Source organism: Sphingomonas sp. BL-S-30 (assembly GCF_055521475.1).
This window is the reverse complement of sequence record NZ_CM145481.1, coordinates 1,982,903-2,096,902: the sequence shown is the minus strand read 5'-3', so window position 1 is coordinate 2,096,902 and position 114,000 is coordinate 1,982,903. Positions and strand designations below refer to the sequence as shown.

Genomic DNA, 114,000 nt, shown 5'->3' with positions numbered 1-114,000 from the left:
CATATGTGGACCTATGGTCTCGACGGCCGGCTTCTCGCCGCGCGCGACATGCCCGAGGATTTCGACAAGCAGCTGTTCGGCCTGACGCCGGTGGCGCTCGAAAATATCGGCGGTCTGATCTTCCTCTGCCTCAGCGACACCCCGCCGCCGATCGACCGGGTCAAGGCGGATATCGCGGCGCAGATCGGCATGTACGATCTCGAGCATTGCAAGGTGGCGGTCCAGGACGATCTGATCGAGGACGCCAACTGGAAGCTCGTGATGGAGAATAATCGCGAATGCTATCACTGCGACGGCAACCATCCCGAACTGACCTCGTGCCTTGGGTCGAGCGGTTTCGGCAAGGGCCTGCCCGAAGACGCGGTCCTGGACGCCGACGACCTTGCCTCGCAGGCACGGATCGCGGCCGAGCGTGAGGAGTGGCGGCAACTCGGCATCTATCACGACCTGATCGAGTTTCCCGGCGACTGGTGGCACCGCGTCGCCCGGCTGCCGCTCGCCAATGGGGCAGTAAGCCAGACGGTCGACGGGAAGATCGCCAGCACGAAGCTGCTCGGCCCGTTCACGGAGCCGAATACGTCGAGCCTTTCGGTCTGGACTCAGCCCAATAGCTGGCACCATTTCTGCTGCGACCATGTCGTCACCTTCTCGTTGACGCCGCTTGCGCCCGACAAGACGTTGCTGCGGACCAGCTGGCTGGTGCGGGAGGATGCGGAGGAAGGCGTGGATTACGACCCGGCCAATCTGACCGCGGTCTGGCGCGCGACCAACCGCCAGGACAGCCATCTCTGCGCGATCAACCATCTGGGGATCATGACCGACGGCTATCGCCAGGGCCCTTATTCGCGCGAAGAGAAGCTGGTGGGCAATTTCAAGAGCTTCTATCTCGATCGGGCGCGCGCCGCGCTGGAGGCAAGGGGCGCGTGATCCGGTATAATGTCGCGACGCTGGTCGCCAAGGCGATCGGCCATCACAAGAGCTGGCCGGTGCAGTTTCCGGACGCCGCGCCAAAGCCCGCTTATGATGCCGTGATCGTGGGCGCCGGCGGGCATGGCCTGGGCGCTGCCTATTATCTCGCGAAGAAGCACGGCATCACCAATGTCGCGGTGATCGAGAAGGGCTGGCTGGGTGGCGGCAATACCGGCCGGAACACCACGATCATCCGCTCCAACTACCTCTATGACGAGAGCGCCCATCTCTACGACCATGCGGTCAAGCTGTGGGACGGGCTGTCCGCCGAGCTCAACTACAACGTCATGTATTCGAAGCGGGGCGTGATGATGCTCGCCCACAACGTCCATGACGTGCAGAGCTTCAAGCGGCACATTCATTCGAACCGGCTGAACGGCGTCGATAATGAATGGCTCACGCCGCAAGAGGCGCAGGCCTATTGCCCGCCGCTGTCGATCGATCCGGGCGCGCGGCACCCGGTGCTCGGCGCGGCCCTGCAGCGGCGCGGCGGCACCGCCCGGCACGATTCCGTTGCCTGGGGCTATGCCCGGGCGGCCTCGGCGCTCGGGGTCGATATCATCCAGAATTGCGCCGTCACCGGCATCCGGCGCGGCGCCGACGGGGCGGTCGAGGGCGTGGAGACCGAGCGCGGTTTCATCGCCACGAAAAAGATCGGCGTGTCGGCCGCCGGCAACAGCTCGGTGGTGATGGAGATGGCGGGGTTGCGCTTCCCGCTCGAGAGCTTCCCGCTCCAGGCGCTGGTATCCGAACCGGTGAAGCCCTTTTTCCCCTGCGTCGTCATGTCCAACACGGTGCACGCCTATATGAGCCAGTCGGACAAGGGCGAGCTGGTGATCGGTGCCGGCACGGATGCCTATGTCAGCTATTCGCAGCGCGGCGCGATGCACATCGTCGAGCACACGCTGGCCGCGATCTGCGAGATATTCCCCGTCGTCCGGCGCATGCAGATGCTGCGCAACTGGGGCGGGATCGTCGATGTGACGCCTGATCGTTCCCCGATCCTGGGCAAGACTCCGGTCAAGGGTCTGTACGTCAATTGCGGCTGGGGCACGGGCGGCTTCAAGGCGACGCCGGGCGCGGCGGACCTGCTCGCCTGGACGATCGCGAAGGACGAGCCGCACCCGATCAATGCGCCTTTCAACCTCGATCGCTTCCGGTCCGGGCAGCTGATCGACGAAGCGGCCGCCGCCGCGGTGGCGCACTGAGATGCTGCTGATCCACTGCCCCTATTGCGACGAACGCCGGCCCGAGATCGAGTTCGGCTATGCCGGCGAGGCGCATATCGCCCGGCCGGCCCAGCCCGACACGCTGAACGATGCGGAATGGGAGGGCTACCTGTTCCAGCGCACCAACGCGCGGGGCCGGCATTTCGAGCGCTGGCGCCATGTCCATGGCTGCGGCCGCTTCTTCAACGCGGTGCGCGACACGGTGACCGACCATTTCGAGCAGACCTACAAGGCCGGCCTGCCGCGCCCCGGCGAGGCCGATGCCTGGACCGGCGAGACCGGGGGAATCACGTGAGCGGGTTCCGCGTCGAGGATCGCGGCCGGATCGACTCCGCTCGGATGCTGACCTTCCAGTTCGACGGCAAGGCGATGACCGGGCTGGCGGGCGACACGCTCGCCTCCGCGCTGCTCGCCAATGGCGTGCATCTCGTCGGGCGGTCGTTCAAATATCATCGCCCCCGCGGCATTCTCGGGGCGGGGGTCGAGGAGCCGAACGCCCTGGTCGGGATCGATCGCGGGCCGAGGCGCTACACGCCCAATCTGCGCGCGACGACGGTCGAGCTGCATGACGGCCTGGTCGCCGAAAGCCAGAATCGCTGGCCGTCGCTGGGCTTCGATCTGGGCGCGATCAACAATGTCTTCTCGCCGCTGTTCCCGGCCGGCTTCTACAACAAGACCTTCATGTGGCCGCGCTCCTTCTGGGAGAAGCTCTACGAGCCGGCGATCCGGCGCATGGCGGGGCTGGGCGCGGCGCCGACCACAGTCGATGCGGATCGTTATGCCGCCACCAATGATTTCGTCGACCTGCTGATCGTCGGCGCCGGGCGGGCCGGGCTGGAAGCCGCGCTCGACGCAATCGGCAATGGTGAGCGCGTCATGATCCTGGACGAGCAGGCCGAGTTCGGCGGCAAGCTGCTGGCCGAGCCCGATCGCGCGGCCTGGCTCGCCGACGCACTCGCCCGTCTTGGCGCGGCGCCCAACCTGACTTGCCTGTCGCGCACCACCGCGATCGGCCTCTATCATGACGGTTTCGTCGGCGCGGTCGAGCGGCTGGCCGATCATCTGCCTGTCGGCGCGGCGAAGGGCCCACGCGAGCGACTGCGCCGCATCCGCGCCGGGCGGATCCTGTTAGCGACCGGCGCGATCGAGCGGCCGCTCGTCTTTGCCGACAATGATCGCCCCGGCATCATGCTGGCGAGCGCGGCGCGGACCTATCTCAACCGCTATGGCGTCGCGGTCGGGCGGCGGGTCGCGCTGATGGCGACGCACGACAGTGGCTACCAGGCGGCGTTCGACCTGGCCGAGGCCGGGGTGGGCATTGCCGCGATCGTCGATCTGCGCGACACGATCGATCCAGCGCTGGCGGTGCGGGCCGAAACGCTCGGGATCGAGCTGCTCGCCGGCCATGCGGTGACCGGTACTAGCGGCGCGAAGCGGGTCCAGGCGATCACGGTCGCCGCGACCGGCGGTGCCAGGGAACGCACGATCGCCTGTGACGCGCTGCTGATGGCGGGCGGGTGGACGCCGACGGTGCATCTCTGGTCGCATGGCAAGGGCGCGCTGGCCTGGCGCGAGGAGCTAGGCGCGTTCGTGCCCGACGGCGCCGTGGACCTGGTGACCTGTATTGGCAGCTGCTCGGGCGCGATCTCCGGCAGCGGCGTGAGCGTCGAGGCCTTGCCCGGTCCGCACGATCCGACCCACTTCAAGGCGTTCGTCGATTTCCAGAACGACGTCACCGCGCGTGATATTCGTCTCGCCGTGCGCGAGGGGTTCCGGTCGGTCGAGCATATCAAGCGCTACACCACCAACGGCATGGCGACCGACCAGGGCAAGACCAGCAACCTCAACGGGCTGCAGGTCGCGGCAGGCGCGCTCGACCGTACCGCGCCGCAGGTCGGGCTGACTACGTTTCGTCCGCCCTACACGCCGACGACCTTCGGGGCGTTGGCCGGCATGGCCAAGGACGCGCTGTTCCAGCCGGTCCGCAAGACCGCGATCGATGGCTGGGCGGAAGGGCAGGGCGCGGTGTTCGAGAATGTCGCCCAGTGGCGCCGCGCGCGCTACTTCCCGCAGGCCGGCGAGGACATGCGCGCCGCGGTCGCGCGCGAGTGCCGCGCGGTGCGGGCGGGGGTAGGCATGTTCGACGCCTCCACGCTCGGCAAGATCGAGGTCGTCGGCCCCGATGCCGCCGAGTTCCTCAACCGCATGTACACCAATCCGTGGAAGTCGCTGGCGCCGGGGCGCTGCCGCTACGGGCTGCTGCTGCGGGAAGACGGCTTCATCATGGACGATGGCGTTGCCGCGCGCCTGGCCGATGACCGCTTCCACGTCACCACCACCACGGGCGGCGCAGCGCGCGTGCTCAACATGATGGAGGATTATCTCCAGACTGAATGGCCCGACCTCGATGTCTGGCTCACCTCGACCACCGAGCATTATGCCGTGATCGCCCTGCAAGGGCCCCGTGCCCGCGACGTGATCGCGCCGTTCGTCGGCGGGATCGACCTGTCGCCCGAAGCGCTGCCGCATATGAGTGTTGCGGAGGGCACGATCTGCGGCGTGCTGACGCGCCTGTTCCGGGTGAGCTTCACGGGCGAACTCGGCTTCGAGGTGAATGTGCCTGCCGGCTTTGGCCGCGCCGTGTGGGACGCGTTGTACGAGGAAGGACAGAAGCACGGGATCGTGCCTTACGGCACCGAGACGATGCACGTGCTGCGCGCCGAAAAGGGCTATATCATCGTCGGCCAGGACACCGACGGCACGCTGACCCCGGACGATGCCGGGCTCGGCTGGGCCGTGGGCAGGAAAAAGCCCGATTTCGTCGGCCGCCGCTCCCTCGCGCGGCCCGATATCGTGGCGCCGGGGCGCAAGCAGTTCGTCGGCCTGCTGACGGAGGATCCGGCGCTGGTGCTGGAGGAAGGCGCGCAGATCGTGCCCGATCCCGCCGCGCCGATGCCGGTGCCGATGATCGGCCATGTCACCTCCTCCTACTGGAGCGAGGCGCTCGGCCGGTCGATCGCCTTGGCGGTAGTGGCCGACGGGCGCGCCCGGATCGGCGAGACCCTGTTCGTGCCGATGCCGGAGGGCGTGCACCGGGTGACGGTCGCGGACAGCGTCTTCTACGACCGCGAGGGAGTACGGCTGCGTGATTGAGGGGCTGGAACTCGCTTATCCCGTGCCGGTGGAGCCGGCGCGCCACCTGGGCGTGACGCTGTCGCTCGCGGCGCCGCTGGCGCGGTACAGTGTGCGGACGCGCGCGCCGGCCGGGCTGCCGGGCAAGGTAACGGCAAGTTCCGCGTTCGGCGGCGGGACTGCCCTGTGCCTTGGTCCGGACGAATGGCTGCTGCTCCTGCCCATGGGCGCGGCCGCGCCTGCGATCGAGGGCGTGCACGCGCTGACCGATATCGGCCATCGCAACCTCGGCCTCACCGTCGAAGGACCCATGGCGGAGGTGCTGCTCCTCACCGGCTGCGCGCTCGATCTTCAGCGGGCCTTTCCGACCGGCAAGGCCACCCGTACCTTGTTCGACGGCGTGGAAATTATTCTCTGGCGGACCGGCGAACAGTCCTTCCATCTCGAGGTGTGGCGCTCCTTCGCCGCCTATCTCTGGGAGGCGCTGGATCTCGCGGCGAGCGATTTCGCGCTTTAGCCCGACAGCGTTACGCCAGGGCTATCGGACACGCTCGCGCTTCCTCCTTTCTGCTTCCCCGGCGAAGGCCGGGGTCCAGTTGGAAAGGTCATTATAAAGGAAACTCAACGCCTTATCACGATCGTCTCCCAACTGGACCCCGGCCTTCGCCGGGGAAGATCGCCCCCTCACGAACGCTCCGTGAGATTAATGCGCGTGGCTTAACCGGCGGGCGGCAGCGCGGTCGGCGCGCCGGTCTTCAGCAACACGCCGGTCAGTCCCGCGGCGCGGGCGGCGTGCAGGATCGCAGCGATCTGGTCGGCCGCATCGTCGTAAGCGAGGCCGTACGGCGGGCGGATGTTCGAGATGCAGTTGCGCGCGCTGTCGCGCAGCCCCGGTTGCGGCGCCCAGGTGATATAGGCGCCGACGCTGTCCGCCGCGCTCAGCCCGGGCCGCTCGCCGATCAATATCACCAGCATTTTCGCGCCGAGCGCGGCGCCGATCTCGTCGCCGAGCGCAACCCGGCCATGATGAGCGATCACGATTGGTGCGATGCGCCAGCCCGGCAGGCGCTCGATCAGCGTCTCCACGAGCGGGGCGGCATGTGTGAGCACGGCCGTGGCCGACAGGCCGTCCGCAATCACCACGGCAAGATCATGCTCGCCCGCGAGAAGCGCGTCGCGGTCTTCCGCATGGAGGCGGCGGCCGAGGTCCGGCCGCCGCAGATAGTCCGCGCGCGTCCCGGCCTGGCTGCGGACTTCGATCACCGGCCGTCCGGCGATGCTTTCGCCGAAGCTGCCCGGCGCCAATTCCGCCTGCACCGCGTCGCGGGCACGGGCATGGGCGAGTTGGAAATCGAGCGATGCGCGCGTCGGCAGCGCCGTGCCGATCCGTCCGAGCCCGACACGCGCGGTGGTCGCGGCGCGCAGTCGCGACGGGAGATCGGCGGGGGCCGGCGGCTCAGCCACGCAATCCCGCCAGGGCCGCGACGGATCGGCCGGGCAATAATGGCCGGCCGTTCTCGATCAGGCGGCCGCGGTCGTCGGCCAGGCCGACCCGGCTCAGCCAGGTTTCGAATTCGGGCGCGGGCCTCAGGCCAAGTACGTGGCGCGCATAGAGCACATCGTGGAAGCTGGTCGATTGATAGCCGAGCATGATGTCGTCCGCCCCCGGCACGCCCATCACGAAAGTCACTCCCGCGACGCCGAGCATCGTCAGGATGGTATCCATGTCGTCCTGATCGGCCTCCGCATGGTTGGTGTAGCAGATGTCCAGTCCCATCGGCAGGCCCATCAGCTTGCCGCAGAAATGATCCTCCAGCGCGGCGCGCAGGATCTGCTTGCCGTCATAGAGATATTCCGGGCCGATAAAGCCGACGACCGAATTGACCAGCAGCGGCCGGAACGCGCGGGCGACGGCATAGGCGCGGCATTCCAGTGTCTGCTGGTCGACGCCGTGATGCGCATCGGACGACAGGCAGGAGCCCTGGCCGGTCTCGAAATACATCACGTCGCTGCCGATCGTGCCGCGCCCCAGGCCCAGGGTCGCGTCCTGCGCCTCGCGCAGCAGGACCAGATCGATCCCGAAACCGCGATTGGCTTCCTCGGTCCCGGCAATCGACTGGAAGCAGAGATCGACCGGCGCGCCGCGGCGGACGAGCTCGATCGTGTTGGTGACATGAGTCAGCACGCAGCTTTGAGTCGGGATATCGAAACCCTCGCGGATGTCGTCGATCATCGCGAGCAACGTGCCCACCCGCTCGACATCGTCCCCGGCGGGGTTGATGCCGATCACGGCATCTCCGGCGCCGAGCAGCAGCCCGTCGAGGATCGAGGCGGCGATTCCGGTCGGGTCATCGGTCGGGTGATTGGGCTGCAGGCGAACCGAAAGGCGACCGGGCAGGCCGATCGTATCGCGAAAGGCGGTGATGACCCGGATCCGGCGCGCCGCCGCGACCAGATCCTGGTTGCGCATCAGCTTCGAGACGGCGGCGGCCATTTCCGGCGTGACGCCGCGCGACACGGTCGAGATCGCCGCGTCGTCGGTGTCCTCGGCCAGCAGCCATTCGCGAAAGCCGCCGACCGTCAGATGCGCGATCGGCGCGAACGCGGCGCGATCGTGCGAGTCGATGATGAGGCGCGAGACCTCGTCGGCCTCATAGGGAATCGGCAGGTCTTCGAGAAAGACAGCGAGCGGCAGGTCCGCGAGCAGCCAGCGCGCGGCGACCCGTTGTTCCGCGCTTTCCGCGGCGATCCCGGCGAGCTGGTCGCCCGAGCGTGGCGGCGTCGCCGCGGCGAGAACCTGGGCGAGGCTCTGAAAATGGTAGCGGGTGCCGGCCAGATCGACTTCATAGGCTGGCATTAGAGGCCTCCGGACGATCGACGGTGGGATGACCGCGGGCCATCCCACCGCAACCGTATCAGAAGCCCTTCTTCACCGTAACGAAGAACTGGCGCGGTGCGCCGGCCAGCAGCGTCTGGTTGTCGCCGAGCGCGGTGAAACCGTTCGAACCGATCGTCGCGATATATTTCTTGTCGGTCAGGTTGGTCACGTTGCCGGTGATCGACACGCCGTGCAGCGCGCCTTCTCCGCCGAAGCGATAGCCGATGCTGGCGTCCATCGTCAGACGCGCCGGGACGAACTGGTCGTTGAGATAGGTGAAGTAGCGCTTGCTCATATAATCGGCGCCGACGCGGGCGGTGAAGCCATATTGGTCATAGACGATCTCGCCCTTGAGCATGTGCTTCGGGCTGTCGACGACCGTCTTGCCGGCCGTCGCGGAGAGGACGACACCCTTCGAGTCCTTCACATCATCCTGATATTTTGAATCATTGTAGGAATAGCTGGCGAACAGGGACAGCGCCTGCATGAAGCGGTAATTCGCGGAAATTTCGCCGCCATAGGTATGGACGCTGCCGGCATTGTTCAGCGTGGGCGGATTACCGACGATGCCCGAACCGATGGAGAACGCCAGCAGGCGATCACTGAAGTTGACATAATAGCCGACGGCCGAAGCCTGCAGGCCGCCGGAGCGGAAGCGGATGCCTCCTTCGATCGTCTTGGAGGTTTCCGGCTTTAGCGTGTTCTTGATCGCGTCGAAGGTGACCTGCGTGCCGGAATAAGGCGCCGCGCCGCCCGAGGCGACGAAGGCGCGCATATTCTCGGTATAGCTGACGAAGAGCTCGGTGCTGGGCGTGGCATGATACAGGATGCTGGCCTGTGGCTGGAACCAGTCCTTCGCCTCGAGACGACCCGAGGCGAGCGTGCCGACGCGCAGGACGCCTTTGTTGACGACACGAACGCCCTTCCAGCCGCCATTCAGGACGAGGTCGTCCTCGAGTAGCTTGATCGTGTCCTCGACATGATATTGCACCGTCTCGGTGTCGTATTTGCCGTCCCATTGAATGAAGAAGGGGTTGCTCTGGTAATCGATCGCCGGGCGATTGGAGGTGGTGCCTGCGGTCATGCCGTAGAACCGGCGTGATGCATTGAAGGTATTGCTCTCGTACCAGCCGCCAATTTCTAAGGTGTTGATGCCACTCTCATAGCTGACCGAGGTGAGCGCCCCGCCACGATGCATGCCGTATTCCGTGGTGCGGAACGAGATTGCGGCGGGGTTGGTGATCGGCGTGCCGTCCACATTTGGGGCGCCCAGAGGAGTCGCCGTATAAGGCGTGATCCAGGAGCCTTGGCCCTTGTTGACATGATAATAGCCGGTGGTCTTCATGGTTAGACCAGGGGCGAGATTCGCGTTGACCGTGACCCCGCCGAGATAGTCGCGGCGTAGGCCAGCTGCGTCATAATAAGCGTCGTCGACGGTGCCGAAACCGGCGGGAAAGGTGAAGCCGATGCCCGCATAGGGCGCCGTAAAGCCCACGGAAGAACCGTTATGGGCTGCCTGATAGGCGGCGAGCGCAGCTTGATTCTGATAGACCTGAGCCAGTTTCAGCGCAGTGCCATAATCATCGCTGATATTGTCGTCGTTGAGGCCGCGCCGCTTGATGATGTCCAGGCTGAGATCCTGATAGTCGTTTTCATGCCGGTCGGAAAAAGCGAAATAGGCCGAGATGTCGCCCAACGGCCCGAGATCGGCCATTAGCTTGGCGTTTACCTGCTGCTGGCGCTGTTCGCCGAACCCTTTCCACTTGTCGGTCTTGTAATAGGCATAGCTGACATAACCCTTGAACCGCTCGCCGATCAGCCCGGAATCGAGCCGGGCATAACCACGCCAGGTGTCGTCCGACCCATAGGTGCCCGAACCGGTTACGTTGGGTGTGTCCCTTGGGTTGTCGCTGTAGAACTGGATGGTGCCGCCGAGATTGCTGGTCGACGCGGTGCCCAGCGCGCCCGCGCCCTGAGCCACTTCGGTTCGGCTGATATTCTCCGAGATGATGGCGCGGCTGATGTGCAGCCCGTTGACGTTGCCATAGCTCATGTCGCCGAGCGGGATGTTGTCGAGCGTGAAGCCGAGCTGGTTCTGGTTGAAGCCGCGCAGCGAGATGCGCACCGCCCATTCGTAATTGCCGAAGGCGTCGGCCGACTGGAAGTTCACGCCGGGCAGCTTCTCGATGGCCTTGAGCGGGCTGGCGCCGGGCACGATCCGCTCGATATCGATGGCGCTGACGCTCTGCACCTGACGGCTCTGGCCGAAGCCGAGCACGACGATGTCGGGGGTTTCCTCGCTGGGCGCGGCTTGTGCCGCCGGCTCGGTCGCCTCCTGGGCGAAGGACGCCTGGGGCAGGATGATCGCGCTCAGCATGGAGCCTGTAAGCAGCACAGTCTTCGAAAGGCGCATGTCACTTATCCCCTTATGGCCCGGATTGAAGTGCGAGGTCCGGCGATGGCGCGAAGTCTGTTGCTGCGTCGCAACAGAATCAAGCGAATTCGCCGCGCGCCGTCGCTTGATTGAAGCTGGTTTCAAGCTGTGGCGCGAAAGCAACAGATTTGGCCTATTACTAGGAGAATTATGCCATTTTGATGACAGCCCCGGGTCGTTCGATGCGCCGCCGCCGCAGCGCAACATCGAATCGCTTGCCAACATTGATAGGTGGTTCAATGTGTCCGGGACGGTTCGTCACGATCGAGGATCAAGGGAGTCGCCATGCCGCTGCGTGACCGCCGACAGATATTGAAGACCATAGCGGGATTGAGCGCGGCGGGCGCCGTGCCCGCCTCGATCGGCCGGGCGCTGGCCTTGCCCGCCAACCGCCGGACCGGGTCGATCGCCGATGTCGAGAATGTGGTGATCCTGATGCAGGAGAACCGCTCGTTCGATCATTATTTCGGCACGTTGAACGGCGTGCGCGGCTATGGCGATCCACGCCCGGTGAGATTGCCCTCGGGCGACAGCGTCTTCCGCCAGCCCAGGCCTGACGGCGCGGGCCATGTCCTGCCGTTCCTGATGGACAGCCGGACGACGAGCGGCCCGTTGATCAAGAGCCTGGACCATAGCTGGAAGGGCGATTGGGCGGAATGGGCGCGCTACGATTGCTGGATCAAGCACAAGACTCCGCTGACGATGGGCTATTTCCGGCGCGCGGACATCCCCTTCTACCACGCGCTCGCCGATGCCTTCACCGTGGGCGACGGCTATTATGCCTCGATCCACGGACCGACCAATCCCAACCGCATGTACCTGTTCACCGGGACCAGCGGATTGACGGTCGGGGACGCGGGCCGGCAGGCGGTCGACAATGCCGATGACGGCAACTGGACCGGCGATGCCGCACGCGACAGACCGGGCTTCAAGGCGGCCGGCTGGACGACCTATGCGGAGCGGCTGCAACAGGCCGGCATCAGCTGGCGCGTCTATCAGGAATTCGACAATTTCGGTGACAATTCGCTCGCTTATTTCAAGGCCTTTCGCGGCCTGAAGACCGACGACGATCTCTATGTGCGGGGCAGGGCGATCGTCCCGGGATCGACCGCGGCGAACGCGAAGGAAAGCGAAGCGCAGCATCTGGTGTCGGCCTTCGCGGCGGATGTCGCGGCGAACCGGCTGCCCCAGGTTTCCTGGATCGTCGCGTCAGCCAAATATTCCGAACATCCCGAAGCGCCGCCCGCCTGCGGGGAATCGCTGACCGACCGCCTGCTCGCCGCGCTCACCGCCAATCCCGAAGTGTGGGCCAAGACCGTGTTCGTCATCAACTATGACGAGAATGACGGATTCTTCGATCATATGCCGGCGCCGCTGCCGGCGACCGACCGCAGCATGGGGCTGAGCACGGTCGACACGGCCGGGGAGAGTTATAAGGGGCAGGCAGTGGGTCTCGGCGTGCGCGTTCCGCTGCTGATCGTCTCGCCCTGGACGCGTGGCGGCTGGGTCAATTCGCAGATCTTCGATCACAGCTCGGTGATCCGTTTCCTCGAGCGGCGCTTCGGCGTGATGGAGCCCAATATCTCGCCGTGGCGGCGCGCGATCACCGGCGACCTGACCTCGATGTTCGACTTCGCCGATCCCGATGCCTCGGCGATGCGGGGCTTCCCCGGCACCGCCGATTATATCGCGCGCGTGACCTTCTCGTCCAAACTTCCCGCGCCGGTCGTTCCCGCGACTCAGGCCTTGCCCAAACAGGAAACCGGCCAGCGCCCGGCGCGCGCCTTGCCCTATGCGCTGGACGTGCAGGCGGTCGCTGACGGCAAGCCCGGCCTGACGCTCGCCTTCGTCAACAGGGGCGCGGCGGCCGCGGTCTTCAACGTCTATGCCGCGGGCGGCACGGCCGGTCCCTGGTTCTACACCGTCGGCCCGGGCGAAACGATCACCGATCAGCTGCCGGGCCTGCCATCCCGGGCGACGGCGCTCGCGGTGCATGGCCCGAACGGCTTCCTGCGGGAGTTTTCCGGCGACGGCGCCGGCGCCGAGGCGATGGTCGAGCCGAGCGCCGATGGCGGTACTCTGCTCGTCAAGCTGGCCAATCATGGCCCCGCGGCATGCCGGCTCACGCTTCGCCCGCTGGCTTATGGCAAGGCGCCGGTCCGCTCGGTCGATCTCGCCGCCGGCGCGTCGCGCGTCATCCGCTATCCGATCGCGCGCAACGATCATTGGTACGACCTGCTCGTCGAAATGCCGGGATCGACCTGGCGACGGCGCTTCGCTGGCCATGTCGAGACCGGCAAGCCGAGCAAATCGGATCCCGCCATCGGCGCGCAGGTGCCGGCGTGACCGCGCGTGGTGTCGCCGGCCTTCTCGGCATGGCCGCAGGGCTTCTCTTCTCCAGCCCGGCCCTGGCCGCGGACCTCGATCTCTGGCCGGGGGCGGCCCGCGCGCAGATCGAAGGCGTTGTCGCCAAGGCGCCGCCGGGCTCGTACGCGACCTTCGATGCCGACAACACCTTGTGGAAGAATGATGTCGAGGAAGGCCTGCTGCCGTTTCTCGAAAACAAGGGCGTGCTGTCGGTCGCGACGCTCGATCCCTCGCTAAAGCCGATCCCGCTACTGCCGGGCGAGAGCCTGTACGGCTATTATGAGCGGATGTGCGATATCGACGAGAAGCTCTGCTATCCCTGGATCGCGCAGGTCTTTGCCGGCCGGCCGCTCGCTGCCCTGAAGCGCGATGTCGACGCGATGATGGTGTCGAAGGCGCCGATCCTGGTGCGCCATGCCAGGGACGGCAAGCAGGTCGACGGCACGGTGTTCGCGCCCGCGATCTTCCCGGCGCAGCGCCAGTTGATGGCCTATCTGCGCGCGCACGGCATCAAGGTCTATGTCGTCAGCGCTTCGCTGGAGGAACTGGTCCGGGCGATCGTGTCCGATCCGGCCTATGGCTTCGATGTCGCGCCGGAAAATGTGATCGGCGTCACCCAGTTGCTGCGCAATCCCGACGACAATAGCGTGACCACCGCGCGCCAGCAGATCGCCAAGGGCCATTATCTCGACGCGCAGTATCCGGCGGCGTTGAATTCCCGGATGATCCTCACCTCGACACTTTGGTCGCCGCTGACCTGGCACGAAGGCAAGGTCGCCGGCATCCAGGCCTATATCGATCCGGTCCGTCGTCCGCTCCTCGCGGCCGGGGACAGCCGGAGCGACTGGCCGATGCTCTATTATGCCGGCGGCGTGCGGATCTGGGTCGACCGCAAGGGCAGCGCGACGCCCGAGCTGGCGCAGAAGAGGGTTGCGCGCGCCGCGATGGAGCGCGATGCCGGCCTCACCCCGCCGATCGCCGCCGATACGGGCTGGGTGACGGTAACGCAAAGCGAGCTTGGCCAATGACGCCCGACGAAACCCGCCTGATGGCCGATCTCGATGCCGCCGGCATCGCGTGCACCGTCCACGAACACGAGGCCGTCTTCACCGTGGACGAAAGCGCCGGCCTGCATGATCGCATCGCCGGGGCCCACACCAAGAATCTGTTCCTGAAGAACGGCAAGGACCGTTTTTGGCTCGTCACCATGCCGCATGACCGGCGCGCCGACCTGAAGTTCATCGGCCAGCAGACTGGCGCGGGCAAGCTCTCCTTCGCCCGGCCCGAGCATCTGTTGCGGCTGCTCGGCGTCGAACCGGGGTCAGTCACGCCGCTGGCGGCAATCAACGATGCGGGCGGCGAAGTGTCGGTCGTCTTGGATGCGGCGTTCGATCCCGCGGGCACGATCAACGTGCACCCGCTGCGCAACACCGCGACTCTGTCGATGGCGTTTGCTGACCTGGTCGCGATGCTCGATCGCTGGAGTCATCCGCCGCAGGTGGTGGTGCTGCAGCCGTAACCCCGGTCAGCGCTGCGCCGTTTTCCACTCAGGCGCGGTATAGAAGGGCGCGTTGGAGGCCGGGGCGAGCGGCCGCCCGAGGATGTGATCCGCGCCCTTTTCGCCGATCATGATCGTCGGCGCGTTGAGATTGCCGGTCGTCACCGACGGCATCACCGACGAATCCACCACGCGCAATCCCTCGACGCCGCGCACGCGCAATTCGGCATCGACCACCGCCATGGCATCGTCGTCGCTGCCGATCTTGCAGGTGCAGGACGGGTGATAGGCGCTTTCCACATGATCGCGGACAAAGGCATCGATCGCTTCGTCGCTGGTCACGTCCCCGCCGGGCTGGATCTCGCGCCCCGAATAGGGCGCGAGCGCTTCCTGCGCGAAGATCTCGCGCGTCAGCCGGACACAGGCGCGCATTTCCGCCCAGTCGTCGGGATGGCTCATATAGTTGAAGCGGATGACTGGCTTGTCGCTCGCCTCCGCCGACGCCAGCGTGACATTGCCGCGGCTTTTCGAACGCATCGGCCCGACATGTGCCTGGAAGCCATGGCTTTTCGCCAGCGAACGACCGTCATAGGTCACCGCGAGCGGCAGGAAATGGAACTGGATGTCGGGATAGGGGATGCCCGCCCGGCTGCGGATGAAGCCGCAGCTCTCGAAATGGTTGGTGGCGCCGAGCCCGTCCTTGCGCAGCAGCCAGCGCGCCCCGATCGCCAGCTTGGCCAACGGGTTCATCGACGAATAGAGCGTGATCGGCTGCAGGCATTCCTTCTGGAAATAGAATTCCAGATGGTCCTGCAAATTCTCCCCCACGCCGGGCAGGTCATGGAGCACGGCGATGCCATGCGCTTTCAGCTCCGCCGCCGGGCCGATGCCCGAGAGCTTGAGTAATTGCGGTGAATTGATCGGGCCGCCCGAAAGAATGACCTCGCGCCGCGCCTGTGCCTGATGCTCGGCGCCATGCTGGCGATAGGCGATGCCGACCGCGCGGCGACCCTCGAACAGGATGCGCGTGGCGAGCGCATGAGTCTCCACCGTTAGATTGGGCCGGCCCATCGCCGGCTTCAGATAGGCGTTGGCGGCGCTCGCGCGGCGGCCGCGATGGACGGTCATGTCCATCCGGCCGAAGCCTTCCTGCTGCTCCCCGTTGATGTCGTCGGTCAGTGGATAGCCGGCCTGTTCGGCGGCCAAGAGGAAGGCCCGATAGAGCGGGTTGGTCATTGGCCCGTAGCGGGTGTGGAGCCGGCCTTCGTCACCGCGATAGAGGTTACCGCCTTCCTCGCGCGTCTCGGCGCGCCGGAAATAGGGGAGGACATGGCGATAGCCCCAGCCGGCCGCGCCTTCTTCCTCCCAGCGCTCGAAGTCCATCGGATTGCCCCGGACATAGACCAGCCCGTTGATCGACGAGGAGCCGCCCAGCACCTTGCCGCGCGGCGTATGCATGCGCCGCCCGCCGAGATGCGGCTCGGGCTCGGACTCATATTGCCAGTTATACTTGGCCTTGTTCATCGGGATCGACAGCGCGCTCGGCATCTGGATGAACACCGACCGGTCGGATCCGCCAAATTCGAGCACGAGCACGCGGTTGGTCCCATCGGCGCTCAGCCGGTCGGCCAGGACGCAACCGGCCGATCCGGCGCCGACGATGATGTAATCGTATTCCACCTGCATTCCCGAATGGCGTCAGTAAGGGCAGTCGATATCGGCCATGGCGACATAGACGCTCTTCAGCTGCGTATAATGTTCGATCGCGGCCAGGCCATTCTCGCGGCCCAGCCCCGACGCCTTCATGCCACCGAACGGCATTTCGACCGGGGTTATGTTGTACTGGTTGATCCAGCACGTCCCGGCCTGGAGACGCGCGATGACGCGGTGCGCCCGGGTCAGGTCCGCCGTGAACACCGCCGCGGCCAGCCCGAATTCGGTGGCGTTGGCGCGGGCGATCACTTCCTCCTCGTCGTCGAAGGCGAGGATCGTCATGACCGGGCCGAACACCTCGTCGCGCACGATCGCCGGGCGATCGTCGGCCGCCTCGAAGATGGTCGGTTCGACATAATAGCCGCTAGCCATCGCGCCCTCGACTCGCCGTTCGCCGCCATGGACCAGGCGCACGCCGGCGTGCCGCGCGCGCGCGATATGGGCGAGCACCGATTCCATCTGCGCCTCGGTGACCAACGGGCCGATCTGGGTGTCGGGGTCGAGCGGATCGCCGATCCGCAGTGCGCTGGTGCGGGCGATCAGCCGGTCGATAAAGGTCTTCAGGATCGACCGCTGCACGAAAACGCGGGTGCCGTTCGAGCAGACCTGGCCGCTCGAATAGAAATTGGCGAGCATCGCGCCCGACACCGCATTGTCGATGCCGGCATCGTCGAACACGATCAGCGGCGATTTTCCGCCCAGTTCCAGCGTCACGGCCTTCAGGCTCCGCGCCGCATCGGCCATCACCAGTTTGCCCGTCTCGACCGAGCCGGTCAGCGAGATCTTGGCGATGTCGCGGTGGCCGGTCAGCGCGCGGCCCGTTTCGCCGAAGCCCTGCACGACCTGGAAGACACCGTCGGGCAGCCCGGCTTCGCGGAACACGTCCTCCAGCTCGATCGCGGTCAGCGGCGTCTGTTCGGCCGGCTTGAAGATCATCGCGTTCCCGCAGGCGAGCGCCGGTGCCGCCTTCCAGCAGGCGATCTGCAAAGGATAGTTCCACGCGCCGATGCCCGCGACGACGCCGAGCGGCTCGCGCCGCGTATATGCGAAGGCGCCGGCGCCCAGATCGAGATGCTGGCCCGCGATGGTCGCCGTCACGCCGGCATAATATTCCAGGCAGTCCGCCCCGGACAGGACGTCGACGGCAAGCGTTTCCTGGATCGGCTTTCCGGTATTGAGCGTCTCGATCCGTGCGAGCCGGTCGTTGCGGGCCCGCAGGATATCGGCGGCGCGGCGTAGGATCCGGCCGCGCTCGACCGGCGGCATCGCTGCCCAGCCGATCTGTGCTGCCTTTGCCCGGGCAACCGCCGCATCCACCGCCGCCAATGGCGTGACCGCGATCCTGGCGAGGATCTCGCCCGTGGCCGGATTGATCGGCGTGATCACCGTGCGCGGCACTGGCCTCGCGGCGGCAAGAGGCGGCAGGTCGCTGAGATAATTGTCCACGAACGAGGTGAGCATGGAGCGCGCCGTCTCGCTGTCGGTCTCGACCCAGCCGGAAAGGGCGCCTCGCAGCCAGACGCCATCGATCATCGCGGCGATCATCGCGGCGAGCTTGGTGGCGTCCGCCGGCGGCACGAGCTGGCGCAACGCGTAGCGCAGGTTCGACAGCATGCGCTTCTGATAGACGCGCTGGATGCGGCCCAGATGCGGCGCGTGAAGCACCTGGCCCCAAAAGGCGAGCCACACCGTGCTGGTGCGCGGATCGAACTCCTCCGGCGCCAGGTTGGCGTCGATCACTGCCTGCAACCGGGCACGGGGGCCCTCGGCACTGGCCAGCCGGACGAGCAGATTCTCCCCCAGTCGACCGGCCAGGAAACGGAATGCCGCCTCGAGCAGACCGTTCTTGTCACCGAAATAATGGGCCACCAGACCAGGCGACACCCCGGCACGCCCGCCGATCTCCGCCAGCGTGGTTCCGACGAACCCCATCTCGGCGAGGCTGTCGATCGTCATCTCGATCAATTGGCGCGCGCGCCGATCGTCGCTCGATACCGCCGTTGAAGCAGCCGAAACCAACACTTTCCGCGTCTCCTGAATCACCGTTCAATCGATAATATGCACGCCAATATCAGGCGTTGCAAAGATAATGCGCTCGAACAGACATAGCGCTTGCACATCCGTTGAACATTTAGTCAACTATGCCAGCTTGGGCTTTCGGGGAAAACGCCAATGGCAAGGGGCTGGTTTAGCAGGTCGGTAGTCCTTGCCATGTTTCTTCTACTCGGCTTTCCCGCCGCAGTCGAGGCGGCGGGCGATCCGCCACTGTGCCGGCAGGTGAGGCTGGCGGATGTCGGCTGGGCCGACGTGACCGCTACTACCGCTCTTGCATCCCAGCTTCTCGGCGGCTTGGGGTATGAAGGGCGCATCACCGTGCTGTCGGTGCCGGTCACCTTCAACGGCATGCGCAACCGCGACATCGACATCTTCCTCGGCAACTGGATGCCGACTCAGTCGGCCGATCAGAAGCCCTTTCTCGACGATCATTCGATCGATGTGGTTCGCGCGAACCTGGTCGATGCCCGCTACACCCTGGCGGTCCCGTCCTATCTCTACGATGCCGGGCTCAAGAACTTCGACTCGATCCAGCGCTTTGCCGGCCCGCTCGGCGCGAAAATCTACGGGATCGAGCCGGGCAATGACGGCAATCGGCTGGTGCTCGGCATGATCGGCAAGAACCAGTTCGGGCTCGGCCAGTTCAAGCTGATCGAAAGCAGCGAGCAGGGCATGCTTGCCGAGGTGGAGCGCGCGGTGCGCAATCATCGCTCGATCGTCTTTCTCGGCTGGCAGCCGCACCCGATGAACAGCCGCTTCAAGATGCGCTACCTGTCGGGTGGTGATGCCGTGTTCGGACCGAATTTCGGCGGCGCCAAGGTCTATACCAATGTGCGCTCGGGCTATCTCGAACAATGCCCCAATGTCGGGCGCCTGCTCAGGAACCTGGTCTTCGAGGTCGGCGACGAGAATGCCTTGATGGAGACAGGTGTCGAGAAGGGCAGTCCGACGATCGCCGCGCGCGACTGGCTGCGGGATCACCCCGACAAGGTGCGAACCTGGCTGAAGGGCGTGACGACGTTCGACGGCAAGCCGGGCGACGCGGCTGTGATGGCGGCGCTCGCCCCGGCGGCGCGGGGCAGCTTCATCACCGAGCACAAGATCCCGGTCGGGGTCTGGATGAACGATCTGGTCGAGGGCATTAAAACCCATGCCGCGATCTTCGCGCTGATCACGACGGTCGTCGGGTCGTCGGTCAATGCGCTGACCGCGGTGCTGATGTTCATCCCGCCGTTGCTCTTCGTGGCGCTGATGGCCGGACTTGCCTATTATCTGCGGCGCTCCGTCGCGCTTGCGATCTTCGTGCCGCTCGCGCTGCTGTTCATCATCAACCAGGGCTATTGGGCAGCGACGATGGAGACGCTGTCGCTGGTGATGTTCGCCGCCGCGGTCTCGACGGTGATCGGGGTTCCGATCGGCATCTGGGCGGGGCATCGACCGCGGGCGTTCGACATGCTCCGGCCCGTGCTGGACCTGATGCAGACGCTGCCGACCTTCGTCTATCTGATCCCGACGCTGGTGCTGTTCGGGCTCGGCGTCGTGCCCGGGCTGATCTCGACGATCATCTTCGCGTTGCCCGCGCCGATCCGCCTGACTCAGCTCGGCATCATGTCGGTGCCGACGCCCTTGCTGGAAGCGGGCAAGTCCTTCGGCGCGACCAATTGGCAGCTGCTCACCAAGGTGGAATTGCCCGCGGCGCGGCAGTCGATCGTCGCCGGCATCACTCAGTGCATCATGCTCAGCCTATCGATGGTGGTGATCGCCGCCCTGGTCGGGGCGGGCGGGCTGGGCGTGCCGGTGGTGCGGGCGCTCAACACGGTCCAGGTCGGCATGGGCTTCGAGGCCGGGTTCGCCATCGTGCTGCTCGCCATCATCCTCGATCGCATCACACGCAACGACGCGAAGGGAACGCCATGACCGTCGCGCTCGAATTCCGCAACGTCGATATCCTGTTCTGCAAGGGCCAGGGCAAGCGGCATGACGACAGTCTTGCGACGGCGCTGAAGCTGCTCGACCAGGGTGCCGACCGCGCCGAGATCGCACGGCAGACCAATGTGGTGCTCGGTGTCACCAACGCCAGCCTGGTGGTCGAACAGGGCAAGATCTCCGTGCTGATGGGGCTGTCCGGCTCGGGCAAATCGACTCTGTTGCGGGCGGCCAACGGGCTCAACAAGGTGACGCGCGGGCATGTGCTGGTGCGCGACGGTCTGGGCTCGAAGGATATCGCCGATTGCGACGAGGCGACGCTGCGCCATATCCGTCGCAACCGGGTGGCGATGGTGTTCCAGCAATTCGCGCTGCTGCCGTGGCGCACGGTGCGCGAGAATGTCGCCTTCGGCCTCGAGCTGCGGGGCACGCCCAAGGCGGAGATCGCCGAGATCGTGGACGAACGCCTCGCCCTGGTCGGTCTCGACAAATGGGCCGATCGTTATGCCGGCGAGCTTTCCGGCGGCATGCAGCAGCGCGTCGGCCTGGCTCGTGCCTTTGCGACGGACGCCGATATCCTGTTGATGGACGAGCCTTTTTCCGCGCTCGACCCCCTGATCCGCGCCAAGTTGCAGGACGAGTTGCTGACCCTGCAGGAGCAGGTCCAGAAGACCATATTGTTCGTCAGCCACGATCTCGACGAGGCATTGAAGCTGGGCGACCAGGTGACGATCCTCGAAGGCGGGCATATCATCCAGAGCGGCACCGGAGAGGATATCGTGCTGCGTCCGGCGACCGACTATGTCGCAGAATTCGTGCGCCACATGAACCCGCTCAACGTCATGAACGGCGCGTCGGTGATGCGCCCGGCGGCTGGGCTGGTCGCGCGGGACGGTGAGATCCATCTCGACGAGCACGGCCTGTACCGGCTGGGAGAAGGTGAGGGCCTTGGCAGACTGACCATCGCCGGCGAGGCGCATGCCATTACCACGATCGATGATCCCGATGCGCACCACGCCTTTCCCGACGCCGTCGTCGCATGCCCGGCCGGCATCTCGGTGCGCACGCTGATCCGCATCTGCGCCGAATCCGCCCATCCGGTGCTGCTGGTCGAAGGCGGCCGGCTGGTCGGCGTCTGCTCGGGCACCGACATCCTGCGCGCGCTCCGTCAGAGCCCCGCCGGGGCCTGACGGACGCGCCCGCCTCACCCTTCTCGTTCCCCGCCGAAGGCCGAAACCTGGTGCCCTGAACCTTAAGTTCGTTCCATGACAAACCTGCCGTCATGCTGAACTTGCTTCAGCTGGATCGCTATTCGCTGCGAACCCGCGGGAATCGGGCCGAGGCTTCGAGCTCTTCGAGGTCCATATGTCCCCGCACATATTCCTGCGAAGCATCACGGCAGGGCTGATAGTCCCACGACGTCCTTTTGCCCTCGGCCATCGCGGCGGCGACCAGGCGGCGGCGCTGCTGGCTCGCCAGCACCTCAGCCTCGATCCGGCCAAGATCCCAGCGCGCCGCGACCTCGCGCCGGAAGTCGGCCACCAGTGCCGCATGGTCGGACGACGGCGCGAGGTTGATCAGTTCGTCCGGGTCGGCGGCAAGATCGAATAGCTGGTCGGGATCGACCGGCGAGTGGATGAACTTGAACGGTCCGCGGCGGATCATCACGATCGGCGCGATCGCGCCCTCGCCGAGATATTCGCCCAGCACCAGGTCATGGCCAGGCTGGCCGGCCAGGTGCTGCATCAGGCTGGTGCCGTCGCGCGGGGTGCCGGCGTCGTCGTCGCCGCCCGCGAGATCGATCAGCGTCGGCAACAGGTCGACCAGCGACACGCTCTCCGCCACGCGCCTCGGGTCGAACCTGCCCGGCGCGTTGACGATCATTGGAATGCGCGCGCCTCCCTCGAAGAAGTTCATCTTGTACCAGAGGCCACGCTCACCGAGCATTTCGCCATGATCGCCGATCAGCAGCACGATCGTGTCGTCGGCCATGCCCGTCTGGGCGAGCGTTTCGAGGGCAGCGCCGATCTGCTCGTCGACAAAGCTGATCGCGCCATAATAGGCATGCCGCGCGGCGCGGACCTGCTCATCGGTGACCTCGTCCAGGTCGAGCCCGCAGACGTGCCGCAGCCGAAGCGAATGCGGGTCCTGCCGCTCGATCGGGATGCTGACGCGGGGAAGGCCGATCCCGGCATGGTCGTACAGATCCCAGTAACGCTGCGGGATCGCGAAGGGATCATGCGGGTGGGTGAGCGACATCACCATGAAGAAGGGCCGGTCGTCGCTGTCGCGCGCGATCTCGAACAGCTTGCGGCGCGTGACGAAGCTCACTTCCTCGTCATAGTCGAGCTGGTTGGTGCGGATGCACGGACCTGCGCTCAGCACCGAATCCATCGAATGATACCAGCTCGGCCGCTCGTCGAACCGGGTCCAGTCGGGCGTCCAGGCGAAATCGGCCGGGTAGATGTCGGTGGTCAGCCGCTCCTCGAACCCGTGCAGCTGGTCCGGGCCGACAAAGTGCATCTTGCCGGCAAGGATCGTGCGATACCCGCGACGCCGCAGGTGATGCGCGACGGTCGGGCGATCGGCCGGGAATTCGCAGGCATTGTCATAGCCGCCGATACGCGACGGCAGCAGGCCCGCGAGGAACGAAAAGCGCGACGGCGCGCAGAGCGGGCTGTTGCAATAGGCTGAATCGAACACCACGCTGGTCTTGGCCAGCCGGTCGATGTTCGGGCTTTTGACGGCCATGTTGCCATAGGCGGGCAGGGCGCCCGGCGCCATCTGGTCGACCATCAGGATCAGGATATTGGGTTTGGCGCCAGCCATGCACTGATCCCGATGCGAGCGAAAAGCCGATGCTTGGCGCTTGCCCTTGATGCTGTGAAGTCGGCTTTCGTTATACCCCGCATAAGAAGCGCTTTTACTTCGCTGCGCCGCACAACAGGCCTTTCCAGCAGCGGCGGACGCGATGATACTCGGCCGATGGGGTGTCCCCGGTGGTGCCAGGCAAATGGCCGCTCCCGGGCGCCCGGGGGACATCGATGCACGACCGTCAGGACGTCACGCTCGCCAAGAATCTCAATGCCTTCCATCTCTGGGGCATCGCCGTCGGGCTTGTCATCTCGGGCGAATATTTCGGCTGGAGCTATGGCTGGGCGACGGCCGGGACGCTCGGTTTCCTGGTCACGACGATCGTCGTCGCGACGATGTATGTCGCCTTCATCTTCAGCTTTACCGAACTGACCACCGCGATTCCGCATGCGGGCGGGCCATTCGCCTATAGTCACCGCGCTTTTGGGCCGGTCGGCGGTGCCGTCGCGGGCTTCGCCACGCTGATCGAATTCCTGTTCGCGCCGCCGGCGATCGCGCTGGCGATCGGCGCCTATCTCAACGTGCAGTTTCCCGGGCTCGACCCGAAGCATGCCGCACTCGGCGCCTATGTGGTCTTTGTCCTGCTCAATATCGTCGGGGTACGAATCGCCGCCACCTTCGAGCTGTTCGTGACGCTCCTGGCGGTCGGCGAGCTGCTGGTGTTCATGGGGGTCGTGGCGCCGGCATTCAGCTGGACCAGCTTCGCCGCCGACGGCTGGAGCGGTGCCGCCCATTTCACGATCGGCTCGATCGGCGGCATCTTTGCCGCGATCCCGTTCGCGATCTGGTTCTTCCTGGCGATCGAGGGCGTGGCGATGGCCGCCGAGGAAGCGCGCGAGCCGCGGCGCACCATCCCGATCGCCTATATCGCGGGCATCTTGACGCTCACCGCCCTGGCGTTCGGGGTGATGATCTTCGCGGGCGGGTCGGGCAACTGGAAGGCGCTGTCGAACCTCAACGATCCGCTGCCCCAGGCGATGAAGACGGTGGTCGGCTCGTCGAGCGGCTGGCTGCACATGCTGGTCTGGCTCGGCCTGTTCGGCCTGATCGCCTCGTTCCACGGGATCATCATGGGCTATGCCCGGCAGATCTTCGCGCTGTCGCGCGCGGGCTATCTGCCCTTGATTTTCGCGCGGCTGCATCCGCGCTTCCGCACGCCGCATATCGCGACAGTCGCGGGCGGCATGGTCGGCGTCGCGGCGATCTACAGCGACAGCCTGATCGGCATTGCCGGCCAGTCGCTGACCGCGAGCATCGTGACCATGTCGGTGTTCGGTGCGCTGGTGATGTACATGATGAGCATGGCGAGCCTGTTCCGCCTGCGGAAGACCGAGCCAGCGCTCGATCGACCCTATCGCGCGCCGCTCTATCCCCTCGCGCCGGGGTTCGCGCTGGCGATGTCGGTCGTCGCGCTGGCGGCGATGATTTATTACAACGGGGCGATATTCCTCGTGTTCCTCGCATTGATGCTCGTGGCGGTCGCCACGGCACTTCTCGTCAAGAGGCCGGCGCCCTCGGCATCCGCGATGTCCGGATGAGGTGCGTCGTCGACCAGAGCTGCGCGGTGAAGCGGCAGGCTTCGATCAAAAGCGGAGTGGGGTAATCCGACGACTAAAGGGGCATGGAAATGGCAATGAAAATGACCGATCTGCGCGGCCCATGGCTGGCGAGCGCATCGATTGTCGGGCTTCTGGCGATGGTTCCGAACGGCGCGGTGGCGCAGACCACGCCGGCCAGCCCGGCTTCCGAAAATCCCGCCGACATCGTCGTCACCGCCCAGCGCCGCGAACAGAAACTGCAGGACGTCGGTATCGCGATCACCGCACTGTCGGGCGATACGCTGCAGAAGTTCAACATCAACAATGCGACTGACCTGACCCGTGCGGTCCCTACGCTCAAGATGAACGCCTATTCGTCGGCGCAGGTAGTGTTCAACATTCGCGGCGTGTCGCAGAACGATTATGGCGACCAGCAGGAGCCGCCGGTCGCGGTCTACCAGGACGACAGCTATTCGAGCTCGATCAACCTGGCGAGCTTCCCGACCTTCGACCTTGCCCGGGTCGAGGTGCTGCGGGGGCCGCAGGGCACGTTGTTCGGGCGCAACGCCACCGGCGGCGCGGTGCAGTTCATCTCGAACCAGCCGACGAGCAGCTTTAGCGGCTATGCCACGGTCACCGTCGGCAGCTACGGCCAGATCGTCACCGAGGGCGCGGTCTCCGGGCCGATCACCGATACGCTGCAGATCCGTCTCGCCGGCATCCGCGATCGCGACAAGGGCTATATCGAGAATATCAATCCCGGCATGCCGGCGCGTGGCGCCAACAATCACTGGGCGCTGCGCGGCATCGTCGCATGGCAGCCGACGGAGAGCATTTCGACACGCCTGACACTTCGGTACATGCGCGCGCCGCGCGAGCGCCAGGCGGGCCTGTATTCGCTGGTCGCAAGCTGCCCCAATGCGCAGTTCCAGGGCGAGGTACTCGGCGCGAACGAGAGCTGCGGCTATTGGGGATCGGGCCCGGGAGAGACGGGCGCCGGCTATCGCAACGATGCGATCAACCCGACGCGTGGCGGCGATCCGTACAAGACCGCGGCAACCGATCCGAGCTATGTCGATCGCAAGGTGTTCGGCGCGACGCTGCGGGTCGAAGCGAGTCTCGCCGATGGCCTCGATCTCATCTCGATCACCGATTACCAGCACGGCACCAAATTCTATGTCGAGGACGGGGATTCGTCGCCAGCCGACGGCGTGTTCTTCTACCAGGGGTCGAAGCTCGACCAGGGCTCGCAGGAAGTGCGGCTGCAGGCGCACCTCGGCGCCAATGAACTCACCGTTGGTGGATACGGACTGATCGTCAACGGCCATTATACCGGCAAATATGCCGATCTGTTCTACGGCTATGATCCCCTGGTCGCCTTTTCGCAGCGGGCGGAATCCTTCGCCTTCTTCGCGCAGGACGAATGGGCGGTCACCGACAAGGTCAAGCTGATCGGCGGTCTGCGCTACTGGCATGATTCGCGCCGCGGCAGCTATTTCGGATCGGAGCCGAGCACTGGCGTCTCGATCACCTTCAACCCGCGCGAGGTATCCTACGGGTCGTTCGGCGTCACTCAACCCGCGACCGGGGTCGTCACGACGCCGGCCAACGCGACGCCGACATTCAACGGCCTCACCGCGCGCGCGGAGATCGATTACAAGCCGGTCGATCGATTGCTGCTCTATGCGAGCTACAACCGGGGATCGAAGAGCGGGGGCTTCACCTTTTCGACCGGCACGCCCTTTCCGGGCGCCGAAGTCGCGACGCTCAACGGCATTCCCTATCGCCCCGAAAAGCTCGATGCCTATGAGCTTGGGGCGAAGGCGACCCTCGCGCCCGGCACGACGCTGAACATCGCCGCCTTCCACTATGAATATCACGACTATCAGGCCTTTGCCCAATATGGCGCGGTGCAGACGGTGGTGAACCTCCCCGCGAAATCGGAAGGCATCGAGGTTGAATTCGCGACGCGACCGCTTCGCGGCCTCACGCTTCAGGCAAGCGGTTCGGTGCTGCACAGCGAGGTCCGCAACGTCGCGCTGCCGGATCTCGCGACGATCGAAACGCATGATCTGCCCCAGGCACCGGGTTTTTCCGGCAATGCGCTCGCGCGGTACGAATTCGCCTTTCTAGGGGGCATGGCGTCGGTGCAGGGCGATTTCCAGCATAGCGGCAGCTTCTGCTTCACCGTGCTCTGCGCGCCGGTCGAGCGGGAAGGGGCCTATGACGTCGTCAATGCGCGGATCGGCTATGTGTCGCCGGGCGGTCTCTGGGAGGCGGCGTTCTTCGTGAACAACATCTTCGAGGAGCGCTACCGCGTTTACGGCTATGACAACACGCTGTTCGACGGCACGGTCGCGGGCGTCTACGCCAAGCCGCGGACCTGGGGGCTTACGGGCACGGTGCATTTCGGCGCCCATTGACCGCAGGTACGTGGCGCTACGCTTCATCCGTTCCTGCCGTGGAACGGTGGCTCCCTGAGTTGGATTCGAACCAACGGCCGCTCGATTAACAGTCGAGAGCTCTACCGCTGAGCTATCAGGGAATACCGTGCGGAGGCGCGCTGTATAGCCTGCGATTCAGACGATGCAACCCCATCAGGCGATGAATTGTTCCATCGTGATGCGGTCGTCCAGAGCATGTTCCGGATCGAACAAAAGCGTGAGCTCGCGGGCGCGGTCGATCGCGATATCCACCTTCGCGACTTCGCGAATCTCGCGCTGATCGGCGACCGCGCTGACCGGGCGCTTGGCCGGTTCGAGCACGCGCAGCGAGATGCGCGCCTTGTCCGGCAGGATTGCGCCGCGCCAGCGTCGGGGACGGAACGGACTGATCGGGGTCAGCGCCAGCATGGCCGAGCCGAGCGGCAGGATCGGGCCGTGAGCGGAGAGATTATAGGCGGTCGATCCCGCGGGCGTCGCGACCAGGATGCCGTCACAGGCGAGTTCGTCGATCACCACCCGCTCGTTCACCGTCACCTCGAGCTTGGCGGTCTGGCGGGTTTCGCGCAGCAGCGAGACCTCGTTGATCGCGGGCAGCTTGAAGACCTCGCCATTGGCCGTCTCCGCCGTCATGCTGAGCGGGATGACCTTGAATTCCTTGGTGCGCGACAGGCGCTCGTCCAGCCCGTGGCGGCGCCATTCGTTCATCAGGAAGCCGACCGTGCCGAGGTTCATGCCGAACACCGGCACCACGGGCTTGCGCCGTTCGAGCATGGCGTGGAGCGTCTGCAGCATGAAGCCGTCGCCGCCGAGCGCGACGATCATCTCCGCATCCTCGACCGGCACCCAGTCATAGGCATCGGCAAGCTCCGCCGCCGCTGCCTGGGCGGGGGGCGTCGGGGAGGCGACGAGCGCCCGGCGAATGCTCATTGGGGCAGGCTCATCCGCCGGTGACGCTCATATGGCGCGACACCGCCGGTGCCGCCGCGGCGATGTCGAAATCATGGCGGGCGGGCTTGGTCGCCATGGCCCGGTCGAGCGCGGCGTCGAGCCCGGCCAGGCCACCATCGCGCAGCGCCTGCTTCAGATCGACCTGATCATCATGACCGAGACAGGTGTAGAGCACGCCTTCGGTGGTCAGGCGCACCCGGTTGCAGGTGTCGCAGAAATTGGCGGTGAGCGGCGAGATCAAGCCGAGGCGCGTGTCGGTGCCCGAGACCTGCCAATATCGTGCCGGGCCGCCGCTGCGATAGGTGTCGCGGACGAGCGGGAAGCGCGCGGCGAGATCGTCGAACACCGCGGTCAGCGGCAGGAAGCGGTCAGTGCGGTCCTCGTCGATCGCGCCGAGCGGCATCGTCTCGATCAGCGACAGGTCGAACCCGTGCGCCACGCACCACTCGAGCATCGGGGCGATCTCGGCCTCGTTCAGGCCCTTGAGCGCGACCATGTTGATCTTGACCGACAGGCCGGCGTCGCGCGCGGCGACGATGCCGCCGATCACGCGCGCCACGTCGCCATGGCGGGTGATATAGCGGAATGTCTCGGAATCGCGGCTGTCGAGGCTGACATTGATGCGACGGATGCCGGCGGCGGCCATGTCGGCGGCATGATCGGCGAGGTGGTTGCCGTTGGTCGTCATGGTCAGCTCGTCGAGCCCGGCGCCGACATGACGTCCGAGGCGCCGCACCAGATCGCCGACATCGCGACGAACGAGCGGCTCGCCGCCGGTCAGCCGGATCTTCGTGATGCCGCGCGCGATGAAGCGCTCGGCGATCAGCGCGATCTCCTCCAGGCTGAGCAGCGCCGCGCGCGGCAGGAAGGTCATCTGCTCGGCCATGCAATAGCGGCAGCGCAGGTCGCAGCGATCCGTCACCGAGATCCGCAAATAGCTGATCGTGCGGCCATGGCGGTCGATCAGGGCGGGGGCGCTGGCCATGTGCAGGAGCTAAGCCTTTGCGGAGGCGCTAACAACCCCGTTCGGGATTTTTGGCACGGTCTCCGCTCCGGTCCGGGAGCGTGCAAGCCTTGTTCTTCACCGCCAAAGCCTGGATGAAGGATCGGTCCCGCGACAGGCGCGGGACGAACGCAACGGGAGGCCCCGATCGACCCCGAGACCAGCCATGGCACCGCGCCCCTCTTCATGCTGTCGTTCCGGCAGGATGACGAACTCGGCGGGCTTGCGGCGGGCGCCGGCTGGCGGGTCGTGTCGGCGCGCGAGGCGGCCGGTGCCGGGCAACGGCTCGCGACAAGCGGGGCGGCGGTCGCGGTGATCGACGCCCGTGATGCACCGCGCGAAGCGCGCGCGGCCGCGTCGACGCTGGGCAGCGCGATCGCCGCCAGTGGCGGAGCGCTGCTCGCGCTCGTCCCGCAGGACGACCTCACGGCGATCGGCGATTTCTACGATGCGGGGGCGACGCATTTCCTGACCGTCCCGTTCAGCGATGACGACTTCCTCCAGGCGCTGCGCTACGCCGCGCGCCACGCCGAACGCCTGGCCGGGAACCGGCGCGCGACTGCGCCGGCCGAACCGCTGGGAGACGCCGACGCGCTGACCGGCATCCGCGACACCGCGGGCGCGCGAGACTGGATCGCACGGCGGCTGGCGCATGCCGATGCGCGGCCGCTGACCGCGATGCTGGTCGCGATCAACCGTTTCGAGATGGTCAATGCCGCTTATGGCCGGGCCGCGGGCGACGCGCTGCTCCGCGCTGCGTTCAGGCGGGTCGAGGATGTCGCTGCGGGTGCCTTGATCGCCCGGCTCGACGGACCGGAATTTCTCGTCGCGATCGAAGATGACGGCGCCCGTATCGACCTTGCCGCGCAAAGGATCGCGAGCGAACTGGCGCGACCATTCCTGACCGGCGACACCATCGCGGTGCTTGGCTGCCGGATCGGCATTGCCGGGCGCGAGCCGGACGACACCGCCGTGAGCCTGATCCGCCGGGCGAGCGAGGCGCTGGCCAACGCGCGCGCGTCGGACAGCGCCACGGTGCGGATCGCGGAGGCAGGCGGCGCCGAGGAATCGATCGACGCGCTCGCGGTCGAGCTGCGCCATGCGATGAGCCGGGGCGAGATCGACATCCTGTTCCAGCCCCAGGTATCGGTCGCGACCGGGGCGATCGTCGGCGTGGAAGCGCTGGCGCGCTGGGACCACAAGACATTGGGGACGATCGGCGCGAAGATATTGTTCGCGGCGGCGGCGCGCGCCGATCTCGAAGTCGGCCTGTCCGACCATATCCAGCGGATCACGCTGGAGCGGGCCGCAGCATGGCCCGCGCCGCTGGATAGCCTGCGCCTGTCACTCAATTTGACGGCGGCCGATATCGCGCGGCCGGGCTTTGCCGATCTGTTCCTCGATCGCGTCCACGCCAGCGGCTTTCCGACAGTGCGCCTGACGGTGGAGATCGTCGAGAGCGGCCTGATCGAGGATCTGGGCGCGGCCGCGACGGCGCTGGCTGTCCTGCGCGGCGCGGGCGTACGCGTCGCCATCGACGATTTCGGGACCGGTTATTCAAGCCTCGTCTATCTCAAGTCGCTGCCGCTCGATTATCTCAAGATCGACAAGCAGCTGGCGCAGGACATCACCGGCGCGCCGCGCGACCGGGTGGTGGTGCGCGGCGTGATCGACATGGCGCGGGCGCTGGGCCTGGTCGTCATCGTCGAAGGGGTGGAGACGCAGGAGCAGCTCGATCTGCTCGCCAGGGAAGGGTGCCAGATCTATCAGGGCTTCCTGCACTCCGAAGCAATCTCGACCGAGGCGCTGGTGGCGCTGATGGAGAATCCGGCATGAGGATGATCGCCGCCTTTGCCGTTGCCGCGCTGGTGGCGCCCGCTACAGCCGCACCGCGGGAGGACGCGCATGCGGCGATCATGGCGGCGATGGCCGACAGCGCGGCGGGATGGACGGCCGGCGATCTCGGCCGCTTCATGGCCGTCTATGCGGACGACGCGACCTTCGTGGTCGGTGACGGTGTGATCCGGGGCAAGGCCGCGATCGCCGCGCGCTATGCCCCGCGCTTCTCGGGCGACCGCGCGGCGAAGCGCGGGGCGTTGACCTTCGACGAGATCGATTTTCGCCTGATCGATCCATCCCACGCCTTGCTCGTCGCACGCTACCGGTTGAAGATCGATGGCGCGGCGGACCAAACCGGCCCGACCTCGCTGCTGTTCGAGAAGAAGCGCGGCGCCGGCTGGAAGATCGTCGCCGATCACAGCAGCTAAAGGGACGGCGCTGGGCTGGTTTGCCGACGGAACGGGTCGGACAAGACAATGGTGCCCCGGGTGAGCGTCCTTATCATCCCGGCTATTACGCTGCCTTTCTTCCTCGATCCGGACGGCAACAATATCGAAGCGGTATTTCACGGCGAGGCGGCGCGTAGCGCATCCTCGGTGACGATCCGTTTCTGACGCGCGGCGGCATTCGGCGAGCGATCGGTTGGCGGGAATTCGCTGTTCCGGCCGATTAACAGGGAATTTAACAGGGAATTGAATTTTTCGCGCGCATTTCGGGCCAATTTCGTATCAGCAAATATTTGAAATAATTGTCTTTAACTGGAAATTCCCTGTTATCACGGAACAGGGAATTCTCGCCCGGTAACAGGGAATCACGCCATCACTGAGAAAGAGCGGGACGAGCCGGCAACGACTCGTCCACTCCCTGTTGCGCCAGTCACCCGGAATGTTGAATCGATCGCCCCGAGGTGACGCGTCATGCCGCCACGGCGACGGGGGCGATCGCATCGAAGCGGGCGCGCAACGTCTCGGGAAACGGGCAGGAACGCCGTATCCGTCGATCCATATGGATGCCGGTGATGGCGCAGGTCGCGCAGACTTCTCCGGTCTCCGCATTGTACATGGTGTGGGCGAACCGGATGATCTTTTCGCGAAGCTCGATCACCTCGCTGCGGATCTCGACGATGTCGCCGGCAAGCAGTTCACGCTTGAACGTCGTGGCCTGTTCCAGCGCCGCCATGCCGCAATGGCTCTCGCGCAGATAGGAGGGCGTGATGCCGAGCTGGCCGAGCAGGTTCCAGCTCGCCTCGTCGAACTTGCCTGCGTACCACATGTTGTTCATGTGCCCGACATGGTCGCAATGCCACGGGTAGACGGCACCGCGATAGGTCAACATTCTTTCCATAAAAGACATCCGATTCAAGCCGTTGCCAGCGCGTGCGCGCCGAGTTCCTCCGCGATGCGGGCACGTAGTTCGGTCTTCCGCACCTTGCCCGAGACCGTCATCGGAAACGCGTCGACGAAGCGGACATGTTTCGGAATCTTGAAATGGGCGATCTTCCCCCGGCAGAAATCCCGGAGCTGCGCCTCCGACGCCTCATGGCCCGCGCGCAGCATGACGAAGGCGCAGAGCTCCTCTCCGTAACGCTCGTCCGGAACGCCGACGACATGCACGTCCTGGATCGCGGGGTGGCGGTGGAGATATTCCTCGATCTCACGGGGATAGATGTTTTCACCGCCCCGGATCACCATGTCCTTGGCGCGTCCTACGATGTTGCAATACCCCTCCGCATCGATCGTCGCGAGATCGCCGCTGTGCATCCAGCCGTCCGCATCGATCGCCTCGGCGGTGCGCGCCGGATCGCCCCAATAACCGCGCATCACGGAATAGCCGCGCGTGAGCAGTTCGCCCTTCACGCCGCGCGGAACGGTCGCGCCCGCGGCATCGACGATCCTGACCTCGACATGAGGATGCACGCGGCCGACCGTGGACACGCGGCGTTCCAGCGGGTCATCGACCGCGCTCTGGAAACTGATCGGCGCGGTTTCGGTCATGCCATAGGCGATGGTGATCTGGGCCATGTGCATGCGATCGATGACCTTGCGCATCAGCTCGATCGGGCAGGGTGCGCCGGCCATGACGCCGGTGCGCAGGCTCGACAGGTCATGCCGGGCGAAGCCGGGCGCCTCGATCATCGCGACGAACATCGTCGGGACGCCGTGCAGCACGGTGCACCGTTCCCGATGCACCGTGGCGAGCGTCGCTTCGGCGTCGAAGGCCTGACCGGGAAAGACCAGGGTGGCGCCGTGCGTCAGGCCGGCAAGATTGCCGATCACCATGCCGAAACAGTGATGGAGCGGCACGGGAATGCACAGCCGATCCTCGGCGGACAGGCGCATCGCATGGCCGATCAACATGCCGTTGTTCAGGATGTTGCGATGCGTGAGCGTCGCGCCCTTCGGGTTGCCGGTGGTGCCCGAGGTGAACTGAATGTTGATCGGGTCGTCGGGCGACAGGGACGGCAGGATCGCATCTGGGCAGGCGACGCCCTCATTCGGTGGGAAATCGATCAGATCCTCATAAGCCAGCATGCCGGGGATCAGGTCATCTCCCAGGGCGATCACGTGGCGCAGCGCCGGCAAGCGCGCCGAACGGAGCTCGCCCGGATGAGCGGTCGCGAGTTCAGGCGCGATCTCGCGCAACAGCGCGCCATAGTCAGTGCCGCGATAGCGCGGGACCAGGACCAGCGCGCGGCATTCGACTTTGGTCAGCGCATATTCGAGTTCGTGGGTGCGATAGGCCGGGTTGATCGTGACCAGGATGATTCCGACCTTCGCGGTCGCGAGCTGGACCACCACCCATTCCGCGCAATTGGGCGCAAGAATGCCGAGCCGGTCGCCGGGCTCAAGGCCAAGCCGCGCGAGCGTGGCGGCAAGGCGATCGACGCGCCGCTTCAGCTCGGCATAGGACCAGCGGACCTGTTGATGCGGCACTACCAGGGCTTCGCGCGCGGCGTGAGCGGTGGCGATCCTGTCGAAACAGGCGCCGATCGTTTCCTCGACCAGCGGGGGCGAGGATTCCCCCCGAACATGACTGAGCAATAGCTCCACGATCTTCTCCATGCTTCAATTTCGGAAAGATGCCGTCATGCGACCCGCGGCATCGGCGCGATCGTTTACTTTGTCGCGCTGCGTGATACGGTGCCGTATCGAGTCGCGCGGCATAAGTCAATACGGTGCCGTATCAGAAAAGGAATGGTGAATGGACGACGGGTCTCAGGCGTGGGTCGACGCAGCGCTGGAAGAGATGGCGCATGGGCTCGATCAGGTAAGGGTCGAGGTGATCGCGCAGCGCCTAGGGGTGACGAAAGGTGGTTTCTATCGCCGGTTCAAGGACCGGCGCGCGCTGCTCGACGCGATGCTGGAGAAATGGACGGCCGGCCGCATCGCGGCGATCGAGCAGCAGACCCGGCTGGTCGACGACGGCCCGGCGGACCGGCTACGATCCCTGCTCGACCTGTTCGCGGCGCGGCTGAACACTCAGGGTCTGGCGATCGAACTTGCCGTGCGGGAATGGGCGCGGAGCGACGAAGCGGCAGCGGCGGCGGTGCTGCGCGTCGACGAGGCCAGGCTGGCGCATGTCGCAGAACTGTTCGAGCAACTGGGCCTGTCGCCCGAGGCCGCGCGAACGCGGGGCGTGCTGTTCTACGGTTTCGTGTTCGGGCAGAGCTCGCTGGTGCTCGCGCCGACCGTGGCGGCACGGACCGCGCTGATCCGGTCGTGCGGGGACCTGCTGATCGTGCCGCCGCTCGGCGTGGCTGCCTAGCGCCATCCAATCAGGCGCGGGCGCGACGCGTTACCCGGCTGCCTTGGCCAGTCCCTTCGACAGTTGCAGCGCGCCGTTGAGCCGTGCCTTGGGGTCACCCCAGCTACGGTTGATCACCAGCTTGGAGTCAGGCCGGAGCTTCGCGACCCCGTCGAGGCGCGCGATCCAGGCGAGCAGCCCGTCGATATTGGGCGGCTTGTCGTCATGGAAGCTGACCAGGGCCCCGCGCGGACCGACATCAATTTTCGCCACACAGGCCTTTTTGGCGTTGAGCTTGATCTCCATGAGGCGAATCAGATTCTCGGTCGGATCGGGCAGGGGGCCGAACCGGTCGATCAGTTCCGCCGCGAACGCCTCGACCGCCTGGGATTCGTCGAGATCGTTGAGGCGGCGATACAGGCCCATGCGCAGGTCGAGGTCGGGGACATATTCCTCCGGGATGAGGATCGGCGCGTCGACCGTGATCTGCGGCGAGAAGTCGCGCGGGCGCTGCGCCATGCCGCCGGCTTTGGCGTCCATGATCGCCTCTTCCAGCATCGACTGGTAGAGTTCGTAGCCGACTTCCTTGATATGCCCCGACTGCTCGTCGCCAAGCAAATTGCCTGCGCCGCGAATGTCGAGATCGTGGCTGGCGAGCTGGAAACCGGCCCCGAGGCTGTCGAGATCGCTCAGCACCTTCAGCCGCTTCTCCGCGGTCTCGGTGACGATGCGGTCGGGCGGGGTGGTGAGATAGGCATAAGCACGCGTCTTCGCCCGGCCGACCCGGCCGCGCAGCTGATAAAGCTGGGCGAGGCCGAAGCGATCGGCGCGGTGGATGATCATCGTGTTGGCGCTCGGGATATCCAGCCCGCTCTCGACGATGGTGGTGGAGATCAGCACCTCGAACTTCTTGTCGTAAAAGGCCGACATGCGTTCCTCGACCTCGGTCGGGGACATCTGGCCGTGCGCGGTGACGGCCCGCACCTCCGGCACCTGCTCGCGCATGAACTGTTCGATATCGGGGACGTCGGCGACGCGCGGCGTGACGAAAAAGCTCTGTCCGCCGCGATAATGCTCGCGCAGCAGCGCCTCGCGCAGCACGACCGGATCCCAGGGCATGATATAGGTGCGCACCGCGAGGCGATCGACCGGCGGGGTCTGGATCACCGACAATTCGCGCAGACCCGACATCGCCATCTGCAACGTGCGCGGAATCGGCGTCGCGGTGAGCGTGAGCACATGGACGTCGGTCTTCAGCGCCTTCAGCCGCTCCTTGTGGGTGACGCCGAAACGCTGCTCCTCGTCCACGATGACGAGGCCGAGCCGCTTGAATTCGACCGATTTGGCGAGGATCGCATGCGTTCCGACGATCACGTCGACCGTGCCATCGGCCAGGCCTTCGCGGGTCGCCTTGGCTTCGTTCGCGCCGACGAGGCGCGACAGGCGGCCGACCTTCAGCGGGAAACCCTCGAAGCGCGCCGTGAAATTCTGGAAATGCTGGCGGGCGAGCAAGGTGGTCGGGCAGACAATGGCGACCTGAAGCCCGGACATCGCCGCGGCGAAGGCGGCGCGGAGCGCGACTTCGGTCTTGCCAAAACCGACATCGCCGACGACGAGCCGGTCCATCGGCGTGCCCGCGGCGAGATCGCCGAGCACGTCGTTGATCGCGCGGTCCTGATCGTCGGTTTCCTCATAGGGGAAACGATCGACGAAGCTGGCATAGCCTCCCTGGTCGGGCTCGATCACATCGGCGGGGCGTAGCGCGCGTTCGGCGGCGGTTGCGATCAGCTCGCCGGCGATCTCGCGGATCCGCTCCTTCATGCGGCTCTTGCGGCGCTGCCACGCCTCGCCGCCCAGCCTGTCGAGGCTCGCGCCCTCGCTGTCCGATCCGTAGCGCGACAGGACTTCGAGATTTTCGACCGGCACGAACAATTTGTCGCCGCCGGCATAGGTCAGCGCGACGCAATCATGCGGGCTCTGGCCGACCGGGATCGAGGTCAGGCCTTCATAGCGCCCGATGCCATGATCGACATGGACCACCAGGTCGCCCGGGGTGAGCATCGCCAGCTCGGCGAGAAACGCATCGGCGGATTTCTTGCGCTTCTGGCGGCGGACGAGCCGGTCGCCGAGCATGTCCTGCTCGGTGAGCAGCGCGACGTCGGGCGTGGTGAAGCCGTGATCGAGCGGGAGGACGATGAGGGCGACACCCTTGTCCGCGACGCCGAGCGCTTCCTGCCAGGTGTCGGCCTTCCCCGCGCCCTTAAGGCCGTGGTCGGTGAGCAGGGTCGACAGGCGCTCGCGCGCGCCGCCCGAATAGCTGGCGAGGATCGGCTTGCGACCCTGCCGGCGCAGCTTGGCGACATGTTCCGCGACCGCCTCATAGACATTCGCGCCGCTCGACCGTTCCGCGCCGAAATCGCGCGGGCCATCGACGTTGAAGTCGAGGACGGTCGCACTTTCCGGCTCGTGGAATTGCGTGGTGAGATGGGCAGGTGTTTCTTCCAGCCGCTCGGCAAAGTCCTTCGCGGTCAGATACAGCGCATCGGGCGGGAGCGGCCGGTAGCTGCCGGGATCGCTCGACTGCGCCTTGACGCGGTTCGCGTGATAATCGGTGATCGCCTCGAAACGCTGCTCCGCCGCGCCGAGCACGCCGGCGTCGCGCACCACCACGGCATCGCCGCCGAGATGGTCGAACAGGGTCGCCAGCTTCTCCTCGAACAGCGGCAGCCAATGCTCCATGCCGGCAAGGCGGCGGCCGTCGCTGATCGCCTGATAGAGCGGATCGCCTGTCGCAGTGGCGCCGAAACGCTCGCGGTAACGGCTGCGGAAGCGCTTGATGCTCTCCTCGTCGATCAGCGTCTCTGAGGCCGGGAGCAGGGTGAAGCCGTCGATCCGGCCGGTGGTGCGCTGGTCGGCGGGATCGAAGGTGCGGACGCTCTCGATCTCGTCGCCGAAGAAATCGAGGCGGAGCGCCTGTTCGGCGCCCGAGGGGAAAAGGTCAACCAGGCCGCCGCGCACGGCGAACTCGCCGGAATCGGCGACGGTCTCGACCCGGACATAGCCGTTCGCCTGGAGCTGTTCGGCCAGGCGGTCGCGGCCGATCCGTTCCTTGGGCGCCAGCGTGGCGACGAGCTGGCGGATACGGAACGGGGTGAGGGTGCGCTGGGCGGCGGCGTTGGCGGTGGTGACGAGGAGCTGCGGGCCCCTGGTGGGTTGCTGCAGGCGGTGGAGCGTCGCCATGCGCTCGGCCATGACGTGCAGCGTCGGCGAGGCGCGGTCATAGGGAAGGCAGTCCCAGGCGGGAAAGGCCAGGACTTCAAGCTCGGGCGCGAACATGGCCGCCGTGGCGGCGATGGCGCGCATCGCCGCTTCGTCCGGCGCGATGAACACCGCGCGGCTCTTCGCGGCACGGGCAAGGTCGGCGAGCAGCCACGGCTCGAACCCCGTCGGCACGCCGGCGAGGGTGAGGGGCGTCTTGGCCGAGAGGATCGTCTTCAGGTCGGGCATTCTATCTCCCCCCTCCCTGGAAGGGAGGGGCTTTGGGGCTTCGACAATTTTCGTCATGCCGGACTTGTTCCGGCATCCATGCCTCCTCGTGCACCACGGCGGTTGCGTTTGCGGATCGATGGACCCCGGAACAAGTCCGGGGTGACGGAGAATTCAGGTCATTTCTGGATCGGTACGTAGCTGAGCACGCGCATCGCTTCCATGATCGGGCCTTCGTAACGCGCCGGGCAGATATCGGTGCCGATCGCCCAGGCCATGATGTCGACATCCTGTTCCTCGAGCAGTTCCTCGAACAGATCGATCTCGGCGTCGCTCCAGCCTGAAGCAGCGGCGTCGCAGAAGCCGCCGATCAGCAAATCGGCTTCCCGGGTGCCACGGTGCCAGGCACGGAAGTGCAGGCGTTTCAGGCGGGTCTCTCGATCCATATATTTCCAACGGCGATTGGCCGGCGGCGCTTGGAGCAACCGTCGGCTGGGACTAGGTAAGGGTCAGATAGTCATGCGGCCCGATATCCTCAATCCATTGTTCGCCGAGATCACGGCGTTGAAAGGCGTCGGCCCCGCGCTGGCCAAGCCGCTGGACAAGCTTGGCCTGCACCGCGTGATCGACATGGCGTTCCATCTGCCGACCGGCTGGATCGACCGGGTGCCGCGCGACGAGCTCGACATGGCGGATGCCGGGCGGACGATCGCGATCACCCTGACCGCGGTCGAGCATCGGTCGGGCAATGGCCGCGGGCCAGCGCGGGTGCGCGCGGTGGACGCCAAGGGGAACTATGTCAGCCTGATCTATTTCGGCGGGCATCCGGGCTGGTCGAAGAAGCTGCTGCCGACCGGCGAGCCGCGGCGCGTCTCCGGCCGGCTCGAGATGTACGGGCAGGAATTGCAGATGGTCCATCCGGACTATGTGCTGCCGCTCGACGAAGCGCCGGAGGTGGGCGAGCGCGAGGCGATCTATCCGCTGTCGGAAGGAATCACCTCGCGGCGCATGGGGCAGCTGACCGCGCAGGCGGTGGAACGCGCACCCGACCTGCCCGAATGGATCGAGCCGGGCCTGCTGGCGAAACATGGCTGGCCGTCGTGGCGCGAGGCACTGGCACGCGTACATGCCGACCCGTCCGATGCGAAGGCGAAGGAGCGGCTGTCCTATGACGAGCTGTTCGCCAATCAGCTCGCGCTGATGCTGGTGCGGCAATCGTCCAAGGCGCGGCGGGGCAGGGCACTTGCCGGCGACGGGCGGCTGCGCGACGCGCTGGAGCTGCCTTATACCCTGACCGGCGCGCAGGCGCGGACGGTGCGCGAGATCGAGGGCGACCTGCAACAGTCCCAGCCGATGTTGCGGCTGCTCCAGGGCGACGTCGGATCGGGCAAGACGCTCGTCGCCGCGATGGCGCTGCTGATGGCGGTCGAGGCCGGCGCGCAGGGCGCATTGCTGGCGCCGACCGAAATCCTGGCGCGGCAGCATTACGAGACGTTGCGGCGCCAGCTTGGCGGCCTGCCGGTCGAGATCGCGGTGCTGACCGGGCGCGACAAGGGCCGAGTGCGCGAGGCGACGCTGATGGGGCTCGCCTCGGGCGCGATCCACATCCTGATCGGCACGCATGCGATCTTCCAGGAAGCGGTGACCTACAAGGATCTCGCCCTGGTCGTGGTGGATGAACAGCACCGCTTCGGCGTGGCGCAGCGTATGATGCTGCAGGCCAAGGCCGAGCGGCCGCCGCACCTGCTGGCGATGACGGCAACGCCAATTCCGCGCACCCTGACGCTCGCCAATTATGGCGAGATGGACGTCAGCCAGCTCGACGAGATGCCGCCGGGCCGCCAGCCGATCGAGACGCGGGTGATTTCGGAGGAGCGCCTGCCCGAGGTGGTCGATGCGCTGGCGCGGCATCTGTCCGATGGCGGTCAGGCCTATTGGGTCTGCCCGCTGGTCGAAGAAAGCGAGAAGAGCGATCTCGCCGCCGCCGAGGATCGGGCGGAGACGCTGCGCGCAAGGTTCGGCGATCGGGTCGGGCTGGTGCATGGGCGGATGAAGGGGCCGGAAAAGGACGCAGTGATGGCGGATTTCGCCGGCGCGCGGACCGGCGTGCTGGTCGCGACGACGGTGATCGAAGTCGGCGTCGACGTGCCCAATGCGACCCTGATCGTGATCGAGCATGCCGACCGGTTCGGCCTCGCCCAGCTTCACCAGTTGCGCGGGCGGGTCGGCCGGGGGAGCGGGCGGTCGATCTGCCTGCTGATCCGTGGCAACCAGCTCGGCGAAACCTCAAGGGCGCGGCTCGCGCTGATGCGCGAGACCAATGACGGGTTCCGTATCGCCGAGGAGGATCTGCGCCTGCGCGGCGCGGGCGAATTGCTCGGCACGAAGCAGTCGGGCGAGGCTGGGTTCAAACTCGCGACGGCGGAAACGCTCGAGGCGCTGCTGCCGGCCGCGGCCGCCGATGCACGGCTGCTGATCGATCGCGACGGCGGGCTGGAGGGGCCACGTGGGCAGGCGGCGCGGACGGCGCTGTATCTGTTCGAGCGCGACGCCGGCGTGGCGCTGCTGCGCTCGGGTTGAGATATCACCGGCCGCGCAGCACGACCGCGAGCATATCATAATAGTCGGCCAGTTCGATCGCCGTATCGAGCTCGCAGCCGATCCGTCCGCCAAGGAACCAGCGTATCTCCGCCGAGACCACGCCTACCACTGGCAGCGTGATCGTCAGCCGGTCGCCGACCTTGTAGGGCATGTCGCACCGCGCCATCAGGCCGAGCGCCGAGATGCTGACGACCAGCAGGTTCAGCGGGCGGGCATCGGGACCGAACGCACGAGCCCGGAAATGCACCTCGTCGCGCGGCGCCTCGAAATCGTCCACTGCTCTCGCATTGCCGGATGCCGCCATCGCCCCCTCCCTCGAAGCCGCGAGGCTAGAATAAAAGAGTGAATCGGGTCGCAACGAAATTGTTTAACGCTGGCTTGCGCCGGCACGAAGCATTTCCGGATCAAGGGCTTGATCCAGGACCCCACGATTAACCCTGGTCGAGGACCAGAAGGCCGTGATGCTTCTTGCCCGCGGCGATCCGCACCGGTTCGGCACCGACCTTGATCGTCAGCGTCTCGTCGACGACCTTGTCGGGCCCGACACGCGCGCCGCCGCCCTTGATCAGCCGCCGGGCCTCGCCCTTCGAGGCGCAGAGACCGAGCGCGACCAAGGCGTCGACGATGCCGATCTCGCCGCCGATAACCGTATAGGTCGGGAGAGAATCCCCGGCCGCGCCCTCTTCGAAGGTACGGCGCGCGGTTTCGGCTGCTTCGGCGGCGGCGGCGGGGCCGCGGCACATCGCGGTCGCCGCATCGGCGAGGATCTTCTTCGCCTCGTTGATCTCCGCGCCCTCGAGCGATTCCAACCGGGCGATCTCGTCGAGCGGAAGATCCGTGAACAGCCTGAGGAAACGGCCGACATCCCGATCGTCGGTGTTCCGCCAGAACTGCCAGTAATCATAATGCGGCAGCTGGTCCTCGTGCAGCCAGACCGCGCCGGACATGGTCTTGCCCATCTTGCCGCCATCGGCAGTGGTGATGAGCGGGGTGGTGATGCCGTACACTTCAGTCGAATCGACGCGGCGCGACAGCTCGATGCCGTTGACGATATTGCCCCATTGATCCGATCCGCCCATCTGCAGCCGGCAGCCAGCGCGGCGCGACAGTTCCAGGAAATCATAGGCCTGGAGGATCATGTAGTTGAACTCGAGAAAGCTCAGCGACTGCTCGCGATCCAGCCGCAGCTTCACGGAATCGAAGCTCAGCATGCGATTGACCGAGAAATGCTGGCCGATGTCGCGCAGGAACGGAATATATTCCAGCGCGTCCAGCCACTCGGCATTGTCAAGCATGATCGCGTCGGAGGGTCCGTCGCCAAAGGTCAGGAATCGCTCGAAAATCCGGCGAATGGACGCGACGTTGCCGGCGATGCCATCCTCGCTCAGCAGCTTGCGGGCCTCATCCTTGAAGCTCGGATCGCCGATCTTGCCGGTGCCGCCGCCCATCAGCACGATCGGCTTGTGGCCGGTCTGCTGGAGACGTCGCAACAGCATGATCTGGACGAGGCTGCCGACATGCAGCGACGGCGCCGTCGGATCGAACCCGATATAGCCGGGCACGACCTGCCTGTTCGCGAGCGCATCGAGGCCGGCGGCGTCGGTGAGCTGGTGAATATAGCCGCGCGTCGACAGCAGGCGGAGCAGATCGGAGGTGAAGTCAGTCATGATGCGGCGGCGCTTAGCATCGCTCCGCGCGTGTCGCTAGCAGGACGGCAATTGCCCCAGCGGATCGACCGGGGTCCGGCCCTTGCGCATCTCGAAGTGCAGCTCTGGCCGGTCGACCGAGCCCGTATCGCCCGATGAGGCGATGGTCTGCCCTTTCTTTATGGACTGGCCGCGCTGGACGAGCAGCCGGCTGGCATGGCCATAGACGGTCGTCCAGCCATCGCCATGCTTCAGGATCACGAGCCCGCCGAGATTGGCCACTTCGTTGCCGGCATAGGCCACGACGCCGTCCGCCGCGGCCAGGACTGGCGTACCGATCGGCGCGGCGATCTCGATGCCATTGTACCGCTCACCGCTCGCGCCCGGGCCGAAGCGCGCGACGATATCGCCCCGCATCGGCCAGGCGAAGGCACCGCGCAGCCGCACCGGTTCAGCCAGCGCGGCCGAGGAGGGGAGGACGCGCGCGGGCGAACTGCTCGGCCTGGCCGGACGCTGGTTGGAGGCGAGCGCCGGTTCGCCGCCGGTGACGATGTCGTCGACGTCGAGGGTGAAGGCCGCGGCCCGCTCCGCCAGGGTCCGCGGGCCGCCGGGGATCAGCACGCGCATGCCGACTCGCAGCGTATAGGGCTCGCTCAGATCGTTCGCCGCGATGATCTGCGACCAGTCGACGCCATAGGCCCGCGCAATCGCGATGCCGGTCTCGCCCGCGCGGACCAGATGATAGCGGCCGGCCGGGATGGCGAGCCGCTGGCCTGCCCGGATCACGAACGGCGGGGTGAGGCCGTTGGCGCGGGCGATCGCTTCCGATCCGGCACCGGTCCGATCAGCGACGCCGCGTAGCGTGTCGCCGGGCTGGACGACATAATTGCTTGCCGCGACCGTCTGTGCCGTGGCGGAGACCGGACGCGCCTGCCAGGCGGGGGGCGCCGTGATGGGAGTGCGCACCGTGCGATCGATGCTCGCGCGCTCAGGCTCGACCGGGCGTTCGACCCTGGGGCGCGCGCGCGGAACCGGTCGATCGATGGTTTCGCGCTCATATCGGACGGGCGGCGGTGGCGGAGGGGAGGACTCAGGCGGCTGACCCGGCGGGATACAGCCGGTAAGCAGGGCGAGCAGAAGCACGGGCATGATGTGGCGCGCGACGCTTTCGTAAGGCCCTGCCATGCGCACCTCAGCGATAGGCGGTGTTGAGCATCGCCAGGGATTCCGCATGCGTCAGGTCGAGATGCAGCGGGGTTACCGCGACATAGCCGTCGGCGATCGCTTCCAGATCGGTGGAATGCGCCGGAGTCTCGACCGTCGGCCCCAGGGCGAACCAGTGATATTCATACCCCCGCGGATCGCGGTTGGTGACGATCTGCAGCCGTCCATAATCGCGCAGGCCCTGATTGGCGACGCGGATGCCCTTGACCGCATCGGCCGGCCCGGCGGGGAAATTCACATTGACCAGCGTGCGCGGCGCCAACGGTGCGTCGACCAGCGGACGCAGCACGCGCTCGCCCCAGGCAGCGGCGGCCTCGAACGGCACGGTGTCGCCCATACCCTCGCGCGAATAGACCTGGCTGAGCGCGATCGAGCGCACGCCGGCCAGCGCGCCCTCCATCGCCGCCGAGACGGTGCCCGAATAGGTCACGTCCTCGGCAAGGTTCGCGCCGCGATTGACGCCGGACAGGATCAGGTCCGGCGGCGAGTCCTTCATGATCCGCGCCAGCGCCATCATCACGGCGTCGGTCGGGGTGCCCGCCACGGCAAAGCGCCGGTCGGAGAAGCGCCGTACACGGATCGGCCGGGTCAGGGTCAGCGAGTGGCCGGCGCCGGACTGTTCTTCGGCCGGGGCGACGATCCAGATGTCGTCGGAAAAGGCCGATGCGATCTCCTCCAGCACCTTGAGACCGGGGGCGTGATAGCCATCGTCATTGGTGAGGAGGATGCGCATCAGGCGGGCTCCAGCCGGTTGAGGCCGCGCAGATAGGGTTGCAGCGCTTCGGGGATGGCGACCGATCCGTCCTCCTGCTGGTAATTCTCCAGCACGGCGACCAGCGTGCGGCCGACCGCGAGGCCCGACCCGTTGAGCGTATGGACGAAGCGCGTCGCCTTCTCACCCTCCGGCCGATAGCGCGCATTCATGCGCCGCGCCTGGAAATCGGTGCAGGTCGAGCAGCTCGATATCTCGCGGTAACGCCCCTGGCCGGGCAGCCACACTTCGAGGTCGTAGGTGCGCGCGGCGGTGAAGCCCATATCGCCGGTGCACAGCTTCATCCGGCGAAAGGGAAGGCCGAGCCCAGTCAGGATGCCCTCGGCGCAGGCGGTCATCCGCTCATGCTCCGCTTCGGACGCATCGGGCGTGACGATCGAGACCATCTCGACCTTCTCGAACTGATGCTGGCGGATGAAGCCGCGCGTGTCGCGGCCCGCCGCGCCCGCTTCGGAGCGGAAACAGGCGGTGAGCGCGGCGAAGCGCAGCGGCAATTCGCCTTCGGTCAGGATCTTCTCGCGCACGATATTGGTCAGCGAGACCTCGGCGGTCGGGATCAGCCAGCGGCCGTCCGTAGTGCGGAACATGTCCTCGGCCGCCTTGGGCAGCTGCCCGGTGCCGAACACGATCTCGTCCTTGACTAGCAGGGGCGGCACGACCTGCTCATATCCGTGATCGCCGCAGAGCTGGTCGAGCATGAACTGGCCGAGCGCGCGGTGAAGTCGCGCCGCGGCGCCGCGCACCAAGGTGAAGCGCGCACCGGCCAGTTCGACTCCGGTTTCGAAATCCAGGCCGAGCGCCGGGCCGATCGCATCATGCTCCTTCGGCGCGAAGGCGAATGTCCCGGGCGTGCCATGCTCGGCGACCAGGGCATTGTCGTCCTCGTCGGCCCCCTCGGGCACGTCGGCGAGCGGCAGATTGGGCAGGATGGCGAGCTTGCCGTGCAATTCCTCGCCAAGCGCCTTCTCCTCCGCCTCGATCGCAGGCAGCCGCTCCTTGAGCGCCGCAACCTCGGCCATCAGCGTGGCGGCGGTGGCCTCGTCCTTCGAGGCCTTGGCCGCGCCGATCGCTTTCGACGCTTCGTTGCGGCGCGCCTGGCCGGCCTGCGCCTCGGTGATCAGCGCGCGGCGGCGCTCGTCCAGGACGGCCAGGGAATCGGCTACCGGCGCAAGCCCGCGGCGCGCCAGGGCTGCGTCGAAGGCGGCAGGGTTTTCGCGGATCAGGCGGATATCGTGCATGGCGGCAGGCTATGGCGGCGGCTCGGCGCGCGCGCAACCCGTGGCGCCGTCCGGGCGTTATCCTTTGCCTTACAGCCGAAAGGACGCTCGATGCAGATCCCCCACAACGCCGCCGTGCTCGTCGCCGATGGGCGCAAGATGCTGTTCCTGCGCAACGAGGGCGACGAGGCCTATCCGAACCTGGTGGTCGAGCATGCCGAGGCACAGTCCAATCCCAAGGACGGCGACCAGAAGAGCGACGCACCGGGCCTGTCCTATTCGAGCGCCGGCAGCGGGCGGAGCACGATGGACGAGACGGATTTCCATCAGCTGGGGGAAGATCGTTTCGCGTCGGATGCCGCCGAACTGCTCAAACGCCGCGCGCTGGCGCATGAGTTCGAATCGCTGATCATCGTCGCACCGCCGCGGACGCTCGGTGAACTGCGCAAACATTATCACAGCGAGGTGAGTTCGCGGATTGCCGGAGAACTCGACAAGGACCTGACCAACCATCCGATCCCGGAAATCGAATCGGCGATCAAGGCCGCGTGACCGAGGCAATGCCCGCATGACGGAAAACGTTGGACAATTCACGAAAATGCAATGTGCTGACCGCTATGGCGCTCTCCGCAAGCCAGGCTTCAATTTCGACAAGGCCTTGCTTGTGATGGTCGAGCGGCATGGTTATAGGCCCGCTCCGGATGGGACGGCGGTGAAGGTGCTCAGAAGGCATCGTATCGCCGGCGGGAGAGTGGGATGGCGACGGTCTTGAATCGATTGGACGAATCCGAAAAGTTTCAGCCGCCCGCGGGCGAGGGTGGAGATGGCTATCGGCCAAGTGCCGAGGAGCCCTTCATGAATCCGCGCCAGCAGGCATATTTCCGCGACAAGCTGCAGGCGTGGAAGGAAGCGATCCTGCGCGAGGCAGCGGGCACTCTGTCTCAGCTGCAGGTCGATTCGCTGCGTGAGGCCGATCTCACCGATCGCGCGTCGAGCGAGACCGACTGGTCGATCGAGCTGCGGACCCGCGATCGTCAGCGCAAGCTGATCTCCAAGATCGACGCGGCGTTGCGGCGAATCGAGGAAGGCGAATATGGCTATTGCGAAGTGACCGGCGAGCCGATCTCGCTCGCACGCCTAGAAGCCCGCCCGATCGCGACGATGACGGTCGAGGCACAGGAGCGCCACGAGCGGCACGAAAAGGTCTCTCGCGAAGATTGATGCCGGTCGCGACGATTCGGGCGACCGGATCAGCTCTGGCATCGATGCAAGGCGCGGACGCCTCACGCGGGCAACCCCGCGCGAGGCACCAGGCACCTAGAGTTCGGACATTTCCTCTTTCAGGCGCAGTTTCTGCTTCTTGAGCGCCGCGAGGGTCACGAAGTCCGGCAATGGGCGCTGCGACTCGGCACAGATCTTTCGATCGAGCACGGCATGCTTGGCCTCAAGGGCCGAAAAATGCGCGGTCTGCATGGAAGCGTTCCTCCTACATTGCTGGGCGGGGTTGGGAGTAGAACACGCTCGCCCCCGATTGTCTTCCATATTTTTGGACATAATCGACATGCCGAAGGTATTTGCGCGACAGCTTGTTTTTGCGGCTCGCGGGTCCCGTGCAATTTGCTAAGGGCAGTGGTGTGAACGGGGAAACCATGGACGACACGCAAATCGCCAAGCGTCTGGAAATCCTGCGTATCGAGCATCGCGATCTCGATTCAGCGATCGCGGCCCTGCTGATGACGGGCTCGACCGATCAGTTGCAGGTCGCGCGCCTCAAGAAACGAAAGCTGCGCCTGCGCGATGAAATCGCCATGCTCGAGGACCAGATGATTCCCGATATCATCGCCTGAGTCGCCGCGACTCGGGCGCTGACGTCACCAGCCCGGAGTCGTTGACGTCGCCATTATGACGGCTAGTGTGAGCGTGACCGGAGGAACATGAGCGAACCCCGCATTCATCGTCGGCTGATCGACACGCTGTACATCGACGCGATGGTGCTGGCCGACGAGGCGCGCGGTTATTTCGACGAGGGCGGCAAGGCGGAACGCGACCAGCTCGATCCGATGGCGCGCGTTTCCTTTTCCTGCGAGTCGCTCAAGGTCACCACGCGGCTGATGCACGTCATCGCCTGGCTGCTGACTCAACGGGCGGTCGATGCGGGCGAGATGGCGCCCCGCGATGCACTCGATCCGTCGCGGCGCCTCGGCACCGCGCCGATCAGCGAACGCGACGCGGTCGAAGCGATGCCGCCCTTTGCGCAGGGGTTGATCGAGGCAAGCAACGATCTCTATCGCCGCGTCGAGCGGCTCGATCAGGCCCAGGCGGCCAATGATGCCGCAGAGAGCCCGGCCCGGTCGATGCTGGAACGCCTGGCCGCAGCGTTCTGAATCGCGCGCCGGGCTAGTCCAGCGCCGAGAATCCCAGGCCGCGCAGATACTGGACCTTGATATTGACCATGGTAACGCCGGGACCGGCGTTGACCGCTGCCTGCTCGAACGTCGGCCTCGCGCGCCCCAGCGACCGGTTGGCGGCGACGCCCGCGCCATCGCTCCAGATCGAGAATTTGTCCCTGCCGACGCGGTTGTGCCGCAGCATCAACGAATAGCGACCGGGATGGGGGACACGCACGCAGATCGCGACCTCGCCCGACGCGGGCGTTCGGGATCGGGTGCGACGGAATACCCTGCCTTCGGCGACGAGCGATTCGTCGGGGCGCAGGAAATCGGCCTGGGTGGCCGGATAGAGTTCCAGCCAGATCTCCCCGACGCGGTCCTTCAGGCCCAGCACATTCACCTGGATCGCGGGGCCATGGCCGGCAGTGCAGAAGGGCGCATCCTCACCGACCATTTCGGCGCCCAGCGCCGAAGGAATAGCCACGGCCAGGGCAAATACGACACTGGCAAAGGGAGTTGGCGTCATGAAAGGCGTGTCCGACCGTTGAGGAAATGCCTGCATAGACGTCGCACCGCGCCATGATCCGCACCCCCCCATGGCGCATTCACGGTGTCAGCCGGCGGTAGACGAGCAAATGACCGGTCCCGCGCGGCGCCGCGAGGGTAAGGCGGTAATCGCGCGCCAGCGCGGTTGTGACGATGCGTTCGCTTTCGGCATTCCAGGGCGCGAGCGGCTGATCCATGGTGACCACCACCGGCGGACGGCGAGCCATGATCCGCCGGACCTCCGCTGCCTCGTCGATGCCGGTCGAACCCTGTTCGGCCTGATAGGCGAGCGTCGACGGGAAGGCGTACGCCGTCGGGATGCAGGCGTGCGACAGGTGGTAGAGGATCGAATCGCCCGCGAACACATAGGGGCATTCGCCGGTGCCGTGCGCCGTCATGATCCGCGCTACCGCGCGCACCGATGCTTCGTCGGTCGGTTGCAGCGCGACACGGCAACCGAACAGGACGAGCCCCGCTCCGAGCGTCCCCGCGAGCGCAAGGCGGTGTCGCCCCAGCACGGGCGCGGCGATGATCGCCAGCGGCGCCATCAGCGGGAGGGCATAATGATCGAAGAACGCGCCGATCATCGCGAAGGCGATCAGTGCGGCCGCCAGCCATCCGAACGCCAGCAGCTTGACCGCATCGCGCGGCCGAGTCCGCCAGGAGAGCACGGCACAGACGATGAACGGCGAGAGTTGTGCGGTCGTCCCGGCCAGCCGGGCGACGATCTTCACGGCGGGATAGGATTGGCGCAGTGCCACCGAATAAAAGTTGGAAAACAGGAACGCCTGAAACACGGCGGGCCCGCGCAGGGCGAAATCGACCATGACCAGGGCGGTCGGCAGGATGCCGAGAGATGCCCAGAACAATCCGGCAGCGCCGAGCGCGGGCCAGCTTCCGCCGGCGCGGCGAAGATACCAGAGGTGGGCGGCCCCGAAATAGGCGCCCTCCACGACTGGCGTATATTTGGTCTGGATCGCAAGGCCGGCGAGCAGACAGGCGGCCATGCCGTTCAGGATGATGGCGCGCCGCGCGCAACGGGCGGCGAGATCCGGCAGTCCGAGCGTCAGCACGGCCGCGCCGGCGACGAACAGATTGTAGAACACCGGCGATTGCCCGCCGCGCCCGCTGAGCAGCGACAGCCAGATGAGATAGCCGATCGCCGCGGCGAACGAACCACCTGGCGTCGCGCCCAGCCGCCTGCCTCCCACTACCACCAGCCACGCGGTGGCCGTGGCGAACAGGGTGGCGACGATCTGATAGGCCAGGATGCCGTCGCCGGGTAACAGCCTGATCGCCGCGAAGATCAGGAACAGGCCGACCGGCTTGCGATCCCACAGATCGACATAGGGAATCGCCCCACCCAGCATCCGGTCGCCGACCAGGAGATAATATTGCTCGTCGACATGAATGGCCGGATTGCCGAAATCGCGGCCGCGCAGCGCGATCGCAACCGCCAGCAGCAGCGCGACGAGCAGGAACCGAGTCAACCGAGGAAACCACGTGCCGGCACCGGGCGTGTCGCGATCGATCGCCGCGGATCCGAAATATTCCGTCGTCACGGAAAGTCCAATTAGGCGGAAGTTCGCGTCGCGTCATTCGGCATATTTTTTCCGCGATGGTGCGGAAATATCATCGCGCATCGTCTCCGAAACAGCCCCGGCGGGCTGGCGGCACCGGCATTCTCGCCGATTTTTCTGCACGTGCCTGGTGAGGGTGGCGCGTGATCATGTCGTCTTGTGATCGGGGGGACCGGTTGGTGCCAGGGCGAGGTTCGCGAGCATCCGGGGGAGGGTGGTCGCACAGTGCCTCGGCTGGCGTCGATCGATCGAACCTTCCCGGTTTCGATGGATGCACGCATGTATTTCAATCTCGTCTCGGCTCGCACCGCCCAGGCAGCACCAGTCGCCGGGCGATCCGCGCTGTCATGGACCGTCCTGATTCCCTTTTTCAACGAACGCGATTTCCTGGCCGATACCATTGCCAGCCTGGCGGAACAGACTCGTCCCTTCAGGCTGGTTCTTGTCGACAACGGATCGACGGACGGCGGCGCCGAGATCGCGCGCGCGGCGTGCGACCGGCTGGCACTCGACTATATGCTGCTTACCGAACGCGAACCGGGCAAGGTCGCCGCGCTTCGTACCGGTCTGGGCTGGGTGCGGTCCCGCTTTGTCGCCACCTGTGACGCCGACACCCTCTATCCGCCGCATTATCTCGCCGAGGCGGAACGCTTGCTGGGCGAGGAGGGGTGCGTTGTCGCGGGCGCCTTCTTCGTGACGCGCGATGCGATGCCGAGCGACATCGCGGCAATGGGGCGCAAGATCAACGGCGCGGCCAGGCTGTTGCCGCGCCAATGCCATACCGGCGGCGCCGGTCAGGTGTTTCGCACCACCGTGTTGCGCGCGGCCGGGGGCTTCGACCCGGAACGCTGGAATTATGTGCTCGAAGATCATGAGATCATTCACCGCGTGATGAAGTTCGGATCGATGCGCTATTCGCACGATCTGTGGTGTGTGCCGTCGCTACGGGAACGGGACCGCGCTTCGATCCGCTGGACTCTGGTCGAGCGGCTCACTTATGCGGCAACCGCTCCCTGGGCTGGAGACTGGTTCTTCTATCGTTTTCTGGGCCGCCGCTTGCGGCACCGCCATCTGCTCAGCCACCATATTCGCGAACGGCGCTATCAGGACATGGAAGGGGCGATTTTTGCCACGACTAATCCTGTGTTCTGACGACTTCGCGTTTTCGCGCGAGGTAAGCCTGACGATTGCCGAACTGGCCCAGACGGGCAAGCTCAACGCCATCAGCTGCATGGCGGTCATGCCCGGTTGGGCGACGGACGCCGAACTGTTGCGCGACGTGCCCGATCATGTCGAAATCGGCCTGCACCTCACGCTGACGGGCGAAAAGCCGCTTACGGCGATGCCGGTGCTAGCGCCTCGAGGTCACCTGCCGTCGCTTGGGGATCTCGCGCGGCGTGCGCGGTCGGGCACGGCGCCGCTCGACGAGATAACGCAGGAGATCCGCGCGCAATTCGACGCGTTCGTTCAGGCGATGGGTCGCTCACCGGCCTTTGTCGATGGCCATCAGCATGTTCATGCGTTGCCGGGTATCCGCGATATCGTTCTCGAGGAAACCGCGCTGCGCGCACCGGACGCCTGGATTCGGTGCTGCACGGACAGCCTTGTGGCGATGATGGCCCGCCCGTTCCTCGGCAAGGCGCTCGGCAGCGCGTGGCACTCGCTCGGTCTGAGGCGAGATGCCGCCAGGCATGGTCTGCGCTGCAATGACAGCTTCGCCGGACATTATGATTTTTCAAAGAATTATGATGACTTCTTTCCGCAATTTCTGAGAAGGCCGGGGCCAGTGCATCTGGTCATGTGTCACCCCGGGCGGGGCGCTCGCGCCGAAGACGAGATAGCCTCCGCACGCGTGCGTGAGGCTGCGGCCTTGCGCGCATGGTCGATCGCGGACATGGCTGCTGCCGGCGGGCTGGCGTTTCCGGCCTGATCAAGGGTCGGATCGACAGTGGCTGACGGCGGTCTCAGGGCCATTTTCCTCGAACAGCGGCCGATGCTGCTGCGGCTGCTGGTCGCGCGCCTGGGCAATGGCGATGATGCCGAAGACGCGCTGCAGGATATGTGGCTGCGCATCGACCAACTCGCCGACCGTCCCGTCGCCCAGCCCAAGGCTTTCCTCTATCGGATCGCCGCGAACCTGGCCACCGATCGCCGCATCGCGGCGGGCCGGCGCGGCGCGCGGGATGCCGCCTGGCTTGGCAGCCAGCCCGGCGCGGATGACCTGCCCGACGCGGAGCGGGCGTTGATCGCCAGCGATCAGTTGAAGACGGTCGCGGCAGCGATCGACGCCATGCCCGAGAGAATGCGGATCGCGCTCCACCGATTCCGGATCGAGGGCCGGTCGCAACGCGCCATCGCCGACGAACTGGGTATCACCGTCAGCGGCGTGGAGAAGCTGCTGCAGCGCGCCTATCGCCAAATTCACGATCGGCTCGAACCGCTTGGTGTGGATATCGTGCTGCCATATCGTCTATCCGGGGAAAGGGGCACGAACCGTGCAGGGTGACGAGTCCATTATCATCGACCAGGCGATCGCATGGCATCTCCGCCAGGCGGAGATGTCGGACCGCGACTGGGAGGCGTTCGTGACGTGGCTGGAAACGAGCCCGGCGCACGCCATGGCCTATGATCGAGTCGCGGCGGAGCAGGGCCTGGTCGACCGGATCGATTTCCCGGCCGAGGCAGCGAACGACCGATCGCCGGCACGCCGCTGGCCCTGGACCGTCGGCGGCATCGCTGCCGCCGCCGCTGCCCTGGCCGTGCTCACACCTCTCGTCATGCCCGCCGCACCCTCCACCTATACCGTCGCGACCAGCGCCGGCGAGCGTCGCACGCTGCAGCTGACGGATGGTACGCGGATCGAAATGAGCGGTGGCACGCGCCTGCGACTCGACCGCAGCCGGCCGCGCTTCGTCGACCTCGAAAGAGGCGAGGCGACGTGGCACGTCCGGCATGACCCCGCCAATCCGTTCACGGTGACGTCCGGCGACCTGACCGTCCGCGACCTGGGCACCGTCTTCAACCTCGCGCGCGATGGCGACCGGCTCTCGGTCGAAGTGTCTTCGGGGTCGGTATTGTTCCAGCCCGGTCGCGAATCGGTCGAACTTGCACCGGGGGACGCCCTGGTCGTCCGCGAGAAGAGGGGCACGATGACCAGGGCAAAGATATCGCCCGGGTCGGTCGGGGGCTGGCGCAGCGGTGCACTGAGTTTCGACGGCGAACCGCTCGGCAATGTTTTTGCGACCATCCATCGTCTCTACGCGACCCAGGTCGTCCTGGAGGGCAGCTTGTCGCAACGGCCGTTTACCGGCATGGTCCGGCTTACGGGAGCCGCCGATCGGGACATACCCCATCTGGCCGGCCTGATCGGGGCAAATTGGCGGCGTGACGGACAGCGGTGGATATTGGCGGGCGACGCGACGCCTTCGCGCTAGGCTGAGTACAGTATTGCTGCTCGCAGCGACGGGCATGCCGATACCGGCGGCGGCGCGTGACCTGTCCATTTCGGTGCCGGCGACCTCGCTCGACAAGGCGCTGACCGCGCTGGCGCATGAGACGAATGCCGAGATCATCAGTACCGAGGCCGGGTTGCGGGCGATCCGGACGCCTGCCTTGCACGGAACGATGTCGGTGCGGACCGCGCTGAGGCGCCTGCTCGCGGACACAGGCTATCGCGCGGTGCGGGTCAGTGGCGGCGGCTATCGGATCGTGCGTGCGCCGCCGCCGATGGCCCGGCGCATCCGGCCGGTGCCGATCGTGCCGCCGGCGGATCCTGCCGATATCGTCGTCACGGCAAGCAAGCAGCGCGTGCCGCTGCTGCGCTACCCGGGCAGCCTGACCTCCATCACGGGCACGTCCACCTTGTCGGCGAACGAGGTGGGGGACATGGCCGATGTGGCGGTCATCACCCCCGTCCTGCAAAGCACCCAACTGGGTGCGGGCCGGAACAAGATCTTCATCCGCGGGATCGCCGACAGCAGCTTCAACGGTGCCAGCCAGTCCACCGCGAGCATCTATCTCGACGATGTCCAGCTCAACTATTCCGGGCCCGACCCCGGGCTTCGGTTGTACGACATCCGCAGCGTGGACGTGATGGAAGGTCCGCAGGGCACGCTTTACGGTGCCGGTGCGATCGGAGGGGTAATCCGCCTGACGTCGAATCCGGTCGATCTGGCCGCTGTTCACGCGTCGATGGCGGGCGGCGTCACGGCGACTGATGGGGGAGAGGCCGGGTTCGACGTCGCCGGCATGGTGAATATGCCGCTCAAGACGGACCTGATCGGGGTGCGCGCGGTGGGATACCGCATCCGCGACGGCGGCTATATCGACGATCGCGGCCGGGGCCTGTCGAATATCAACCGCACCGATACATTGGGCGGACGTCTGGCGCTCCGCGTCGATGTCGGCGACGGATGGCGGGTCGATCTGAGCGGCGCCGGCCAGCAGATCGATTCGCGGGACGGCCAATATGCCGAGCGGTCAGCGGGCCCGTTCGCGCGACGCTCCCTGCTCGCCCAGCCATTTCACAGCCGCCTGTTGTTCGGCCGGCTGGTCCTGACGAAGGACTGGGACACCGGATTGCGGCTGGTGTCGGCCTCCGGAATCGCGACGCTCGACACGTCCGAGATGTTCGACGCGAGCGTCGGCGTGCCGCCTTATTCCATCCCCGCAAGCTATGACCTCGACAATTCGAAGCTGTTGCTGACTCAGGAAACGCGGCTGTCCCGTTCGCTGAGCAATGGCGGATCCTGGGTGGCCGGATTCGCGCTGCTGAGCAATCGCGACATCTTGTCGCGCACGCTCGGGTCGCCTGGCAACGAGGCGACGATCATCGGCGTCACCAACGTGACTCGCGCCGCGTCGGCCTTCGCGGAGGCGACGATTCCACTTCGCCCGAATCTCTCGGTGACGCTCGGCGCACGCGCGACCGAGGCGCGGATCGACGGCGAACCGTCCAGCAGGCCCAGGTCGAATGCCTTTGTGAAAGGGCGCTCGACTCAGCGGATCGACCCCACCATCGCGATGTCCTGGCTGATACTGCCGCAGGTCGCGGCCTTCGCGCGCTTCCAGACCGGGTATCGAACCGGCGGCCTAGCGGTTGCGCGCGGTGTCGGGCGCGTCGCGGACTATGGCGCGGACTCGATCATGGTCGGGGAGATCGGCGTCCGCCGGCTGCGTGCGGGCGAGACGGGCGTGACCTTTTCCGGCAGTATCTCGGCTGCGCGCTGGAGCGACGCCCAGGCCGATCTGATCAATCGCCGCGGGCAGCCCTATACGGTCAATCTAGGCGACGCCCAGATCTATACGGCGGAAGGCATGGTCGACTGGACTCCATTGCCCGGCCTGAACGCTACCGGTACCTTCCTCTATACCCGCAACACCGTCGACGATGTGACCGGTGCCCAGCCAACCGCGATCAACAGATTGCCCGAGACGCCTCCCGTCGCGGCGCGGGCGGGCCTGTCCTATGAATGGCCCGTCCGCGACCTGACCTTCCGCTCGGAGGGGACGCTCGGCTATGTCGCCTGGTCGACGCTCGGCATGGGCGATCTGCTTGACGTCCGACAGGGCAATTACGTCACCCTTGACCTGTCGGGCAGCGTGAAGTGGCGCAATATCGAGGTCTCGCTGGCGATCGCCAATGCGACGAACCGGTCGGCCAATCGCTTCGCGTTCGGCAACCCCTTCACGCTCTGGACAGGGGACCAGACGACGCCGCTGCGCCCGTTGAATGCCCGGCTGGGCGTGGCGGTCAACTGGTAGGAGGGGTTTTGCGGGGAAGGGCGATCCTTCCCGGCCTGGTCAGGCGAGCGCCAGCCGCGTTCGCGCCGCCCGGTATTCCCGCTCGAGCCGGTCCACCCGCACCGCGACCGATTCGACGCGGTCGACCACGCCGATGCCCTGGCCCGATCCCCAGATGTCCTTCCACGCCTTGGCCTTGCTGCCATTGCCGCCCCCGAAGTTCATCGTCGACAGGTCGCCCTCGGGCAAATTGTCCGGATCCATGCCGGCCGCGACGATTGATCCGCGGAGATAATTGCCGTGCACCCCGGTGAAGAGGTTCGAATAGACGATATCGGCTGCCTTGCCCTCGACGATGCCCTGCTTGTAGCCGGCTTCCGCATTGGCCTCGTCCGTCGCGATGAAGGGCGATCCGATATAAGCGAGATCCGCGCCCATCGCCTGTGCCGCCAGCACCGCGTCGCCCGTCGCGATCGATCCCGACAGCGCGAGAGGCCCGGCGAACCATTGGCGGATTTCCTGGACGATCGCGAAGGGCGACAGCCGCCCGGCATGCCCGCCCGCGCCGGCTGCGACGGCAATCAGGCCGTCCGCGCCTTTTTCGATGGCTTTGCGCGCGAATCGGTCATCGATGATGTCATGCAGCGTAATCCCGCCCCAGCCATGCACTGCCTGGTTGAGATCCTCGCGCGCGCCGAGCGAGGTAATCACGATCGGGACCTGCCATTTGGCGCAGGTCGCCAGATCCGCCTCGAGCCGCTCGTTCGAGCGGTGGACGATCTGGTTGACCGCAAAGGGGGCAGCCGGCCGGTCTGGATTGTCGCGATTATGCTGCGCCAGTTCTTCGGTGATGCGATGAAGCCATTCGTCGAGCACGCCCTGCGGCCGGGCGTTGAGCGCCGGGAAGGATCCGACGATTCCCGCCTTGCACTGGGCGATCACCAGTTCGGGGCCGGAGATGATGAACAGCGGGGACCCGATCACGGGAAGCCGCAGACGATCGAACAGGGGCGGAAGGCTCATCTGCGTTTCATAGCGCAACTGAAATGACTGTCCAGCAAGGCGCGATTTGCCTTCACCAGCCAATGCCTTATGAGGCCAACACACCGGGATACATTATATCTGCTTTCGGAGTCCCTTTTTCATGAAATTCGTTATCGCGTCGCTGCTGCTCGGCGTTTCCACGCCCGCTCTCGCCGTCGGCCAGCTCCCCCGCTGCCGTCGCTCCCATCGCCTATGACATCACGGTCAAGCCCGACGCCAAAGCGATGACCTTCAGCGGCACCGAGACGGTGACGATCCAGGTCAAGCAGGCGACGACCACCATCATTCTCAACGCGGCCGAACTGAAGCTCGGCAAGGTGACCTTCGACGGGAAGAATGTGCCCTTCACCATCGACGACACGAAGCAGCAACTCACCGTCACATTGCCCGCGCCGGCCAAGGCCGGCACGCACAGCATGAGCTTTGCCTGGGACGGCAAGATCAACACCACGTCCGCCGGGTTCTTCGCGATCGACTATACCAACCCGGATGGGTCGGCCGCCCGCATGCTGGCGACGCAGTTCGAGGCACCCGATGCGCGCCGCTTCGCGCCGATGTGGGACGAGCCCGCGTTCAAGGCGAAGTTCACGCTCAGCGCGATTGCGCCGGGCAACCAGACCGCCTTTTCCAACATGCCCGCCGCGACGGTGACCAACCTCACTGACGGTACGAAGAAATATACCTTCCAGCAGTCGCCGATCATGTCGAGCTACCTGCTGTTCCTCGGCATGGGCGATGTCGAGCGCAAGACGGTGATGTCGGGCAAGACCGAGATCGGCGTCATCACCCGTCGTGGCGTGGTCGACCAGGGCGACTATGCGCTGGCCGAGGCGAAACGCCTGCTGGCCTATTACAATGATTATTTCGGCCAACCCTATCCGCTGCCCAAGCTCGATATGATCGCTGGCCCCGGCTCCAGCCAGTTCTTCGGCGCGATGGAGAATTGGGGCGCGATCTTCTATTTCGAGCCCGAATTGCTGTTCGATGCCAAGCGCGCGACTCAGAGCCGGCGCGAACGCATCTTCACCGTCGTTGCGCATGAAATGGCGCACCAATGGTTCGGCGATCTCGTCACCATGTCCTGGTGGGACGATCTCTGGCTCAACGAGGGCTTCGCCTCGTGGATGGAGAACAAGAGCAGCCGCGACCTGAACCCGACCTGGGACGCACAGGCGAGCGCGGTGGCGTTCGATCGCGAAGGGGCGATCGGCCTCGACGCTACCTCGGCGACTCATCCGATCATCCGCCATGTCGAGACGGTCGATGAGCTGGGCGAGGCGTTCGACACCATCACCTATCAGAAGGGCCAGGCCGTCATCGGCATGATGGAGTCGACGCTTGGCGGCGACGTGTTCCGCAAGGGCATCCGCAGCTACATGGCGAAGTACAAATATGGGAACACGGTGACGGACCAGCTCTGGACGGAGCTGGGCGCGGCGGCGGGCAAACCGGTGGTCGATATCGCGCATGATTTCACCCTGCAGGGCGGCGTACCGCTGGTGAAGCTGACCGGCGCGACCTGCGCGGGCGGCGTCACCCAGGCGACCATGACCCAGGGGCGGTTCGGTTATGACGAGGTCTCGAAGAAGCCGCAGATATGGCGTGTACCGCTGACGCTCGGCCCGATCGGCGGAGCGGTGACGAGTGCGATCGTCCAGGGCGCAGCGCCGACCACCGTCGCGGTGCAGGGTTGCGGCACGCTCGTACTCAATCGCGACAAGGGCAGTTATGTACGCGTCCAGTATGACGATGCCGGCCACGCCGCGATCGTTCGGGATTTCAGCAAGATGGCGCTCACCGATCAGGTCGGCACGCTCGGCGATGATTATGCGCTCGGGCTGAGTGGCGATCAGCCGCTCGACCGCTATTTCGCGCTCCAGGCGGCCGTGCCGGTCGATGCGAGCCCGCTCGACTGGTCGGTGGTTGCCGGCAATCTCGGCGCGCTCACCACCTTGTTCCAGGGCACGCCGCTCGAAGCGCCACTCCGTGCGCGCACCATCCAGGTGCTGTCGCCGGTGATGAAGCGCGTGGGCTTCGACGCGCAGTCAGGCGAATCTCCGCTGACCACCAACCTGCGCGAGACGTTGGTCGCCCGGCTCGGCCATAGCGGCGATCCGGATGTCGCGGCCAGGGCGCGTACCTATGTGGCGGCGCTGGCAACCGATCCCAATGCCATTCCGGCGTCGATCCGCATGCCGATCCTCGGTGTCTATTCAGCGAACGCCACACCCGCGGAATGGGAGGCGCTGTTTGCCCTCGCCAAGGCCGAGAAGAACCCGGTGGAGAAGAACACCTATGTCAGGCTGCTCGGCAATGCGCGCGACGACGCCCTGGCGCAGCGTGCGCTCGGCCTGCTCAGGACCGATGACTTCACCGCCCCGCAAAAGGCCGCGCTGATCCGGGCCGTCGCAACGCGTCACCCGGAAATGGCGTTCGATTTCGCCGCCGCCAATATGGATCTGGTCAACGGCCTGCTGGAAACCAGCACCCGCGCCGGTTTCATCGTCGGTCTGGGCACGGCCTCGAACGACCCTGCCATGCCCGGCAAGATCACCGCCTTTGCCGAGAAGAACCTGCCCGAGGCATCGCGTGGCGGCGCGGCCAAGGCGCTTTCCGCCATCGCGGTGCGCAAGCAGGGTGCCGATCGGGTGCGCGCGGATGTCGCGAAATGGGTGGGCGCGGGGAACTGACCTGCCCCGGCTGGTGTGGAATAGGGCGCGCGATCGTCTCTTCCTGTATAGAGGCGTGAAGGAGTGACCCGATGACCCCAGCAGCCCGCGTCCAGGCGGCGATCGATCTGCTTGATTCGATCGTCGCCGCGGCCCGCGATTCCGGCGCGGCGGCGGATACGCTGATCGCCCGCTATTTCGCCGAGCGCCGCTATGCCGGCAGCAAGGACCGGCGCGCCGTGCGCGAACTGGTCTATGCCGCGATCCGTCGGCTGGGCGAGCGCCCGGCGAGCGGTCGCGCGGCCATGCTGGCGCTCGCGGAAACCGACGCGGAGATCGCGGCCCTGTTCGACGGCGTCGGCCATGGCCCGGCACCGATCGGCGCGAGCGAGCAGGCGGCAATCGCCGGCATCGCGCCCGACTGGATCCTGACGAAACTGCGCGAGTCGGGAGTCGATGGCGACGAGCTTCCCGTCCTGATCGACCGCGCGCCGCTCGATGTCCGGATCAACTGGCTCAAGGACGCGCCCGGGCCGATTGAGGGCGCCGAACCGATCCCGGGCCTGCCCGATGCCCTGCGTCTGCCATCGGGCACCAATATCGAGACGCTCGACGCCTATCGGGACGGCGCGATCGAGGTGCAGGACGCCGGCAGCCAGATCGTCACCCTCGCGGCAAGCGCCATCCCGGGCATGCGCATCGTCGATCTCTGCGCCGGTGCCGGCGGCAAGACGCTCGCGCTCGCCGCCCTGATGGGCAATGAAGGCGTGCTGCTCGCGACCGATACCGATCGCGCGCGTCTTTCCCGCCTGACACCGCGCGCGGCGCGCGCAGGCGCGACGATCGTGGAGACCCGGCTGCTCAACCCGGGCCATGAGGCGGAGATGCTGTCCGACTGGGCGGGGAGTGCTGATTGCGTGCTGATCGACGCGCCCTGTTCGGGCACCGGCACCTGGCGCCGCAATCCCGAGGCGCGCTGGCGCCTGACGCCGGAGCGGATCGAGCGGCTCACCCGCACCCAGCGTCATGTCCTGGAAATCGGCACCACCCTGGTCAAGCCAGGCGGCGCGCTGGTCTATATCGTCTGCTCGCTGCTCGATGAGGAAGGCGCTGGGCAGGTCTCGGTCTTTCTCGCCGACCATCCCGAATGGACGGCGGACGTGCTCACGCTTCCGGCCGGCCGCACACACGGTGCGGGCGTTCGGCTCACCCCGGCGCATGATGCGACGGACGGGTTTTTTGTCGCAAGACTGCAACGTGCATGCTAGCCACAGCTATCGTGCCGAGACTGGAGTTGATCATGCGTTATTCGTCCGTCGCCGCCGCTGCTGCGCTGACGCTTCTTGCGATCTCCACTTCCCTGCACGGCCAGCGCCCCGACGATCAGATCGACCCGCGCTCGATGGCGCTGCTCGCCAAGGGCAAGGCGGCGCAGGCTGCCGGCAATCTCGATGCGGCGACTGACTCGCTCGAATCCGCGCTGGCGGTCGATCCGCGCAACCGCGTCGCCTTCGTCACCCTGGGCCAGGTCGCCGAGGCGCGCGGGCTGCCGGGCAAGGCGATCCGCCTCTATCGCGAGGCGCTGCTGCTCGAGCCCAATGACGTCTCGGCGCTGAAGGGGCAGGGCGAGGCCCTCGTCGCCAAGGGCGCCGTCGCCCGGGCGAAGGACAATCTCGCGAAGATCCGCACCATCTGCGGCAAGGCCGGCTGCGCCGACGCTACTGTTCTCGCCGCGACGATCGCCAAGGGCCCGCCAATCGCGACCGCTTCGGTCGAGGTGCCCTCGGCAAAGCCGGCGGCGAAGGAATAGGGCCTCTCGTCACCGTTCGTTTCGAGCGGAAAATCCGGGCTAACTCAGTACCCTCGCCAATGCGACGAACGACGCCACGCTGACGGTCTCGGCGCGGCGGGTCGGCTCGATCCCGACGGTCTCCAGCGCGTCCAGCGCCCCGGGGATTGATTTCAGGCTCTGCCGCAGCATCTTGCGGCGCTGGCCGAACGCCGCTGCGGTCAACCGCTCCAGCACGGCGAAGGTCACGCCCTCGGGCGCCTCGTCGGGCGTGATGTGCACCACCGCCGACATCACCTTGGGGGCCGGCGTGAAGGCCGAGCGGTGCACCGGCATCGCCAGCCTTGCGCTGCTGCGCCACTGGGCGAGCACGGCGAGGCGGCCATAATGGTCGTCGTCGGTCTTCGCGACGATACGCTCGGCGACTTCCTTCTGGAACATCAGGGTCAGACTCTGCCACCAGGGCGCCCAGTCGGCCGACAGCCAGCGCACCAGCAACGCCGTGCCGATATTATAGGGCAGGTTCGAGGCGATATGCGGCTTGTTCCCGAACAGCGGCGCGGCGTCGATCTCCAGCGCATCGCCCTCGATCACGCGCAGCTTGCCGGGATAGTGATCGCCAAGCTCGGCCAGCGCCGGGATACAGCGCCGGTCCCGCTCGATCGCCGTTACCCTGGCGCCCGCCGCGAGCAGCGCGCGGGTCAGGCCGCCCGGCCCGGGGCCGATCTCGAGCACGTCGGCATCGCTCAGGTCGCCCGGAATGCGTGCGATCCGCGTCAGCAGCTGCGCGTCGAGCAGGAAATTCTGCCCCAGCGCCTTGCTCGCGTTGAGCCCGTAACGCGCGATGACGTCGCGTAACGGCGGTAACGGGGACGGGGGAGGGGTCACGCCCCGGCTGCGGCGCGGCGCTCCGCGGCGCTCGCGGCAAGGCTGATCGCAGCGATCATCGCGCCCGGCTCCGCCACATCCTTGCCGGCGATGCCGAAGGCAGTGCCATGGTCGGGCGAGGTGCGCACGATCGGCAGACCCAGCGTGATGTTCACGCCCTCGTCGAAATGCAGCGTCTTCAACGGCACCAGCGCCTGGTCGTGATAGCAGCACAGGGCCGCGTCATAGGTGGCGCGGGCGCGGCCATGGAACATGGTGTCGGCGGCGAACGGCCCGGTCGCGTCGATGCCCTCGTCGCGCAACAGGTCGATCGCCGGGATGATGAAATCGATCTCTTCCCGTCCGATCGCGCCGCTCTCGCCGGCATGCGGGTTGAAGCCGGCAAAGGCGAGCCGTGGCCTGAGAATCCCGAAATTGCGGAACAGCCCACGCGCGGTCGCACGGCCCTTGGCCAAGATCAGGTCGACCGAAAGCAAGCCGGAAACGCTCGCCAGCGGCACATGCGTGGTGATCGGCACGACGCGCAAGGACGGACCCGCCAGCATCATCACGGCATTCTCGCCGGCAATGCCGCAGCGTTCGGCGACGAATTCGGTCTGGCCGGGATGGGTGAAGCCGATCTGGTAGAGCTGGGCCTTGGAAACCGGTCCCGTCACCAGCGCGCGGGCGGTGCCCGACCGGGCGAGCCCGGCGGCGATCTCCAGCGCATGCAGCGCACAGCGCGCGCCGTCGACATCCGGCGTGCCGGGTGTGATCTCGCCGCCATCCTCGACATTCAGCACCGGCAGCGCGGTCGCGAACACGTCATTCGCTTCGGCCGGATCGAAGATGCGCTTGACCGGTCCTTGCCACACCGCGCTGATCGCACGCGCATCGCCCACCGCGAAGAAGGGCGCGAGCTGTTCCTTTTCGCGCGCGGCCCAGGCCTTGGCGATCACTTCGGGGCCGATCCCGGCAGGGTCGCCCATGGAGACCGCCAGTGGCGCGATCATCGCAAGCGCCCCTTAGCGATATTCGATCACCGCATCGCGGCGAAGATCGCGCAGCACGCCCTGCGCGCGCAGGTTGACGCGTGCCTGCTCCATCTGTGTCTGGACCTGCTCGGCCTGAGGCGCGGCGGCGACCTGCGGGTCATCGCGACCGCACAGCACCAGCGTACGGACGCCTTCCGTGGGCGATCCGAACCACGGCGTCGCCTCGCCGACCTGCATCTTCAGGATCATCTCCTGCAGACGGACGGGCAAGTCGCGCGCCTTGACCGAGGCGTTATCGACCACTTCGGCATTCAGCTCGGCCGCGACCTTCGCCACGTTGCCGCACCCGCGCATCGCCCGCGTCGCGGTTTCCAGTGCCGACACGCGGCTGGTAGCCGATGCCTGAGTCGTGCCCTCGGGGAATTTCACCGTGAGCTGCTTGAGGGTCAGCTGTGCGTCACGCGGATCGGCCATCAACACCTGCCGCTTGTCGACGAGATACAGGATGGAAAAACCGCCCGGGACCTCGATCGGCCCGGCGACTTCGCCGACGCCCATCTTCTGCGCTGCTTCCGACAGGCTCGCCGGCAGATAGGTCAGCTGGCCGGTGCCTACCCAGCCGAGATCGCCCTGCGTGCTGCGGGTCGAAGCTTCCGAGAATTGGGTATAATATTCAAAGGGTTTTCCGCCCTTTTCGATATCCTGGATCATCTGGCGCATATTGTCGAAGACCTGCTGCGCCCGGTCCGGACCGGCGGAGAGATAAATCTCCTTCAAATGATATTCGTTGGTACCCTTCGCTGCGTTGATGCGATCGATGGTGCCTTGCACCTCTTCCGCGCCCACGTTGACGAAGGGCTCGACCCGCCGGCGCAAATACCGGTTCCAGGCCAGATCGGCCTCGATCTGGCGCCGCAGCGACCGATCCGACGACCCGACGCTGCGCAGATAGGCCCGCATGTCGGGCACCGATTTGCCGAACTGCTGCGACACGCGCGCGAAGCTCTGGTCGATCTCGTCCTTGGTAACCTCGATCTCGTTAGTCTTGGCCTGCTGAATCTGCAGCGTCTCGTCGATCAGGCTGCGCAGCACCTGGAGACGAAGGCGGCCCTGATCCTCCGGGCTCAGCTTCAGCTGGTTGGCCGCGACGATCAGGCTGACGCGCTGGTCGACATCGGTGCCGGTGATCACCGTCTCGTTGACGATCGCGGTCGCCTTGCGGACGTTCGGATCGACCTTGCCGAAAATCTCCATGTTCTCGGGGATGTTGAGCCCCGACGCCGGCACGCTGCCGTCAGTCGTTTGCGCCGGCAGCCCGCTGGTCGCGGCGACGATCGCCAGTAATCCCGCACCGGCCAGGCCGATCCTGCGCCCGATACCGGTCGCCTTGTTCATCGAAATCATCACGTTTTTCAAAATCCCATCCCGCGCCGTCACGACCTGGCTATCGTTCACCATTGCTGAACCCGCGCTTAGCGGTCCAGATCGCCGTCGATCTTACAGAAGCTCAGTTTCCTGGAGTATCGTCTAGCGCCCCAGATTCTTGAACGCCAGTGACAACAGGAAGCTGTTGCCGCTCCGGGCGTCGCCGGTATCTTCGTAATTGCGCCGCCAGGTCAGCCCGATCCTGAGGCAATCATCCTCATATTGCACGCCGAGCCGATGCCGGATCGGATCGAAGCCATCGGACAGCGACAGTGGATCCTCGTTGCGATCGGTCAGGTCGATCACCGTCGATCCGAAGACCGACCAGAAGCGCGCGAACTGGAGCCGGCCCGCAAGCCGGGCTTCCTCGCGGTCCTGCAGATCCTCCGCCGTGGTCCCGATATTGCGGTTGAGCCGGAGATAGCCCAGCAGCACATAGGTGCTGCGTGATCCGATGGTCGCGTCCACCTCGTTGCGGCGGATCGCGAGATTATCCTTGTCGAGCCGGTAGCGGTGCGTGATCGAGACGAAATCGCGAAAGCGCAGCTCGGTGCGGCCGACGATGTCGGATGTACGGTCGCTGAGGCCAGTGCCCTGCGGGAAGATCGCGGGGCGGCTGTCCAGCCGATAGCTCTGGCCGACCGACGCATCGAGCGAGAAGCCCGGCAGGTCGACTGCCCAGTCGACGCCATAGGTGAAGCGCGTCGAATCCTCGAACCGGTCATATCCGGCGAAGCGGTTGAGCGCGAACAGGTTGGAGTCTTCCAGATCCACCGCCCGTGCGTCCTCATTGGGGATGCCGAGATTCTCGGTCTTGGGCGCGGCCACGATCTGGAATCGCGGCGTCAGTCGCTGGGTACCGCCCAGGAACGAGCCGATCAGCGGATATTTGACGTCCACCGCCAGCGCGCCGATCGCCCGGGCCTGGAAACCCTCGTCGCCACGATAGCTGGTGACCGCCGTCGTCAGCGTGTCATTGGCATTGTAGACATCGCCGCGGGCATAGGCGGTAAAGGTCACTTCCTGGCCCCAGGGGGTCAGTTTGCGCAGGTCCCAGCGCGCGCTGGCAAAGGCGCGCTGCGTATCCTGGCCGGCGCTGCGGGTGATCGCCAGGCTGTTGAGCTGGAGTTCGATCTTGCCGCCAAGCACGCCCTCGTTGATTCGCCGGCGATAGTCGATCTCGGGCAGGGCGATCGGCTGCATGCCCTGCCGGTCGTTGACGCGCAGCGTCTGCACGTACCAGCCGGTCACCGCGAAATAGCTGTCGGGGTCGATCCGTTCGATCTTCGCCGTGGTGCGCAGGCGGTCGTCGTTGGAGATGTCGTAGCGGCGCAGGAAGGTACGGTCGGTGGTCAGCCTGAGCGATCCGCTGACGCTCCAGTTCGGGTCGAGCTGATACCGCGCGACGCCATCGAGATAGCCGCGGAACGCCTGTTCGGTGCTGGTCGGCTGAGTCGTCAGCAGATCGTCGCTGCGACGGCTGATCGTGCCATAGGCGCTGACCTTGAACGCACCCTTCTGGTCCAGCGCGCTGTAATCCGCCTGGAGCATCGGCAGGACGTTGGTGAACAGGCGCGGCGTGACGGTAAGCTGCCGATTCGGGCCGAGCGCGAAGAAATAGGGCAGGGCGAATTCGAAGCCGTTGACGGCATTGTAGCGGAAGGTGGGGCTGAGCAGCCCGGTATCGCTCTCTCCCCCCGCGGGATGCGAGAAATTGGGCAGCGGCACGGTCGGCAGGCCGAACAGATTGATCCGCGCGCCCTGATAATAGATCCGGTTCTTCTCCGGCCGGTAGGTCACCCGCACCGCGGTGATCTTCCAGGAAGGCTCCTTGGGGCAGCCGGTCGAGGTGGTGACGGTGCACGGGGTATAGGCCGCATCCTCCAGCGTCACCGTCTCGTCCAGCGCGCGCGTGCCGCGCCGCGCCGCGAGCCTGCCGCCACGTTCGAGCACGACCAGCATGTTGTCGACCACGCCGTCCTTCAGCGAATCGGTCAGCTCGATCGAATCGCCATAAGCGGTGTCGCCGCCCGGATTGACCACGACGATGTTGCCGGTCGCCACGACCTTGCCGGTCTTGCGGTTCCACGTGACCTTGTCGGCGCGCAGCCGGTCTCCGCCGCGATACATGCGGACGTCGCCGGTCGCGATGACCGTCTCGTCGTCGATGACATATTCCAGCTCGCCGGCGCTGAACTGTACCTGGTCCTCCGCTGCCTGACTCTCGGCGGGCGGCGGCAACGGGACGGCGGGGATCTGCAGGTCCTGCCCATGCGCGGCCGAGCCGATGCAGAGCGCGAAGGGAAGGGCGCAGGTCGCGAGAAGATCGGAACGCTTCACGTTGGAAAAAACACCTCCAAGCGCGCCGGATGCGGTCGCGATGATGCCGCCCTATCGCACCCGATGCCCCGCGCTGCAATCGGGGGCGTGTTTTGCCAGCGCCGTTCCGCTGGCCTAGAGCATCCCGACTCAATCTCCGACGTCGAAAACCGAGGTTTCCATGCAGATCAGTTTCTCCGCCGCTCCTTCCAACGCCGCGCTGGCGCTTCCCGTGGACAAGGACGGCCTCGATCGGCTGACGAGCGCCGTGCTCGATGCCGATGCGCTCGCGGTGGTGAAGGGTGCTGCCCGCGCGAGCCGATTCGAGGGAGAAGCCGGCAGCGTGGTCGAGGCATTCGTGTCGCAGCCCGACGGCGTTCGCCGGGTCCTGCTGCTCGGCACCGGTGCCGGCGGCGAAGGCGACTATGAGCGCGCCGGCGGGGCGCTCACCGCGCGGTTGCTGACCTCCGGCGTGGAAGCCGCCGCGGTCGATTTCGGGTCGGCCGCGGCGTCGCCCCAGGCAGTGGCGCGTTTTGCCGGCGGCGCGGCACAGCGTTCCTGGCGGCTCGACCTCTACCGCACCCGGCTGCCCGAAAAGTCGAAACCGACCCTCGCCTCGATCGCCCTGCTCAACACGCCCGAGGGCAGCGAGGCGGCCTGGGCGCCGCAAAAGGCGCTGACCGAGGGGCTCGAACTGACCCGCACGCTCGTCGCCGAACCGCCCAATGTCATCTATCCCGAAAGCTTCGTCGCCCGTGTGCTTGCCGATACCGAGGGCCTTGGCCTCGAAGTGACGGTGCTCGGCGAAGCCGAGATGAAGGAGCTGGGCATGGGCGCGCTGCTCGGCGTCAGCCAGGGTTCGGCGCGCGACGCGCGTCTGCTCGCGCTGAAATGGAGCGGGGCCGGGGCCGGCGATCCGACGCTGGCACTGGTCGGCAAGGGCGTGACCTTCGATACCGGCGGCATCTCGCTCAAGCCCGGCGCGGGCATGGAAGACATGAAGTGGGACATGGGCGGCGCCGGTGCGGTGGTCGGCACGATGAAGGCGCTCGCGCTGCGCAAGGCGAAGGCCAATGTCATCGGCGTGTGCGGGCTGGTCGAGAACATGCCCGACGGCAACGCCATCCGCCCGGGCGATGTGCTGACATCGATGTCGGGCCAGACGATCGAAGTGCTCAACACCGATGCGGAAGGGCGGCTGGTGCTGTGCGACGCGATCACCTGGGTGCAGCGCACGCATCATCCGAAGACGATCGTCGATCTGGCGACCCTGACCGGCGCGATGATCATCGCGCTCGGCAACGAGCATGGCGGTTGCTTCGCCAATGACGATTCGCTTGCCGACCAGTTGCTCGCCGCGGGCAAGGCGTCGGGCGACCTGCTGTGGCGCTTCCCGCTGTCGGACGCCTATAACAAGCTGATCGATTCGCCGATCGCCGACATGAAGAATGTCGGCCCGCGCGGTGCGGGCTCGATTACCGCGGCGCAGTTCATCCAGCGCTATGTCGAAACCGGAGTGCGCTGGGCGCATCTCGACATCGCCGGCATGGTCTGGGCCGACAAGCCCGGTGCCACCTGGGACAAGGGCGCCACCGGCTATGGCGTGCGCCTGCTCGACCGGTTCGTCGCCGACAATTTCGAGAGCTGAGTCCCGCCCGGAAACGGTCGTCGCCCGGACGGAAAGTGACATGCAGGTCGACTTCTATCATCTGACCGCCCAGCCGCTCGACCGCGTGCTGCCCCGCATCGCGGAGCGCGTGGTCGACAGCGGGGGCCGTCTGCTGATCGTGGCCGACAACGAGGTGCAGCGGCTTACGATCGACAAATTGCTCTGGACCTATGCGCCCGAAAGCTTCCTCGCCCATGGTCTGGCGGGTGGGGCGGGCGACGCGATCCAGCCTATCCTGATCGCGGCGACCCCGGTGGCCGCCAACGAGGCGCGCAATATCGCGCTGGCGGACGGCGTCTGGCGCGAGGAAGCGCTCGGTTTCGATCGTGCCTTCCACTTCTTTGACGGCGATCGAATCGTCGAGGCGCGACAGGCGTGGAAAGCACTTGCCGACCGGGACGGAATCGAGCGCCGCTACTGGAAGCAGAACGACTCGGGCAAATGGGAACAGGCTGCCTGAACCAGCCGGCGATGCTTGCATCCGGGCCCGCTCCCGCCTAGGGGAGCCGCGACTTTTCCGCCCCATCACATACAGGAGCCCGTGACCGTCATGGCCGCGAACCGTACCTTTTCGATCATCAAGCCCGATGCCACCCGCCGCAACATCACCGGCGCCGTCACCAAGATGCTGGAGGACGCCGGTCTGCGCGTCGTTGCCTCCAAGCGCATCCAGATGACCAAGGACCAGGCCGAGGGCTTTTACGGCGTTCACCGCGAGCGTCCTTTCTTCAACGACCTGGTGTCGTTCATGATCTCGGGCCCGGTCGTCGTGCAGGTGCTCGAGGGCGAGAATGCCGTTCAGCGTAACCGCGACATCATGGGCGCGACCAACCCGGCCAATGCCGATGCCGGCACGATCCGCAAGGAGCTGGCCGAATCGATCGAGGCGAACTCGGTCCATGGGTCGGACTCGGACGAGAATGCGGCGATCGAGATCGCCTATTTCTTCAAGCCGGAAGAGATTGTCGGCTGAGATGAGCTGGCGGGTGCGACAGGCCGGGGCAGCGGACGCCGCCGCCCTGTCGCTGGTCGCTTCCGCCACCTTTCTCGAAACCTATGCCGGCCTGATCGATGGCCGGGATATCGTCGCCTATTGCGCGACGAACAACCTGCCGGACAGGTTCGCCGCCTGGATAAACGACTCCCTCGGCGCGGTGACCATTGCTGAAGCCGCGATGGGCGGTGCGCCGGTCGGCTATGCCGTGCTGACCGAGCCCGACCTGCCGGTGGAGGCCGGCCCGGCGGATATCGAACTCAAGCGAATCTACACGCTCTCGCTGATGCACGGTTCGGGCCTCGGCCCGGCCCTGATGGACGCCGCGGTGGACGACGCCGCGAGGCTCGGCCGCAAGCGCATCCTTCTTGGCGTGTACGGCAAGAACCCGCGTGCCCAGAGCTTCTACAAGCGCCAGGGCTTCGAGGTCATCGGCGAGCGGCAATTCCCGGTGGGCAGCACGCTCCACGACGACCTTGTGCTGGCGCGGGACATTTGATCCTGAAGCGGGACGCGTAAACGCTCCGGCTTTCTCCTCCGCGCGCTTTATCTCCGGTCGACGCGAACGCTGGGAGGCCTACTTCACGGCTTCGGCTTCTCCCGGGCCCAAAGCGCTTCCAGCCGCGCCGGCTGCGACGTTCGCTCCCGTAGGACGATCCCCTTCAGGCTGAAAGCTCGGCTCCGCGCGATTCGGCCGTGGGTCTCCCAGATCACGTCATAAATGGCACTGTCGCTGCGTTGTTTGTCGGCATCCCAATAGCTGCTGGTGATCAGCACGGGCAGTCGGCCTTCGCGCGCGTCGGGCCCGCCGTCGGTCGCCGCCAGGATCGCTCCGGAGAGCCAGTCGGCCTGGATGTGCGGCTCGAGCACGCTTGATTGATTGCTTACGCCGAGCGCGGTGGGGAAGCGCACATCGATACTCTGGATCGGATGCGCCTCATCCTTGAGCGCGAGCCGCGAACCGCCATGTTCAGGCGTCGCGGTCAGCAGCACCAGGGTGCGCGCCTTGCTCTCGCTCGCCTTCTCGGCCTGCTTCTCCTGCTCGTCGGCGCGCCTGTCGGACCAGCTCATCCACAGGCTGAGCGCGGCGATGATCAGGCCGGCCACGCCGACCAGCTCCGCCAAGGTCACCCAGCGCCGCCGCGTCGCCGCCGCCTCCGCCCGCTCGACCGCCTGTTGCGCGGCGTTCTGGAGTGCCGGGTCCGGCGGAGGAGGCGCGGGAGGCGGAACGGGCTCGGGGACCGGCGGAACAGGGGTCTCGTCGCTCATCGTCCACCAGCCTCCAGTAATTTACGCGGCGCCACCAGCTCCCAGCTGATCGCGATCCGGTCGCCGACATGGTCCCAGTCGGTCTCGCCGGTGTCGAGCCGCATCCCGATCCAGCCGGCATGGCCGATATAGGCCGGCACATAATAGAGGTCCGGATCCATCTCGACGAGCATCGCCTGCTCCTCGAGCCCGCTCGTCTTGACCTGTACCGCCGTGCGATCGTCGCCATGATGGTTGTGCGAGAAATAGGCGAAGACCTTGCCCTTCTCGATGAAGAAGGTCGGTGCACCGTGCGAAATCTTTTCGGCGGCGCAAGGCAGCGCCATGCAGATGGCGCGGATTTTCGCGAGAACGGGCTCCGGGTCGGGACTCATCGCGCCGCGAAGTCTGCCAGAACCCTCGGGTAAAGGCGATGCTCTTCGGCGAGCACGCGCGCGGAAAGGGTGTCGGCGGTGTCGCCGGGCTGGATAACTATCTCTGCCTGGCCGAGCACCTCGCCGCCGTCGAGTTCCTCGGTGACGATATGCACCGAGCAGCCGGCGACGGCATCGGCGGCATCGATCGCGCGCTGGTGAGTGTCCAGACCCTTGTACTTCGGCAGCAGCGAGGGATGGATGTTGACGATCCGCCCGCGCCAGCGCGCGACGAAATCATCCGAGAGCAGGCGCATATATCCGGCAAGCGCGATGATTTCGACGCCGGCGGCGCGAAGCGCGGTGTCGATCGCGGCTTCATACTCGGCCTTGGGCATGCCCTTGGGCGATTGAGCAAAGGTGTGGAGGCCAGCGTCGCGCGCCCAGGCGAGGCCGGGCGCGTCGGGCTTGTCGGAGGCGACGATGGCGATTTCGTAGGGAGAGGCGGGATCGCGCGCTGCTTCAGCCAGCGACATCATGTTCGAACCGCGGCCCGAGATCAGAATGCCGACGCGCCGCTTCACTTCTCCCATCCCGCTCGCGGGAGGAGGCGGGTCCCATCAAGCCTCATGCGTTGCCGACCAGGCAGCCCGTGCACTCCACGCCTCATCGCTCCCGAACACCGTGCACCCACGCGTGCCAGCCTCGATCTTCCCGATCGCAAACACCGTCTCGCCAGCGGCCTCCAGCGCTGCCTTCACCCCGTCAGCCTGATCGGCAGCCACCACCGCCACCATCCCGATCCCGCAATTGAAGGTCCGCGCCATTTCCTCAGGTTCGATCGCACCCTGGCCCTGGAGGAAACCCATCAGCCGCGGCTGCGGCCACGCATCCGCATCGATCCGCGCATGCACGCCCTCGGGCAGCACCCGCGGCACATTCTCCAGCAGCCCGCCGCCGGTGATATGCGCCAGCCCTTTGACCCTTTTCCCGGCGAGCAGCGGCAGCAGCGACTTCACATAGATTCGCGTCGGCGCCATCAGCGCGTCGATCAGCATCACGTCCTGATCGAACAGGGCAGGACGGTCGAGCTTCCAGCCACGGTCCGCCGCGAGCCTGCGCACCAGCGAAAAGCCGTTCGAATGCACGCCCGACGAAGCGAGGCCGAGCAATATGTCGCCCGGCGCGATCGCGGCACCCGTCAGAACCCGGTCGCGCTCGACCGCGCCGACGCAGAAGCCCGCCAGGTCGTAATCGCCCTCGGCATACATGCCCGGCATTTCGGCGGTTTCTCCACCGATCAGCGCGCAGCCCGCCTGCTTGCAGCCCTCCGCGATCGAGGCGACGACGCGCTCGGCCACCGCTGCGTCCAGCTTCGCGGTCGCATAATAATCGAGGAAGAACAGCGGCTCGGCGCCCTGCACGATCAGGTCGTTGACGCACATCGCGACCAGGTCGATCCCGACCCCGTCATGGCTATCATGGTCGATCGCGAGCTTCAGCTTGGTGCCGACCCCGTCATTGGCCGCGACCAGCAGCGGATCCTTGAAGCCGGCCGCCTTCAGGTCGAAGAACCCGCCAAAGCCGCCGAGATCGGCATCCGCGCCGGGTCGCCGAGTCGATTTCGCCAAGGGCGCGATCGCGCGCACCAGGGCATTGCCGGCTGCGATGGAGACGCCCGCCTGGGCATAGGTATAGGGTTCAGTGTCGCTCATTGTCGCCGCCTAGCCATATCCTGCTTGGATTTCCACGCCTGCTTCGCCAAAAGGGCCCGCAATGACTGCCCGTCGCCTTGTCCGCCTGCTCCCGGTCGCCCTGCTGATCGCCGTCACTGGCGGAATCGTCGCGGCACAGGGTGATGAAGATGGCAGCCCCGCCGTATCGGCGGGTGATGGATCGGGCAGCTATGAGGTTGGCGGCGTCACCGTCGACGTGACCGCCAAGACCGCGGAAGCGGCGCGCACCGGCGGATGGCGCCTCGCCCAGCGCAAGGGGTGGCAGATGCTCTCGCAGCGTCTCGGCGGGGATGGCAGCCTCGTCTCCGACAGCACGCTCGACGCGATGGTGTCGGGCATCGTGGTCGAGAATGAGCAGATCGGCCCCAATCGCTACGTCGCGCGGCTGGGCGTGCTGTTCAGCCGCGCGCGCGCTGGCGCGCTGCTCGGCGTCGCCGGGCAAACGGCACGCTCGGCGCCGATGCTCACCATTCCGATCGAGTGGTCGGGTGGGGCGGGGCAGGCCTTCGAGCAAAAGACGCAGTGGCAGGAGGCCTGGAGCCGCTACCGCACCGGCAACAGCGCGATCGACTATGTCCGCCCCGCCGGTTCCGGCCCCGATTCGCTTCTGCTCAACGCAGGGCAGACCGGGCGGCCGAGCCGCATCTGGTGGCGTACGATCCTCGATCAATATGGCGCATCCGACATCCTGGTGCCCGTGGTCCGGCTCTCCCGCCAATGGCCTGGCGGCCCGATCATCGGCGTGTTCGAAGCGCGGCACGGCCCTGACAATCACATCATCGCGCGTTTCACCCTGCGCGTAGGCAATGGCGACGCGCTTCCGGTGCTGCTCGATGCCGGCGTGAAACGGCTCGACGAGGCCTATCAGGCGGCGCTGCGGAGCGGCGTCCTCCGCACTGACTCCGGGCTTTCCAGCCGCCCGCCCGAGCCCGAGGCAGTCGTTGAGGACGAAGCCCCGGGAGAGGCGCCGGTGGAGGCGACCGACGCGCTGCAGGTGACCACCGGCGCCGCGATCAGCGTTCAGGTCGACACGCCCGGGGCCGCGTCCGTCTCGGCGACCGAGGCCGCGTTGCGTGGCATTCCGGGCGTGCGGTCAGCGCTCACCACCAGCCTCGCGCTCGGTGGCGTGTCCGTGATTCGGGTCAGCTTCGATGGCGATCCGGCGGCGCTGCGGCCATTGCTCGAAGCTCGGGGGTGGACCGTACAGGGCAGCGGCACGACATTGCGGATTCGCCGTGCCGGCACCCCGTCTCAAGGTGGCGCCGCCGCACCGCCACCGGAAAACGCGACCGAGGGATGAGCCAGATCGCGCTGCCATTTGATTGGCCGCCGGACCCGCGCGACGACGAATTCCTCGTCAGCGACTCGAATGCCCGTGCCGTGCAGCAGCTCGAACATTGGAGCACCTGGCCGGTGATGGCGGTGGTGCTCAGTGGGCCCCGTAAATCGGGGCGAAGCCTGCTTGCGCGAATCTTCGCCGCGAAGAGCGGCGGCGAGATCATCGACGATGCCGAGCGGCAGAGCGAGGCGGCGATCTTCCACGCCTGGAACCGCGCGCAGGAGACCCGGCATCCGCTGGTCATCGTCGCCGACGCGCCGCCGCCGGAATGGACGATCAAGCTGCCGGATCTTCGCTCGCGCCTCACCGCGAGCCCGAGCGCGCGAATCGGTCCGCCCGACGAAGCGTTGATGCAGGCCCTGTTCGAGCGACAGTTCCTCCGGCGCGGCCTGGATGCGCGTCCCGACCTGATCCAATGGCTGATTCATCGGGTCGAGCGCAGCCATGTCGCCCTCCTGCGCACCGTCGATATCCTCGATCAGGCGGTCCTCGCGCGCCACAAACGCTTGTCGATTCCGCTCGCGCGGGCCACATTGAGTGAAGCGGGGCTGATCGCCGGTCGCGCACCCGAATTACCGATCGAGAACCTATGACACGGCCCGCCCATATCGTGCGTCTGGACGATGACGATGACCCCTTCGTCAGCGGCGAGGGCAGCGAACGCTACTTCAATCGCGAGCTTTCCTGGCTGGCCTTCAACCGGCGCGTGCTGGAGGAAGCGTGCAATCCGGCGCATCCGCTGCTGGAGCGCGTGCGCTTCCTGTCCATCTCGGGCTCGAATCTCGACGAGTTCTTCATGGTCCGTGTCGCCGGCCTGAAGGGGCAGCAACTTCAGGACGTCGACCGGCTTTCGGTCGATGGCATGTCTTCGCGCCAGCAGCTCGCCGCGATCGTGGCCGAGGCCGATGAGCTGGTGGAGAGCCAGCGCTCGGTCTGGCGCGATCTGCGGCACGAACTGGCCGCGACCGGCATCGTCGTGCTCGGCTCCAAGACCATCGATGCGGCGGTCACGCCCGAGGAACTGACCTGGCTGGAAACCCATTTCCGCGAGCAGATCTTCCCCATCCTGACGCCCCAGGCGCTCGATCCCGCGCATCCTTTCCCGTTCATGCCCAACAAGGGTCTGGCGGTGATGTTCGATCTGGTCCGCCTGTCGGACAATGAGCCGATTCGGGAACTGGTCATGCTGCCGGCGCCGATGGCGCGGTTCATCCGGCTGCCGGGCGAAACGGCACGGTACGTCGCGGTCGAATCGTTGGTGAAGCGATTCTCGTCGCTGGTCTTCCCGGGTTACCGGGTCGAGGGCGGAGCCGAATTCCGCGTGCTGCGCGACAGCGATATCGAGATCGAGGAAGAGGCGGAGGATCTCGTCCGCTACTTCGCCAACGCGATCAAGCGCCGCCGCCGCGGCCGAGTGATCCGGCTCGAGCTGGAAAGCGGCATGCCCGAAGGCTTGTCCAAGGCCCTGCGCGACGAGCTGGGCGGCGCGGATGCGTTCGTCACCGAGAGCGGCGCGTTCCTCGGTGTCGGCGACCTGGAATCGATCGTCGACGAGGATCGCCCCGACCTGAAATTCCCGCCCTACAGCCCGCGTTTCCCGGAGCGGATCCGCGAGTTCAACGGCGATTGCTTCGCGGCGATCCGCGCCAAGGACATCGTCGTCCATCACCCGTACGAGACCTTCGACGTGGTGCTGGCGTTCCTGCGCCAGGCAGCGGCCGACCCGGACGTGGTGGCGATCAAGCAGACGCTCTACCGCGCCGGCAAGCAGCCCGCGGTGATCAACGCGCTGATCGCGGCGGCCGAGGCCGGCAAGTCGGTCACCGCAGTTGTCGAGCTCAAGGCCCGTTTCGACGAGGAGCAGAACCTTCTCTGGGCCTCGGCGCTCGAACGTGCGGGCGTGCAGGTCGTCTATGGTTTCATGGAGTGGAAGACTCACGCCAAGGTCTCGATGGTTGTCCGGCGCGAATCGGGGCAGTTTCGCACCTATTGCCACTTCGGCACCGGCAATTATCATCCGGTTACGGCGAAAATTTATACCGATCTCAGCTTCTTCACGGCCGATCCTCGTATCGGGCGCGATGCCGCGCAGATGTTCAATTACGTCACCGGTTATGTCGAGCCGCACGACATGGCGCTGGTCAGCCTCTCGCCGCGCGACATGCGGCCGCGGCTGATGGGGTTGATCGACACCGAGATCGACTTCGCCAGGGCCGGCAAGCCCGGCGCGATCTGGGCCAAGATGAACTCGGTGGTCGATCCTGCCGTGATCGAGAAACTCTATGAGGCCAGCGCCGCAGGCGTGCGGATCGACCTGATCATTCGCGGCATCTGCTGTCTGAGGCCGGGCGTGCCGGGCCTGTCCGAGAATATCCGGGTGAAATCGGTGATCGGGCGCTTTCTCGAGCACAGCCGCATCTGGGCATTCGGCAACGGCAAGGCGTTGCCCAATGACGGCGCGAAGATCTTCATCTCCTCGGCCGACTGGATGCCGCGCAATTTCGACCGCCGCGTCGAATATATGCTGCCGATCGAGAATCCGACGGTGCACGACCAGATCCTCGACCAGGTCATGGTCGCCAACCTGATCGACAACGAGCAGAGCTGGGAGCTCCAGGCGGACGGCAGCTATGTGCGGGCGGAGCCGGGCGACCGGCCATTCAACCTGCATCGCTATTTCATGACCAATCCGTCGCTGTCCGGGCGCGGTGCCGCGCTGTCGGCCAGCGACGCTGTCCCGAAACTTTCGTTGAGCCGCAGGCGTTAGGGGGCGTGGCCACCCTTCTTTTCCGCAAGCCCCGGGCCGAAACGGCCGGGGAACCGCGCACCGGCATCATCGACATCGGGTCGAACTCGATTCGTCTCGTCGTGTATCAGGGGCCCGAGCGGCTGCCCGCGATCCTGTTCAACGAAAAGGTGATGGCCGGCCTCGGTCGCGGCCTGGCCGAGACGGGTGCGATCGCCGAACCCGCGCTCGAGGTGGCAAGCGAGGCGCTGGCCCGTTTCGCTGCCGTCGCGCGCGAAATGGAGGTGACCCGGCTCCGCACCGTGGCCACGGCGGCGGTCCGCGATGCGTCCAACGGCCAGGAACTGCTCGATACGGCGCGTGAACTGGGGTTGCAGGTCGAATTGCTCTCGGGCGAGCAGGAAGCGACCGCCGCCGGGCACGGCGTGCTGTCCGCCATTCCCGATGCCGACGGCATCGTCGGCGATCTCGGCGGCGGCTCGCTGGAACTGGTCCGCGTTTCGGGCGGCAGGGTGCGTGACCGCGTGTCCTTCCCCTTCGGCGTGCTGCGCATCGGTGCGATGCGGGCGAAGGGACAGGGCGCGCTCGAGCGACAGCTGTTCAAGTCGCTCAAGGCCGCCGGCTGGCTTGGGCGGGGCAGGGGGCTGCCGCTCTATCTCGTCGGTGGATCATGGCGCGCGCTGGCGCGGCTCGACATGCACCTCAACAATTATCCGCTGCCGGTGATCCACCAATATTCGATGACATTGCCCGCGGTCGCGCGCATGGGCCGCACGATCAGCCATGTCCCGAAAAGCTGGCTGCGTGCCATTCCCGGCCTCTCCTCGGGCCGCGCGGCGACGCTGGGCGATGCCGCCGCGCTGCTCGCGGTGCTGCTCAAGCATCTCCAGGCCGAAACCACGATCGTCTCCGCCTTCGGCCTGCGTGAAGGCTTGCTCTACGGCGCGCTGGACGCTCCGGTCCGCGCGCAGGACCCGCTGATCGTCGCCGCACGCGACGAGGGGCAGCGCCACGGCCGTTTCGCTGAGCATGGCGATCTGCTCGACCACTGGATTGCTCCTCTCTTCGCCCGCGACACGCTGGCGCAGGCCAGGTTGCGGCTCACCGCTTGCCTGCTTGCCGATGTCGGCTGGCGTGCCAATCCCGAGTTCCGCGCCGAACGCGGCGTCGAGATCGCGTTGCACGGTAATTGGGTGGCGATCGACGCGCGCGGTCGCGCCATCGTCGCCCAGGCGCTGTTCACCAGCCTTGGCGGCGGCACCGACATTCCGGTGCCGCTGGAGTCGCTCGCGCCGGCCGACGACCTGAAACGCGCGATCAGCTGGGGTCTCGCGATGCGGCTGGGCCAGCGACTCAGCGGGGGCCTTGCTGGTCCACTGCGCCGCTCGCGTCTCACCGACGATGGCGAGATCGTGACGCTTCACGTCACCCCGGATGACCTCGCGCTGTATGGCGAGGCTGTGGAACGACGCCACGCGGCGCTTTGCACCGCGCTGGGCAGGAAACCGATCGTTACCGCCTGAGGTCTCAGCCGCCCCAATCAGCCGCAATGAACGCGGGTGACGACATCCTTCTCGTCGAGATCGACGTTCAACCGGTCGACGCGGAAATCCATCGTCACTGCCGTGCCCGGCCGGATCACGCGCACGGTCCTCGATCCCGATGCGATTCGTGCCTGTTCGACGGCATCGGCCGCATAGGGTTTGCCGACCAGGCCGTTCGCGGCCCCGGCGGCACAATTGGCTGGCGCGGGCGTCTCGGCGGGCGTCTCCGCCGGCGGCACCGGCGCGCAGGCCGTCAGCGCGGCGAGCAGAATGAGGACTTTCATGCCTCCACATCCTCCGTTCGAGTCATCTTCAGCTTGCCGTTGACCACGGCAAAGGCAAGCCGCCCTTCGACGAGATCGAGCGCATCCCGGCCGAACTGATCGAAGCGCCAGCCTTCGAGGATCGAAATCCCCTCGCGCTGGCCCGCCGCGAGCGCCTCAAGATCCTCGCTCCGCGCCAGCAGCCGCGCCGCGACGTCGATTTCCTTGGAACGGATCTTGAGCAGCAGCTTGAGCAGGTCGGCGACCAGCGCGCCGTCCTTGCCGAGCCCCGGCTTGCGATCGTCGCGCGCGGGCATCTCCTCCGCGCTCATCGGCGTCGCCGCCTCCAGCGCCGCCATCAGCCGCGCGCCGATATCGTTGCCGGCCCAGGTCGCCGAGAGGCCGCGCACCTTGGCCAGATCGGCTTGCTTGCGCGGCGCATGGCCGGCCAGGTCGGCGAGCGTCTCGTCCTTGACGATTCGGCCGCGCGGCAGATCCTTGCTGCGCGCTTCCAGCTCGCGCCACCGCGCCAGCGCCTTCAGCCGGCCGAGCACATCGGGCTTGCGCCCCGCGATTCGCACGCGCTTCCACGCCTCGTCCGGGTCGTTGGCATAGTTTTTCGGATCGCCGAGCCGCTCCATCTCCTGGTCGAGCCAGGCCCCGCGCCCGGTCCGGCGCAGCCGCTCGAGCATCTTGGGGAAGATTTTCGCAAGATGGGTAACGTCGCCGATCGCATATTCGATCTGCCGTGCATCGAGCGGCCGCCGGCTCCAGTCCGTGAAGCGCGCGCCCTTGTCGACCTGGATGCCGAGATAGGCATCGACCAGGTTGGAATAACCCACCTGCTCGCCTTGCCCCAGCGCCATCGCCGCGACCTGCGTGTCGAACAACGGGTGCGGCGTCTTGCCGGTCAGATTGTAGATGATCTCGAGATCCTGCCCGCCGGCATGGAAGACCTTCAGCACGTCCTCGTTATTGACCATCAGTTCGAGCAGCGGCGTCATGTCGAGTCCCGGCGCCATCGGGTCGATCGCCGCCGCCTCGTTCACATCGGCGATCTGGATGAGGCAGAGCTCCGGCCAGAAGGTGTTCTCGCGCATGAACTCGGTATCGACGCAGACGAAGTCGGCCTGGCCGAGTCGGGTGCAGAGATTGGCGAGCGTCGCGCTGTCGGTGATTAGCGGATGGATATGCATCGTGACGCCATAGACATGTGTCGCCGCCTTGACAAAGCGGCGTATGACGGGGAAGCGCGCGGTTTCACGCCCATCGGCATCCACTCGTTCGAAAAGACAGATCATGCACGCCTATCGCACCCATCATTGCGCCGAGCTGCGCCCCGAACAGGTCGGGCAGGAAGTCCGCGTTTCCGGCTGGGTCCACAAGAAGCGCGACCATGGCGATCTGGTATTCGTCGATCTGCGCGATCATTACGGCATCACCCAGATCGTCACTGACGTGAGCGGCCCGGTCTTCGACGTGATCGAGTCGCTCAAGAATGAGTCGGTCGTCACCATCACCGGCATCGTCGTCGCACGCGCTGCCGAAGCAGTGAACCCCAACCTCGCCACCGGCGCGATCGAGGTCCGCGCGTCCGCGGCGGTGGTCCAGTCGGTAGCCCATGACCTGCCGATGCCGGTCGCGAGCGAGAATGAATATCCCGAGGAGATTCGCCTCCGCTATCGCTTCCTGGATCTGCGTCGCGAGCGGCTTCACGCCAACATCATGCTGCGCAGCCAGGTCATCACTTCGCTGCGCCAGCGCATGATCGGCCAGGGCTTCACTGAATTCCAGACCCCGATCCTGACCGCGTCCAGCCCCGAGGGCGCGCGCGATTATCTCGTCCCATCGCGCGTCCATCCGGGCAAATTCTACGCGCTTCCCCAGGCGCCGCAGATGTTCAAGCAGCTGCTGATGGTCGCCGGCTTCGACCGCTATTTCCAGATCGCGCCCTGCTTCCGCGACGAGGATGCCCGCGCTGACCGCTCGCCTGGCGAATTCTACCAGCTCGATTTCGAGATGAGCTACGTCACCCAGGACGATGTGTTCGCCGCGATCGAGCCGGTGCTGCACGGCGTGTTCGAGGAATTCGCTGACTGGCAGGGCAAGGGCCGCACCGTCTCGGCGCTGCCGTTCAGGCGCATCCCCTACCGCGAATCGATGCTGAAATATGGCAGCGACAAGCCGGATCTGCGCAACCCGATCCTCATTTCGGACGTGTCTGATCACTTCAAGGGCTCAGGCTTCGGCCGCTTCGCTGGGATCGTCGAGGCGGGCGATGTCGTCCGGGCCATCCCGGCACCCGGCACCGCCGACAAGAGCCGCAAATTCTTCGACGACATGAACAGCTGGGCACAGAGCGAAGGCTTTGCCGGCCTGGGCTATGCCACGCGCAAGGCCGGGGTGTTCGGCGGCCCGATCGCCAACAATCATGGCGAGGAAGGCATGGCGAGGATCGCCGAGGCGCTCGGCCTCGGCCCCGATGACGGCGTGTTCTTCGCCGCCGGCAAGGAAGGCCAGGCCGCCAAGCTCGCCGGGCTCGCGCGCACCCGCGTCGCCGACCAGCTCGGCCTGATCGACCAGAACCGCTTCGAATTCTGCTGGATCGTCGACTTCCCGATGTTCGAATATGACGAGGACGCGAAGAAGGTCGATTTCAGCCACAACCCCTTCTCGATGCCGCAGGGCGAGATGGAAGCACTGGAGACGAAGGATCCGCTCGATATCCTCGCCTACCAGTACGACATCGTCTGCAACGGCGTGGAGCTGTCGTCCGGCGCGATCCGGAACCACAAGCCGGAGATCATGTACAAGGCGTTCGAGATCGCCGGCTATACCCGCGCCGATGTCGACACCAATTTCGCCGGCATGATCAACGCCTTCAAGTGCGGCGCCCCGCCGCATGGCGGCTCGGCGCCGGGCGTCGACCGCATCGTGATGCTGCTCGCCGACGAACCGAACATCCGTGAAGTCATCGTCTTCCCGATGACGCAAAAGGCCGAGGATCTGATGATGGGCGCGCCCAACTTCGCCACGGAAAAGCAGCTGCGCGAACTCAACATCCGCACGATCGAGGTCGCGACGGCCAAGCCCGCGGTCGAGGCGGTACGCCCCGAATAATCGGGAACCACCATCCCGTCCGTTCGCTTCGAGCGAGGTCGAGAAGCCTCTCTCGCTTCGCGCGACACGAACGGATAGGGATGCCGGATGACGATCAACCTCTCGGATTACGAAGCCGGCGCCAAATACAAGGGCGACTATGACGACGATCTGGCGAAGCTGCAGGAGCGGCTCGCCCATATCCAGGTTGCGCATATCGTTCACAAGCGCCGCGCGCTGATCCTGCTCGAAGGCTGGGACGCGGCGGGGAAGGGGGGCATCATTCAGCGCCTCACCACGGAATGGGATCCGCGCAACTTCCAGGTCTGGCCGATCAAGGCGCCATCGCCCGACGAGCTCGCCCGTCATTTCCTCTGGCGCTTCTGGAAGAAGCTGCCCGGCAACGGCAATATCGCCGTGTTCGATCGCAGCTGGTATGGCCGCGTCCTCGTCGAGCGGGTCGAGGGCTTCGCCAAGGAAGCGGAATGGCGCCGCGGCTATGACGAGATCAACGAATTCGAGGCGCAACAGGGCGATTCGGGCACGACGATCGTCAAGCTGTTCATCCACGTCACGCAGGCGGAACAGGACGAGCGGCTCAAGGGCCGGCTCGAACATCCCTGGAAGCGCTGGAAGACCGGGCTGGAGGATTATCGCAACCGCGACAAGCGCGGCGACTATCTCGATGCGATGGCCGATATGTTCCGCCGCACCGATACGCGCTGGGCGCCTTGGCATGCGATCGACGGCAACAACAAGAAAGCCGCCCGCATCGCTGCCCTGACCGTCATCGCTGACCGGCTGGAGGCCAATGTGCCGATGGACGCCCCGCCGCTCGACCCGGAGGTGGAGAAGCTGGCGCGCAAGGCCCTTGGGCTAAAGTAACGCTGCCCTCCGTCTAGGCCGGTGCGAAATTGCCGTCCTGGTCCATCAGGTGCAGCACGCCGTCCGCGATCGCGAAATAGGCGCCGCGCAGGGTGAGGGTCCCTGCCGATTCGCGTTCCGGGATGCAGGGAAAGGTACGGAGATTGGCGATGCTGACCCGCACCGTTTCCAGTTCCATCGCTCGCGTCGCTTCCGGTCCGACGCCATATTCAGCGATGATCCGATCACGGGCATCGTCGAGCATGTCGACCCAGTGCGCGATGAAGCCGCCATCGCCCGCCGGCTTGCCGACGAAGCGCCGCGACAGCGCCGCTTCGACGCCGCCGCACGATCCATGGCCGAGCACCACGACTTCGGACACTTCCAGCTGAGTCACCGCGAATTCGAGCGCTGCCGACACGCCGTGCCGTCCGCCGCCCAGTTCGAACGGCGGCACGAGGTTGGCGATGTTGCGCACGACGAAAATCTCGCCCGGCGAGGTATCGAAGATCTGCGCCGGGTCGACTCGGCTGTCGGAGCAGGCGATGACCATGACGCTCGGGTTCTGGCCCTGACCCAGCTCGGCCCATCGGCCGCGCTGATGCGCCCACCCGGTGCCACGAAATCGCTGATAGCCGTCGAGCAGGTCGGAAAAGCCGGTCATGGCGCCTCCATTTGCACTCCCAACAAGGGGTGGCAAGGGGGCCCTGCAATCGCTATCTGGCGCTCATGAACGAGATGACACCGCTCGCCGCGCCGGCACCGCGCCAGCGCAAGCCCGACTGGATCAGGGTCAAGGCTCCGACCAGCACCGGTTTTGCCGAGACCAAGGCGATGATGCGCCGTCTCAACCTGAACACGGTGTGCGAGGAAGCGGCCTGCCCGAATATCGGCGAGTGCTGGACCAAGAAGCACGCGACCGTGATGATCCTCGGCGACACCTGCACCCGGGCCTGTGCCTTCTGCAACGTGAAGACCGGCATGCCGCGCGCGGTCGACGCGCTCGAACCGCAGCATACCGCCGATGCCGCCGCCGAGCTCGGCCTCGAACATATCGTCATCACCTCGGTCGACCGCGACGACCTGCCCGATGGCGGCGCGTCGCAGTTCGTGAAGGTGATTCAGGCGCTCCGCCGCACCACGCCCAAGACCACGATCGAAATCCTGACCCCCGATTTCCGCAACAAGGCGCAGGCCGCGGTCGAGTCGATCGTCGAGGCCGGCCCCGACGTCTACAATCACAATCTCGAAACCGTCCCCCGGCTTTATCCGACGATCCGCCCGGGCGCGCGCTATTATGCCTCGCTGCGCCTGCTCGAATCGGTCAAGCGCCACGACCCCTCGATCTTCACCAAGTCGGGTGTGATGGTGGGCCTTGGCGAGGAGCGGCTCGAAGTCCATCAGGTGATGGACGACATGCGCTCGGCCGACATCGATTTTCTCACCATGGGCCAGTATCTCCAGCCGACCCCGCGCCACGCCAAGGTGCTTGATTTCGTCACGCCCCAGGCGTTCGACGCCTATGCCGCGATCGCCCGCGCCAAGGGCTTCCTGCTGGTCGCCGCCTCGCCGCTGACCCGGTCGAGCTATCATGCCGGCGACGATTTCGCGAAGATGCGTGCCGCGCGCGAGGCTCAGCTTTCGAAGGGGCTCTCGAAGGGCTGATGCCGCGTCACTCGGAAACCCGCCGGCTTCCCTATTCGCGCGAGCAGATGTTCGATCTCGTCGCCGATGTCGGCAGCTATGCGCAGTTCCTGCCCTGGGTCACCGCCGTTCGTATCCGATCGAACAGCGATACGGAAATGGTCGCTGACCTGATCGTCGGCTTCAAGGGCCTGCGCGAGACCTTCACCTCCAAGGTCGCCAAGACCCGGCCCGATCGCATCCATGTCGATTATCTCGACGGCCCACTCAAATATCTGCGCAACGACTGGGTGTTCCGCGCGCATGCTGATGGCTGCGAGATCGATTTCAGCGTCGATTTTGCCTTCAAGAATCGCGTATTCGAGATGCTGGCCGGGCAGGTGTTCGGCGCCGCGCTGCGCAAGATGATCGGCGCGTTCGAGGAACGCGCGACAAAGCTCTACGGCGCTTCGGACGCCGGGAGCAGCAGTTCGAGCGCGCACAGGGCCGCCTGAAGCCGGATACCGCCGCGCCCGAGATCGCCGAAATCCTTGCGATCCGCGACGACATGCCCCGGATCGCCGCCTTTTTCCGCCCGCGCGAACACCACGGTGCCGACCGGCTTCTTCTCCGTTCCGCCGCCTGGACCCGCCACGCCGGTGATCGCCACCGCGACATCGGCGCCGCTCTTTTCGAGCGCACCCTGCGCCATGCTCCACGCCGTCGCGATCGAGACCGCGCCAAAGGTTTCGATCACGTCGGAACTCACCTTCAGCATGCTGATCTTGGCATCGTTCGAATAGGTGACGAAGCCGCTTTCGAAGATTTCGGACGATCCGGGGATTTCGGTCAGCGCGGCCGAGACCAGCCCGCCGGTGCAGCTTTCCGCGACCGAGATATGGCGCCCGATCGCCTTGTTGGCGTCCACCACACGTTGCGCGGCGGCGACCAGCTCGGCCGGGAGGATGGTGTCCGTCGTCATGATTGCGGCGCCGGGCAGATCGGAAAGTCGGTTTTCCTGCCCTTGCTTGCACGGGAGGCACCTTCAAGCTCGACCACCGACACGATCAGCTCGACCAGGTTGCGTGGCGGCAGGGGAGCGAGCTGAGTCACGATATGGTCGATCGTCGCACAATCCTTCGGCTTGATCTCCTTGGCGATCATCGGAACGATCAGGGTGGTCAGCAGGGGTTTCATCAGTTCCGGGTCCAGCCCCGCCAGCGGTCCGTTGCCGCCAAGCTTCGCAATTCCCGATTTTGCGCCGGGCCATGCCCGGTCGGCCTCAACCTGGAAACTGTCGAGAAACGGTCCGGAAGGCTGCCGCAACAGCGCAGTCGCGGGCAACGATTGAGCGCACGCCGTGCCCACGGCCCTGATCGCTTCGGGGGCCAGCACGAACATGATCGCGGATGCCTCATCGTGCGTCAGGCAGGGCTTGGCCTGCTCCGCGGCCTGAGCGCCGGTGGCGCCCATGACCGCCCATAACGCGAGCGCCCCGACCATCTTCTTCCGCTTCATCACGCTATATCCCCCGGGATCCTGATCGTTGCGATGGCTTGAGCGGCGATACCTTCGCCGCGTCCGGCGAAGCCGAGGCGTTCGGTGGTGGTTGCCTTGACGCTAATCTGCCCCGGCTTGAGCCGCAACAGCGCCGCGATCCGGGTACGCATCGCTTCGCGGTGCGGCCCGACCTTGGGCGCCTCGCAGATCAGGGTCAGGTCGACGAAATCGATGATGCCGCCCTGCGCGACGACCAGCGACGCGGCATGTTCCAGGAACTGGGCCGAATCCGCCCCGCGCCATCTCGGATCGCTCGGCGGGAAATGCATGCCGATATCTCCATCGGCGACGGTGCCGAGCAGGGCGTCGGTGATGGCATGGAGCGCGACATCGGCGTCGCTATGCCCGGAAAGCCCTTTGTCGTGCGGGATCAGGACGCCGCCGAGCCACAGCTCCTCGCCCTCGACCAGGCGGTGCACGTCGAAGCCAGTCGCGCTGCGCACCCGCATCCCGGCGGCATGGCGCGCCTCGGCGGCGGCGAAGTCGGCCGGATAGGTGATCTTCTCCAGCATCATGTCCCCCTCGACGATCGCGACCGTACCGCCCGATGCGCGCAGCATCTGGGCATCGTCGGTCGGTTCCTCGCCCCGCCACGCCTTGTGCGCGGCAAATATTGCATCGAAACGAAAGGCTTGGGGTGTCTGCACGCGGTACATGCCTTCGCGCGGCACGATCTCGCCCAGGGTCTCCCCACCGCGCGCCAGCGTATCCGCGACGGGCAGGGCAGGGAGCGCGCCCTCCTGCAAGTCGAGCGCGGCAAGCAGGCGGTCGATCACCGCGCCGCTCAGGAAGGGGCGGGCCGCATCATGAACCAACACGCGATCGGGCTTGCCGTCGGCCAGGGCCTCCAGCCCGGCACGAACCGATGCGCGGCGAGTCGCGCCGCCCGGTACATGGTCGACATCGCCCAGTGCCGCCGCCAGCGCTTCTTCCTGCCCCGGCCCGATCGCCACGATCACCCGCGAGATATCGGGATGGGCGGCCAACGCCGCATAGCTATGCGCGATCATCGGCTTGCCGGCGAGCGTGGCGAACTGCTTGGGCACATTGCCCCCGCTCCGCACACCCTGCCCGGCGGCGACGATCAGCGCTACGGTGCCCCCTTGCGTCATCGCGCTCGCCTAGCCCAAGCGGCCGGAGACCGCCAGCCTTGCCGCCGCCGCCATCCTCCCCTATAGGCTGCCCGTTTTTCAGGCACATGACTCAGACCCTCGCCCCCATCCAGATCGGACCCGTCCGGATCGAGCGCCCCGTGATTCTCGCGCCGATGACGGGCGTCACCGACATGCCGTTCCGCACGGTCGTGCGGCGCTTCGGCTCGGGCCTCAACGTGACCGAGATGGTCGCGAGCCAGGCCGCGATCCGCGAGACCCGCCAGTCGCTGCAAAAGGCGGCCTGGGACCCGGTCGAGGAACCCGTGTCGATGCAGCTCGTCGGCTGTACGCCGCACGAGATGGGGGAGGCGGCCAAGCTGAGCGAGGATCGCGGCGCCGCGATCATCGACATTAACATGGGCTGCCCGGTGCGCAAGGTGACCAGCGGCGATGCGGGCTCGGCGCTGATGCGCGATCTCGACAATGCCGGCGCGATCATCCGCGCGACGGTCGACGCCGTCAGCGTACCGGTGACGGTCAAGATGCGGATGGGCTGGGATCATTCGAGCCTCAACGCGCCGGACCTGGCGAAGATCGCTCAGGACCTCGGTGCGAAGATGGTCACGGTGCATGGCCGCACGCGCAACCAGATGTACCGCGACACCGCCGACTGGGCGTTTATCCGCCGGGTGAAGGATGCGGTGTCGATCCCGGTCATTGCCAATGGCGATATCTGCTCGATCGAGGATGCCGAGACGGCGCTCGAACAATCCGGCGCGGACGGCGTGATGATCGGCCGCGGTGCTTATGGTCGCCCCTGGCTGCTTGCGCAGGTGATGGAATGGTTCGCCACCGGCCGGCGCATTTCCGATCCTACGATCGAACAGCAATATGAGCTAATTACTGAGCATTATGATGCGATGCTCTCGCATTATGGCAATGAAGTCGGCGTCAACATGGCGCGCAAGCACATCGGCTGGTACACCAAGGGCCTGCACGGCTCGGCCGAATTCCGCAATCGCGTGAACCAGATTCCTGACCCGAAGACCGTCCAGGCGATGCTCGCCGAATTCTACGCGCCGTGGCGCAGCCGCGCGGCGGCGTGATGTCATGACCGAAAAGGCGGGGCCGAGCTTCGCCGCTCTCTTCGCCGCCCTTCCGGTTGCCGTCATGGTAATCGATCCGGAGGGGCGGGTCGCCTTCGCCAATGCCGAATGCGAGGCCCTGCTCAACCTGTCCGAGCGCGCGATGCGCGGCCAGCCGCTCGACAGCGTGCTGACGCCGCCGGGCGAGCCGAGCCGGCGCGACAATCAGGGCTTTTCCGCTTTCGATGCCGAAATCGAGGTCGCGCGTAGCGGCCGGATCATGGTCGACTATATCGAGGCGAGGGTGCCCGATCATGCCGGCTGGCGGTCCATCACGCTGCATCATGGCGCCACCTCGCGGCGGATGGGCCAGTCGGTCGACCGCGCGTCGGCGGCGCGCGCCGCGATCGGCGCGGCGGCGATGCTGGCGCATGAAATCAAGAACCCGCTCTCGGGCATTCGCGGCGCGGCGCAGCTCATCGCCGGTGATGGCGACGGCACCGAGGAACTGACCACGCTCATCACCACGGAGGTCGACCGGATCGCCGCGCTGATCGACCGGATGCAGGACTTCACGGATACCCGTCCGCTGAGCCTCAACCCCGAGAATATCTACCCGCTGCTCGATCATGCTCGCCGCGTCGCGCTGGCTGGGTTCGCCCGGCATGTGACGATCGACGAACGCTTCGATCCGTCGCTGCCCCCGGTGATGACGGACCGCGACGCAATTCTCCAGGTCGTGCTCAACCTCATCAAGAACGCGACCGAGGCGATGGCCGAACAGGCCGACGCGCGCATCACGCTTGCGACGGCCTATCGTCACGGCATGGCGGTCAGCCCGGCACCGGGCCGGCCGCGCCAGCCGCTGCCGATCGAGATCTGCGTGATCGACAATGGCCCCGGCGCGCCCGAGGACATTGCCGACCATCTGTTCGACCCGTTCGTCTCGGGAAAGCCCGAGGGGCAGGGGCTTGGCCTTGCGCTGGTCGACAAGCTGGTGCGCGACATGGGCGGGATCGTGCAATATGCCCGGGAAGGATCGCCGCCCCAGTCGGTGTTCCGCATCCTGCTGCCCCGGGGATCAACGTGAAGAGCAACGCATGAAGAACCAGGGCACCATCCTGGTCGTCGACGACGATTCGGCAATCCGCACCGTCGTTGCACAGGCGCTGCGCCGCGATGGCCACCGCGTGACCACCGCGGCGAGCCTGGCCGAGCTGGACGTACAGCTCGCCGCGGGACTGCCCGACGTGCTGATCACTGACGTCGTTCTGCCTGACGGCAATGGCCTCGATCGCGTCGAGCGACTGACGGCGGATTATCCCGGCCTGCCGGTTATCGTCTTTTCCGCCCGCAATACCCTGACCACCGCCGTGCGCGCGACCGAGGTCGGGGCTTACGACTATCTCCCCAAGCCGTTCGATCTCGACGTGCTCGCCCGGGCGGTTCAGGGCGCGCTCGCCCGAGGCCCCGGTGCGCCCGAGGAAGGCCAAGACGAGGTCGATTCGGCGCTCCCGCTGATCGGCCGCTCGCCGGCGATGCAGGACGTCTACCGGATCATCGCGCGCGTCGTCTCGAACGACCTGACCGTGCTGATCTCGGGCGAATCGGGCACAGGCAAGGAGCTGGTGGCCCGCGCCATCCACGATCTCGGCCCGCGCCGGCGCTCGCCTTTCGTCGCGCTCAACATGGCGGCGATCCCGCGCGAACTGATCGAAGCCGAGCTGTTCGGCCATGAACGCGGCGCCTTTACCGGGGCCCAGGCGCGCTCCGCCGGCCGGTTCGAGCAGGCGGAAGGGGGTACACTCTTCCTCGACGAGATCGGCGACATGCCGATGGAGGCACAGACCCGGCTGCTTCGCGTGCTTCAGTCGGGCGAGTTCACCACCGTCGGCGGCGCGCGCACGATCCGCGCCGATGTCCGCATCGTCGCCGCGACCAATCGCGATCTCGCCCAGCTCGTCGCGACCGGCCTGTTCCGCGAGGATTTGTTCTATCGCCTCAACGTGGTGCCGGTGAGCCTGCCGGCGCTCCGCGCCCGGCGTCAGGACATCTCCCTGCTCGCGCGCCATTTTCTCGATCGCGCTGCGGAGGGAGGCCTGCCGCGCAAGCAACTCGATGCGGCGGCCATCACGTCGCTCGAAAGCTATGACTGGCCCGGCAATGTCCGCGAGCTGGAGAACATCATGCGCCGCATCGCCGTGCTGAGCCGCGACGAACGGATCGGCGCGGACGAGGTCCGGGCGATGATCGGCGCGTCATCCTCTGCGCAGCCCGCCATGCCCGGCGATCCGGGCATCGAAGCGGCGATCCACGCCCGGCTCGAACGGCTCGCGCGGGAGGAACCGGCGGCGCTCGACGACGGCAGCCTCTACGACCGGATCATCGGCGAGGTCGAACGCCCGCTGATCGAGGCGCTGCTCGCGCGCCACGGCCAGAACCAGTTGCGGGCTGCCCGCGCGCTCGGCATCAACCGCAATACGCTGCGCAAACGCCTCGATACACTGGGTATAGACCCCGACGCAGGGCGATCGGGCGGTAGCGATACGGGCTGACCCGTGCGGTTTGTGTGTTTTCCTTGCAACAAAATGTTGTATTGAAGACACGATGACGGCCGACGCGGCTCCCGCGAAAATCAAGAAACCGCTGGGTTTGCGCTTCAGCGTGACGCCGTTCGTCGAATTGCTGGTGCTGGCCGGCGCGGCCGTGATCGCCACCATCAGTTATTTCGTCATCAGCGGCGGGGCGAATTCCCCGACCTTGCTCACGCCGTCGCTCGTCGCCTTGCTGCTGGTGTCGAACCTGCTGCCGGGTGTTGCCCTGCTCGTCCTGCTCGGACGGCGCATCGCGATGCGCCGCGCCGCGCGGTCGCCGATCGGCGGCAAGGGGCGGCTGCACGTCAGGCTCGTTGCGCTGTTTTCGGTGATAGCCGCGGTGCCGACGCTGCTGGTGGTCGTGTTCGCGTCGCTGCTGTTCCAATATGGCGTCGAATTCTGGTTTTCCGACCGTGCCCGTGGCATGCTCGAAAATGCGACGACATTGGCGCAGGAAAATTACCGCGCGGAACTCAACCGGGTCAGCAACGAAACGACGACGATGAGCGGCGACCTGGCCGACTATCTGGGCGCCAACCCGCTGGATGAGAAGCGTTTCTCCCAATATTACGGCTATCAGGTATATCGCCGCAACTTGTCCGAGGCAGTCATCGCGAGAGTCGGCTCGGATGGCCAGACGCGCGTGCTCGCGATGGTCAATCTGTACGATCGGCCGCTCGACAAGGTCATCACGCCGCAGATCGTGGCCAGGATCAATGCCGGCGCGCCGAGCGTGATCCTGCAGAGCAAGGATCGTGCGGCAGCGGTGGTGAAGCTCGCTTATGGCGACGACACCTACCTGTATGCGGCCCGCATCTTCGATCCTCAGCTCAGCAACCAGCTCAAGCGCGGCCAGACGATCCTGACCGATTATCGTACGCTTCAGACGCGGTCGCGGTCGCTGCAGCTCAAGTTCAACGCAGCCCTGCTGTTCATCTCCCTGCTGATCGTCGGTGTGGCGGTATGGATCGCGCTGGAAGTTGCCGATCGTCTGGTCCGCCCGGTCGGCGAGCTTGTCGCCGCGGCGCACCGCGTCGCGACCGGTGATCTGACGGCGCGAGTCCCGATGCCCAAGACCGATGACGAGGTCGGCACGCTCGGCACTGCCTTCAACCAGATGACCGGACGCCTCGAGGAACAGACCGGCGCGCTCGAAAGCCGCCGCGCGCTGATCGAGGCAGTGATGTCGGGCGTCACCGCCGGCGTCATTTCGATCGCTGGTGATGGCAGGATCCGACTGATCAACCGCTCGGCCGCGATGCTGCTCCATACCGGCGATGAGGATCTCGTGGGCCGCCCGCTCGCTGCGATCTCGCCCGAGCTCGACGCGCTCATTCGCGGCGAATCGCGCGAATCGATCGTCGAAGTGGATGTGGAGGGCGAGGCTCGTACCCTCGCGGTGAAGATCGCGCGTGCCGATGAAGGTCCGATCCTGACCTTCGACGACATCACCGGCCAGCTGCTCGACCAGCGCCGCGCCGCCTGGGCGGATGTCGCCCGCCGCATCGCGCACGAGATCAAGAACCCGCTGACGCCGATCCAGCTCGCCGCGGAGCGGCTCCAGCGCCGCTACAACAAGCAGCTGCCGAACGATGACGGCACTTTCACGCGCCTGACCGAGACGATCGTCCGCCAGGTCGGCGATCTTCGGCGGATGGTCGACGAATTCTCGTCCTTCGCGCGGATGCCCAAGCCGACCTTCCACGACGAATCGCTGCTCGATATCGCGCGCCAGACCTTGTTCCTGCACGAGGTCGCGCATCCCTCGATCCGCTTCGACCTCATCCATGACGATACCGGGCCCATGCTGGTGTGCGATCGGCGCCAGATCGGCCAGGCCTTCACCAACATCGTCAAGAACGCCGTCGAGGCGATCGACGCGCGCGGGGAGGGGGCCGAGGGCGCGATCACCATGACGCTCGCCCAGAAGGACAATGCGGTGATCGTCTCGGTCGCCGATGACGGTGTCGGTCTGCCCGCCGCGCGCGAGCGACTGGTGGAACCCTATGTGACGACGCGCGCCCGCGGCACCGGCCTCGGCCTAGCGATCGTCAAGAAGATCGTCGAGGAACATTGCGGCACGATCGGCTTCACTGACCGCGAGGGGGGCGGCACGGTGGTCATGATGATCTTCGACACGGCATTGCTGGCGGCAATGGATACGGGGGGCCGTGACACGGCCGAGGAGGAAGACCGCCGCACTCCTGAACTCACGCGAAATCGGACCTGAATCATGGCACTCGACATCCTCATCGTCGACGACGAGCACGACATCCGCGAACTGGTCGCAGGCGTCCTGGAAGACGAGGGCTATGAAACCCGCGGCGCGGCGGACAGCGATGCCGCGCTCGAGGCGATCTCCGCCCGGCGCCCCTCGCTGGTGCTGCTCGACGTCTGGCTTCAGGGCTCGCGCCTCGACGGGCTCGAACTGCTCGATGAACTGAAGCGCCGCGATCCGTCGATTCCGGTGCTGGTCATTTCCGGCCATGGCAATCTCGACACCGCGGTCGCCGCGATCCGTCGTGGCGCCGCCGATTTCATCGAAAAGCCGTTCGAGGCCGAGCGCCTCTTGCTGATGGTCGCCCGCGCGACCGAGACCGAACGGCTGCGGCGCGAAGTGGCGTCGCTGCGCGCCTCGGTCGGCGCCAACAATGATCTCACCGGCAGCTCGGCCGCGATCAACGGCGTGCGCGCTACCCTGAAACGCGTCGCCTCGACCGGCAGCCGCGTGCTGGTGATGGGCGCGGCCGGCGTGGGCAAGGAAGTCGCGGCGCGCCTGCTCCATGGCTGGAGCCAGCGCGCCGGCGCGCCCTTCGTCATCGTCAGCGCGGCGCGCATGACGCCCGAACGAGTGGAGGAGGAATTGTTCGGGGTGGAGGAGGGGGGCCAACTCGTCCGTTCCGGCCTGCTCGAACAGGCGCATGGCGGCACCCTGTTCCTCGACGAGATCGCCGACATGCCGATCGCGACTCAGGCGCGCATCCTGCGCGTGCTGACCGACCAGAGCTTTACCCGCGTCGGCGGCCAGCGAGTCGTGAAGGTCGATGTCCGCGTCGTCTCGGCGACCGCGCGCGACCTCACGCATGAAATCGCCGAGGGCCGGTTCCGCGAGGATCTCTATTACCGGCTCAACGTCGTGCCGGTGCTGATCCCGGGCCTTGCCGAGCGGCGCGAGGATATTCCCGCGCTGGTCGCGCATTTCATCGCGCACTACGCCTCGGAACGCCGCGTGCCGACGCCGGAGATCGCGCCTGACGCCATGGTCGCACTGCAGAGCTATGAGTGGCCCGGCAATGTCCGCCAGCTCCGCAACGTGGTCGAGCGGACCGTCATCATGGCGCCCGGCGACCGGATCGGCCGGATCGATCTCGACCTGTTGCCCGCCGAAGTGCTCGGCGATCCCGGCGAGATGGGCGGCAGCACCAATGCGATCATGGGCTCCCCGCTGCGCGAGGCGCGCGAGACCTTCGAACGCGAATATCTCCGCATCCAGATTCGCCGTTTCTCCGGCAACATCTCACGCACCGCGAGCTTCATCGGAATGGAGCGTTCGGCCCTGCACCGCAAATTGAAGCTGCTCGGGATCACGGAAACGCGCGACGAGTAGTGGACGAAAGCGGCCTTCGTCCCTAGATTGGTCCTACCGCGCTCAGGGAGCGCGCATCCGACGCCGGGAACCCGGCGCATCGCGGGAAAACCACCCGCCAAGAACAAAGGATCGACCGATGGCCGACAAGCAGACTTCGCTGCAAGACCTGTTCCTCAACGCCCTGCGGCGTTCGAAAACCCCGGTGACGATGTTCCTCGTCAAGGGCGTGAAACTCCAGGGCATCGTGACCTGGTTCGACAATTTCTCGGTGCTGCTCCGCCGCGACGGCCAGTCGCAGCTGATCTACAAGCACGCCATCTCGACGATCATGCCCTCGGCCACGGTCGATGTGGCGGCGATCGTCAATGCGGTGGGCGAAGCGCAGAAAAAGGCGCCGCTGCTTCAGGAGATCTTCCTGAACGCAGTCCGCAAGTCCGACGACAATGTCACCATGTTCCTGGTCAATGGCGTCATGCTGCAGGGCCAGATCGCCGCGTTCGATCTGTTCTGCATGCTGCTCCAGCGCGACGGCATGTCGCAGCTCGTCTACAAGCATGCGGTGTCGACCATCCAGCCGGCCCATCCGTTGAATTTGGCTGATGAAACAGCAGGTTCGGAAGACGATTGACCACAGGTTTCGAACGTGATCGCGACGAGTTCGCGCGGGGTGCGCGGGCCGTCGTGGTCTATCCCGAACATGGCGTGTCCTCGCGCGACGCCGCCGCGCGTCTCGACGAGACTGCCGGTCTCGCCGAGGCGATCGGTGTGGTCGTGGCGGAAAAGGTCGCTTTCCGCGTCCGCCAGGCCAAGCCCGCGACCCTGATCGGGTCGGGCCAGGTCGAACAACTCGCCGCGACGATCCGCATGGAGGAGGCGGGGCTCGTCGTGTTCGACGCGCCACTCACGCCGATCCAGCAGCGCAATCTGGAAAAGGCGCTCGAAGCCAAGGTCATCGACCGCACCGGCCTGATCCTCGAGATCTTCGGCGAACGCGCCGCGACCGCCGAGGGGCGGCTGCAGGTCGAACTCGCGCATCTCGACTACCAGGCCGGCCGCCTCGTGCGCAGCTGGACTCACCTCGAACGCCAGCGCGGCGGCTTCGGCTTTCTCGGCGGACCGGGCGAAACCCAGATCGAGGCGGATCGCCGCCTGATCCGCGACCGCATGGCACGGCTCAAGCGCGAACTCGAACAGGTCACCCGCACCCGCGGCCTGCACCGCGACCGCCGCCAGCGCGCGCCCTGGCCGGTGATCGCGCTGGTCGGCTATACCAATGCCGGGAAATCGACGCTTTTCAACCGCTTGACCGGCGCTGACGTCATGGCGGAAGATCTGCTCTTCGCCACGCTCGACCCGACCCTGCGCCAGATCTCGCTGCCCGGCATCGACAAGGCGATCCTCTCCGACACGGTGGGGTTCGTCTCCGAACTGCCGACTCAACTCGTCGCCGCCTTCAAGGCAACACTTGAGGAAGTGATCTCGGCCGACCTGCTGATCCATGTCCGCGACATCGCGCATCCCGACAGCGCCGCGCAAAAGGCCGATGTCGAGGCCGTGCTGACCGAAATCGGCGTCGCCATCACGACGCCGCGGATCGAGGCCTGGAACAAGCTCGACCTGCTCGACGAAGACGACCGCACCGAACGGGTGGGGGAGGCGGAGCACCGCCCCGACGTCGTCGCGCTCTCGGCCATGACCGGGGAAGGGGTCGACACCCTGATCGACAAGGTCGCCGCGCTGCTGACTCAGGCCCATCGCCGCTACCGCATCGAGCTGGCGGCATCCGATGGGGCGGGGGCTGCCTGGCTGCACCAGCATGGCGAGGTGATCTCGCAGGAAATCGAAGACGACAGCGCGGTTTACGAAGTCCGCATGGCGGAACGCGACTTCGAACGCTTCAACCAGCGCAACGATTGATTCGGCGCGCCGCGCCAATCGACTGACGATTAGCGGTAACGCTGCGGGTCAATTTTCGTCAAACCTCCTAAGCGAGCGACCTCGTCCACAACCGGCATCAATTTCGTTGGTTGATTGCACCCAATAAATACCGATGAGTAGCGATAGTCCTTGCCCGTAGCCATTTCCATTTCAAGTAACTGACAATGAGAAACTATCTCGTCTGGGTCGTCCCAAGACTCCATGGAAAATTCCCAGAGTTTAGCCTGTGCGACCAGCATATTCAGATCCGCCATTTGCTTCTCGGATAGGGAAGAACGGCGGACTGGAATAGGGTCCCACCTGTTTTCGGTGCGGCGATTGGTGCCGCCTGTTCTGATGTCGCCTGTGCCGTCGAGATTTTCCGTAATGAAGACGTATCGGTAGAAAGCGCTATGGCCTTCGGTAAACACGAAGCGCATGACCCGCTTATGCTTTCCAGCAAAATCTCGCCATAGCGGCCGCTGCCCTTGATGCTTCAGGCGGCAAGCGGACCACCCTATTTCCGGAAAGTTCTCATAAGCCTCATCGGGGTAGATGCCACATCCCCTCTTTGCCTGTGACTGGCTAGCTGAACCCAAGGCCAGGAAAGCAAAGGCCAAGTAGCCAAAAATTCTAACGGGACGAATAACGGTTTTCACCCTGCCAAACCCCTGGAACTACTCAGTCGCCCAAGATGTTCACATTATGTTCGCACGGTCAAGTGTGATTGAGGCCGCGTTTGCGTAACGCCTCATGATTTCTCCGCGCGCTTCGCCGACACCCAAAGCTCTTCCTTGGCCTCCAGATCCAGCCCGGCAAACGCATCGCCGGCCTCAGCCTCCATCGCCTTGAAACGCCGCTCGAACTTAGCGTTCGCCAACCGCAACGCCGCCTCGGGGTCGACGCCGAGATGCCGGGACCAGTTCACCACCGCGAACAGCAGGTCGCCAATCTCTTCCTCGCGCTCGGCGGAAGAGGCTGCTTCGATCTCGGCGATCTCCTCGTCGATCTTGGCCCGCGCGCCCGATGGATCGGGCCAGTCGAACCCGGTGCGCGCCGCGCGCTTCTGCAGCTTCTCGGCGCGGAGCAAGGCGGGCAAGCCGACCGCGACGCCGTCCAGCGCGCCGGCATCGCCCTTGGCTGCGCGCTCGACCGCCTTCAGCCGCTCCCAATGCTGCTCATGGCCGCCACCGCTGTCGCCGAAGACATGCGGGTGCCGGCGTTCCATCTTGTCGCTGATCGACGCCACGACGTCAGGCAAAGCGAACAGCCCGGCTTCCTCGGCCATGCGGCTGTGGAACACGACCTGGAACAGCAGGTCGCCAAGCTCGTCCTTGAGGTCGGCCATGTCGCCACGCGCGATCGCGTCGGCGACTTCATAGGCTTCCTCGATCGTGTACGGCGCGATCGTGGAGAAATCCTGCGCGACATCCCAGTCGCAGCCATGCTCCGGATCGCGCAGCCGCTCCATGATCGCCACGAGACGCTCGATGTTGGAAGGGCCGATATCGGAAGGACGGCTCACGGACGGGGGAGTCCTGCCCCGGCCATATCCGCTAGTTCGATAATACACATTATGTTAAATTCAGACAGGATCAAAATAGCCCCCTCACGGTGCCTCATCAGCCGAACAGACCGCCAATCGCGGCCCCGGTGCCCATCGCTTGCTGCCACAGCACCACCAGAAGGAACGCGACGCCGAAGATCGCGACCCAGGCCAGCGCCATCTTGAACACGTCGCCGATCGGCAGCCGACGCGCCATCAGCGCGGACAGCGGCAGCAGCAGGATCAGCAGATAATAGATCACATCGGCGGACTGGTCGGTCACGGCATCACCTCCATGCCGTCATACCCCGGTTCAACCCCGGCCGGAAGCGCGGCGCGCAAGGTCGCATAGTCCATCGACTGATCCATATGGATGAACGCGGCCCGGCGCGGCTGCAGTTCCTCGATCCACCCAAGCACGGTCGGCACATCGGGATGAGTCGGGTGCGGCCGATAGCGCAGCGCATCGACGATCCACACGTCCAGGCCCTCATAGAGTGTCCGCATATCGTCGGTCATGATATTGAAATCGGTGGCGTATCCGATCGATCCCGCGGCCGTGTCGAAACGCAGACCCGCCGACAGGATCGTCCCGTGCGGCTGGTCGGTCACCCGCACGGTGATGTCGCCGATGGTGATCGCATCGGGCAGCGCCTCCATCGCGACGGTCGGCGGATACTCGTCATGCCCGAGGAACGCATAAGCGAAGCGCTGGACCAGCGCGTCCCAGGTCGCGGGCCGCGCCAGCCCGCGCACCGGATGGCCCATCGCGTGATAGACTTGCCGCAGATCATCGACGCCGTGGCAATGATCGGCATGGTCGTGAGTCCAGATGACCGCATCGACCGTCGAGACATTGGCCGCGAGCAGCTGCTCGCGCATGTCCGGGCTCGTATCGATCAGGATCCGGGTGGTGTCGGTTTCGACCAGGATCGAGGCCCGCGACCGCCGGTTGCGCGGCTCAGCCGGATCGCAGGCGCCCCAGTCATTGCCGATTCGCGGCACCCCAGACGAGGTGCCGGATCCGAGGATCCGGACCTTCACGCCCCTGCTCTCACGCGCGGGTCTTGGCGAACAATGTGTGGAAGTTCGCGGCCGTTCGCTCGGCCAGCACTGACAATTCCTCGCCGCGCAGCTTCGCTAGGAAAGCCGCCGTATCCGCCACGAATGCCGGCTCGCCCGTCTTCCCGCGATTCGGCACGGGTGCGAGGAAAGGCGCGTCGGTCTCGATCAGCAGCCGCTCGATCGGCAGCCGCGCCGCGGTCTCCTGCAGATCCTTCGCGTTCTTGAACGTCACGATGCCGGAAATCGAGATATAAAGGCCCAGGTCCAGCGCGATATCGGCAAAACCGCCGCTCGCCGTGAAACAATGGATCACGCCGGGATAGGCGCCCTTCCCCATCTCCTCGCGCAAGATCTCGGCCGTATCCTCCTCGGCGTCGCGCGTGTGCACGACGATCGGCAATCCGATCTCGCGCGCGGCGGCGATATGCGCGCGGAAGCTCGCGCGCTGCCGGTCGCGGTCGCTGTGATCATAATAATAATCGAGCCCGCTCTCGCCGATCCCGACGACGCGCGGATGCGCCGCGCGCTCGATCAGCTTCGCCGTGCCGACATCGGGATGCTGGTCCGCCTCATGCGGATGGATGCCGACCGTCGCCCAGACGTCGGGCTCGCGCTCGGCCGTGCCGATCACCGCGTCCCATTCGCTCTCGCGCGTCGCGATGTTGAGCATCGCCGAGACGCCCCGGGCCCGCGCCCGCGCCAGGATTTCGGGCTGCTGCTCGGCCAGCCCCTTATAGTTGAGGTGACAATGGCTGTCGGCGAACATCAGGCCTCCGTCAGCTCCAGCCGCGGGAACACGCCGCTCGGCGCCGGCAAGGGCGTGCCCGCCACCACCGCCATGCCCAGCGCGTCGAAGTCGCGCGCCGCGGCGTCCTGGCCCAGCAGGTCGAGCAGCCGGTCGGCACCGTCCGGGATCGCCCAGCGCGCCATCACCGCGATCCGCCGGATCGCCTCGATCGTCAGGTGCAGAATGGCATCGGCGCGTTCCGGATCGGTCTTGCGCACGCTCCACGGCGCCGCATCGGCAAAATACTGGTTGGCGTCCCGCGCCGCGGACCACACTGCCTCGAGCGCATTGTGGATAGCCAGATCCTTCATCGCCTCGTGCAGCGCCGCCTCGGCTGCGGTAACGCTGGCAAGCAGCGCTTCGTCGGCTTCGGTGCGCGCACCGGCGGGCGGCACCTTGCCATCGCAATTCTTCGCGACGATCGACAGGCATCGCTGCGCCAGATTGCCGAGATTGTTCGCCAGGTCCGCATTGCACCGCGTCACGATCGCTTCTTCCGAATAGCTCCCGTCCTGGCCGAAGCTCACTTCGCGCAGCAGGAAGTAACGCAAGGCATCGACCCCGAAACGCTCGACCAGCTCCATCGGGTCGGTGACGTTCCCGACGGATTTCGACATCTTCTCGCCCCGGTTGAGCAGGAAGCCATGCCCGAACACCTGTTTCGGCAGCGCCAGCTTCGCCGACATCAGGAAAGCCGGCCAATAAACGGCATGGAATCGCACGATATCCTTGCCGATCACGTGCAGATCGGCCGGCCAGTAGCGCGCCATGTCGGCATCATTATCGGGATAACCCGCCCCGGTCAGATAATTGGTCAGCGCGTCGACCCAGACATACATCACATGCCCCGGGCTGCCCGGCACCTTCACGCCCCAGTCGAAGCTGGTGCGCGACACCGACAGGTCGGAAAGCCCGCCCTCGACGAAGCGCATCACTTCGTTGCGCCGCGCCTCGGGCCGGATGAAATCGGGCTGGGATTCGTACAGGTCGAGCAGCGGCTGCTGATATTTCGACAAACGGAAGAACCAGGTCTCCTCGACCGTCCATTCGACCGGCGTGCCCTGGGGAGAGACTTTGCCCCCTTCCCCCTCCACGAGTTCCTTCTCGTCGTAGAACGCCTCGTCGCGGACCGAGTACCAGCCCTCATATTTGTCCATATACAGGTCGCCGGCCGCTTCCATCGCCCGCCAGATCGCTGCGCTGGCGGCGTGATGGCTCGGCTCGACGGTGCGGATGAAGCGATCGTACGAGATGTTCAGACGATCATCCATTTCCTTGAAATAGGACGACATTTCATCGGCGAGTGCGCGCGTCTCCACAACGCGGTCGCGTGCCGTCTGGACCATCTTCAGGCCATGCTCGTCGGTCCCGGTCTGGAACCGCACGTCGCGCCCCGCCTGGCGGTGATAGCGCGCGATCGCGTCGGTCGCGATCGCCTCATAGGCATGGCCGATATGCGGCCGCCCGTTCGGATAGCTGATCGCGGTGGTGATGTAATAAGGCTGACCCATGCCCGGCCTCCTAGCGCGGTTGCCGGGCGATTAGAACACCCAACGGGTTTTGGTGGTTAAGGGCATCGGATCAAGTCGGCGGCATGTTGAGGCCGATCTATCCGGCGGACAGATATTAAATCCACTATCGGATACGAATGTTATTCGAGACAATACCGTGAAATAATCCGGCATATCGTCAGCCTTATCCACAGATTCATGAAGATGTCTGGCTTTATTAAATAAAAATGATGCGAAAATGACAAGGTTGTATTGATTGTGTTACAGCCACTGTAACATTTCTGACCATCATCATCTGTAGCGGCCTCGGAACCGGGACGGGATGTCCCGCTTAAAGGGATTCTACACATGCATGATCGCAAAGCCTTCCGGGTTCAGCTGCTGTTGGGCGGCGCCCTGCTGGCAACCCTGGCAGTACCGGCTTTCGCCGAGACCGCGCCCGCGCCCGCCGCGGCGGCCGCCGCGGACGAGACCAAGCCCGCCGACGCGCCCGAAGCGGATAGCGGCCAGATCGCCGATATCGTCGTGACCGCACTCAAGCGCGAAACCAATCTCCAGCAGACGCCGATCGCCATCTCGGTGATCAGCCCCACGGTGATCGCCGATCGCCATGTGCAGAGCCTGATCGACCTGGCCGACGGCGCCATCCCGTCGCTGCGCATCGCCACCTTCGAGGCGCGCCAGTCGGCGCTGACCGTCGGCATCCGCGGCATCGTGCCGTTCGACGCGAACCAGACGGCGCGCGACCAGGGCGTCGGTGTCTATATCGACGGCGTCTATCTCGGCCGCCAGCAGGGCCTTAACGCCGCGCTGTTCGATGTCGAGCGCGTGGAAGTGCTGCGCGGCCCGCAGGGCACGCTGTTCGGCCGCAATACTGAAGGCGGCGCGCTCAGCATCGTCACCAAGGCGCCGACCGGCGAATTCGACGGCCGCGTCTCCGCCGGCATCGGCAATTTCGGGCAATATGACGGGCAGGTCCATCTCGACCTCCCCGCCTTCCACAATTTCGCGGTCAAGCTCGACGGCGTGATCCAGCATCAGGATCCCATGGTGAAGGATCCGCTCGCGGGCCAGATCGGCTGGAACGCCTATAATCGCGTTGGCGGCCGCATCTCCGCGCGCTGGCAGCCGTTCGACGGCTTCACCGCGGACTTCTCGTTCGACAAGGCCAAGGACGAAAACACGCCCTTTTACAGCCAGCTGATCAACTACAACCCGCTGGGCCGCACCGTCGGCGTGTACACCGGCACCACGCTCGGGCCGCCCCCCGGCGGCACCTGCACCCCCGCCTGCATCGCGCCGCTGCCGCCGCTGGTCGGCGTCCATCCGGATCGACAGGACGTCGCCGATGTCGGCGTCCCGCAGCAGTACAGCGTGGACCGGACCAGCGGCGAAAGCGCCAAGCTTTCCTACAAGATCTCGCCCGCGCTCGAGCTTCGCTCGATCACCGCGTGGCGCAAGGTTTCCGCCAACCAGTGGGACAATTCGGGCGGCCCGGAGCGCGTGCCGTTCGTGCCCAACGGCAAGTTCAGCCGCTACAGCCTCTCGGACCTGTATCAGAGCCAGTTCAGCCAGGAATTCCAGGCCGTCGGCAGCATCCCCCAGTTGGATTACGTCGCGGGCCTCTATTATTTCAACGAACAGGCCCGGGAATCGGCGGCGACTCCGTCGTCCAACCAGTGGAACGCGACCGGCACTTCCTACACCATCCTGCCGTCCCAGGTGTTCGGCGCGATCAATTCGGGCAATCAGGGCTGGGACTATAATTCGCGCTTCCTGCAGCGCGCCAGCTTCGCCCGCACCCGTAGCTATGCCGCCTTCGGCCAGGCGACCTACACGCCTGACTTCGCCGATGTGCTGCACCTGACGGTCGGCGGCCGCTACACCAAGGACAAGCGCGACGGCGTGCTCTACCTCGTGTCGGGCGTGCCGACCAATTACCAGCTCCATTATGATCGCGGCCGGTTCGATCCGATGGTCACCCTGGCGTTCGACGCGACGCCGGACGTCAACCTCTACGCCAAATATTCGACCGGTTTCCGCGCCGGCGGCGCGAACGACCGTTCGTCGAACTTCTCGGCTTTCGGGCCGGAATCGGTGAAGGCCTATGAGATCGGCGCCAAGATGGACCTGCTCGATCGCAAGGTCCGCATCAACCTTGCCGGGTATATCATGGATCGGTCGGGGACTCAGATCGACTTCGACAATGTCGATACCAACCAGTTCCTGCCCGGCACCACGACGCCCAACCCGAACTTCAACCTGCACACCGAGAATACGGCGAATGCGCCTGGCATGTCGAAGATCCGGGGCTTCGAGGCGGACGTTACCGTGCGCCCGATCGAGCACCTGACGCTCGGGGCATCCTATGCCTATACCTACACCAAGGTGCCGCTGACGCCCAACCCGAACCCCGGGCCGACCTTCGGCGTGCCGACTCAGGTGTTCGTGGTCTATACCCCGCCAAACGCCGCGTCGGGCTATGTCGACTATGAGGTGCCGGTCGGCGGCGACGACATGAAGGTCCGCCTGCACCTGGACACCAATTACGCTGACGCGGACTACAGCTTCCAGGCGGAAAATGTGAAGACCGACTCCAGCTTCATCGTGAACGGCCGCCTCGCTTTGGCGGACGTCCGGATCAGCGAGGCGAACAAGGCGACCTTCTCGGTCTGGGCGCGCAACCTGCTCGATGAGCAGCACATCTATCGCCGCTCGGGCGCCAACGACGCCGTGCTCGGCAGCTATGCGAACTTCAACCCGCCGCGCACTTTCGGCGGCGAAGTGAGCGTCAACTTCTGATCGATCTTCCGGGCACCCGCGCGGTGCCCGGATCGCCCGGGAAACAGTCGACCCGGACCGACCATCGCGTCGGTCCGGGTCGATCTGTCTCTCCTATTCAGCTTACGCCTTTCTACTCTTCCCCGGCGAAGGCCTTATGATGCCCCTCACCGATGCAGCGGCAACACCACCACCGCGCGCAACCCAGGCCCCGCATCCTCCAGCACCAGCCTGCCATCATGCAGGCGCGCGATCGCGTCGACCAGGGTCAGTCCCAGCCCCTGCCCCACCGGCTTGCCCTCGGCCTCGAGCCGCCCAAACCGTCGGATCACGGTATCGTGCGCGGCCGCCGGAATGCCCGGCCCATCATCGGCCACGCTGACCGCGACCGAATGCCCGCGCCGCTCCACGCCCACCATGATGCGCGTGCCCGCCGGCGTATGCCGGATGGCGTTCTCGACCAGGTTGACCAGCATCTGGCGCAGCAGGTTCGGGTCGCCGCGCACGCTCAGCCCGTCCAGGATATCGAGCTGCAGCACGTGCACGTCGTCCTCGGCGACGTGCAGCAACGCCTCCCCGACATCGCGCACCAGGTCGCTCATCGCCACATCGGCAAAGCGCTCGCGGCGATGACCGCCCTCGATTTCCCATAGCCGCAACAGGCTGCCGAACAGCTCGATGATCTGGTCGGTCTGCTCCAGCACATCGGCGATATCGGCGCCGATCGGGTCCTCTTCCGATCGCCGGGCGATGGCGGCGACGCGCGCGCGCAAACGGGCCAGCGGGCTTTTCAGCTCATGCGTCACGTCCTTGGCGGCATGCTTGATGTTCGCCATCAGCTCGTCGATCCGGTCGAGCATGCGGTTGAACGCCGCCGCCTGCCGGTCGAACTCGCTGCGCGATCCGTCGAGCGGCACCCGGCTCTTCAGATCGCCCTCCATCACCGCATCGACCGTGCGCTGCATCGCGCGCATCCGCCCGCCGATCACCATCATGATGCCGATCGCGCCGCCGATCACGATCAGCGCGGTGATGCCCAGCCCGATCAGCTGGACGCGGAACAGCATCCGGTCGAAATCGTCGACGACGTCATTGTCGGACACGACGACCAGCGTGTCGCCGCCCCCCACCCTGCGCGCCAGCGCCCGGCCATGCGCGACGCCTTCGACCGCGGCATCGTCGCCGAAATCGGAATAGCCGATCGGCGGCAGTCGCTTCAGCCGCAATTCCCCGGCGATCCGCCGGCCGCTCCCGTCGACGAGCATGTAGAACAGGTCGGCGGTGTCATGGTCGTCCTGCGCGGCCTCGATCCGCTCGATCATCGCTTTGCGGGAGATGCCGCCGCTGATCGCGCTGGCTTCGCTCGCCAGGCGGCGATCGACCTCGCGGCGCAACGCGTCGCTGTCGATCCGGTAGCTGACGATGCGGATCGCCACCAGCGCGACCAGGAAGACGACCACATAGACCGTCATGATCGCGCGGAGGGACCGGGGCCGCATCAGCTCTTGTCGGTGATCATGTATCCGACGCCGCGAATCGTGACGATCGGGTCGGTCTCGCCCGGCTTGTTGAGATGCAGCCTCAGGTGGCGGATATAGGATTCGATGATGTTGGTGGTCGGTTCGAAATCATATTTCCAGACATTCTGGTAGAACATCTGCCGGGTGACGATGCTGTTCGCGTTGCGCACCAGCTCGCACAGCACCTGGAATTCGAGCTTGGGCAGCACGAGCTGGCGGCCGGCGCGGGTGGCGCGGTACTTGATCTCGTTCACTTCGATGTCGCCGACCCGCATGATGCCGGAATCGCCCGATCGCGCGGCGCGGCGGACGATCGCGCGCAGGCGCGCATCGATCTCGGCCGGCGCCGCCGGCTTGATCAGATAGTCGTCGGCGCCCGCGTCGAGCCCGGTCAGCCGCTGGTCGAGATCGGCCAGCGCGGTCAGCATGATGATCGGCACCTCGATATCGCGCTCGCGCAGCAGCTTCGCGACGCCGACCCCATCGACATAGGGCAGCATCACGTCGAGCAGCACGGCCTCGAACTTGCCCTCGGTAACCGCCACGATCGCGGCCCGGCCATCCGCCGCGACCATCGTCTCGTGCCCCAGCTCCTCCAGGTCGGCGACCAGCTGTTTCGCCGCGCGCGGATCATCCTCCACGACCAGAAGTCGCATGTTTTCGGCCCTCAATGGGAAGTCGGTGACGCTCCTCCCTTATCCTTTACGCAGCCGATCTCAACCGGTCAGTGCGGGCGTGACGCCAACAGGCTTTCGGCGCAGTCGAGGATCGTCTCCCGGGCCGGGCGCGGCGCGAATCCGAGCATTTCCCATGACGTCAAAGGGTGAAGCGTGTTCGGGAAAAAAGCGATTCGCTGGCTGTTTCTCGTCGCATCGTGTTCAAGCGGAGAAAGAGCAGGACCGTGCCCGACGCCCCATGCTCGCATGGGCAGCAAGGCTGTCTGTCGGAGCCTCTGCGCGATCCTCCATGCCGTAATCGCGGATGACGCTCGCGACGCGAAGCCTGTAGGTCGCGAAAACACCCGCACGTCCCCGGACTTGTGCGGCGCGATGGGCGGTCGTGTTTCGCCATTGTTGGACAGCCTGTTCGTCCCGGAAGAACGACAGGGAGACCATGCGGTTTGGAACGGACATGCTCTGAAAACGCTCGACCGACAGGAATCCGTCGACCGCCGCCAGTTCATCGCGCAACGCCGCGGCGAGCGCGAGATATTGGTCCATCCGCCCATCGGCCAGATCGACCTCGAAAATCACGGCGATCACCGCTGCACCCGCAGCGCATGGGGTGCAGATACACGGCGAAGGAATGTCCGCTCCTCACGCCTTATGAAGCGCTCGCGCCTGGCGAACTCGTAATTTTCCCGGCCCAGGGGATCGTCCCTGAGGCGGGCACGATAGGCCTCATAGGCAGCAAGATCATCCACGTTGTAGAGTCCATAGGCGGTCGTGGCCGACCCTTCGTGCGGGGCGAAATAGCCGATCAGATCCGCCCCGCAACGCGGTATCGCCTGCCCCCAGTTGCGAGCATATTCTTCGAAGGCATCGATACGAAACGGATCGATCTCGTAGCGGATGAAGCATGTAATCATGAACGGCCTCCCGGCTGTTGTTGCCGGGGTCTTCGTAGATCGCGCATATGCGGCTATGCTTCGGCCGCTGTCGAAGCATGAGCGGCGCCTTTCGTGCGAAGCCATCTGTAATATCACCTGTTCCGTCTGGACGATCGATGCTGACCACAAGCGGGATTGCCGAAATTGCCGCGCTGGTAGGCGATCCCGCCCGTACCGCCATGCTGGTCGCCCTCATGGCCGGTCGTGCGCTGACCGCGACTGAGTTGGCGAACGTCGCAGGGATCATGCCGCAAACGGCAAGCAGCCACCTTGGTCGCCTGACCGATGCCGGGCTGCTGACGGTCGAGCGGCAAGGGCGGCACCGGTATCACCGGCTCGCCTCGTCGACCGTCGCCACCATGATCGAGGGAATCATGGCGGTAGCGGCAGAGCCGGGAAACCGCCCAAATCGCACGGTGCGGACAGGGCCTCGCGACGCGGCGATGCGGCGGGCACGCTCCTGCTACGACCATCTTGCCGGCGAAATCGCCGTCGCGATGGCCGATCGTATGGGCGAGCATGGTCATATCCGACATTTGGCGGACGGCGGCGAGCTGACTGTCGGGGGTGTCGCCTTCCTTCGATCGATCGGGGTCGATGTGGATGCCGCGCTGGCGCGGGTTACCCGGCGTCGGCTTTTCTGCCGCCCCTGTCTCGACTGGAGCGAACGCCGTCCGCATATCGCCGGCACGATCGGTGCCGCCTTGTTGACTGCCTGTTTCGAACAGGGGTGGATGCGGCCGATCGACGGTTCCCGGGCGGTCACGATAACGCGCTCGGGTAGCCGCGCGCTCGACGCCAATTTCGGCATCGACCATGACGGCAGCGCGGATTGATGACCAGGAGCGGTGATACGCTGAACCATAGGGCGAGCGCGTTCAATACTGTGGCTGACTATCAGTGGCGCCGCCGCACGTTGAACACCGAGCTGCCAGGACCGAAGATCTAGGCTTCGCCCAGTTTCGCCACCAGCCCGGCCATCTCGTACACCGTCGCCTGCGAATCGAGCGACAGGCCACGTGCGCTCGCCGCCAGGGCTCGCGCGGCGTCATAGCTGTCGAGCGCGGTTTGCAGCCGCCGCCCCTGCCGCGACGGCGCGACCGAGGCGATGAAGGCGGGCGCCCGGTCGAGGAACGCCTCGTAGCGCGGTTGCGCCGCCTTGAGGGCGAGCAGCTTGGCAAGCTTGGTCCGCCGCGCATTGCCCGGATCGCCATCGCGCGCGATCGCGGCCAGGGCATCGTCCAGCTTGGCCAGTTCCAGCCCGGCAAAGCCCAGCGCCCGGCCCGGCGCACCCTGTCCGGCCTTTACCAGCGCGGCGATCTCCGCGTCGTCGCACTGCGGGAGTTCCGCCCGCAGCACGCCGGTCATCACCTTGTCGTCGAGCGGATCGAAGCGCAGCAGCCGGCAGCGCGACCGGATCGTCGGCAGCAGCCGGCCCGGCGCATGGCTGATCAGCAGGAAGATCGTGCCGGCGGGCGGCTCCTCGAGGTTCTTGAGCAGCGCGTTCGCCCCGCCCCGCTCGAGATCGTCGATCGCGTCGATCAGCACGACCCGCCGCGACGACATGGACGGCGTCGTCGCGAACATCGGCTGGAGCGCGCGGACCTGCGCGATGGTGATGCTCCGCGCGAGATCCTGTCCCGGCTTGTCGGCATCCTTGGGCTGGCGCGCCAGTTCGCGATAATCGGGGTGCGATCCGGCCGCGATCAGCGATCGGGCGCGATTGCCCTCGGGGACCTCGAACCCCGGCGCCAGGGTGCCGGGCGAGGCGCCTTCCGCCAGCAGGCGCAGCGCCGCCGCTTTCGCAAAGCTGGCCTTGCCCACGCCCTCGGGCCCGGCGAACAGCCAGGCATGGTGCAGCGCGCCGCTCTCCATCGCCGCCGCGAAGGCCGCATGCGCCGCGTCGTTGCCGGCCGGCAAGGTCACGGCAGCAGGTCTTCCAGATTGGCGAGCAGGGCCTGGGTCACCGTGTCGGGCGTGCCCGATGCGTCGATCAGCCGTACCCGCTCGGGCTCGTGCTCGGCGAAACGCCGGAACGCTGCCGCGACATCGGCATGGAAGGCATCGCCCCGCGCCGCGAAGCGATCGGCTCCTGCCCCATCGCGGATCTCGGCCCGGGCGCGCCCCTGTTCGGGCGGGACTTCGAGTATGAAGGTCCGGTCGGGCAGCAGCCCGCGCGAGCCGAAAGCGTGCAGCGCGAGCACGGCGGCATCGTCGATCCCGCCCGCCACGCCTTGATAGGCGCGCGAGCTGTCGATGAACCGATCGCAGATCACCCAGGTCCCGGCGCCGACCGCCGGGCGGATCATCTTCTCGACATGGTCGGCGCGGGCGGCGGCGAACAGCAAAGCTTCGCTATGCGGGCTCCAGCGTGTGACCTCGCCCTGCATCAACAGCCCGCGGATCGCCTCGGCGCCCTCGCTGCCGCCGGGTTCGCGCGTCACCAGCGTCTCGATGCCGCGCGCGCCCAGCGCCTCGGCCAGCCGCTTCGCCTGAGTCGATTTGCCGGCCCCCTCCCCGCCCTCGAGCGAGATGAAGCGACCCATGGTCACCCGCCGAACAGGCCCTTGAGCCCGGCCCATGCGCGACCGAAAAAGCCCGCCTCGGCGACGTCGTTCTCGGCGACCAGCGGCAGCTTCTGGGGCTGCATGTCGGGGGTCGTGACGATCAGGTCGGCGATATGCTGACCGGCCTTGATCGGGGCCTTGATCGGGCCGTCATAGACGACGCGGAGCTGGAGCTCGGGTGCGACGCCCGACGGGAGCGTGACGGTCAGATTGTCGGGCGCGACGAGGCCGACCGTATTGGCGCTGCCCAGCTGGACCTCCGCGGTCTCGACCTTGCGGCCCTTCGCGACGATCGGCTTGGCCTGCCAGGCGCGGAAGCCCCAGTTCATGAACTTGACCGATTCCTCGATCCGCTGGTTCGCGCTGGTCAGCCCGGCCATCACCATGACGAGGCGGCGGCCATTCTGCTGGGCCGATCCGGTGAAGCCATAACCCGCTTCCTCGGTATGGCCGGTCTTCAGCCCGTCGGCACCCGCGACGCGGCCAAGCAGCGGATCGCGGTTCGCCTGGGTGATGTCGGCGCCCGCGCCCAGGGTCTTGCCCCAGGTGAAGTTCGGCAGGGAGTAGAACTTCTTGTAGAGCTGCGGGTGATCCTGGATCGTCGCCGCCGCCAGCTTGGCCAGATCACGCGCGGTGACATAGGTCACGCCCTCGTCAGGCCAGCCGTTCGAATTGCCGAAATGGCTGTTGGTCAGGCCCAGCTTCGCCGCCCGCTGGTTCATCAGATTGGCAAAGGCTTCCTCGGTCCCGGAAATGCCCTCGGCCAGCACGACGCAGGCGTCATTGCCCGACAGGGTGACGATACCCTTGAGCAGATTCTCGACGCTCACCTTCTCACCGGGAGAGAGGAACATGGTCGAACCCGCTGCGGGGCCATGCCATTTCTTCCAGGTGTCGGGGCTGACGTCGAATTGCTGGTCGAGCTTCAGCTCGCCGCGCTTGATCAGGTCGAAGGCGACATAGACGGTCATCATCTTCGCCATCGATGCGGGCGGCATGCGGCGATCGGCGTCCTTGGAAAAAAGGATCGCCCCCGTGGACAGGTCCGTCAGAAAGGCGACGGGCGCCGGCGTCGGGAAATCCGGCGAGGCGGCGACACTTGGGCAGGCCATCACGATCGCAAGGGCGGAGGCGGCGAGCAGTTTCTTCATGACAATAGTCCGTGACGCTAGGGGTTACTCGATAGTGCAGGATGCGGACATAGCCGCGCCGAAGCGCCTCGTCACGCCCGCGCTGGGCCAGCGCGTCGTGACTGCAAGGAGGATCGCGACCATACCGCTATTGTTCGACGGCATCGGCGAGCAGTCCCACGGAAAGCGCGTAGAAATTGGAGCAATTATAGTCGAGGATCACCCGGTAATTGCCCGTCAGCAGATAGGCGGTCTTGCCTGGCCCGTCGGGCTCGATCAGCGTCGCCTGAACGCTGTCGCCCGGCCAGCCGCGCGCCTGCGGCACCAGGCCCATCGCGCGCCACTCCGCCATGGTCTTCCAGCCGCTGTGCCGCGCGAACACCCGCGGACAGCGCGGCGAGATCGTCCGGTTGGCGACGAGGTTGCGGTCGAAGCTCGCCGGCACGCTCACCGCCAGCCCCCAGGGCTGGCCTGGCCGCCAGCCGGCATTGGCGAAATAATTGCCGATCGAGGCCAGCGTGTCGGCCTCGCTCGTCCAGATATCGGCGCGCCCGTCCCCATCCCCGTCGCGCGCGAGGCGCAGATAGATGGACGGCAGGAATTGCGGTCCGCCGGTGGCACCCGCCCAGCTACCCTTGAGTTGAGAGATCGGCACGCCCCGGTCGACCATCAGCAGCGCGGCGATGAACTCGTCGGCGAACAGGTCGCGCCGCCGGCCTTCATAGGCAAGCGTGGCGAGCGCGCGCGGCAGGTCGAACCCGCCCATCACCTTGCCGTAATTGGTTTCATGCCCCCAGATCGCGACCATGATCGATTCGGGCACGCCGGTCTCGCGTTCGATCCGCGCCAGCCGCCCCCGCTGGGCAAGGAAGGCCTGTCGCCCGCGCGTGATCCGCGCCGTATCGACATGCTGTGCCTTGTAGGGCGCGAAGTTGGGGACGGCCGAGGGATTACTCGCGCTCCCCGGCTGGGCCCGGTCGAGTTCGATCACGCGGGTGTTGAGTGTCATCCCGGGCATCACGGCATCGAGCGTGGCCCGGCTGACGCCCCGCGCCTCCGCCTGGCTGCGCAGCGTACCGAGATAGGACTGGAAGCCGGCCTCGTCCTGCGCGGTCGCCGGATTGCTGGCGGAAAGGCACAGGATCGCGGCAAGGGCCGCGCCCGTCCTGCTGAAATATGTGGATAATCCCGGCATGGCCGGACTCTGCCACAGCCCCCGCGCGACATGAACCCCTATCGTCGCAGGCCTTGCACAAAAGAGCCTGCGCGCATTAAGCGCATTGCGAGCGGAGAGGTGGCCGAGTGGTTTAAGGCAGCGGTCTTGAAAACCGCCGTGGGTGCAAGCTCACCGTGGGTTCGAATCCCACCCTCTCCGCCAACCGCTCACCGACGCTCCAGCGGCCCGACAAGGGTGTTCCACAACTGCAGCGGACACAGCTTTTCCCCCGCCGCGGTATCGCGACGAGGGAAAGCCTGGTTCATCGATGGTCATCGCGCCGATAGCGGCGCGCGACCTCTTACTTCTTGTTGAGGGTAAGCCCGCCAAAGCGCTTGTTGAAGCGCGCGACCTGGCCGCCCGAATCGAGCATCGTACCGCGGCCGCCGGTCCATGCCGGATGCGCGAGCGGATCGATGTCGAGCGTCATCAAATCGCCTTCCTTGCCCCAGGTCGAGCGGGTCTCGAACTGGGTACCGTCGGTCATCTGCACCTTGATGGTGTGATAATCGGGATGGGTATCTTTCTTCACGTGCAAATCTCCGGGAATGCCGCTGGTTTCCGACCAGCAGCGAAGGCGCGGCCCCTAACAGAGCCAGCCAGTGAGTGCAACCTGCGGGATTGTCAGGCCTTGGGCGGATCCGTGATCATCGCCATGAACTTCGCTTCGGCGGCGAGCTTGCCGTCGACCGTCGCGCGTCCCGCGAATTTGGTGGCGCGGGCGCTCTTCTGCACGATCTCGACCTCGAGACGCAGCAAGACGCCCGGTTCAACCGGCTTGCGGAACTTCACCTCGTCGATCGACATGAAATAGACGAGCTTGCCCGAGCCCGCGAGGCCAAGCGATTCCACCGCGAGAATCCCCGCAGCCTGCGCCATCGCCTCGACGATCAGCACGCCGGGCATGATCGGCCGGCCGGGGAAATGCCCCTGGAAGAAACCCTCGTTGATCGTCACCGCCTTGATCGCCGCGATCGACCGGTCGAGGATGAGTTCCTCGACGCGGTCGACCAGCAGCATCGGGTAACGATGGGGAAGCGCCGCCATGACCCGCCCGATATCGAGCGGGCCCAGCGTTCCCGTCGTCACCGCGTCGGTCACCGGCCCTGCGGCCTCGGGGTCGTCGGCGCGGGGCGGCCGGCGGGTGCCGCGGGCGCCGGAGCGCCGGCGGCGGGAGCTGCTGCCTGACCCTGCTGGCCCTGAGCCTTGGGCTGCCAGGCGACCGGCGGCGGCACGGCGACGCTGGTCAGGGTGCGATCGATCTCGGCGCTGACCGCGGGCGTGATGTCGGCGGTGGCATCACCCAGCATGAGCACCGCTTCCGGCTTCACGATCAGGCCGACCTTGCGCGTCTTGACGACGCTGGTCACCGCATCGGGAACCTTGGAGCCGACCTGCTCCTGCAGATACAGGCGCGCGCGCGTGACGGGCTGCAGCATCCGGCCGAGCTCGGCCTGGCCTGCAGCCTGCTTCTGCTCGATCTGGGTCAGTTCCGGGCGCTTGCTGTCGCGCGCGCGCTGGATTTCGTCCTGCGAGAGCTGGCCGTCATTGTTCGCGTCGAGCGCCTTCAGCAGCGGCTGGATCTCGGCGTTGATCGCGTCGTTGCGCGCCTTTGCCTGGTCGATCTGCGCCTTGTAGGTGGTGTCGATCGTCGTCCAGGTGCTGGTCCAGACCTTCGAATTCTGCATGGCAGCATCCGGATCCAGCATCGCGACGGTCTGGGCCTGGGCGCCTGCCGCGGCAACCAGCAGGCCGGGCGCGACGAGCGCCGTGGCAAGCAGAACCTTCTTGTACGTCTTCATTAGAACTGTGTCCCTACGTTGAATGTGACGAGTTTCGTATCGTCGCTCGGGTTCTTGAGCAGGGCGTAGGCAACGTCGATGCGAAGCGGCCCGAACGGCGAATTCCAGTTGACGCCCGCACCCACCGAGAGGCGGGGCTTGGCCGAGTCACCACCGAAGCGTTCGAAGAACGGCGCGGTGGGGCTCGTATAAATGGTGTTGATCGAACTGCCGGCGCAATCGGTG

At 66.0% G+C, this 114,000-nt stretch carries 104 protein-coding genes and 2 tRNA genes (2 of these 106 only partly in view); 51 read left to right on the top strand and 55 right to left on the bottom strand.

Translation table 11 applies throughout. The annotated features are described in order from the left end of the window. The 5 genes in view from ACZ1I5_RS09595 to ACZ1I5_RS09575 are tightly spaced (at most 1 nt apart) and all read left to right on the top strand, a layout consistent with a single transcriptional unit that may run on beyond the window. Positions 1 to 927, top strand: the 3' portion of a protein-coding gene (locus ACZ1I5_RS09595) for an aromatic ring-hydroxylating oxygenase subunit alpha (RefSeq protein ID WP_465173462.1). 321 nt of this gene lie to the left of the window's left edge; 927 of the gene's 1,248 nt are visible here — the last part of the coding sequence; the start codon falls outside the window, past its left edge; it ends in the stop codon at positions 925 to 927. Then, on the top strand, positions 924 to 2,177 hold the full coding sequence (locus ACZ1I5_RS09590) for a sarcosine oxidase subunit beta family protein (RefSeq protein ID WP_465173461.1): 1,254 nt from the start codon (positions 924 to 926) through the stop codon (positions 2,175 to 2,177). The genes ACZ1I5_RS09595 and ACZ1I5_RS09590 overlap by 4 nt, the downstream gene beginning before the upstream one ends. 1 nt (position 2,178) lies before the next feature. Then, positions 2,179 to 2,493, top strand: coding sequence for a sarcosine oxidase subunit delta (locus ACZ1I5_RS09585; RefSeq protein ID WP_465173460.1), 315 nt, complete (start codon positions 2,179 to 2,181; stop codon positions 2,491 to 2,493). Beyond that, the gene (locus tag ACZ1I5_RS09580; protein WP_465173459.1) at positions 2,490 to 5,351 is read left to right on the top strand and encodes a 2Fe-2S iron-sulfur cluster-binding protein; all 2,862 of its coding nucleotides are present in this window, start codon (positions 2,490 to 2,492) and stop codon (positions 5,349 to 5,351) included. Before ACZ1I5_RS09585 ends, ACZ1I5_RS09580 begins: the two co-directional genes overlap by 4 nt. Then, positions 5,344 to 5,847, top strand: a complete 504-nt coding sequence (locus tag ACZ1I5_RS09575) for a sarcosine oxidase subunit gamma (RefSeq protein ID WP_465173458.1) — start codon at positions 5,344 to 5,346, stop codon at positions 5,845 to 5,847. The genes ACZ1I5_RS09580 and ACZ1I5_RS09575 overlap by 8 nt, the downstream gene beginning before the upstream one ends. A gap of 200 nt (positions 5,848 to 6,047) precedes the next feature. Here ACZ1I5_RS09575 and eutC read toward each other — a convergent pair whose 3' ends face one another. The 3 genes from eutC to ACZ1I5_RS09560 are packed head-to-tail and all read right to left on the bottom strand — an operon-like array spanning position 6,048 to position 10,621. Continuing rightward, entirely contained in the window at positions 6,048 to 6,794 is a 747-nt protein-coding gene (gene eutC, locus ACZ1I5_RS09570) for an ethanolamine ammonia-lyase subunit EutC (RefSeq protein ID WP_465173457.1), read from the bottom strand. Beyond that, positions 6,787 to 8,187 (bottom strand): ethanolamine ammonia-lyase subunit EutB, encoded by a 1,401-nt coding sequence (locus ACZ1I5_RS09565; RefSeq protein ID WP_465173456.1) that lies wholly within the window; start codon positions 8,185 to 8,187, stop codon positions 6,787 to 6,789. The genes eutC and ACZ1I5_RS09565 overlap by 8 nt, the downstream gene beginning before the upstream one ends. A 58-nt stretch (positions 8,188 to 8,245) precedes the next feature. Then, positions 8,246 to 10,621 carry a TonB-dependent receptor gene (locus tag ACZ1I5_RS09560; RefSeq protein ID WP_465173455.1) on the bottom strand — a complete coding sequence of 792 codons (2,376 nt, stop codon included), beginning with the start codon at positions 10,619 to 10,621 and terminating at the stop codon, positions 8,246 to 8,248. 306 nt (positions 10,622 to 10,927) lie between these two features. On the opposite strand from ACZ1I5_RS09560, the gene ACZ1I5_RS09555 reads away from it, so the two are divergent. Genes ACZ1I5_RS09555 through ACZ1I5_RS09545 form a run of 3 tightly spaced genes read left to right on the top strand, consistent with a single transcriptional unit; the run spans position 10,928 to position 14,528 of the window. Beyond that, a complete protein-coding gene (locus ACZ1I5_RS09555) occupies positions 10,928 to 12,988 on the top strand; it encodes a phosphocholine-specific phospholipase C (RefSeq protein WP_465173454.1) in 2,061 nt (686 codons plus the stop codon). Continuing rightward, entirely contained in the window at positions 12,985 to 14,037 is a 1,053-nt protein-coding gene (locus ACZ1I5_RS09550) for an HAD family hydrolase (protein WP_465173453.1), read from the top strand. Before ACZ1I5_RS09555 ends, ACZ1I5_RS09550 begins: the two co-directional genes overlap by 4 nt. Beyond that, positions 14,034 to 14,528 carry a prolyl-tRNA synthetase associated domain-containing protein gene (locus ACZ1I5_RS09545; RefSeq protein ID WP_465173452.1) on the top strand — a complete coding sequence of 165 codons (495 nt, stop codon included), beginning with the start codon at positions 14,034 to 14,036 and terminating at the stop codon, positions 14,526 to 14,528. The genes ACZ1I5_RS09550 and ACZ1I5_RS09545 overlap by 4 nt, the downstream gene beginning before the upstream one ends. Before the next feature lie 6 nt (positions 14,529 to 14,534). Here the strand turns inward: ACZ1I5_RS09545 and betA are convergent, their stop codons facing one another. Both betA and betB read right to left on the bottom strand, forming a co-directional pair. Continuing rightward, positions 14,535 to 16,193, bottom strand: coding sequence for a choline dehydrogenase (betA, locus tag ACZ1I5_RS09540; protein ID WP_465173451.1), 1,659 nt, complete (start codon positions 16,191 to 16,193; stop codon positions 14,535 to 14,537). A gap of 12 nt (positions 16,194 to 16,205) precedes the next feature. Next, a complete protein-coding gene (gene betB / locus ACZ1I5_RS09535) occupies positions 16,206 to 18,242 on the bottom strand; it encodes a betaine-aldehyde dehydrogenase (RefSeq protein ID WP_465173450.1) in 2,037 nt (678 codons plus the stop codon). A 189-nt stretch (positions 18,243 to 18,431) separates the two neighbouring features. Here betB and choW point away from each other — a divergent pair, with 189 nt between their 5' ends. After that, positions 18,432 to 20,192: a choline ABC transporter permease subunit gene (choW, locus tag ACZ1I5_RS09530; protein WP_465173449.1), complete on the top strand. Its 1,761-nt coding sequence runs from the start codon at positions 18,432 to 18,434 to the stop codon at positions 20,190 to 20,192. Beyond that, entirely contained in the window at positions 20,189 to 21,391 is a 1,203-nt protein-coding gene (gene choV, locus ACZ1I5_RS09525; protein WP_465173448.1) for a choline ABC transporter ATP-binding protein, read from the top strand. Before choW ends, choV begins: the two co-directional genes overlap by 4 nt. Before the next feature lie 118 nt (positions 21,392 to 21,509). Here choV and betC read toward each other — a convergent pair whose 3' ends face one another. Next, positions 21,510 to 23,030, bottom strand: a complete 1,521-nt coding sequence (gene betC, locus ACZ1I5_RS09520) for a choline-sulfatase (RefSeq protein ID WP_465173447.1) — start codon at positions 23,028 to 23,030, stop codon at positions 21,510 to 21,512. 215 nt (positions 23,031 to 23,245) lie between these two features. Between betC and eat the strand changes: the two genes are divergently transcribed. After that, positions 23,246 to 24,613, top strand: coding sequence for an ethanolamine permease (eat, locus tag ACZ1I5_RS09515; RefSeq protein ID WP_465173446.1), 1,368 nt, complete (start codon positions 23,246 to 23,248; stop codon positions 24,611 to 24,613). 95 nt (positions 24,614 to 24,708) lie between these two features. Beyond that, complete coding sequence (locus tag ACZ1I5_RS09510) at positions 24,709 to 27,036, top strand: TonB-dependent receptor (RefSeq protein ID WP_465173445.1); 2,328 nt, start codon at positions 24,709 to 24,711, stop codon at positions 27,034 to 27,036. A gap of 47 nt (positions 27,037 to 27,083) precedes the next feature. Here ACZ1I5_RS09510 and ACZ1I5_RS09505 read toward each other — a convergent pair. From ACZ1I5_RS09505 to moaA, 3 genes are all read right to left on the bottom strand, one after another. Beyond that, positions 27,084 to 27,158: transfer RNA gene (locus ACZ1I5_RS09505), tRNA-Asn, on the bottom strand. A gap of 52 nt (positions 27,159 to 27,210) precedes the next feature. Next, positions 27,211 to 27,984 carry an NAD kinase gene (locus ACZ1I5_RS09500; RefSeq protein WP_465173444.1) on the bottom strand — a complete coding sequence of 258 codons (774 nt, stop codon included), beginning with the start codon at positions 27,982 to 27,984 and terminating at the stop codon, positions 27,211 to 27,213. A gap of 10 nt (positions 27,985 to 27,994) precedes the next feature. Beyond that, positions 27,995 to 28,990: a GTP 3',8-cyclase MoaA gene (moaA, locus tag ACZ1I5_RS09495; RefSeq protein WP_465173443.1), complete on the bottom strand. Its 996-nt coding sequence runs from the start codon at positions 28,988 to 28,990 to the stop codon at positions 27,995 to 27,997. Between the two features lie 204 nt (positions 28,991 to 29,194). Between moaA and ACZ1I5_RS09490 the strand changes: the two genes are divergently transcribed. From ACZ1I5_RS09490 to ACZ1I5_RS09480, 3 genes are read left to right on the top strand one after another with little or no spacing between them, the layout of a single operon-like run. Beyond that, positions 29,195 to 30,844, top strand: a complete 1,650-nt coding sequence (locus ACZ1I5_RS09490; protein WP_465173442.1) for a putative bifunctional diguanylate cyclase/phosphodiesterase — start codon at positions 29,195 to 29,197, stop codon at positions 30,842 to 30,844. After that, positions 30,841 to 31,275 (top strand): YybH family protein, encoded by a 435-nt coding sequence (locus ACZ1I5_RS09485; RefSeq protein ID WP_465173441.1) that lies wholly within the window; start codon positions 30,841 to 30,843, stop codon positions 31,273 to 31,275. Before ACZ1I5_RS09490 ends, ACZ1I5_RS09485 begins: the two co-directional genes overlap by 4 nt. 60 nt (positions 31,276 to 31,335) lie before the next feature. Then, positions 31,336 to 31,461 carry a hypothetical protein gene (locus ACZ1I5_RS09480; RefSeq protein WP_465173440.1) on the top strand — a complete coding sequence of 42 codons (126 nt, stop codon included), beginning with the start codon at positions 31,336 to 31,338 and terminating at the stop codon, positions 31,459 to 31,461. A gap of 301 nt (positions 31,462 to 31,762) precedes the next feature. Here ACZ1I5_RS09480 and ACZ1I5_RS09475 read toward each other — a convergent pair whose 3' ends face one another. Both ACZ1I5_RS09475 and ACZ1I5_RS09470 read right to left on the bottom strand, forming a co-directional pair. Beyond that, on the bottom strand, positions 31,763 to 32,191 hold the full coding sequence (locus tag ACZ1I5_RS09475; RefSeq protein WP_465173439.1) for an acyl-CoA thioesterase: 429 nt from the start codon (positions 32,189 to 32,191) through the stop codon (positions 31,763 to 31,765). A gap of 14 nt (positions 32,192 to 32,205) precedes the next feature. Further along, positions 32,206 to 33,909: an AMP-binding protein gene (locus ACZ1I5_RS09470; protein ID WP_465173438.1), complete on the bottom strand. Its 1,704-nt coding sequence runs from the start codon at positions 33,907 to 33,909 to the stop codon at positions 32,206 to 32,208. 139 nt (positions 33,910 to 34,048) lie between these two features. On the opposite strand from ACZ1I5_RS09470, the gene ACZ1I5_RS09465 reads away from it, so the two are divergent. Then, positions 34,049 to 34,612, top strand: coding sequence for a TetR/AcrR family transcriptional regulator (locus tag ACZ1I5_RS09465; RefSeq protein ID WP_465173437.1), 564 nt, complete (start codon positions 34,049 to 34,051; stop codon positions 34,610 to 34,612). A 30-nt stretch (positions 34,613 to 34,642) separates the two neighbouring features. Here the strand turns inward: ACZ1I5_RS09465 and mfd are convergent, their stop codons facing one another. Beyond that, the gene (gene mfd / locus ACZ1I5_RS09460) at positions 34,643 to 38,098 is read right to left on the bottom strand and encodes a transcription-repair coupling factor (protein ID WP_465173436.1); all 3,456 of its coding nucleotides are present in this window, start codon (positions 38,096 to 38,098) and stop codon (positions 34,643 to 34,645) included. A gap of 158 nt (positions 38,099 to 38,256) precedes the next feature. Then, the gene (locus ACZ1I5_RS09455) at positions 38,257 to 38,523 is read right to left on the bottom strand and encodes an FAD assembly factor SdhE (protein ID WP_465173435.1); all 267 of its coding nucleotides are present in this window, start codon (positions 38,521 to 38,523) and stop codon (positions 38,257 to 38,259) included. Positions 38,524 to 38,596: 73 nt separating this feature from the next. On the opposite strand from ACZ1I5_RS09455, the gene recG reads away from it, so the two are divergent. Continuing rightward, complete coding sequence (gene recG, locus ACZ1I5_RS09450; RefSeq protein ID WP_465173434.1) at positions 38,597 to 40,657, top strand: ATP-dependent DNA helicase RecG; 2,061 nt, start codon at positions 38,597 to 38,599, stop codon at positions 40,655 to 40,657. A 4-nt stretch (positions 40,658 to 40,661) separates the two neighbouring features. Here the strand turns inward: recG and ACZ1I5_RS09445 are convergent, their stop codons facing one another. The 5 genes from ACZ1I5_RS09445 to serS all read right to left on the bottom strand — a co-directional run bounded on the left by ACZ1I5_RS09445 (position 40,662) and on the right by serS (position 45,558). Next, positions 40,662 to 40,982: a PilZ domain-containing protein gene (locus ACZ1I5_RS09445; RefSeq protein ID WP_465173433.1), complete on the bottom strand. Its 321-nt coding sequence runs from the start codon at positions 40,980 to 40,982 to the stop codon at positions 40,662 to 40,664. 127 nt (positions 40,983 to 41,109) lie between these two features. Next, positions 41,110 to 42,345: a tyrosine--tRNA ligase gene (gene tyrS, locus ACZ1I5_RS09440; protein ID WP_465173432.1), complete on the bottom strand. Its 1,236-nt coding sequence runs from the start codon at positions 42,343 to 42,345 to the stop codon at positions 41,110 to 41,112. A gap of 36 nt (positions 42,346 to 42,381) precedes the next feature. Beyond that, entirely contained in the window at positions 42,382 to 43,509 is a 1,128-nt protein-coding gene (locus ACZ1I5_RS09435) for a peptidoglycan DD-metalloendopeptidase family protein (RefSeq protein WP_465173431.1), read from the bottom strand. A gap of 7 nt (positions 43,510 to 43,516) precedes the next feature. Then, complete coding sequence (surE, locus tag ACZ1I5_RS09430) at positions 43,517 to 44,281, bottom strand: 5'/3'-nucleotidase SurE (RefSeq protein ID WP_465173430.1); 765 nt, start codon at positions 44,279 to 44,281, stop codon at positions 43,517 to 43,519. Next, entirely contained in the window at positions 44,281 to 45,558 is a 1,278-nt protein-coding gene (gene serS, locus ACZ1I5_RS09425; RefSeq protein WP_465173429.1) for a serine--tRNA ligase, read from the bottom strand. The genes surE and serS overlap by 1 nt, the downstream gene beginning before the upstream one ends. 90 nt (positions 45,559 to 45,648) lie before the next feature. On the opposite strand from serS, the gene ACZ1I5_RS09420 reads away from it, so the two are divergent. Then, entirely contained in the window at positions 45,649 to 46,089 is a 441-nt protein-coding gene (locus tag ACZ1I5_RS09420; RefSeq protein ID WP_465173428.1) for a host attachment family protein, read from the top strand. Here ACZ1I5_RS09420 and ACZ1I5_RS09415 read toward each other — a convergent pair. Continuing rightward, a complete protein-coding gene (locus tag ACZ1I5_RS09415) occupies positions 46,076 to 46,219 on the bottom strand; it encodes a hypothetical protein (RefSeq protein WP_465173427.1) in 144 nt (47 codons plus the stop codon). The genes ACZ1I5_RS09420 and ACZ1I5_RS09415 overlap by 14 nt on opposite strands. Positions 46,220 to 46,293: 74 nt before the next feature. On the opposite strand from ACZ1I5_RS09415, the gene dksA reads away from it, so the two are divergent. Continuing rightward, a complete protein-coding gene (dksA, locus tag ACZ1I5_RS09410) occupies positions 46,294 to 46,758 on the top strand; it encodes an RNA polymerase-binding protein DksA (protein ID WP_465173426.1) in 465 nt (154 codons plus the stop codon). Positions 46,759 to 46,854: 96 nt separating this feature from the next. Here the strand turns inward: dksA and ACZ1I5_RS09405 are convergent, their stop codons facing one another. Then, on the bottom strand, positions 46,855 to 47,010 hold the full coding sequence (locus tag ACZ1I5_RS09405; protein WP_465173425.1) for a YdcH family protein: 156 nt from the start codon (positions 47,008 to 47,010) through the stop codon (positions 46,855 to 46,857). Between the two features lie 176 nt (positions 47,011 to 47,186). Between ACZ1I5_RS09405 and ACZ1I5_RS09400 the strand changes: the two genes are divergently transcribed. After that, positions 47,187 to 47,384, top strand: coding sequence for a YdcH family protein (locus ACZ1I5_RS09400; protein WP_465173935.1), 198 nt, complete (start codon positions 47,187 to 47,189; stop codon positions 47,382 to 47,384). An 87-nt stretch (positions 47,385 to 47,471) separates the two neighbouring features. After that, positions 47,472 to 47,921 carry a DUF1465 family protein gene (locus ACZ1I5_RS09395; RefSeq protein ID WP_465173424.1) on the top strand — a complete coding sequence of 150 codons (450 nt, stop codon included), beginning with the start codon at positions 47,472 to 47,474 and terminating at the stop codon, positions 47,919 to 47,921. A gap of 13 nt (positions 47,922 to 47,934) precedes the next feature. On the opposite strand, the gene ACZ1I5_RS09390 is transcribed toward ACZ1I5_RS09395, so the two are convergent. After that, positions 47,935 to 48,453, bottom strand: coding sequence for a DUF2141 domain-containing protein (locus ACZ1I5_RS09390; RefSeq protein WP_465173423.1), 519 nt, complete (start codon positions 48,451 to 48,453; stop codon positions 47,935 to 47,937). A gap of 79 nt (positions 48,454 to 48,532) precedes the next feature. Then, on the bottom strand, positions 48,533 to 50,035 hold the full coding sequence (locus ACZ1I5_RS09385) for a hypothetical protein (RefSeq protein ID WP_465173422.1): 1,503 nt from the start codon (positions 50,033 to 50,035) through the stop codon (positions 48,533 to 48,535). Between the two features lie 285 nt (positions 50,036 to 50,320). Between ACZ1I5_RS09385 and ACZ1I5_RS09380 the strand changes: the two genes are divergently transcribed. From ACZ1I5_RS09380 to ACZ1I5_RS09360, 5 genes are read left to right on the top strand one after another with little or no spacing between them, the layout of a single operon-like run. Next, a complete protein-coding gene (locus ACZ1I5_RS09380; protein WP_465173421.1) occupies positions 50,321 to 51,205 on the top strand; it encodes a glycosyltransferase family 2 protein in 885 nt (294 codons plus the stop codon). Continuing rightward, positions 51,180 to 51,983 (top strand): ChbG/HpnK family deacetylase, encoded by an 804-nt coding sequence (locus ACZ1I5_RS09375; RefSeq protein ID WP_465173420.1) that lies wholly within the window; start codon positions 51,180 to 51,182, stop codon positions 51,981 to 51,983. The genes ACZ1I5_RS09380 and ACZ1I5_RS09375 overlap by 26 nt, the downstream gene beginning before the upstream one ends. Positions 51,984 to 52,001: 18 nt before the next feature. Then, entirely contained in the window at positions 52,002 to 52,559 is a 558-nt protein-coding gene (locus ACZ1I5_RS09370) for an RNA polymerase sigma factor (RefSeq protein WP_465173419.1), read from the top strand. Continuing rightward, on the top strand, positions 52,549 to 53,487 hold the full coding sequence (locus ACZ1I5_RS09365) for a FecR family protein (protein ID WP_465173418.1): 939 nt from the start codon (positions 52,549 to 52,551) through the stop codon (positions 53,485 to 53,487). Before ACZ1I5_RS09370 ends, ACZ1I5_RS09365 begins: the two co-directional genes overlap by 11 nt. A gap of 13 nt (positions 53,488 to 53,500) precedes the next feature. Next, the gene (locus tag ACZ1I5_RS09360) at positions 53,501 to 55,816 is read left to right on the top strand and encodes a TonB-dependent receptor (RefSeq protein ID WP_465173417.1); all 2,316 of its coding nucleotides are present in this window, start codon (positions 53,501 to 53,503) and stop codon (positions 55,814 to 55,816) included. 39 nt (positions 55,817 to 55,855) lie between these two features. On the opposite strand, the gene ACZ1I5_RS09355 is transcribed toward ACZ1I5_RS09360, so the two are convergent. Beyond that, positions 55,856 to 56,818 (bottom strand): NAD(P)H-dependent flavin oxidoreductase, encoded by a 963-nt coding sequence (locus ACZ1I5_RS09355; protein WP_465173416.1) that lies wholly within the window; start codon positions 56,816 to 56,818, stop codon positions 55,856 to 55,858. Between the two features lie 245 nt (positions 56,819 to 57,063). Between ACZ1I5_RS09355 and ACZ1I5_RS09350 the strand changes: the two genes are divergently transcribed. From ACZ1I5_RS09350 to ACZ1I5_RS09340, 3 genes are all read left to right on the top strand, one after another. After that, complete coding sequence (locus tag ACZ1I5_RS09350; protein WP_465173415.1) at positions 57,064 to 59,529, top strand: M1 family metallopeptidase; 2,466 nt, start codon at positions 57,064 to 57,066, stop codon at positions 59,527 to 59,529. A 71-nt stretch (positions 59,530 to 59,600) separates the two neighbouring features. Continuing rightward, positions 59,601 to 60,776, top strand: a complete 1,176-nt coding sequence (locus tag ACZ1I5_RS09345) for an RsmB/NOP family class I SAM-dependent RNA methyltransferase (RefSeq protein WP_465173414.1) — start codon at positions 59,601 to 59,603, stop codon at positions 60,774 to 60,776. A gap of 32 nt (positions 60,777 to 60,808) precedes the next feature. Beyond that, positions 60,809 to 61,318 (top strand): tetratricopeptide repeat protein, encoded by a 510-nt coding sequence (locus tag ACZ1I5_RS09340; RefSeq protein WP_465173413.1) that lies wholly within the window; start codon positions 60,809 to 60,811, stop codon positions 61,316 to 61,318. 39 nt (positions 61,319 to 61,357) lie between these two features. Here ACZ1I5_RS09340 and rsmA read toward each other — a convergent pair whose 3' ends face one another. The 4 genes from rsmA to ACZ1I5_RS09320 form a co-directional block, all read right to left on the bottom strand. Beyond that, a complete protein-coding gene (gene rsmA / locus ACZ1I5_RS09335; protein ID WP_465173412.1) occupies positions 61,358 to 62,185 on the bottom strand; it encodes a 16S rRNA (adenine(1518)-N(6)/adenine(1519)-N(6))-dimethyltransferase RsmA in 828 nt (275 codons plus the stop codon). After that, a complete protein-coding gene (pdxA, locus tag ACZ1I5_RS09330; protein WP_465173411.1) occupies positions 62,182 to 63,177 on the bottom strand; it encodes a 4-hydroxythreonine-4-phosphate dehydrogenase PdxA in 996 nt (331 codons plus the stop codon). Before pdxA ends, rsmA begins: the two co-directional genes overlap by 4 nt. Positions 63,178 to 63,189: 12 nt before the next feature. Beyond that, a complete protein-coding gene (locus ACZ1I5_RS09325) occupies positions 63,190 to 64,554 on the bottom strand; it encodes a peptidylprolyl isomerase (protein ID WP_465173410.1) in 1,365 nt (454 codons plus the stop codon). A gap of 132 nt (positions 64,555 to 64,686) precedes the next feature. Beyond that, on the bottom strand, positions 64,687 to 66,924 hold the full coding sequence (locus ACZ1I5_RS09320) for an LPS-assembly protein LptD (protein ID WP_465173409.1): 2,238 nt from the start codon (positions 66,922 to 66,924) through the stop codon (positions 64,687 to 64,689). Positions 66,925 to 67,084: 160 nt separating this feature from the next. Here ACZ1I5_RS09320 and ACZ1I5_RS09315 point away from each other — a divergent pair, with 160 nt between their 5' ends. The 4 genes from ACZ1I5_RS09315 to ACZ1I5_RS09300 all read left to right on the top strand — a co-directional run bounded on the left by ACZ1I5_RS09315 (position 67,085) and on the right by ACZ1I5_RS09300 (position 70,065). After that, positions 67,085 to 68,551, top strand: coding sequence for a leucyl aminopeptidase (locus ACZ1I5_RS09315; RefSeq protein ID WP_465173408.1), 1,467 nt, complete (start codon positions 67,085 to 67,087; stop codon positions 68,549 to 68,551). Between the two features lie 40 nt (positions 68,552 to 68,591). Continuing rightward, positions 68,592 to 69,032: a DNA polymerase III subunit chi gene (locus tag ACZ1I5_RS09310; protein WP_465173407.1), complete on the top strand. Its 441-nt coding sequence runs from the start codon at positions 68,592 to 68,594 to the stop codon at positions 69,030 to 69,032. Between the two features lie 90 nt (positions 69,033 to 69,122). Continuing rightward, positions 69,123 to 69,545 carry a nucleoside-diphosphate kinase gene (gene ndk / locus ACZ1I5_RS09305; protein ID WP_332718605.1) on the top strand — a complete coding sequence of 141 codons (423 nt, stop codon included), beginning with the start codon at positions 69,123 to 69,125 and terminating at the stop codon, positions 69,543 to 69,545. A 1-nt stretch (position 69,546) separates the two neighbouring features. Continuing rightward, positions 69,547 to 70,065, top strand: coding sequence for a GNAT family N-acetyltransferase (locus ACZ1I5_RS09300; protein WP_465173406.1), 519 nt, complete (start codon positions 69,547 to 69,549; stop codon positions 70,063 to 70,065). A gap of 83 nt (positions 70,066 to 70,148) precedes the next feature. Here the strand turns inward: ACZ1I5_RS09300 and ACZ1I5_RS09295 are convergent, their stop codons facing one another. The 4 genes from ACZ1I5_RS09295 to purM are packed head-to-tail and all read right to left on the bottom strand — an operon-like array spanning position 70,149 to position 72,903. Continuing rightward, positions 70,149 to 70,835 (bottom strand): hypothetical protein, encoded by a 687-nt coding sequence (locus ACZ1I5_RS09295; protein ID WP_465173405.1) that lies wholly within the window; start codon positions 70,833 to 70,835, stop codon positions 70,149 to 70,151. Continuing rightward, positions 70,832 to 71,161 (bottom strand): MmcQ/YjbR family DNA-binding protein, encoded by a 330-nt coding sequence (locus ACZ1I5_RS09290; protein WP_465173404.1) that lies wholly within the window; start codon positions 71,159 to 71,161, stop codon positions 70,832 to 70,834. The genes ACZ1I5_RS09295 and ACZ1I5_RS09290 overlap by 4 nt, the downstream gene beginning before the upstream one ends. 44 nt (positions 71,162 to 71,205) lie before the next feature. Beyond that, positions 71,206 to 71,781, bottom strand: coding sequence for a phosphoribosylglycinamide formyltransferase (purN, locus tag ACZ1I5_RS09285; RefSeq protein ID WP_465173403.1), 576 nt, complete (start codon positions 71,779 to 71,781; stop codon positions 71,206 to 71,208). A gap of 27 nt (positions 71,782 to 71,808) precedes the next feature. Further along, positions 71,809 to 72,903: a phosphoribosylformylglycinamidine cyclo-ligase gene (gene purM / locus ACZ1I5_RS09280; protein ID WP_465173402.1), complete on the bottom strand. Its 1,095-nt coding sequence runs from the start codon at positions 72,901 to 72,903 to the stop codon at positions 71,809 to 71,811. 61 nt (positions 72,904 to 72,964) lie between these two features. On the opposite strand from purM, the gene ACZ1I5_RS09275 reads away from it, so the two are divergent. From ACZ1I5_RS09275 to ACZ1I5_RS09260, 4 genes are read left to right on the top strand one after another with little or no spacing between them, the layout of a single operon-like run. Then, positions 72,965 to 74,224 (top strand): heavy-metal-associated domain-containing protein, encoded by a 1,260-nt coding sequence (locus ACZ1I5_RS09275; protein WP_465173401.1) that lies wholly within the window; start codon positions 72,965 to 72,967, stop codon positions 74,222 to 74,224. Further along, the gene (locus tag ACZ1I5_RS09270) at positions 74,221 to 74,856 is read left to right on the top strand and encodes an HdaA/DnaA family protein (RefSeq protein WP_465173400.1); all 636 of its coding nucleotides are present in this window, start codon (positions 74,221 to 74,223) and stop codon (positions 74,854 to 74,856) included. The genes ACZ1I5_RS09275 and ACZ1I5_RS09270 overlap by 4 nt, the downstream gene beginning before the upstream one ends. Next, complete coding sequence (locus tag ACZ1I5_RS09265) at positions 74,853 to 77,030, top strand: RNA degradosome polyphosphate kinase (RefSeq protein WP_465173399.1); 2,178 nt, start codon at positions 74,853 to 74,855, stop codon at positions 77,028 to 77,030. Before ACZ1I5_RS09270 ends, ACZ1I5_RS09265 begins: the two co-directional genes overlap by 4 nt. A 5-nt stretch (positions 77,031 to 77,035) precedes the next feature. Further along, positions 77,036 to 78,532 (top strand): Ppx/GppA phosphatase family protein, encoded by a 1,497-nt coding sequence (locus ACZ1I5_RS09260; RefSeq protein ID WP_465173398.1) that lies wholly within the window; start codon positions 77,036 to 77,038, stop codon positions 78,530 to 78,532. Between the two features lie 17 nt (positions 78,533 to 78,549). Here ACZ1I5_RS09260 and ACZ1I5_RS09255 read toward each other — a convergent pair whose 3' ends face one another. Next, entirely contained in the window at positions 78,550 to 78,837 is a 288-nt protein-coding gene (locus ACZ1I5_RS09255) for an I78 family peptidase inhibitor (protein WP_465173397.1), read from the bottom strand. Continuing rightward, on the bottom strand, positions 78,834 to 80,012 hold the full coding sequence (rnd, locus tag ACZ1I5_RS09250) for a ribonuclease D (protein ID WP_465173934.1): 1,179 nt from the start codon (positions 80,010 to 80,012) through the stop codon (positions 78,834 to 78,836). The genes ACZ1I5_RS09255 and rnd overlap by 4 nt, the downstream gene beginning before the upstream one ends. Positions 80,013 to 80,115: 103 nt before the next feature. On the opposite strand from rnd, the gene aspS reads away from it, so the two are divergent. Beyond that, positions 80,116 to 81,936, top strand: a complete 1,821-nt coding sequence (aspS, locus tag ACZ1I5_RS09245) for an aspartate--tRNA ligase (RefSeq protein WP_465173396.1) — start codon at positions 80,116 to 80,118, stop codon at positions 81,934 to 81,936. An 87-nt stretch (positions 81,937 to 82,023) separates the two neighbouring features. Then, the gene (locus ACZ1I5_RS09240; protein WP_465173395.1) at positions 82,024 to 82,800 is read left to right on the top strand and encodes a polyphosphate kinase 2 family protein; all 777 of its coding nucleotides are present in this window, start codon (positions 82,024 to 82,026) and stop codon (positions 82,798 to 82,800) included. A gap of 13 nt (positions 82,801 to 82,813) precedes the next feature. Here the strand turns inward: ACZ1I5_RS09240 and ACZ1I5_RS09235 are convergent, their stop codons facing one another. Then, positions 82,814 to 83,443 carry a carbonic anhydrase gene (locus ACZ1I5_RS09235; RefSeq protein ID WP_465173394.1) on the bottom strand — a complete coding sequence of 210 codons (630 nt, stop codon included), beginning with the start codon at positions 83,441 to 83,443 and terminating at the stop codon, positions 82,814 to 82,816. Positions 83,444 to 83,508: 65 nt separating this feature from the next. Here ACZ1I5_RS09235 and lipA point away from each other — a divergent pair, with 65 nt between their 5' ends. After that, complete coding sequence (gene lipA, locus ACZ1I5_RS09230; protein ID WP_465173393.1) at positions 83,509 to 84,444, top strand: lipoyl synthase; 936 nt, start codon at positions 83,509 to 83,511, stop codon at positions 84,442 to 84,444. Next, entirely contained in the window at positions 84,444 to 84,917 is a 474-nt protein-coding gene (locus tag ACZ1I5_RS09225) for a type II toxin-antitoxin system RatA family toxin (protein ID WP_465173392.1), read from the top strand. The genes lipA and ACZ1I5_RS09225 overlap by 1 nt, the downstream gene beginning before the upstream one ends. On the opposite strand, the gene ACZ1I5_RS09220 is transcribed toward ACZ1I5_RS09225, so the two are convergent. From ACZ1I5_RS09220 to ACZ1I5_RS09210, 3 genes are read right to left on the bottom strand one after another with little or no spacing between them, the layout of a single operon-like run. Further along, positions 84,863 to 85,384, bottom strand: a complete 522-nt coding sequence (locus tag ACZ1I5_RS09220; RefSeq protein WP_465173391.1) for a CinA family protein — start codon at positions 85,382 to 85,384, stop codon at positions 84,863 to 84,865. The genes ACZ1I5_RS09225 and ACZ1I5_RS09220 overlap by 55 nt on opposite strands. Continuing rightward, on the bottom strand, positions 85,381 to 85,875 hold the full coding sequence (locus ACZ1I5_RS09215; protein ID WP_465173390.1) for a hypothetical protein: 495 nt from the start codon (positions 85,873 to 85,875) through the stop codon (positions 85,381 to 85,383). Before ACZ1I5_RS09215 ends, ACZ1I5_RS09220 begins: the two co-directional genes overlap by 4 nt. Before the next feature lie 44 nt (positions 85,876 to 85,919). After that, a complete protein-coding gene (locus tag ACZ1I5_RS09210; protein WP_465173389.1) occupies positions 85,920 to 87,074 on the bottom strand; it encodes a bifunctional 2-C-methyl-D-erythritol 4-phosphate cytidylyltransferase/2-C-methyl-D-erythritol 2,4-cyclodiphosphate synthase in 1,155 nt (384 codons plus the stop codon). A gap of 86 nt (positions 87,075 to 87,160) precedes the next feature. On the opposite strand from ACZ1I5_RS09210, the gene dusB reads away from it, so the two are divergent. The 7 genes from dusB (at position 87,161) to hflX (ending at position 96,241) form a co-directional block, all read left to right on the top strand. Then, a complete protein-coding gene (gene dusB / locus ACZ1I5_RS09205) occupies positions 87,161 to 88,162 on the top strand; it encodes a tRNA dihydrouridine synthase DusB (protein WP_465173388.1) in 1,002 nt (333 codons plus the stop codon). A gap of 4 nt (positions 88,163 to 88,166) precedes the next feature. Then, positions 88,167 to 89,231: a two-component system sensor histidine kinase NtrB gene (locus ACZ1I5_RS09200; RefSeq protein WP_465173387.1), complete on the top strand. Its 1,065-nt coding sequence runs from the start codon at positions 88,167 to 88,169 to the stop codon at positions 89,229 to 89,231. Positions 89,232 to 89,241: 10 nt separating this feature from the next. Beyond that, entirely contained in the window at positions 89,242 to 90,696 is a 1,455-nt protein-coding gene (gene ntrC, locus ACZ1I5_RS09195; RefSeq protein WP_465173386.1) for a nitrogen regulation protein NR(I), read from the top strand. Positions 90,697 to 90,748: 52 nt separating this feature from the next. After that, a complete protein-coding gene (locus tag ACZ1I5_RS09190; protein ID WP_465173385.1) occupies positions 90,749 to 92,965 on the top strand; it encodes a sensor histidine kinase in 2,217 nt (738 codons plus the stop codon). 3 nt (positions 92,966 to 92,968) lie between these two features. Next, complete coding sequence (gene ntrX, locus ACZ1I5_RS09185; RefSeq protein ID WP_465173384.1) at positions 92,969 to 94,342, top strand: nitrogen assimilation response regulator NtrX; 1,374 nt, start codon at positions 92,969 to 92,971, stop codon at positions 94,340 to 94,342. Positions 94,343 to 94,460: 118 nt separating this feature from the next. Beyond that, on the top strand, positions 94,461 to 94,952 hold the full coding sequence (hfq, locus tag ACZ1I5_RS09180; RefSeq protein WP_443025211.1) for an RNA chaperone Hfq: 492 nt from the start codon (positions 94,461 to 94,463) through the stop codon (positions 94,950 to 94,952). Further along, the gene (gene hflX / locus ACZ1I5_RS09175; RefSeq protein ID WP_465173383.1) at positions 94,949 to 96,241 is read left to right on the top strand and encodes a GTPase HflX; all 1,293 of its coding nucleotides are present in this window, start codon (positions 94,949 to 94,951) and stop codon (positions 96,239 to 96,241) included. The genes hfq and hflX overlap by 4 nt, the downstream gene beginning before the upstream one ends. 29 nt (positions 96,242 to 96,270) lie before the next feature. On the opposite strand, the gene ACZ1I5_RS09170 is transcribed toward hflX, so the two are convergent. From ACZ1I5_RS09170 to metG, 6 genes are all read right to left on the bottom strand, one after another. Continuing rightward, positions 96,271 to 96,900, bottom strand: coding sequence for a hypothetical protein (locus tag ACZ1I5_RS09170; protein ID WP_465173382.1), 630 nt, complete (start codon positions 96,898 to 96,900; stop codon positions 96,271 to 96,273). Between the two features lie 92 nt (positions 96,901 to 96,992). Then, entirely contained in the window at positions 96,993 to 97,766 is a 774-nt protein-coding gene (mazG, locus tag ACZ1I5_RS09165; RefSeq protein ID WP_465173381.1) for a nucleoside triphosphate pyrophosphohydrolase, read from the bottom strand. A gap of 97 nt (positions 97,767 to 97,863) precedes the next feature. Then, a complete protein-coding gene (locus ACZ1I5_RS09160) occupies positions 97,864 to 98,070 on the bottom strand; it encodes a hypothetical protein (protein ID WP_465173380.1) in 207 nt (68 codons plus the stop codon). Then, positions 98,067 to 98,831, bottom strand: a complete 765-nt coding sequence (locus ACZ1I5_RS09155) for an MBL fold metallo-hydrolase (protein WP_465173379.1) — start codon at positions 98,829 to 98,831, stop codon at positions 98,067 to 98,069. The genes ACZ1I5_RS09160 and ACZ1I5_RS09155 overlap by 4 nt, the downstream gene beginning before the upstream one ends. 10 nt (positions 98,832 to 98,841) lie before the next feature. Beyond that, the gene (locus tag ACZ1I5_RS09150) at positions 98,842 to 99,618 is read right to left on the bottom strand and encodes a TatD family hydrolase (RefSeq protein WP_465173378.1); all 777 of its coding nucleotides are present in this window, start codon (positions 99,616 to 99,618) and stop codon (positions 98,842 to 98,844) included. Further along, positions 99,618 to 101,150 (bottom strand): methionine--tRNA ligase, encoded by a 1,533-nt coding sequence (gene metG / locus ACZ1I5_RS09145; RefSeq protein ID WP_465173377.1) that lies wholly within the window; start codon positions 101,148 to 101,150, stop codon positions 99,618 to 99,620. The genes ACZ1I5_RS09150 and metG overlap by 1 nt, the downstream gene beginning before the upstream one ends. 348 nt (positions 101,151 to 101,498) lie before the next feature. Between metG and ACZ1I5_RS09140 the strand changes: the two genes are divergently transcribed. Further along, positions 101,499 to 103,952, top strand: a complete 2,454-nt coding sequence (locus ACZ1I5_RS09140; RefSeq protein ID WP_465173376.1) for a TonB-dependent receptor — start codon at positions 101,499 to 101,501, stop codon at positions 103,950 to 103,952. A gap of 146 nt (positions 103,953 to 104,098) precedes the next feature. Here ACZ1I5_RS09140 and ACZ1I5_RS09135 read toward each other — a convergent pair whose 3' ends face one another. The 4 genes from ACZ1I5_RS09135 to ACZ1I5_RS09120 form a co-directional block, all read right to left on the bottom strand. Further along, complete coding sequence (locus ACZ1I5_RS09135) at positions 104,099 to 105,430, bottom strand: HAMP domain-containing sensor histidine kinase (RefSeq protein ID WP_465173375.1); 1,332 nt, start codon at positions 105,428 to 105,430, stop codon at positions 104,099 to 104,101. Then, positions 105,430 to 106,107 (bottom strand): response regulator transcription factor, encoded by a 678-nt coding sequence (locus tag ACZ1I5_RS09130; RefSeq protein ID WP_465173374.1) that lies wholly within the window; start codon positions 106,105 to 106,107, stop codon positions 105,430 to 105,432. Before ACZ1I5_RS09130 ends, ACZ1I5_RS09135 begins: the two co-directional genes overlap by 1 nt. 222 nt (positions 106,108 to 106,329) lie before the next feature. Next, positions 106,330 to 106,713, bottom strand: a complete 384-nt coding sequence (locus ACZ1I5_RS09125) for an antibiotic biosynthesis monooxygenase family protein (RefSeq protein WP_465173373.1) — start codon at positions 106,711 to 106,713, stop codon at positions 106,330 to 106,332. Further along, complete coding sequence (locus ACZ1I5_RS09120) at positions 106,710 to 107,039, bottom strand: NIPSNAP family protein (protein ID WP_465173372.1); 330 nt, start codon at positions 107,037 to 107,039, stop codon at positions 106,710 to 106,712. The genes ACZ1I5_RS09125 and ACZ1I5_RS09120 overlap by 4 nt, the downstream gene beginning before the upstream one ends. 137 nt (positions 107,040 to 107,176) lie before the next feature. On the opposite strand from ACZ1I5_RS09120, the gene ACZ1I5_RS09115 reads away from it, so the two are divergent. Then, the gene (locus ACZ1I5_RS09115; RefSeq protein WP_465173371.1) at positions 107,177 to 107,896 is read left to right on the top strand and encodes an ArsR/SmtB family transcription factor; all 720 of its coding nucleotides are present in this window, start codon (positions 107,177 to 107,179) and stop codon (positions 107,894 to 107,896) included. A 109-nt stretch (positions 107,897 to 108,005) separates the two neighbouring features. Here the strand turns inward: ACZ1I5_RS09115 and ACZ1I5_RS09110 are convergent, their stop codons facing one another. The 4 genes from ACZ1I5_RS09110 to ACZ1I5_RS09095 form a co-directional block, all read right to left on the bottom strand. Next, the gene (locus ACZ1I5_RS09110; protein WP_465173370.1) at positions 108,006 to 108,986 is read right to left on the bottom strand and encodes an AAA family ATPase; all 981 of its coding nucleotides are present in this window, start codon (positions 108,984 to 108,986) and stop codon (positions 108,006 to 108,008) included. After that, positions 108,983 to 109,606 carry a dTMP kinase gene (gene tmk, locus ACZ1I5_RS09105; protein ID WP_465173369.1) on the bottom strand — a complete coding sequence of 208 codons (624 nt, stop codon included), beginning with the start codon at positions 109,604 to 109,606 and terminating at the stop codon, positions 108,983 to 108,985. Before tmk ends, ACZ1I5_RS09110 begins: the two co-directional genes overlap by 4 nt. Positions 109,607 to 109,608: 2 nt before the next feature. After that, complete coding sequence (locus ACZ1I5_RS09100) at positions 109,609 to 110,778, bottom strand: D-alanyl-D-alanine carboxypeptidase family protein (RefSeq protein ID WP_465173368.1); 1,170 nt, start codon at positions 110,776 to 110,778, stop codon at positions 109,609 to 109,611. A gap of 127 nt (positions 110,779 to 110,905) precedes the next feature. Further along, positions 110,906 to 111,952: a lytic murein transglycosylase gene (locus ACZ1I5_RS09095; RefSeq protein ID WP_465173367.1), complete on the bottom strand. Its 1,047-nt coding sequence runs from the start codon at positions 111,950 to 111,952 to the stop codon at positions 110,906 to 110,908. A gap of 93 nt (positions 111,953 to 112,045) precedes the next feature. Here ACZ1I5_RS09095 and ACZ1I5_RS09090 point away from each other — a divergent pair. Then, positions 112,046 to 112,135: transfer RNA gene (locus ACZ1I5_RS09090), tRNA-Ser, on the top strand. Between the two features lie 139 nt (positions 112,136 to 112,274). Here the strand turns inward: ACZ1I5_RS09090 and rpmE are convergent. The 4 genes from rpmE to bamA form a co-directional block, all read right to left on the bottom strand. Next, positions 112,275 to 112,505 (bottom strand): 50S ribosomal protein L31, encoded by a 231-nt coding sequence (gene rpmE, locus ACZ1I5_RS09085; protein WP_465173366.1) that lies wholly within the window; start codon positions 112,503 to 112,505, stop codon positions 112,275 to 112,277. Positions 112,506 to 112,597: 92 nt separating this feature from the next. Further along, positions 112,598 to 113,074, bottom strand: coding sequence for a 3-hydroxyacyl-ACP dehydratase FabZ (fabZ, locus tag ACZ1I5_RS09080; RefSeq protein ID WP_465173365.1), 477 nt, complete (start codon positions 113,072 to 113,074; stop codon positions 112,598 to 112,600). Next, entirely contained in the window at positions 113,071 to 113,775 is a 705-nt protein-coding gene (locus tag ACZ1I5_RS09075; protein WP_465173364.1) for an OmpH/Skp family outer membrane protein, read from the bottom strand. Before ACZ1I5_RS09075 ends, fabZ begins: the two co-directional genes overlap by 4 nt. Further along, a protein-coding gene (gene bamA, locus ACZ1I5_RS09070; protein WP_465173363.1) for an outer membrane protein assembly factor BamA crosses the window boundary here: on the bottom strand, positions 113,775 to 114,000 show its end. The gene runs 2,525 nt beyond the window's last position; the window shows 226 of its 2,751 coding nt (coding positions 2,526-2,751); its start codon lies beyond the right edge, outside the window — the gene reads right to left on this strand; the stop codon is at positions 113,775 to 113,777. Before bamA ends, ACZ1I5_RS09075 begins: the two co-directional genes overlap by 1 nt.

Coding starts and splice junctions, on each gene's coding strand:
- ACZ1I5_RS09585 (WP_465173460.1), top strand. CDS start 2,179: ATGCTGCTGATCCACTGCCCCTATTGCGACGAACGCCGGCCCGAGATC.
- ACZ1I5_RS09565 (WP_465173456.1), bottom strand. CDS start 8,187: ATGCCAGCCTATGAAGTCGATCTGGCCGGCACCCGCTACCATTTTCAG.
- ACZ1I5_RS09560 (WP_465173455.1), bottom strand. CDS start 10,621: ATGCGCCTTTCGAAGACTGTGCTGCTTACAGGCTCCATGCTGAGCGCG.
- ACZ1I5_RS09555 (WP_465173454.1), top strand. CDS start 10,928: ATGCCGCTGCGTGACCGCCGACAGATATTGAAGACCATAGCGGGATTG.
- ACZ1I5_RS09545 (WP_465173452.1), top strand. CDS start 14,034: ATGACGCCCGACGAAACCCGCCTGATGGCCGATCTCGATGCCGCCGGC.
- betA (WP_465173451.1), bottom strand. CDS start 16,193: ATGCAGGTGGAATACGATTACATCATCGTCGGCGCCGGATCGGCCGGT.
- choW (WP_465173449.1), top strand. CDS start 18,432: ATGTTTCTTCTACTCGGCTTTCCCGCCGCAGTCGAGGCGGCGGGCGAT.
- choV (WP_465173448.1), top strand. CDS start 20,189: ATGACCGTCGCGCTCGAATTCCGCAACGTCGATATCCTGTTCTGCAAG.
- betC (WP_465173447.1), bottom strand. CDS start 23,030: ATGGCTGGCGCCAAACCCAATATCCTGATCCTGATGGTCGACCAGATG.
- eat (WP_465173446.1), top strand. CDS start 23,246: ATGCACGACCGTCAGGACGTCACGCTCGCCAAGAATCTCAATGCCTTC.
- ACZ1I5_RS09510 (WP_465173445.1), top strand. CDS start 24,709: ATGAAAATGACCGATCTGCGCGGCCCATGGCTGGCGAGCGCATCGATT.
- ACZ1I5_RS09500 (WP_465173444.1), bottom strand. CDS start 27,984: ATGAGCATTCGCCGGGCGCTCGTCGCCTCCCCGACGCCCCCCGCCCAG.
- moaA (WP_465173443.1), bottom strand. CDS start 28,990: ATGGCCAGCGCCCCCGCCCTGATCGACCGCCATGGCCGCACGATCAGC.
- ACZ1I5_RS09490 (WP_465173442.1), top strand. CDS start 29,195: ATGCTGTCGTTCCGGCAGGATGACGAACTCGGCGGGCTTGCGGCGGGC.
- ACZ1I5_RS09485 (WP_465173441.1), top strand. CDS start 30,841: ATGAGGATGATCGCCGCCTTTGCCGTTGCCGCGCTGGTGGCGCCCGCT.
- ACZ1I5_RS09475 (WP_465173439.1), bottom strand. CDS start 32,191: ATGGAAAGAATGTTGACCTATCGCGGTGCCGTCTACCCGTGGCATTGC.
- ACZ1I5_RS09470 (WP_465173438.1), bottom strand. CDS start 33,909: ATGGAGAAGATCGTGGAGCTATTGCTCAGTCATGTTCGGGGGGAATCC.
- ACZ1I5_RS09465 (WP_465173437.1), top strand. CDS start 34,049: ATGGACGACGGGTCTCAGGCGTGGGTCGACGCAGCGCTGGAAGAGATG.
- mfd (WP_465173436.1), bottom strand. CDS start 38,098: ATGCCCGACCTGAAGACGATCCTCTCGGCCAAGACGCCCCTCACCCTC.
- ACZ1I5_RS09455 (WP_465173435.1), bottom strand. CDS start 38,523: ATGGATCGAGAGACCCGCCTGAAACGCCTGCACTTCCGTGCCTGGCAC.
- recG (WP_465173434.1), top strand. CDS start 38,597: ATGCGGCCCGATATCCTCAATCCATTGTTCGCCGAGATCACGGCGTTG.
- ACZ1I5_RS09445 (WP_465173433.1), bottom strand. CDS start 40,982: ATGGCGGCATCCGGCAATGCGAGAGCAGTGGACGATTTCGAGGCGCCG.
- tyrS (WP_465173432.1), bottom strand. CDS start 42,345: ATGACTGACTTCACCTCCGATCTGCTCCGCCTGCTGTCGACGCGCGGC.
- ACZ1I5_RS09435 (WP_465173431.1), bottom strand. CDS start 43,509: ATGGCAGGGCCTTACGAAAGCGTCGCGCGCCACATCATGCCCGTGCTT.
- surE (WP_465173430.1), bottom strand. CDS start 44,281: ATGCGCATCCTCCTCACCAATGACGATGGCTATCACGCCCCCGGTCTC.
- serS (WP_465173429.1), bottom strand. CDS start 45,558: ATGCACGATATCCGCCTGATCCGCGAAAACCCTGCCGCCTTCGACGCA.
- ACZ1I5_RS09420 (WP_465173428.1), top strand. CDS start 45,649: ATGCAGATCCCCCACAACGCCGCCGTGCTCGTCGCCGATGGGCGCAAG.
- ACZ1I5_RS09415 (WP_465173427.1), bottom strand. CDS start 46,219: ATGCCGCTCGACCATCACAAGCAAGGCCTTGTCGAAATTGAAGCCTGG.
- dksA (WP_465173426.1), top strand. CDS start 46,294: ATGGCGACGGTCTTGAATCGATTGGACGAATCCGAAAAGTTTCAGCCG.
- ACZ1I5_RS09405 (WP_465173425.1), bottom strand. CDS start 47,010: ATGCAGACCGCGCATTTTTCGGCCCTTGAGGCCAAGCATGCCGTGCTC.
- ACZ1I5_RS09400 (WP_465173935.1), top strand. CDS start 47,187: ATGGACGACACGCAAATCGCCAAGCGTCTGGAAATCCTGCGTATCGAG.
- ACZ1I5_RS09395 (WP_465173424.1), top strand. CDS start 47,472: ATGAGCGAACCCCGCATTCATCGTCGGCTGATCGACACGCTGTACATC.
- ACZ1I5_RS09390 (WP_465173423.1), bottom strand. CDS start 48,453: ATGACGCCAACTCCCTTTGCCAGTGTCGTATTTGCCCTGGCCGTGGCT.
- ACZ1I5_RS09380 (WP_465173421.1), top strand. CDS start 50,321: ATGGATGCACGCATGTATTTCAATCTCGTCTCGGCTCGCACCGCCCAG.
- ACZ1I5_RS09355 (WP_465173416.1), bottom strand. CDS start 56,818: ATGAGCCTTCCGCCCCTGTTCGATCGTCTGCGGCTTCCCGTGATCGGG.
- ACZ1I5_RS09350 (WP_465173415.1), top strand. CDS start 57,064: ATGACCTTCAGCGGCACCGAGACGGTGACGATCCAGGTCAAGCAGGCG.
- ACZ1I5_RS09345 (WP_465173414.1), top strand. CDS start 59,601: ATGACCCCAGCAGCCCGCGTCCAGGCGGCGATCGATCTGCTTGATTCG.
- ACZ1I5_RS09340 (WP_465173413.1), top strand. CDS start 60,809: ATGCGTTATTCGTCCGTCGCCGCCGCTGCTGCGCTGACGCTTCTTGCG.
- pdxA (WP_465173411.1), bottom strand. CDS start 63,177: ATGATCGCGCCACTGGCGGTCTCCATGGGCGACCCTGCCGGGATCGGC.
- ACZ1I5_RS09325 (WP_465173410.1), bottom strand. CDS start 64,554: ATGAACAAGGCGACCGGTATCGGGCGCAGGATCGGCCTGGCCGGTGCG.
- ACZ1I5_RS09315 (WP_465173408.1), top strand. CDS start 67,085: ATGCAGATCAGTTTCTCCGCCGCTCCTTCCAACGCCGCGCTGGCGCTT.
- ACZ1I5_RS09310 (WP_465173407.1), top strand. CDS start 68,592: ATGCAGGTCGACTTCTATCATCTGACCGCCCAGCCGCTCGACCGCGTG.
- ndk (WP_332718605.1), top strand. CDS start 69,123: ATGGCCGCGAACCGTACCTTTTCGATCATCAAGCCCGATGCCACCCGC.
- ACZ1I5_RS09300 (WP_465173406.1), top strand. CDS start 69,547: ATGAGCTGGCGGGTGCGACAGGCCGGGGCAGCGGACGCCGCCGCCCTG.
- ACZ1I5_RS09295 (WP_465173405.1), bottom strand. CDS start 70,835: ATGAGCGACGAGACCCCTGTTCCGCCGGTCCCCGAGCCCGTTCCGCCT.
- ACZ1I5_RS09290 (WP_465173404.1), bottom strand. CDS start 71,161: ATGGCGCTGCCTTGCGCCGCCGAAAAGATTTCGCACGGTGCACCGACC.
- purN (WP_465173403.1), bottom strand. CDS start 71,781: ATGGGAGAAGTGAAGCGGCGCGTCGGCATTCTGATCTCGGGCCGCGGT.
- purM (WP_465173402.1), bottom strand. CDS start 72,903: ATGAGCGACACTGAACCCTATACCTATGCCCAGGCGGGCGTCTCCATC.
- ACZ1I5_RS09275 (WP_465173401.1), top strand. CDS start 72,965: ATGACTGCCCGTCGCCTTGTCCGCCTGCTCCCGGTCGCCCTGCTGATC.
- ACZ1I5_RS09270 (WP_465173400.1), top strand. CDS start 74,221: ATGAGCCAGATCGCGCTGCCATTTGATTGGCCGCCGGACCCGCGCGAC.
- ACZ1I5_RS09265 (WP_465173399.1), top strand. CDS start 74,853: ATGACACGGCCCGCCCATATCGTGCGTCTGGACGATGACGATGACCCC.
- ACZ1I5_RS09255 (WP_465173397.1), bottom strand. CDS start 78,837: ATGAAAGTCCTCATTCTGCTCGCCGCGCTGACGGCCTGCGCGCCGGTG.
- rnd (WP_465173934.1), bottom strand. CDS start 80,012: ATGCATATCCATCCGCTAATCACCGACAGCGCGACGCTCGCCAATCTC.
- aspS (WP_465173396.1), top strand. CDS start 80,116: ATGCACGCCTATCGCACCCATCATTGCGCCGAGCTGCGCCCCGAACAG.
- ACZ1I5_RS09240 (WP_465173395.1), top strand. CDS start 82,024: ATGACGATCAACCTCTCGGATTACGAAGCCGGCGCCAAATACAAGGGC.
- ACZ1I5_RS09235 (WP_465173394.1), bottom strand. CDS start 83,443: ATGACCGGCTTTTCCGACCTGCTCGACGGCTATCAGCGATTTCGTGGC.
- lipA (WP_465173393.1), top strand. CDS start 83,509: ATGAACGAGATGACACCGCTCGCCGCGCCGGCACCGCGCCAGCGCAAG.
- ACZ1I5_RS09225 (WP_465173392.1), top strand. CDS start 84,444: ATGCCGCGTCACTCGGAAACCCGCCGGCTTCCCTATTCGCGCGAGCAG.
- ACZ1I5_RS09220 (WP_465173391.1), bottom strand. CDS start 85,384: ATGACGACGGACACCATCCTCCCGGCCGAGCTGGTCGCCGCCGCGCAA.
- ACZ1I5_RS09215 (WP_465173390.1), bottom strand. CDS start 85,875: ATGGGCGCCACCGGCGCTCAGGCCGCGGAGCAGGCCAAGCCCTGCCTG.
- ACZ1I5_RS09210 (WP_465173389.1), bottom strand. CDS start 87,074: ATGACGCAAGGGGGCACCGTAGCGCTGATCGTCGCCGCCGGGCAGGGT.
- dusB (WP_465173388.1), top strand. CDS start 87,161: ATGACTCAGACCCTCGCCCCCATCCAGATCGGACCCGTCCGGATCGAG.
- ACZ1I5_RS09200 (WP_465173387.1), top strand. CDS start 88,167: ATGACCGAAAAGGCGGGGCCGAGCTTCGCCGCTCTCTTCGCCGCCCTT.
- ntrC (WP_465173386.1), top strand. CDS start 89,242: ATGAAGAACCAGGGCACCATCCTGGTCGTCGACGACGATTCGGCAATC.
- ACZ1I5_RS09190 (WP_465173385.1), top strand. CDS start 90,749: ATGACGGCCGACGCGGCTCCCGCGAAAATCAAGAAACCGCTGGGTTTG.
- ntrX (WP_465173384.1), top strand. CDS start 92,969: ATGGCACTCGACATCCTCATCGTCGACGACGAGCACGACATCCGCGAA.
- hfq (WP_443025211.1), top strand. CDS start 94,461: ATGGCCGACAAGCAGACTTCGCTGCAAGACCTGTTCCTCAACGCCCTG.
- ACZ1I5_RS09150 (WP_465173378.1), bottom strand. CDS start 99,618: ATGTTCGCCGACAGCCATTGTCACCTCAACTATAAGGGGCTGGCCGAG.
- metG (WP_465173377.1), bottom strand. CDS start 101,150: ATGGGTCAGCCTTATTACATCACCACCGCGATCAGCTATCCGAACGGG.
- ACZ1I5_RS09140 (WP_465173376.1), top strand. CDS start 101,499: ATGCATGATCGCAAAGCCTTCCGGGTTCAGCTGCTGTTGGGCGGCGCC.
- ACZ1I5_RS09135 (WP_465173375.1), bottom strand. CDS start 105,430: ATGCGGCCCCGGTCCCTCCGCGCGATCATGACGGTCTATGTGGTCGTC.
- ACZ1I5_RS09130 (WP_465173374.1), bottom strand. CDS start 106,107: ATGCGACTTCTGGTCGTGGAGGATGATCCGCGCGCGGCGAAACAGCTG.
- ACZ1I5_RS09120 (WP_465173372.1), bottom strand. CDS start 107,039: ATGATTACATGCTTCATCCGCTACGAGATCGATCCGTTTCGTATCGAT.
- ACZ1I5_RS09115 (WP_465173371.1), top strand. CDS start 107,177: ATGCTGACCACAAGCGGGATTGCCGAAATTGCCGCGCTGGTAGGCGAT.
- tmk (WP_465173369.1), bottom strand. CDS start 109,606: ATGGGTCGCTTCATCTCGCTCGAGGGCGGGGAGGGGGCCGGCAAATCG.
- ACZ1I5_RS09100 (WP_465173368.1), bottom strand. CDS start 110,778: ATGAAGAAACTGCTCGCCGCCTCCGCCCTTGCGATCGTGATGGCCTGC.
- ACZ1I5_RS09095 (WP_465173367.1), bottom strand. CDS start 111,952: ATGCCGGGATTATCCACATATTTCAGCAGGACGGGCGCGGCCCTTGCC.
- ACZ1I5_RS09075 (WP_465173364.1), bottom strand. CDS start 113,775: ATGAAGACGTACAAGAAGGTTCTGCTTGCCACGGCGCTCGTCGCGCCC.